Origin of the sequence: Pseudomonas sp. TREG-RG-20F-10-E-6-01 (genome assembly GCF_022662455.1) — a bacterium.
Classification (GTDB): domain Bacteria; phylum Pseudomonadota; class Gammaproteobacteria; order Pseudomonadales; family Pseudomonadaceae; genus Aquipseudomonas.
On the sequence record NZ_JAKNQP010000012.1, the window covers coordinates 57,672 to 140,473 of the forward strand.

At 61.1% G+C, this 82,802-nt stretch carries 73 protein-coding genes and 1 tRNA gene (1 of these 74 only partly in view); 32 read left to right on the forward strand and 42 right to left on the reverse strand.

Annotation, left to right across the window (positions count from 1 at the left end):
- A protein-coding gene (gbcB, locus tag L8K08_RS25240; protein WP_106575585.1) for a glycine-betaine demethylase subunit GbcB crosses the window boundary here: on the forward strand, positions 1-517 show its 3' end. 584 nt of this gene lie to the left of the window's left edge; only the last 517 of its 1,101 coding nucleotides appear in the window; the start codon falls outside the window, past its left edge; the stop codon is at positions 515-517.
- Positions 518-655: 138 nt separating this feature from the next.
- Here the strand turns inward: gbcB and L8K08_RS25245 are convergent, their stop codons facing one another.
- Entirely contained in the window at positions 656-1,696 is a 1,041-nt protein-coding gene (locus L8K08_RS25245) for a low specificity L-threonine aldolase (RefSeq protein ID WP_106575584.1), read from the reverse strand.
- Between the two features lie 90 nt (positions 1,697-1,786).
- Between L8K08_RS25245 and L8K08_RS25250 the strand changes: the two genes are divergently transcribed.
- From L8K08_RS25250 to fdhA, 8 genes are all read left to right on the forward strand, one after another.
- Complete coding sequence (locus L8K08_RS25250; RefSeq protein WP_242200654.1) at positions 1,787-2,515, forward strand: TraX family protein; 729 nt, start codon at positions 1,787-1,789, stop codon at positions 2,513-2,515.
- A gap of 236 nt (positions 2,516-2,751) precedes the next feature.
- Positions 2,752-4,005 carry a serine hydroxymethyltransferase gene (gene glyA / locus L8K08_RS25255; protein WP_106575582.1) on the forward strand — a complete coding sequence of 418 codons (1,254 nt, stop codon included), beginning with the start codon at positions 2,752-2,754 and terminating at the stop codon, positions 4,003-4,005.
- A gap of 22 nt (positions 4,006-4,027) precedes the next feature.
- Positions 4,028-5,278 (forward strand): sarcosine oxidase subunit beta, encoded by a 1,251-nt coding sequence (locus tag L8K08_RS25260; RefSeq protein ID WP_010207084.1) that lies wholly within the window; start codon positions 4,028-4,030, stop codon positions 5,276-5,278.
- Between the two features lie 14 nt (positions 5,279-5,292).
- Positions 5,293-5,595, forward strand: a complete 303-nt coding sequence (locus L8K08_RS25265; RefSeq protein WP_074847785.1) for a sarcosine oxidase subunit delta — start codon at positions 5,293-5,295, stop codon at positions 5,593-5,595.
- Positions 5,592-8,609 (forward strand): sarcosine oxidase subunit alpha, encoded by a 3,018-nt coding sequence (locus L8K08_RS25270; RefSeq protein ID WP_242200657.1) that lies wholly within the window; start codon positions 5,592-5,594, stop codon positions 8,607-8,609. Before L8K08_RS25265 ends, L8K08_RS25270 begins: the two co-directional genes overlap by 4 nt.
- Before the next feature lie 123 nt (positions 8,610-8,732).
- Positions 8,733-9,365: a sarcosine oxidase subunit gamma family protein gene (gene soxG / locus L8K08_RS25275; protein WP_242200660.1), complete on the forward strand. Its 633-nt coding sequence runs from the start codon at positions 8,733-8,735 to the stop codon at positions 9,363-9,365.
- Between the two features lie 13 nt (positions 9,366-9,378).
- Positions 9,379-10,236 carry a formyltetrahydrofolate deformylase gene (gene purU / locus L8K08_RS25280; RefSeq protein ID WP_242200662.1) on the forward strand — a complete coding sequence of 286 codons (858 nt, stop codon included), beginning with the start codon at positions 9,379-9,381 and terminating at the stop codon, positions 10,234-10,236.
- A gap of 184 nt (positions 10,237-10,420) precedes the next feature.
- Complete coding sequence (gene fdhA, locus L8K08_RS25285; protein WP_242200664.1) at positions 10,421-11,620, forward strand: formaldehyde dehydrogenase, glutathione-independent; 1,200 nt, start codon at positions 10,421-10,423, stop codon at positions 11,618-11,620.
- A gap of 49 nt (positions 11,621-11,669) precedes the next feature.
- On the opposite strand, the gene L8K08_RS25290 is transcribed toward fdhA, so the two are convergent.
- The 7 genes from L8K08_RS25290 to L8K08_RS25320 form a co-directional block, all read right to left on the reverse strand.
- On the reverse strand, positions 11,670-12,032 hold the full coding sequence (locus L8K08_RS25290) for a hypothetical protein (RefSeq protein ID WP_242200667.1): 363 nt from the start codon (positions 12,030-12,032) through the stop codon (positions 11,670-11,672).
- Positions 12,033-13,007, reverse strand: a complete 975-nt coding sequence (locus tag L8K08_RS25295; RefSeq protein WP_242200668.1) for a hypothetical protein — start codon at positions 13,005-13,007, stop codon at positions 12,033-12,035.
- A 133-nt stretch (positions 13,008-13,140) separates the two neighbouring features.
- Positions 13,141-13,494, reverse strand: a complete 354-nt coding sequence (locus tag L8K08_RS25300; RefSeq protein ID WP_242200670.1) for a hypothetical protein — start codon at positions 13,492-13,494, stop codon at positions 13,141-13,143.
- A gap of 137 nt (positions 13,495-13,631) precedes the next feature.
- Positions 13,632-13,892: a hypothetical protein gene (locus L8K08_RS25305; RefSeq protein ID WP_237235701.1), complete on the reverse strand. Its 261-nt coding sequence runs from the start codon at positions 13,890-13,892 to the stop codon at positions 13,632-13,634.
- Between the two features lie 297 nt (positions 13,893-14,189).
- Positions 14,190-14,591 (reverse strand): DUF3757 domain-containing protein, encoded by a 402-nt coding sequence (locus L8K08_RS25310; RefSeq protein WP_242200671.1) that lies wholly within the window; start codon positions 14,589-14,591, stop codon positions 14,190-14,192.
- Between the two features lie 247 nt (positions 14,592-14,838).
- Positions 14,839-15,516: an anti-sigma factor gene (locus L8K08_RS25315; protein WP_242200672.1), complete on the reverse strand. Its 678-nt coding sequence runs from the start codon at positions 15,514-15,516 to the stop codon at positions 14,839-14,841.
- Positions 15,513-16,139 (reverse strand): sigma-70 family RNA polymerase sigma factor, encoded by a 627-nt coding sequence (locus L8K08_RS25320; RefSeq protein WP_242200673.1) that lies wholly within the window; start codon positions 16,137-16,139, stop codon positions 15,513-15,515. The genes L8K08_RS25315 and L8K08_RS25320 overlap by 4 nt, the downstream gene beginning before the upstream one ends.
- Positions 16,140-16,290: 151 nt before the next feature.
- Between L8K08_RS25320 and L8K08_RS25325 the strand changes: the two genes are divergently transcribed.
- A complete protein-coding gene (locus tag L8K08_RS25325; protein ID WP_242200676.1) occupies positions 16,291-16,863 on the forward strand; it encodes a DUF2780 domain-containing protein in 573 nt (190 codons plus the stop codon).
- Here the strand turns inward: L8K08_RS25325 and L8K08_RS25330 are convergent.
- Entirely contained in the window at positions 16,860-17,747 is an 888-nt protein-coding gene (locus tag L8K08_RS25330; protein ID WP_242200677.1) for an acyltransferase, read from the reverse strand. The genes L8K08_RS25325 and L8K08_RS25330 overlap by 4 nt on opposite strands.
- Before the next feature lie 170 nt (positions 17,748-17,917).
- Here L8K08_RS25330 and L8K08_RS25335 point away from each other — a divergent pair, with 170 nt between their 5' ends.
- From L8K08_RS25335 to creD, 4 genes are read left to right on the forward strand one after another with little or no spacing between them, the layout of a single operon-like run.
- Positions 17,918-18,433, forward strand: coding sequence for an ATP-dependent zinc protease (locus tag L8K08_RS25335; protein WP_145157525.1), 516 nt, complete (start codon positions 17,918-17,920; stop codon positions 18,431-18,433).
- Positions 18,434-18,442: 9 nt separating this feature from the next.
- Entirely contained in the window at positions 18,443-19,111 is a 669-nt protein-coding gene (gene creB / locus L8K08_RS25340) for a two-component system response regulator CreB (RefSeq protein WP_242200680.1), read from the forward strand.
- The gene (gene creC / locus L8K08_RS25345) at positions 19,111-20,550 is read left to right on the forward strand and encodes a two-component system sensor histidine kinase CreC (protein WP_242200681.1); all 1,440 of its coding nucleotides are present in this window, start codon (positions 19,111-19,113) and stop codon (positions 20,548-20,550) included. Before creB ends, creC begins: the two co-directional genes overlap by 1 nt.
- A gap of 51 nt (positions 20,551-20,601) precedes the next feature.
- Positions 20,602-21,975 carry a cell envelope integrity protein CreD gene (creD, locus tag L8K08_RS25350; RefSeq protein WP_242200684.1) on the forward strand — a complete coding sequence of 458 codons (1,374 nt, stop codon included), beginning with the start codon at positions 20,602-20,604 and terminating at the stop codon, positions 21,973-21,975.
- Between the two features lie 249 nt (positions 21,976-22,224).
- Here creD and L8K08_RS25355 read toward each other — a convergent pair whose 3' ends face one another.
- From L8K08_RS25355 to L8K08_RS25395, 9 genes are all read right to left on the reverse strand, one after another.
- Positions 22,225-22,854, reverse strand: coding sequence for a glutathione S-transferase (locus tag L8K08_RS25355; protein WP_242200687.1), 630 nt, complete (start codon positions 22,852-22,854; stop codon positions 22,225-22,227).
- A 157-nt stretch (positions 22,855-23,011) separates the two neighbouring features.
- Entirely contained in the window at positions 23,012-23,194 is a 183-nt protein-coding gene (locus L8K08_RS25360) for a hypothetical protein (protein WP_119737602.1), read from the reverse strand.
- On the reverse strand, positions 23,191-24,294 hold the full coding sequence (locus tag L8K08_RS25365) for a PepSY-associated TM helix domain-containing protein (RefSeq protein WP_242200690.1): 1,104 nt from the start codon (positions 24,292-24,294) through the stop codon (positions 23,191-23,193). The genes L8K08_RS25360 and L8K08_RS25365 overlap by 4 nt, the downstream gene beginning before the upstream one ends.
- Before the next feature lie 63 nt (positions 24,295-24,357).
- Complete coding sequence (locus L8K08_RS25370) at positions 24,358-26,766, reverse strand: TonB-dependent siderophore receptor (protein WP_242200691.1); 2,409 nt, start codon at positions 26,764-26,766, stop codon at positions 24,358-24,360.
- Positions 26,767-26,912: 146 nt separating this feature from the next.
- Positions 26,913-29,738, reverse strand: a complete 2,826-nt coding sequence (locus tag L8K08_RS25375) for an acyltransferase domain-containing protein (RefSeq protein WP_242200694.1) — start codon at positions 29,736-29,738, stop codon at positions 26,913-26,915.
- 140 nt (positions 29,739-29,878) lie between these two features.
- Positions 29,879-30,874, reverse strand: a complete 996-nt coding sequence (locus L8K08_RS25380; protein WP_242200696.1) for a FecR family protein — start codon at positions 30,872-30,874, stop codon at positions 29,879-29,881.
- Positions 30,871-31,389 carry an RNA polymerase sigma factor gene (locus L8K08_RS25385; RefSeq protein ID WP_124418608.1) on the reverse strand — a complete coding sequence of 173 codons (519 nt, stop codon included), beginning with the start codon at positions 31,387-31,389 and terminating at the stop codon, positions 30,871-30,873. The genes L8K08_RS25380 and L8K08_RS25385 overlap by 4 nt, the downstream gene beginning before the upstream one ends.
- 100 nt (positions 31,390-31,489) lie before the next feature.
- Positions 31,490-32,197 carry a 3'-5' exonuclease gene (locus tag L8K08_RS25390; protein ID WP_242200698.1) on the reverse strand — a complete coding sequence of 236 codons (708 nt, stop codon included), beginning with the start codon at positions 32,195-32,197 and terminating at the stop codon, positions 31,490-31,492.
- Positions 32,194-34,128 (reverse strand): putative nucleotidyltransferase substrate binding domain-containing protein, encoded by a 1,935-nt coding sequence (locus L8K08_RS25395; protein WP_242200700.1) that lies wholly within the window; start codon positions 34,126-34,128, stop codon positions 32,194-32,196. Before L8K08_RS25395 ends, L8K08_RS25390 begins: the two co-directional genes overlap by 4 nt.
- A gap of 246 nt (positions 34,129-34,374) precedes the next feature.
- On the opposite strand from L8K08_RS25395, the gene L8K08_RS25400 reads away from it, so the two are divergent.
- Together L8K08_RS25400 and L8K08_RS25405 are read left to right on the forward strand one after the other, a co-directional pair.
- On the forward strand, positions 34,375-34,821 hold the full coding sequence (locus L8K08_RS25400; RefSeq protein ID WP_145157501.1) for a response regulator: 447 nt from the start codon (positions 34,375-34,377) through the stop codon (positions 34,819-34,821).
- 131 nt (positions 34,822-34,952) lie between these two features.
- Complete coding sequence (locus L8K08_RS25405) at positions 34,953-35,321, forward strand: hypothetical protein (protein ID WP_242200702.1); 369 nt, start codon at positions 34,953-34,955, stop codon at positions 35,319-35,321.
- A 61-nt stretch (positions 35,322-35,382) separates the two neighbouring features.
- On the opposite strand, the gene L8K08_RS25410 is transcribed toward L8K08_RS25405, so the two are convergent.
- Complete coding sequence (locus L8K08_RS25410) at positions 35,383-37,560, reverse strand: malate synthase G (RefSeq protein WP_242200703.1); 2,178 nt, start codon at positions 37,558-37,560, stop codon at positions 35,383-35,385.
- 388 nt (positions 37,561-37,948) lie between these two features.
- On the opposite strand from L8K08_RS25410, the gene L8K08_RS25415 reads away from it, so the two are divergent.
- Positions 37,949-38,461 carry an ACT domain-containing protein gene (locus L8K08_RS25415; RefSeq protein ID WP_145157496.1) on the forward strand — a complete coding sequence of 171 codons (513 nt, stop codon included), beginning with the start codon at positions 37,949-37,951 and terminating at the stop codon, positions 38,459-38,461.
- Between the two features lie 222 nt (positions 38,462-38,683).
- Here the strand turns inward: L8K08_RS25415 and rarD are convergent, their stop codons facing one another.
- From rarD to L8K08_RS25440, 5 genes are all read right to left on the reverse strand, one after another.
- Positions 38,684-39,568, reverse strand: coding sequence for an EamA family transporter RarD (rarD, locus tag L8K08_RS25420; protein WP_242200705.1), 885 nt, complete (start codon positions 39,566-39,568; stop codon positions 38,684-38,686).
- 194 nt (positions 39,569-39,762) lie between these two features.
- Positions 39,763-40,737 carry a serine/threonine protein kinase gene (locus tag L8K08_RS25425; protein ID WP_242200707.1) on the reverse strand — a complete coding sequence of 325 codons (975 nt, stop codon included), beginning with the start codon at positions 40,735-40,737 and terminating at the stop codon, positions 39,763-39,765.
- Positions 40,738-40,915: 178 nt separating this feature from the next.
- Positions 40,916-42,814, reverse strand: a complete 1,899-nt coding sequence (locus L8K08_RS25430; protein WP_242200709.1) for a PhoX family phosphatase — start codon at positions 42,812-42,814, stop codon at positions 40,916-40,918.
- Positions 42,815-42,893: 79 nt separating this feature from the next.
- Complete coding sequence (locus L8K08_RS25435; RefSeq protein ID WP_242200711.1) at positions 42,894-43,658, reverse strand: TOBE domain-containing protein; 765 nt, start codon at positions 43,656-43,658, stop codon at positions 42,894-42,896.
- A 57-nt stretch (positions 43,659-43,715) separates the two neighbouring features.
- Positions 43,716-44,453, reverse strand: coding sequence for a ComF family protein (locus L8K08_RS25440; RefSeq protein ID WP_145157492.1), 738 nt, complete (start codon positions 44,451-44,453; stop codon positions 43,716-43,718).
- A gap of 92 nt (positions 44,454-44,545) precedes the next feature.
- On the opposite strand from L8K08_RS25440, the gene bioB reads away from it, so the two are divergent.
- The 7 genes from bioB (at position 44,546) to L8K08_RS25475 (ending at position 51,676) form a co-directional block, all read left to right on the forward strand.
- On the forward strand, positions 44,546-45,601 hold the full coding sequence (bioB, locus tag L8K08_RS25445; RefSeq protein WP_242200713.1) for a biotin synthase BioB: 1,056 nt from the start codon (positions 44,546-44,548) through the stop codon (positions 45,599-45,601).
- 157 nt (positions 45,602-45,758) lie between these two features.
- On the forward strand, positions 45,759-46,940 hold the full coding sequence (gene bioF / locus L8K08_RS25450; protein WP_242200716.1) for an 8-amino-7-oxononanoate synthase: 1,182 nt from the start codon (positions 45,759-45,761) through the stop codon (positions 46,938-46,940).
- Positions 46,933-47,664 (forward strand): alpha/beta fold hydrolase, encoded by a 732-nt coding sequence (locus L8K08_RS25455; RefSeq protein ID WP_242200719.1) that lies wholly within the window; start codon positions 46,933-46,935, stop codon positions 47,662-47,664. The genes bioF and L8K08_RS25455 overlap by 8 nt, the downstream gene beginning before the upstream one ends.
- Positions 47,657-48,469: a malonyl-ACP O-methyltransferase BioC gene (gene bioC, locus L8K08_RS25460; RefSeq protein WP_242200721.1), complete on the forward strand. Its 813-nt coding sequence runs from the start codon at positions 47,657-47,659 to the stop codon at positions 48,467-48,469. Before L8K08_RS25455 ends, bioC begins: the two co-directional genes overlap by 8 nt.
- Positions 48,466-49,146, forward strand: coding sequence for a dethiobiotin synthase (bioD, locus tag L8K08_RS25465; RefSeq protein WP_242200722.1), 681 nt, complete (start codon positions 48,466-48,468; stop codon positions 49,144-49,146). Before bioC ends, bioD begins: the two co-directional genes overlap by 4 nt.
- Positions 49,147-49,252: 106 nt before the next feature.
- Positions 49,253-49,534, forward strand: coding sequence for a pyrroloquinoline quinone biosynthesis protein PqqE (locus L8K08_RS25470; RefSeq protein ID WP_065871814.1), 282 nt, complete (start codon positions 49,253-49,255; stop codon positions 49,532-49,534).
- Positions 49,535-49,870: 336 nt separating this feature from the next.
- A complete protein-coding gene (locus tag L8K08_RS25475; protein WP_145157486.1) occupies positions 49,871-51,676 on the forward strand; it encodes a phenylacyl-CoA dehydrogenase in 1,806 nt (601 codons plus the stop codon).
- Positions 51,677-51,751: 75 nt separating this feature from the next.
- Here the strand turns inward: L8K08_RS25475 and L8K08_RS25480 are convergent, their stop codons facing one another.
- Positions 51,752-53,347 (reverse strand): hypothetical protein, encoded by a 1,596-nt coding sequence (locus L8K08_RS25480; RefSeq protein WP_242200725.1) that lies wholly within the window; start codon positions 53,345-53,347, stop codon positions 51,752-51,754.
- A gap of 314 nt (positions 53,348-53,661) precedes the next feature.
- Between L8K08_RS25480 and L8K08_RS25485 the strand changes: the two genes are divergently transcribed.
- The 3 genes from L8K08_RS25485 (at position 53,662) to L8K08_RS25495 (ending at position 58,850) form a co-directional block, all read left to right on the forward strand.
- The gene (locus tag L8K08_RS25485) at positions 53,662-54,951 is read left to right on the forward strand and encodes a GGDEF domain-containing protein (RefSeq protein ID WP_242200727.1); all 1,290 of its coding nucleotides are present in this window, start codon (positions 53,662-53,664) and stop codon (positions 54,949-54,951) included.
- Between the two features lie 90 nt (positions 54,952-55,041).
- The gene (locus L8K08_RS25490) at positions 55,042-56,811 is read left to right on the forward strand and encodes an acyl-CoA dehydrogenase C-terminal domain-containing protein (protein WP_242200729.1); all 1,770 of its coding nucleotides are present in this window, start codon (positions 55,042-55,044) and stop codon (positions 56,809-56,811) included.
- A gap of 260 nt (positions 56,812-57,071) precedes the next feature.
- Positions 57,072-58,850, forward strand: a complete 1,779-nt coding sequence (locus L8K08_RS25495; RefSeq protein WP_242200732.1) for an acyl-CoA dehydrogenase C-terminal domain-containing protein — start codon at positions 57,072-57,074, stop codon at positions 58,848-58,850.
- 226 nt (positions 58,851-59,076) lie between these two features.
- On the opposite strand, the gene L8K08_RS25500 is transcribed toward L8K08_RS25495, so the two are convergent.
- Positions 59,077-59,976 (reverse strand): LysR family transcriptional regulator, encoded by a 900-nt coding sequence (locus L8K08_RS25500; protein ID WP_145157477.1) that lies wholly within the window; start codon positions 59,974-59,976, stop codon positions 59,077-59,079.
- Positions 59,977-60,185: 209 nt separating this feature from the next.
- Between L8K08_RS25500 and L8K08_RS25505 the strand changes: the two genes are divergently transcribed.
- Together L8K08_RS25505 and L8K08_RS25510 are read left to right on the forward strand one after the other, a co-directional pair.
- A complete protein-coding gene (locus L8K08_RS25505) occupies positions 60,186-61,448 on the forward strand; it encodes an aminotransferase class III-fold pyridoxal phosphate-dependent enzyme (protein WP_242200734.1) in 1,263 nt (420 codons plus the stop codon).
- A 181-nt stretch (positions 61,449-61,629) separates the two neighbouring features.
- Positions 61,630-61,788 (forward strand): YqaE/Pmp3 family membrane protein, encoded by a 159-nt coding sequence (locus L8K08_RS25510; protein WP_010207008.1) that lies wholly within the window; start codon positions 61,630-61,632, stop codon positions 61,786-61,788.
- A gap of 4 nt (positions 61,789-61,792) precedes the next feature.
- Here the strand turns inward: L8K08_RS25510 and pqqE are convergent, their stop codons facing one another.
- The 15 genes from pqqE to rpsU all read right to left on the reverse strand — a co-directional run bounded on the left by pqqE (position 61,793) and on the right by rpsU (position 79,974).
- Positions 61,793-62,944: a pyrroloquinoline quinone biosynthesis protein PqqE gene (gene pqqE, locus L8K08_RS25515; protein ID WP_242200736.1), complete on the reverse strand. Its 1,152-nt coding sequence runs from the start codon at positions 62,942-62,944 to the stop codon at positions 61,793-61,795.
- Entirely contained in the window at positions 62,916-63,191 is a 276-nt protein-coding gene (gene pqqD, locus L8K08_RS25520; protein ID WP_017138041.1) for a pyrroloquinoline quinone biosynthesis peptide chaperone PqqD, read from the reverse strand. The genes pqqE and pqqD overlap by 29 nt, the downstream gene beginning before the upstream one ends.
- Positions 63,188-63,940, reverse strand: a complete 753-nt coding sequence (pqqC, locus tag L8K08_RS25525; RefSeq protein WP_145157473.1) for a pyrroloquinoline-quinone synthase PqqC — start codon at positions 63,938-63,940, stop codon at positions 63,188-63,190. Before pqqC ends, pqqD begins: the two co-directional genes overlap by 4 nt.
- An 11-nt stretch (positions 63,941-63,951) precedes the next feature.
- Positions 63,952-64,863 (reverse strand): pyrroloquinoline quinone biosynthesis protein PqqB, encoded by a 912-nt coding sequence (gene pqqB, locus L8K08_RS25530; RefSeq protein ID WP_242200738.1) that lies wholly within the window; start codon positions 64,861-64,863, stop codon positions 63,952-63,954.
- A 71-nt stretch (positions 64,864-64,934) separates the two neighbouring features.
- A complete protein-coding gene (gene pqqA / locus L8K08_RS25535; RefSeq protein ID WP_003194766.1) occupies positions 64,935-65,009 on the reverse strand; it encodes a pyrroloquinoline quinone precursor peptide PqqA in 75 nt (24 codons plus the stop codon).
- A 155-nt stretch (positions 65,010-65,164) separates the two neighbouring features.
- Positions 65,165-67,540, reverse strand: coding sequence for a pyrroloquinoline quinone biosynthesis protein PqqF (pqqF, locus tag L8K08_RS25540; RefSeq protein ID WP_242200751.1), 2,376 nt, complete (start codon positions 67,538-67,540; stop codon positions 65,165-65,167).
- Positions 67,541-67,599: 59 nt separating this feature from the next.
- Positions 67,600-68,394: a carbon-nitrogen hydrolase family protein gene (locus L8K08_RS25545; RefSeq protein ID WP_145157471.1), complete on the reverse strand. Its 795-nt coding sequence runs from the start codon at positions 68,392-68,394 to the stop codon at positions 67,600-67,602.
- Positions 68,395-68,404: 10 nt separating this feature from the next.
- Positions 68,405-70,087 (reverse strand): NAD(P)/FAD-dependent oxidoreductase, encoded by a 1,683-nt coding sequence (locus L8K08_RS25550; protein ID WP_119737718.1) that lies wholly within the window; start codon positions 70,085-70,087, stop codon positions 68,405-68,407.
- Between the two features lie 167 nt (positions 70,088-70,254).
- Entirely contained in the window at positions 70,255-70,701 is a 447-nt protein-coding gene (locus L8K08_RS25555) for an Lrp/AsnC family transcriptional regulator (protein WP_106575534.1), read from the reverse strand.
- A 79-nt stretch (positions 70,702-70,780) separates the two neighbouring features.
- The gene (locus L8K08_RS25560) at positions 70,781-71,290 is read right to left on the reverse strand and encodes a cupin domain-containing protein (protein WP_242200741.1); all 510 of its coding nucleotides are present in this window, start codon (positions 71,288-71,290) and stop codon (positions 70,781-70,783) included.
- Between the two features lie 163 nt (positions 71,291-71,453).
- Positions 71,454-71,530: transfer RNA gene (locus L8K08_RS25565), tRNA-Ile, on the reverse strand.
- Between the two features lie 17 nt (positions 71,531-71,547).
- Positions 71,548-75,291 (reverse strand): EAL domain-containing protein, encoded by a 3,744-nt coding sequence (locus L8K08_RS25570; RefSeq protein WP_242200743.1) that lies wholly within the window; start codon positions 75,289-75,291, stop codon positions 71,548-71,550.
- A gap of 135 nt (positions 75,292-75,426) precedes the next feature.
- The gene (gene rpoD / locus L8K08_RS25575) at positions 75,427-77,277 is read right to left on the reverse strand and encodes an RNA polymerase sigma factor RpoD (protein WP_106575532.1); all 1,851 of its coding nucleotides are present in this window, start codon (positions 77,275-77,277) and stop codon (positions 75,427-75,429) included.
- 67 nt (positions 77,278-77,344) lie between these two features.
- Positions 77,345-79,315, reverse strand: coding sequence for a DNA primase (gene dnaG / locus L8K08_RS25580; RefSeq protein WP_242200745.1), 1,971 nt, complete (start codon positions 79,313-79,315; stop codon positions 77,345-77,347).
- 443 nt (positions 79,316-79,758) lie between these two features.
- Positions 79,759-79,974, reverse strand: a complete 216-nt coding sequence (gene rpsU / locus L8K08_RS25585) for a 30S ribosomal protein S21 (protein WP_002551877.1) — start codon at positions 79,972-79,974, stop codon at positions 79,759-79,761.
- Positions 79,975-80,177: 203 nt separating this feature from the next.
- On the opposite strand from rpsU, the gene tsaD reads away from it, so the two are divergent.
- A complete protein-coding gene (tsaD, locus tag L8K08_RS25590) occupies positions 80,178-81,203 on the forward strand; it encodes a tRNA (adenosine(37)-N6)-threonylcarbamoyltransferase complex transferase subunit TsaD (RefSeq protein ID WP_106575530.1) in 1,026 nt (341 codons plus the stop codon).
- A gap of 32 nt (positions 81,204-81,235) precedes the next feature.
- Here the strand turns inward: tsaD and plsY are convergent, their stop codons facing one another.
- Positions 81,236-81,805 (reverse strand): glycerol-3-phosphate 1-O-acyltransferase PlsY, encoded by a 570-nt coding sequence (gene plsY / locus L8K08_RS25595; RefSeq protein ID WP_094951989.1) that lies wholly within the window; start codon positions 81,803-81,805, stop codon positions 81,236-81,238.
- Between the two features lie 72 nt (positions 81,806-81,877).
- Between plsY and folB the strand changes: the two genes are divergently transcribed.
- Positions 81,878-82,231 (forward strand): dihydroneopterin aldolase, encoded by a 354-nt coding sequence (gene folB, locus L8K08_RS25600; RefSeq protein WP_106575528.1) that lies wholly within the window; start codon positions 81,878-81,880, stop codon positions 82,229-82,231.
- A complete protein-coding gene (folK, locus tag L8K08_RS25605; protein ID WP_242200747.1) occupies positions 82,222-82,740 on the forward strand; it encodes a 2-amino-4-hydroxy-6-hydroxymethyldihydropteridine diphosphokinase in 519 nt (172 codons plus the stop codon). Before folB ends, folK begins: the two co-directional genes overlap by 10 nt.
- Positions 82,741-82,802 lie beyond the last annotated feature (62 nt).

The following is an 82,802-nucleotide window of genomic DNA, read 5'->3' on the forward strand; positions in this document are numbered from 1 at the left end:
GCCCTGGGCCGGTTATCGCGGCTACCTGAACCACAAGATGCTCGAACTGATGGTGCCGGACTTCCTCGAGCGCGAAGTGTTCTGCTGTGGCCCTACGCCGTACATGAACGCGGTGAAGCGCCTGCTGGAAGTGGCGGGCTTTGACATGACGCGTTACCACGAAGAGTCCTTTGGCGCGACACCGCCGGAAGCGCGTGCCGACGCGGTGGAGCAGGCCGAACAGGCCGCCGACGCACCGGAAATCGACTTGGCCGACCTGCATCAGGTGGAATTCATTGCGTCGGGCAAGAGCATTCGCGTGGCACCGGGCGAAACCGTCCACGCCGCTGCGGCCAAGCTTGGCCTGCTGATTCCCAAAGCCTGCGGGATGGGCATCTGCGGCACCTGCAAGGTGATGAAGCTGGGCGGGGAGGTCGAGATGGACCACAACGGCGGGATTACCGAAGAAGACGAGGCCGAAGGCTACATCCTGTCGTGCTGCAGTGTGCCGAAGGGTGATGTGCGGATCGAGTTCTGATAGGCCAAACCCTCAAACGGGCAGGGTCAAATGTGGGAGGGGGCTTGCCCCCGATGGCAGTGGAACAGTCACTGATGCATTGACTGAAAGACTGCTATCGGGGGCAAGCCCCCTCTCACATTTTGTTCAGTGGTGAATTCAGGCGCCCATCACTTCGCGGATGTCTGCCGCCAATTCGCGCACGCGCTCTTCTTCGGTATCCCACGCACACATGAACCGCGCGCCGCCTTTGCCGATGAAGGTGTAAAAGCGCCAGCCCTTGGCCGTCAAGGCCTCGATGGCCGCTTCCGAGAGTTGCAGGAACACGCCGTTGGCTTGCACCGGGAACATCAATTCCACACCAGGAATGTCTGCCACCAGGCTGCTCAGCAATTGCGCGCAGTGGTTGGCGTGGCGTGCGTGTTTGAGCCAGGCGTCGTTTTCCAGCAGGCCCACCCACGGCGCCGAGAGAAAGCGCATCTTTGATGCAAGCTGACCGGCCTGTTTGCAGCGGTAATCGAAGTCTTCGGCCAGCTTGTGGTTGAAGAACAGGATGGCTTCACCCACCGCCATGCCGTTTTTCGTGCCGCCGAAGCACAATACGTCCACGCCGGCTTTCCAGGTCAAGTCGGCCGGGGAACAGCCGAGGAACGCGCAGGCGTTGGAGAAGCGTGCGCCGTCCATGTGCAGGTTCAGGCCCAGTTCTTTGCAGGTGGCACTGATCGCACGGATTTCTTGCGGGGTGTACACGCTGCCGACTTCGGTGGCTTGGGTCAGGGTGACCACGCGTGGTTTGGGGTAATGAATGTCCTGGCGCTTGAGCGCGATCTCGCGGATCGATTCCGGGGTCAGCTTGCCGTTTTCGGTGCGGGCGGTGAGCAGTTTGGAGCCGTTGGAGAAAAACTCCGGCGCGCCGCATTCGTCGGTTTCGACGTGGGCGGTTTCCGAGCAAATCACGCTATGGTAGCTCTGGCACAGCGAGGACAGCGCCAGCGAGTTGGCGGCGGTGCCGTTGAAGGCGAAGAAGACTTCGCAGTCGGTTTCGAACAGATTGCGGAAACCGTCGGCGGCGCGGTGGGTCCATTCATCATCGCCGTAGGCGCGTTGATGGCCCTGGTTGGCGAGTTCCATGGCGGCCCAGGCTTCCGGGCAAATGCCGGAATAGTTGTCGCTGGCGAATTGTTGGCTCTTGTCGGTCATGGCCCATTCCTGTGGTCGATGTTGGTGCGCACTGTAACCAAGAATGTTGGGCGGGCGCACGCACTGTAAATGCAAAGTCACTGGGGAATTATGCACGGTACTGAAACGATTCCTGCCAAGCAGGCGCGCGATGGCGCCTTGGACCTGCTCAAGTGGCTGGCGCTGTTGAGCATGGTCCTGGATCACCTGCGCTATGTCGGTTGGAGCCTGGATGGCCTGTACGTGCCGGGGCGCCTCGCATTCCCGTGGTTTTGCCTGGCGATTGCGGCGAACCTGCACCGGGTCAAAGATGCGCCGGTAACGGGCCAATGGCGTTACCTGGGCTGGCTGCTGCTGTTCAGTGTGATCAGCGAAGTGCCGTACCGACTGTTTATCGACGATGCCGATACCTTGAACGTGCTGCCGACCCTGGCGCTGGGGCTGCTGGTTGCCCGAGGATGGCAGCAGAAGGCGCTTGTTGATCGAGGATTGGCGCTGATCGCCCTCGCTTTGAGCGCGGTGTTTACCACGCAGTTGATGTTCGGTTTTTTCGGTGTCTTGCTGCCGCTGGCGATGCTGATGGTGTTTCGTCGACCTTGGTATTTCAGCGCGTTGCCAGGGTTGGTCTGTGTGGCCGCCAATCAATGGCAGATTTTGCTCAATAGCGGCACGCCCGTGGCGCTTTTGGGATTGGCCGCTTGCCTGATCGCGCCATTGGCCGGTTTGGTCTTGTTGCGACAGGCCAAAAACTTCTCGCCTCCGGCCATGCGCCGTTGGGCGTATGCCCTTTATCCCCTGCATTTCCTGCTGCTGCTACTCGTGCGCCAGACCCTCGCCTGACCCCTGTGGGAGGGGGCTTGCCCCCGATGGCAGTGTGTCTGCCGACACATGTGCAAGCTGATCCACCGCTATCGGGGGCAAGTCCCCTCCCACATTTGTTCTGCGTTGTTGCCGCTATGTCGTAAACGCACCTTTGCGTGGCGTCCGTAGGCATTTGACCTGTCTGCGCCAGCCCTACCATCGCACCAAAGGGCCCTGCACGGGCCTCAACAATACGAAAGGCTGGGAGAGACGCGATGTTCAGCAAAAAAGACCAGATCCAGGGATATGACGACGCCTTGCTGGCGGCGATGAATGCCGAGGAGCAGCGTCAGGAAGACCATATCGAGCTGATCGCGTCAGAGAACTACACCAGCAAACGCGTGATGGAAGCTCAGGGCAGCGGCCTCACCAACAAATACGCCGAAGGCTACCCCGGCAAGCGCTACTACGGCGGCTGCGAGCACGTGGACAAGGTTGAAGCCCTGGCCATCGAACGCGCCAAGCAGCTGTTCGGCGCCGATTACGCCAACGTGCAGCCGCACTCCGGCTCGTCCGCCAACAGCGCGGTGTACCTGGCGCTGCTGAACGCCGGCGACACCATCCTCGGCATGAGCCTGGCCCATGGCGGTCACTTGACCCACGGCGCCAAAGTGTCGTCCTCGGGCAAGCTGTACAACGCGGTGCAATACGGCATCAACACCGACACCGGCCTGATCGACTACGACGAAGTCGAGCGCCTGGCGGTGGAGCACAAGCCAAAAATGGTCGTGGCGGGTTTCTCTGCCTATTCCAAGACTTTGGATTTCCCACGTTTCCGCGCGATTGCCGACAAGGTTGGCGCGCTGCTGTTTGTCGACATGGCCCACGTCGCTGGCCTGGTGGCCGCCGGTTTGTACCCGAACCCGCTGCCGTATGCCGACGTGGTTACCACCACCACCCACAAGACCCTGCGCGGTCCGCGTGGCGGTTTGATCCTGGCCAAGGCCAACGAAGAAATCGAGAAGAAACTCAACGCCGCCGTCTTCCCCGGCGCCCAGGGCGGCCCGCTGATGCATGTGATCGCCGGCAAGGCGGTGTGCTTCAAGGAAGCGGCGGAGCCTGGCTTCAAGGTCTACCAGCAACAAGTGATCGAAAACGCCCAGGCCATGGCCAGTGTGTTTATCAAGCGCGGCTACGACGTGGTGTCCGGCGGCACCGACAACCACCTGTTCCTGGTCAGCCTGATCCGTCAGGGCCTCACCGGCAAAGAGGCGGACGCCGCCCTTGGCCGCGCCCACATCACGGTCAACAAGAACGCTGTGCCGAATGACCCGCAGTCGCCGTTCGTGACCTCGGGCCTGCGCATCGGCACCCCGGCGGTGACCACGCGTGGCTTCAAAGTGCCGCAATGCATTGAGCTGGCCGGCTGGATCTGCGACATCCTCGACAACCTCGGCGACGCCGACGTCGAGGCCAACGTGGCCAAGCACGTGTCTGCCCTGTGCGCTGATTTCCCGGTTTATCGCTGAGCGCGGTTTTGGAGTAATGACTATGCAACGCTACTCGGGCTTCGGCCTCTTCAAGCACTCACTCAGCCACCACGAAAACTGGCAGAAGATGTGGCGCACGCCCACGCCGAAAAAGGTCTACGACGTGGTCATCGTCGGCGGCGGCGGGCATGGTCTGGCGACCGCCTACTACCTGGCCAAAGAACACGGCATCACCAATGTGGCTGTGGTCGAGAAAGGCTGGCTGGGCGGCGGTAACACCGCGCGCAACACCACTATCGTACGTTCCAACTACCTGTGGGACGAGTCGGCGCACCTGTACGAACACGCGATGAAACTGTGGGAAGGCCTGTCCCAGGACCTGAACTACAACGTGATGTTCTCCCAACGTGGCGTCTACAACCTGTGCCACACCCTGCAAGACATTCGTGATTCCGAGCGCCGCGTCAGCGCCAACCGCCTCAACGGCGTGGACGGCGAACTGCTCAACGCCAAACAGGTGGCCGACGAGATCCCGTACCTCGACTGCTCGAAAAACACCCGCTACCCGGTACTCGGCGCCACCGTGCAACGGCGCGGCGGCGTGGCCCGTCACGACGCCGTGGCCTGGGGCTTTGCCCGCGCGGCGGATGCACTCGGCGTGGACTTGATCCAGCAGACCGAAGTGATCGGCTTTCGCAAAGAAAACGGCGTGTGCATCGGCGTGGAAACCAACAAAGGCTTTATCGGCGCCAAGCGCGTCGGTGTGGTGACGGCCGGTAACTCCGGGCACATGGCTTCGTTGGCGGGTTTTCGCCTGCCGATCGAATCCCACCCGCTGCAAGCGCTCGTTTCCGAGCCGATCAAGCCGATTATCGACAGCGTGATTATGTCCAACGCCGTGCACGGTTACATCAGCCAGTCCGACAAGGGCGACCTGGTGATCGGCGCCGGCATCGACGGCTACAACGGCTACGGCCAGCGCGGCTCGTATCCGGTGATCGAACACACCATCCAGGCCATCGTCGAGATGTTCCCGGTGCTGTCGCGCGTGCGCATGAACCGTCAGTGGGGCGGCATCGTCGACACCACGCCGGACGCCTGCCCGATCATCTCCAAGACGCCGGTGCCGAACATGTTCTTCAACTGCGGTTGGGGCACGGGTGGCTTCAAGGCCACGCCGGGCTCAGGCAACGTGTTTGCCGCAAGCCTGGCCAAGGGTGAAATGCACCCGCTGGCCGCGCCTTTCTCCATCGACCGTTTCCACAACGGTGCGTTGATCGACGAACACGGCGCTGCGGCCGTCGCCCACTAACAGGAGAAATTCCTATGTTGCATATCTTCTGTCCTCACTGTGGCGAACTGCGCTCCGAAGAGGAATTCCACGCATCCGGCCAAGCGCATATCCCGCGCCCGCTGGACCCGAACGCCTGCACCGATGAGCAGTGGGGCGACTACATGTTCTTCCGCGATAACCCGCGTGGCCTGCACCACGAGCTGTGGATTCACGCCGCCGGTTGCCGCCAGTATTTCAACGCCACGCGCGACACCGTGACCTACGAAATTCTTGAAACCTACAAGATAGGCACCCAGCCGCAATTCACCGCCAAGGCTTCTGGAGAGAAGGTATGAGCCAGATCAATCGCCTGTCCAACGGTGGTCGCATCGACCGTAATAAAGTCCTGACGTTTACCTTCAACGGCCAGAGCTACAAAGGCTTTGAGGGCGACACGTTGGCCGCCGCCTTGCTGGCCAATGGCGTCGACATCATCGGCCGCAGCTTCAAGTACTCGCGCCCGCGCGGCATCTTTGCCGCCGGCGCCGAAGAGCCGAACGCGGTGCTGCAGATCGGCGCCACCGAAGCCACGCAAATCCCTAACGTGCGTGCCACGCAACAGGCGCTTTACCAGGGTTTGGTCGCCACCAGCACCAACGGCTGGCCGAGCGTGAACAACGACATGATGGGCATTCTCGGCAAGGTCGGCGGCAAGCTGATGCCGCCGGGTTTCTACTACAAAACCTTCATGTACCCGCAATCGTTCTGGATGACCTACGAGAAGTACATCCGCAAGGCCGCAGGTCTTGGTCGCTCGCCGACCGAGAACGACCCGGACACCTACGACAACTTCAACCGTCACTGCGACGTGTTGGTGGTTGGCGCCGGCCCTGCTGGCCTGGCCGCCGCACTGGCTGCCGCGCGCAGCGGTGCCCGTGTGATCCTCGCCGATGAGCAGGAAGAGTTCGGTGGTTCGCTGCTGGATTCGCGAGAAAGCCTTGACGGCAAGCCGGCTGCTGATTGGGTCGCCAGCGTCATCGCAGAACTCAAAGCCCTGCCGGACGTGGTGCTGCTGCCTCGCGCCACCGTCAACGGTTACCACGACCACAACTTCCTGACCATTCACGAACGCCTCACCGATCACCTCGGTGACCGTGCGCCGATTGGCGTGGTGCGTCAGCGCATCCACCGTGTGCGTGCCAAGCGTGTGGTGCTGGCAACCGGTGCCTGCGAGCGCCCGCTGGTGTACGGCAACAACGACGTGCCGGGCAACATGCTCGCTGGCGCTGTCTCGACTTACGTGCGCCGTTACGGCGTGGCACCCGGTAAAAAACTGGTGCTGTCGACCAACAACGACCACGCCTACCGCGTAGCGCTGGACTGGTTCGACGCCGGCCTCACCGTCGTGGCTGTGGCCGATGCGCGCCACAACCCTCGCGGTGCGCTGGTGGAAGAAGCCCGCGCCAAAGGCATTCGTATCCTCACCGGCAGCGCCGTGATCGAAGCGCGTGGCAGCAAGCACGTGACCGGCGCCCGCGTGGCGGCCATCGACGTCAAAGCGCATAAAGTCACCAGCCCCGGCGAGTGGCTGGAGTGCGACCTGGTCGCCAGCTCCGGCGGTTACAGCCCGGTGGTTCACCTGGCTTCGCACTTGGGCGGCAAGCCGACCTGGCGTGAAGACATCCTCGGTTTCGTACCGGGTGAAGCGCCGCAAAAACGCGTGTGCGTGGGTGGCATCAATGGCGTCTACGGCCTTGGCGATTCCCTGGCCGACGGTTTTGAAGGCGGCGTGCGCGCGGCCAGCGAAGCCGGTTTTGCGCCGGTGGAAGGCACGCTGCCCAAAGCCTTGAGCCGTCTGGAAGAGCCGACGCTGGCGCTGTTCCAGGTGCCTCACGAGAAAGCCACTGCACGGGCGCCGAAGCAATTTGTCGACCTGCAAAACGACGTGACCGCCGCCGCCATCGAACTGGCGACCCGCGAAGGGTTCGAGTCGGTCGAGCACGTCAAACGCTACACCGCGTTGGGCTTCGGCACCGACCAGGGCAAGTTGGGTAACGTCAACGGCCTGGCGATTGCGGCCCGTTCGCTGAACGTGACCATCCCGCAGATGGGCACCACGATGTTCCGCCCCAACTACACGCCGGTCACCTTCGGCGCCGTTGCGGGCCGCCACTGTGGGCACATCTTCGAGCCGGTGCGTTACACCGCGCTGCAGGCCTGGCACGTGAAAAACGGCGCCGAGTTTGAAGACGTCGGCCAGTGGAAACGCCCCTGGTACTTCCCGCGCAATGGCGAAGACCTGCACGCCGCCGTCAAACGCGAATGCCTGGCCGTGCGCGACAGCGTCGGCCTGCTGGATGCGTCCACCCTGGGCAAGATCGACATTCAAGGCCCGGACGCCCGCGAGTTCCTCAACCGCATCTACACCAACGCCTGGACCAAGCTCGATGTAGTCAAGGCGCGCTACGGCCTGATGTGCAAGGAAGACGGCATGGTCTTCGACGACGGCGTGACTGCCTGCCTCGCCGACAACCACTTCCTGATGACCACCACCACCGGCGGCGCCGCTCGCGTATTGCAGTGGCTGGAAATCTACCAACAGACCGAGTGGCCAGACCTCAAGGTGTACTTCACCTCGGTCACCGACCATTGGGCGACCATGACACTGTCCGGCCCCAACAGCCGCAAGCTGCTGGCCGAAGTGACGGATATCGACCTGGACAAGGACGGCTTCCCGTTCATGACCTGGAAAGAAGGCCTGGTCGGCGGCGTGCCGGCGCGGGTGTTCCGTATCTCGTTTACCGGTGAGCTGTCGTTTGAGGTCAACGTGCAGGCCGACTATGCCATGGGCGTGCTCGAGCAGATCGTCGAGGCCGGCAAAAAGTACAACCTGACCCCGTACGGCACCGAGACCATGCACGTGCTGCGGGCCGAGAAGGGCTTCATCATCGTCGGCCAGGACACCGACGGCTCGATGACCCCGGACGACCTGAACATGGGCTGGTGCGTAGGCCGTACCAAACCGTTCTCGTGGATCGGCTGGCGCGGGATGAACCGTGAAGACTGCGTGCGTGAAGAGCGCAAGCAACTGGTGGGCTTGAAGCCGATTGATCCGACCGTGTGGATGCCGGAAGGCGCGCAGCTGGTGTTCGATCCGAAGCAGACGATCCCGATGAAGATGGTCGGTCACGTCACCTCAAGCTATGCGCATAACTCGCTGGGTTACTCGTTCGCGATGGCGGTGGTGAAGGGCGGTTTGAAGCGTATCGGCGAGCGGGTGTTCTCACCGCAGGCCGATGGCAGCGTGATCGAGGCGGAGATTGTGTCCTCGGTGTTCTTTGACCCGAAAGGTGAGCGGCAGAACATCTGATAGACCGAGGCGCCTGTATCGGGGGCAAGCCCCCTCCCACATGTTGAAATGCATTCCCCTGTGGGAGGGGCCTTGCCCCCGATGAGGCCATTAGCCGCACAACAGAATTCAGATAGGTGCTTTATGACAGCAGCCAATGTTTACCAACAACGCCCCACCGCCGGTGCCAAGGCCGAGTCGTCGCTGCACCATGCCGACCTCGCCAGCCTGGTCGGCAAGGGCCGCAAGAATGCCGGCGTGACCGTGCGTGAAAAGAAACTGCTCGGCCACCTGACCCTTCGTGGCGATGGCCACGATGCGGCCTTCGCTGCCGGCGTGCACAAAGCCCTCGGCATCGAACTGCCTGGCGCCCTGCAAGTCATCATCAACGGCGAAACCAGCCTGCAATGGCTCGGCCCGGATGAGTGGCTATTAATCGTGCCAAGCGGTGAAGAATTCGCCGCCGAGCAAAAACTGCGGGCTGCCCTGGGCGACCTGCATATTCAGATCGTCAACGTCAGCGGCGGCCAGCAAATCCTCGAACTCAGCGGCCCGAATGTGCGCGACGTGCTGATGAAGTCCACCAGCTACGACGTGCACCCCAACAACTTCCCGGTGGGCAAGGCGGTGGGCACGGTGTTCGCCAAGTCGCAACTGGTGATCCGCCACACGGCCGAAGACACCTGGGAGCTGGTGATTCGTCGCAGCTTCTCGGACTACTGGTGGTTGTGGCTGCAGGATGCGTCCGCCGAATTCGGCCTGAGTGTTCAAGCCTGAGGAGTTACACACGATGAGCCGCGCACCTGATACATGGATTTTGACCGCCGACTGCCCCAGCGTGCTCGGCACGGTGGACGCGGTCACCCGCTACCTGTTCGAACAGGGCTGCTACGTCACCGAGCACCATTCGTTCGATGACCGCCTCTCGGGCCGGTTTTTTATTCGTGTGGAATTCCGCCAGCCCGACGGTTTTGACGAGCAAGCCTTCCGCGACGGCCTGGCCTCGCGCGGTGAAGCCTTTGGCATGATCTTCGAACTGACGGCGCCTAACTACCGGCCAAAAGTGGTGATCATGGTCTCCAAGGCCGATCACTGCCTCAACGACCTGCTGTACCGCCAGCGAATCGGCCAACTGTCGATGGACGTGGTCGCGGTGGTGTCCAACCACCCCGATCTCAAGCCGTTGGCCGACTGGCACCAGATTCCCTACTACCATTTCCCCCTCGACCCCAACGACAAACCGTCCCAGGAGCGTCAGGTGTGGCAAGTGATTGAAGAGACCGGCGCCGAACTGGTGATTCTTGCGCGCTACATGCAAGTGCTGTCGCCGGAACTGTGCCGCAAGCTGGATGGCAAGGCCATCAACATTCATCACTCGTTGCTGCCGGGGTTCAAGGGCGCCAAGCCGTATCACCAGGCCTACAACAAGGGCGTGAAGCTGGTCGGCGCTACTGCGCATTACATCAACAATGACCTGGACGAGGGCCCGATCATTGCCCAAGGCGTGGAGGTGGTGGACCACAGCCACTATCCCGAGGATTTGATTGCCAAGGGGCGGGATATCGAAGGGCTGACATTGGCCCGGGCGGTGGGGTATCACATTGAGCGACGGGTGTTTTTGAACGCCAATAGAACGGTGGTGCTCTGACTGAAGCCATCGGGGGCAAGCCCCCTCCCACAGTTGACTGCATTCACACATCAAAGGTGGGAGGGGGCTTGCCCCCGATGAGGCCCTAACAAACAACGCAAAAACAGCATCTGTAACCCGAGCACTTAAACGCGCTGCCTGCCTGGGCAACGCGGTTCCATAAAAACAACAGCGAGGTGAAAGCATGTCTGGTAATCGTGGTGTCGTGTATCTCGGCAACGGCAAGGTCGAAGTACAGAAAATCGACTATCCCAAAATGCAGGACCCCCGTGGCAGGAAGATTGAGCACGGCGTCATCCTGCGCGTGGTCTCCACCAACATCTGCGGCTCCGACCAACACATGGTGCGCGGCCGTACCACCGCCCAGACCGGCCTGGTCCTGGGGCATGAAATCACTGGCGAAGTGATCGAAAAGGGCAGCGACGTCGAAAACCTGAAAATCGGCGACCTGGTCTCGGTGCCGTTCAACGTGGCGTGCGGCCGCTGCCGCTCCTGCAAGGAACAACACACCGGCGTGTGCCTGACCGTTAACCCGGCCCGTGCCGGTGGCGCGTACGGTTATGTCGACATGGGCGACTGGACCGGCGGCCAGGCCGAATACGTGCTGGTGCCGTACGCCGACTTCAACCTGCTGAAACTGCCGGACCGCGACAAGGCCATGGAGAAAATCCGCGACCTGACCTGCCTCTCCGACATCCTGCCCACCGGCTACCACGGCGCCGTCACCGCTGGCGTTGGTCCGGGCAGCACGGTGTATATCGCCGGCGCCGGCCCGGTTGGCCTGGCCGCAGCCGCTTCGGCACGGTTGCTGGGCGCCGCTGTGGTGATCATCGGCGACGTCAACCCGATCCGCCTGGCCCATGCCAAGGCCCAGGGTTTTGAAATTGCCGACCTGTCCAAAGACACGCCTCTGCACGAACAGATCGCCGCATTGTTGGGCGAGCCGGAAGTTGACTGCGCCGTCGATGCCGTAGGCTTCGAAGCCCGTGGCCACGGCCATGAAGGCGCCAAGGCAGAAGCGCCGGCCACCGTGCTCAACTCGCTGATGGGCGTGGTCCGCGTGGCGGGCAAAATCGGCATTCCTGGCCTGTACGTCACCGAAGACCCAGGCGCTGTCGACGCCGCCGCGAAAATGGGCAGCCTGAGCATTCGCTTCGGTTTGGGCTGGGCTAAATCCCACAGCTTCCACACCGGCCAAACCCCGGTGATGAAGTACAACCGCCAGCTGATGCAGGCGATCATGTGGGACCGTATCAACATTGCCGAAATCGTTGGCGTGCAGGTCATCAGCCTGGATGACGCGCCGCGTGGGTACGGCGAGTTCGATGCGGGTGTGCCGAAGAAGTTTGTGATTGATCCGCATAAGATGTTTAGCGCGGCGTAAGGTTGAGCGTCAGTATGAGGGCGCCTCTGTGCGCCCTTGTATTAGGTGGTCAGTAAAAATACAAAAAATACGAGCTGATCATCATGGTTGTAGCGGAAGTTAAAAGGATGAGTGATGGTATGACCATCCAATATTTGAGTGCGCGTGGGATTTTCTCAACGTCTTCGACGAGTGCCAAGCGCCGCCATTGAAATATTCCTGGGATAACAATGACCGTCGCCATGGCCAATACGCGCTGCGGCCTCCCATCGAACGGGGTATTGCGAAAAGTATTCCTGTTTCCGGTGATGTAAGTGCTGCATTGCATATAGCGTTCTGCGGCATCCAATTTTTCAAACATGACATAGGTGATGAGCGGAAAGCTGAGTAACATAATGGCGCCCGCGCACATGCCGATATATTCCAAGGCCATTTAATCCTTTACCGTCCTATAGAGGAGTTTACCCGCGCCTTCGCCCATTGCGCTTCCTAGCTTGCCGCCTGCGAGCCCAATTGCGGCGCCCCCGACGATTGCGCAAGCCAATGCGCCGGCGCCCGCTGTAGGTATGCCAAAAACGAGCATACAAGCGCCAGTACCGACCTGGGCCCCAATTATCCCGCCTGCTGATGCGCCGCCAACGCCAAGCACTAACTTCCCTCCTTCGACATATTTTGCTTGGGTGCATTCTTGCTCACGTCCTGTCGAGCATGCCTCCGCAATTTCCAGCGCTGCCGCCCCTCCATCTAGCGCAATACCAATATAGGCGCCCTTCTTCAAGATCTGCGAGGCTTTAGCTATACGCTTGACTCTTTCTTCATACCCACGAATCTCCCCATGCTGCCAGTAACTTTTGCTGGAAATGCCCAACATCTTTTTAATCGAACCTTCGTTTTTCAAACCTGTTCCAAACCGGGCCATCCCGGATAGTTGCCCATCGAGCTTCGCAAACAGCGCCCGACGTTTGATCAGAAACTCATCTCTCGCAGCTGGGGTGCCCTTGGTTAAGTACTGCTTATGCAAATCGTCGATTTCCTTGAGGGTTGTCTCGATTTGCGCCAAGTGCTTGCTCCAGGCGCTACTGGCACTGCCAATGCCCAGGGACGCATGGGCCATGATGGCCTGCAACTGATCGTAGTTTTTGATCAGGAATTGATCCGTCGCGGAGTGGGCGAACAATGCCTGTTTAATGTTCTGCGCCGAGCGCATCAGTTGGGCTTCTTCCGTCGTGCAAGACGCGGTACGCGCATCGGGAATGATCACCAACTGCCCTGGCAATACCACGACGTTGCGGATGTGTTGGTTGAGGGTGTCGAACTTGGTTTGAATGTGAGGGTTGAGCGAAAGGTCGAGTTTAAGTAGCGGATAAGGCTGCGGCCGTTCATTAATAAATGCGTAAGGTCCCTGCATAGCGTGCACCTCCAAGTGACTGAGGCGCACGACTATAAGAAGCTGCTACAGGTGAGGTAAGACGCGTGCAGGGGCGTTTTTGACGTTTCAGAAAGGGACTACGCAAGTCCCGGCAGACGCTGACAAGTGTGAGTCATTCAAGCTTGGTAAGTCGCAGGTACGGATCCGCCACTTCGCCGTTTTTTATCACCCGCTTGCCGCCATAGTCGCAGTGAGTTTTACCGTCGCGCTCGTTGATTTCCTCGGGTTTGAGTTCGTACTCCGGGGCCAGGTAGTCGTCGCTGGTACCGGCGGTTTGGCCGGTCCATGTGTTGCCGTTGGCAGACGCGGTGTATTGATAACCTTCGCCATACGGCGCAGGGAGGTCGGGGTCTGTGTAGGGTGTGGAGTTGATATCGGCAGTGGCGGGGCATTGGCCAATGTCGGCGGCCGGCGCAGGGGGTTGCGGCGTGCTGAATACGCTGAAGATGGAGATCAATCCGATCATGGTGGTTACAGCTCCTGAGTAGGGATGCCCGATAGGGGTAGCCTTGGGTGAGCTGCAGCGATGGTTGGGTTCCGAGTTAAGGTTGTTTCGCGTGTAGGAAAGGGCAACTGGGCGCTGCCCTTCTTTGCATCGGGTATTTAAGCCTGCAAGCGCCGGCTGATCACATCCAGCAGATCACAGCCATCGCGCAATGGAATGGCGCAAAGCAAGGCGAAGTCCTGGAGGACAAGGTTGTCGGTGTTCAGGCCCTCACGAAACGCGAGGTTTTCCATGACTTGAGTCACCGCGCGGATGCGGTAGACGGCGGCGTCGTGGAGTACGTCGAGCGGGACTTGGGTGTCGATAAGCAGGGAAGGGGTGGTGCTGTCGTGGCCGGTGAGCGGCATGTATCGGTTCATGTTTTAAAACCCATTCAAGTAGAGGTGGGCTACACACTTATTCGTCGCCAAACGAATGGGTGGCAGCTGTACGCAGGTTGGCGAACCGGGAATGGAACCGGCAGACCCGAAGGTCTCCCGCGCACAGCCACCATGAAAGCAGCTATTGCGGACGCAAAAGAACCTGCAAAAAAGCAGAAGCTTTTGCACCATTCACCCGAGTCGCCAAACCCGTGTCGCCATGTGGACGACCGCCGAACTATAAGCGCCATCCATCGCCAGGAGCAAGTCGCCTGGGCGATGATGATCACCTGTGGGTCACCGATGGGTGAATGAGCATTTGGTGGCGTCAGCGTCTTCGCAATAGGTGCCTTTCCATTCACCTGTAGGCGTGAGGTTCCATTCAGTGACGGATTTGAGCGTGACCGAAAGCTGTGCGTCGTTACCCATTGGCCCCTTGTAGGTGCAGGTGACGGCTTTGTGTTGTGCATCGTATCGGGCATCTTGGAACGTCGAGTCACTGAGGTAGGAGGCGGTCGCTGACGGGTTTTTGCCGGTCCAGGTAAGCCCGCCCGGCGGTGAGGCTGCATAGCTATAACCGCCACCGGCCATCGCGGTTTGATGGATGCTCTGGATCGGTGGGCAGGTTGCGGTCGCTGCGATGGCATTTGCTACCAGCCCTGTCATTGCAGACAAACCTGCAAGCAGTGCGCGCTTCATGGTGAGCTTCCTGGAGGGGCCGGAGGCTCATGCTGCGGGCGATCGTGAGGCCTGGCTACTGGTATAAATGACAGTTTTTTAGTGTTTTTTCTTATTGCTGAGGTGATGGTTATTTCAATGTCGCCCAGCCGATGAAGATCAAATGTGGGAGCTGGCTTGCCTGCGATTGCGGTCGGCCAGCCAACCTGTCTCTGGCTGACCCACCGCTATCGCAGGCAAGCCAGCTCCCACAGGGATTTATGGGGTGTCAGCGCGAGGCGAGTGCGCCTTGGTACAGGACCGGTCCGGTTGGTTGGCCGGACGGTGAACCGCCTTGTGGCTCCAGGCTGACGGCGAGGGTCACGGGGGCGGTCAACAGCGCTTGTTGCTCTTTACTCAACTGGATGCGGCCTTTACCCGAGCTGGGCACCAAGCCCAGTGAGATCGGTTTACCTCCGGGCGCAATCGCCCACAATTCCAGGGCGCGCGTCGGCTCTACAGCGGCCAACGTCAGCGGCTCCACTTGCAGGTGATCGCCAAATGCCTGGATCTGCAGCGCCGGTTGCTGATTCGCCGCAACCAGCGTGGCGTTGTACTCGGCGCCGATATCACGCTGATAAAGCACGCCGACCAACACGGCGACGACGACCGCGCACGCAGCCGCCAGCAGACGGAATTTCATCCAGAACGGCTTCTTCGCTGGCACATGCAGCACTTGCGGCTCGATCCGTGCTTTGATGCCTGCCCACACATGATTCGGCACGGGCCGTTCGGGCAGTGCGCCGGTCAGGCTGGCGAGGGCATCCTGCCAGTGGCCGAGTTCGACGCGCAGCGCGGCGTCTTCCAGTAACAGGGCGTCGAAGCGCCGACGGGCGGTAGCCGGCATCAGGCCGATCGCGTAGTCGGCGGCGAGGGCGCGGCGCAGGGCGGTGGTTTGGTAGTTCATGATTCAAGGCACCTGCGCAGGCGCTCCATACCACGGCGAATCCAGGATTTGATCGAGCCCAGGGGCGCCGCCAAGTGGTCGGCCAGTTCCGAGCACGACAGGCCCTGGAAGTAAGCCACGGTGATCGATTGGCGCTGCATGCCATCGAGGGTGTCGAGGCAGCGGTTGAGGGCGCGGGCTTCGCGCTCGGTGTCGAGCTGTTCGTGGGCGCTGGGGCTGTCGTCGAGCAGGGCGTCCTGCTGGCCGTCGGCCAAGGGCTGTTCGCGGTGTTTGCGCAACTGGTCGATGGCCAGGTTACGGGTGATGTTCACCATCCAGGTCATCGGCGCCGCCAGGTGTGCCTCGTAGCGCGAAGCGTTGTACCAGATGCGCACAAAGGCTTCCTGGAGCACTTCTTCAGCCAGGTCCTTGCGCCCCATGAACCGGAATGCAACACCGTGCAGGCGTGGCGAGACACTGCGGTAGAGGGTCTCGAACGCCTGGCGGTTGCCCAGGGCGCACTGCGCCAGCAGGGGCTGCAACGGGTCAGCATCGTTGATGGAAATAGGGCTTCTCCAGGCTCTCGAACGAGGGCGACGGGACTGCGCACGGTAGGCAGAGGGTAGTCCAGCTTGAGCATTCATTCCATCCGACTCCGAGCGGTGCATGCTGGGTATACGCGCGGTAGGGTGATTTGGATGCAGCTTTTTCTGAACTAATCTTCAGGTGGGAACAATCCTTCGGGACTGTCAGTCCAACGCCTGCTTTTAGCTCCTACATTCAGAGGTTGTCTTGATGAAGATTTCACGCGGTTTTGCCCTGTCCTGCCTGATGACCGTGGCCGCCAGCCCGGTGTTTGCCGCAGGTTTCAGCCTCGGTGACGTGGCCAACGCCGTTTCCGGCGCCCAGGGCAGCAACAACAAGGCCGCTGCAGCAGCGCCGAGTTCCCAGACCGCAGGCCTGCTGAGCGCCCTGACTTCGCAACTGAACGTCACCCCTGAACAAGCCGTCGGCGGTACCGGCGCCATGCTGGGCCTGGCCAAGAACCAATTGAGCAGCACCGACTATTCGCAATTGGGCAAAAGCGTGCCCGGCCTGGATAAGCTCGCGGGGAACAACTCCCTGGGCAGCCTCGGCGCCTTGAGCGGGATGCTCGGCCAGAGCGGCGGCAGCAAAACCAGCGGCCTGGACAGCGTGCTGGGTAACGTGAAGAACACCAACGACCTGAACACCGCCTTCAGCGCGCTGGGCATGGATAACAGCATGATCGGCAAGTTTGCGCCGGTAATCCTGCAATACCTGGGTGGTCAGGGCGCCAACGAGTCGGTGCTGGGCAAACTCGCCTCGGCCTGGGGCACTGGCAGCTAAATAGGCTCTGCGCGCAGTTGGGCGATGCGCGCGTCCTTCTCCCTCCAGAGCTGGTTCACCCAGTTCTGGACGGTCTGGCGAAAGGCCGGATCATTCTCGTAATCGCCCTGCCATAGCGCCGGGTCGAGTTCCCGGGTGCGAATGTCGATGATCACTTTCGGCACCGCGCCGCTGATCAAATCCCAAAACCCCGGAATTTTTTGCTGCGGATAGACCACGGTCACGTCGAGCACGGCATCCAGTTGTTCACCCAGCGCTGCCAACACAAACGCCACGCCGCCCGCCTTGGGTTTGAGCAACCGGGCATACGGTGAATCCTGCTGCTTGTGTTTGACCGCGTTGAACCGCGTGCCTTCCAGGTAATTCACCACGGTCACCGGCTGGCGCTTGAACAGCTCGCAGGCCTCTTTGGTGATTTTCAGGTCCTGGCCTGCCAGCTCCGGGTGCTTGGCCAGGAACGCCTTGGTGTAGCGCTTCATGAAGGGGTAATCCAGCGCCCACCACGCCAGGCCGAGGAAGGGCACCCAGATCAGCTCTTTTTTCAGGAAGAATTTGAAGAACGGCGTACGCCGGTTGAGCGCCTGGATTAGCGCCGGAATGTCCACCCAGGACTGATGGTTGCTGATCACCAGGTAAGAGGTGTCGCCACGTAGCTGCGCGCCACCGCGGATGTCCCATTGGGTGGGGATGCATAGCGAGAAGATCAGCTTGTCGATTTCAGCCCAGGTCTCGGCGATCCACATCACGGCCCACGAGGCATAGTCGCGATAGCGCCCGGGCGCCACCAGCTTGAGCAGGGCAAACAGCATCAACGGCCCGAACAGCACCAGGGTGTTGAGCAATAGCAGCAGTGTGACGAAACAGCCGGTGAGCAGGCGGCGCATAAGTAACTCTTGGAATCCTGTGGGCGGGCCATGATAAGCAAGCTGAGTCTAGAGGCCAAATCGCAAATCGCTGGACGAATGTTTCACAATGTTCCCGGTATGGTTGAGAACTAACTAAGTGCTGCCTTTGCGGTCTAGAATCCGCCTACTTCTTTCGAGGAAATCACTTCGTGAAATTGCTCCTTGCCGCGTTCGCCCTCGTTCTTCCTGTTGTGGCCGCCCAGCCTGTCCTGGCCGCCGAACCGACCCTTTACGGTCGCTACGAATACATCCAGTTGCCGGAGATCGGCGAAACCTTCAAGGCCAAGATGGACACCGGCGCGCTGACCGCCTCGCTGTCGGCCCGAGACATCGAGACCTTCACCCGCGATGGCGACGATTGGGTGCGCTTCCGCCTCGGCGGCAAGGACGCTTCCAACAAAGTCTACGAACACAAAGTCTCGCGCATCAGCAAAATCAAGAGCCGCGCCGACGAAGACGATGACAAGGACGAAGCCACCGTGGCCAAGCGCCCGGTGATCGATCTGGAAATGTGCCTGGGCAACGTCAAGCGCACCGTTGAGGTGAACCTCACTGACCGCAGCAGCTTCAACTACCCGCTGCTGATCGGCGCCAAGGCCCTGCGTGAATTCGGCGCAGCGGTGAACCCGGCGCGTCGTTACACTGCCGACAAACCGGACTGCTGACGGACCCACATGCCGCATATCCTGATTGTCGAAGACGAAGCGGCGATAGCCGATACGCTGATTTTCGCCCTGCAAGGCGAGGGCTTCACCACCACCTGGCTGAGCCTTGGCCAGGAGGCGCTGGCCCATCAGCGCCAGTCGCCCGCTGACTTGATCATCCTCGACATCGGCCTGCCGGACATCAGCGGCTTTGAAACCTGCAAGCAATTGCGCCGTTTCAGTGAAGTGCCGGTGATGTTTCTCAGCGCCCGTGACGGCGAGATTGATCGGGTGGTGGGCCTGGAGATCGGTGCTGACGATTATGTGGTCAAGCCGTTCAGCCCACGGGAAGTGGCGGCGCGGGTGCGGGCCATCCTCAAGCGCGTCAGTCCAGGCGCCGCGCCTGCCGTGTTCCAGGTTGACCTGGAACGCATGCAAATCCATTACCGCGGTCAGCCCCTGAGCCTGACGCGTCATGAGTTTCGCTTGCTGCAAAGCCTGCTTGAGCAACCCGAGCGCGTGTTCAGCCGCGAGCAACTGCTCGACGCGGTGGGCGTGCCCGCCGACGCTGGCTACGAACGCAATATCGACAGCCATATCAAAAGCCTGCGCAGCAAACTGCGAAGCGTGGCCGCCGACGCCGAGCCGATCCAGACCCACCGTGGCCTGGGTTACAGCTACAGCCCGAGCCATAGCTGATGCGCCTGGGGCTGCGGATTTTTCTGGTGTACGCGCTGTTTATCGGCCTGACCGGCTATTTTGTGCTCAACACCGTGATGAAAGAGATCCGCCCCGGCGTGCGCCAATCCACCGAAGAAACTCTGGTGGACACGGCCAACCTGCTGGCCGAAATCCTGCGGCTGGACGTGAAGAACGGCACCCTCGGCCAAAGCCACTGGCCGGAGCTGCTCAAGGCCTACGGTAGCCGCCAGCCGGGCGCGACGATCTGGGGCCTGCCGAAAAACCAGGTCAACCACCGCATCTACGTGACGGACGCCAAGGGCATTGTGTTGCTCGACTCCACGGGCGAGGCGGTCGGCCAGGACTATTCCAAATGGAACGACGTGTACCTGACCCTGCGCGGCGAATATGGCGCGCGGTCGACCCGTAATGAGCTAAATGACCCTAACTCGTCGGTGATGCACGTGGGCGCGCCGATCCGCGACAACGGCCAGATCATCGGCGTGGTCACTGTGGCCAAGCCCAACAGCTCGTTGCAGCCCTATGTCGACCGTACCGAACACCGCCTGCTGTGGTACGGCGCCGGGTTGGTGATCCTCGGCCTGCTGCTCGGCGCACTGTTGTCGTGGTGGCTGAGCGTGGCGCTGCATCGGCTGACGGCGTATGCCCAGGCCGTGAGCGAAGGTCGGCGCGCCGAGTTGCCGCATTACCGCGGCGGCGAGCTCAAGCAGCTATCTACCGCCGTCGAGCACATGCGCACGCAGCTGGAGGGCAAGGCCTACGTCGAGCGTTACGTGCACACCCTGACCCACGAACTGAAAAGCCCGCTGGCGGCAATTCGTGGCGCGGCGGAGCTGTTGCAGGGCGACATGACCCGCGAGCAACAGCAGCGCTTCGTCGGCAATATCGACAGTGAAAGCGCGCGCTTGCAACAGTTGATCGAGCGCCTGCTGAACCTGGCCCAAGTGGAGCAGCGCCAAGGTTTGGAAGAGCAAGTCAGCATGCCGTTGGCGACCCTGGTCGACGAGGTGCTCAAGGCCCAGTGCGCGCGCATTGAAGGCGCCGGCTTGCAGGTCGAACAGGCGATTGGCGCGGATGTGAAGGTATTTGGCGAGCCGTTCCTGCTGCGCCAGGCCTTGGGTAATCTGCTCGATAACGCCCTGGACTTCACGCCGCTCGGTGGCACGTTGAGGTTCAGCGCACGCACGCAGCACAACGACGTGCAGGTCAGCCTGTTCAACCAGGCTGCGGCCATTCCCGACTACGCCTTGCCGCGCCTGAGTGAGCGTTTCTACTCGCTGCCACGCCCGGCAAGCGGGCGCAAAAGCACCGGCCTGGGCCTTAACTTTGTTGAAGAAGTGATGAAGCTGCACGGCGGCGCGTTGCAGATCGGCAATGTGCAGGGCGGGGTGCAAGTAGTGCTGCATCTCCACACAGTCTCCACATTGCCCACATAAATCTCCCATCTGCGCGGTTCACGCTCTGCCCATCAAAACAGGGAGAGCCCCATGAACCGCAGCCTGCTTTTCAAACTTGGCGCGATTGCGCTACTGATTCTTCTGTTGCTGATTCCGTTGCTGATGATCAACGGCATCATTGCTGACCGCCAATACGCCCGCGACAGCGTGCTGATGGATATCGCCCGTAGCTCCAGTTACAGCCAGCACCTCAACGGGCCGGTGATGGTGGTGCCTTATCGCAAGACCGTGCGCGAGTGGAAACTCAATGAAAAGCTCAATAAACGCTACGAGGAAACCCGTGAAGAGCGCGGTCGTCTGTATTTCCTGCCGGACCGCTTTGAGCTCGATGGCAAGGTGCAAACCGAGCTGCGGTCGCGGGGTATTTACCAGGCGCGACTGTTCCATGCCGACACCCGCATCAGCGGGCGTTTCGAGCTGCCTGCGCAGCTGGGCATCACGCAAGACTTTGCCGATTACCGCTTTGATCCAGCGTTTCTGGCGGTGGGCATCAGCGATATTCGCGGCATTGAAAACGCACTGAAACTGGAACTGGGCGACCAACGCCTGGACTTCTCGCCGGGTACTCAAGTGGACTGGCTGGGGGAGGGCGTGCACGTGGCATTGCCGGAACAGGACAGCAAGAAACCGGCCGTGCTGGACTTCGCTTTTGACCTGCGCCTGCAAGGCACCGAACAACTGCAAGTGGTGCCGGTGGGCAAGGTCAGCGAGGTCTCGCTCGCATCGAACTGGCCCCACCCAAGCTTCATCGGCAACTTCCTGCCGGCTCAGCGGGCCGTCACCGACAAAGGCTTCACGGCCAACTGGCAGACCACATTTTTCTCCACCAACCTGGAGCAAGCCCTGCAAACCTGCCTGGACGGGCGAAGCTGTGATGCCTTCAGCAACCGCAGCTTTGGCGTGAACTTCATCGACCCGGTGGACCAGTACCTCAAGAGCGACCGCGCGATCAAATACGCGCTGCTGTTTATCGCCCTGACGTTTGCCGGCTTCTTCCTGTTCGAAGTGCTCAAGAGCCTGGCGGTGCACCCGATTCAATACGCGCTGGTGGGCGTTGCCCTGGCGTTCTTTTACCTGCTGTTGTTGTCGTTGTCCGAGCACATCGGCTTTGGCCCGGCGTACCTGTTGTCGGCGAGCGCCTGTGTGTTGTTGATCGGCTTCTACGTGTGCCATGTGCTGCGCAGCATTGCCCATGGGCTGGGCTTTTCGGCGGGGCTGGCGGCGCTGTATGGCCTGTTGTACGGGCTGCTCAGTGCCGAGGATTACGCGCTGCTGATGGGCTCGCTGTTGCTGTTCGGGCTGTTGGGCACAGTGATGGTGCTGACGCGCAAACTCGATTGGTATGGCGTGGGCAAGCGCAAGGTGGCCGAGCCGCTGCAATTTGACCTGGAGGCCGTGCAATGATCGGCTTACGGGAGGATCAGCAGATAAAGACGCAATTGGTGGCGAGGATTAACCTGCTGTTCCCTGTTGTCGTTGTGGCGAGCGGGCTTGCCCCGCGTTGGGCTGCGCAGCAGCCCCAGAACCCATCACAGAGGAGTGCCTGATGGACCGCAGTCTGATTGATTGGGGCGGCTTCGCCACCCAACGCGGGGCAAGCCCGCTCGCCACGACAAGCCCGCTGGCCACACAAAGCGGGCTCACTGCACAAGGTCAGACCGGCGGCTGGGTCTGCAGCATCGACGGCCGCTGGCTGACCTTGGCGTACCAATCGGCAAGCTGGGGATTCGCAGCGCGCCATTGCAGGTCTGGGTGGCGGAAGTCGAGGTAGCCCAAGGCGCAGGCCACGCTGATCGACGCAATGTCGAAGTGGCTGGCCAGCTCGGCAATCGCATTGGCTTCCAACTCCGCGAGGGTGCGACGGATCTTGTTGCGCTGCTCATCCAGCCATTGGTCCCAGTGCTTTTCTGCCGGGCGCATGGCGGTTTCGTAACGCACCAGCACGGCGGCGTCCATGATGCCGTCGGCCATTGAGGCCAGGGTCAGGCGGCGCCAGCGTGCCGAGCCGTCGCGAGGGATCAGCGGGTTGCCGACATGCTGGTGGTCGAGGTAATCGAGGATCACCCGGCTGTCGTGCAGGGCGCTGCCGTCGGCCAGGCGCAGGGCCGGGATCTTGCCCACGGGGTTTTCGTGCACCAGCTGCGCGTCCGGGTTGACCGGTGTCGGCATGCAGCCTCGCAGGGCCACGCGGTCCTGCTGGCCGGTTTCGATCAGCAGCACGCGGACTTTACGAACAAAGGGTGAGGCAGGGTTGTGGAACAAGGTCATGCTGGGCGTGGACATGGGCATTCCTCGAAATGGGCAGTGGCTAGCCTAGAGGGTTGCGCGGTGGCTGGCGAGGGGGGCTTTGGGTGTTTTTGAGGGCCTCATCGCAGGCAAGCCAGCTCCCACACGGGGAATGCATTTCAAGGTGGGAGCTGGCTTGCCGGCGATAGCGCCCTCAGCCGCGCCGCTTGAATAACGCCCAAACACCAATGACCGCAGGAATCCCCAAACCGACCCAGCTCAATGAGTCCCACAGCCCATCGCCGAGCAACGCGGCAAACAGCCCGGCCGCGCTGAGCACGCCAATTCCCAGCGGAATGCCAAACACCTTCCAGAAGTTCGACTGCCGCGGCTTCATACCTTGGCCGCCTTGCGCCGCACGATCCACAGGTAAACGCCGCTGCCCAGCACGATGATGGTCAGCACATCGAGCACCGCCCAGAGAATCTTCATCGGCATTCCGCCGTAGTCACCAAAGTGCAATGGCTGCGACATGCCCATGGCGTCCATGTACCACGGCCGCTCAGCGATAGCGGTGACGGCCAGGGTGCTGGCGTCGATCAGCACCGGCGTGAGCAGGTGCGAGGTCAGGTGCGTGCTGCCCTTCATGAACACCGCGTAATGGTGCTCACTGGAAAAACGCGTGCCGGGGAAGGCGATAAAGTCCGGCTCCATGCCGGGCGCGGCCTTGGCGGCAATGCTCAGCAGCTCGGTGGCCGGCGCGCGTTGGGTCAGTGGCGGCGCGTTTTTGTAGGGTTCGATCATCGCGCTGAGGCTGTCCTGGCGCCAGGCGGCGATGATCAGGTCGGCGCAGGCGCTGATCACACCGGTCACGCCCACTACCAGCGCCCAGGTCAACGTGACCACGCCGATCAGGTTGTGCAGGTCGAGCCAACGCAAGCGCGTGGACTTGTCCTGGCGCACGGTGGCGAACTTCACGCGGCGCATGAACGGCAGGTACAGCACCGTGCCCGAGACAATCGCCAGCACAAACAAAAGGCCCATGAAGGCCAGCAGCAACTTGCCCGGCAGGCCGGCGAACATGTCCACATGCAGGCGCAGCAGGAACAGCGTCAGCCCGCCATTGGCCGCTGGGGTTTCGACGGCTTCACCGGTGCGCGCATCGAGCATGAAAGTGTGCGACGAGTTGGGTTCGGTGCCAGCCGTGGCGGCCATGATTGCGATCACGCCGTTCTTGTCGTCTTCGTCCCACGCCAGGTATTGCATCGCCTCACCCGGGCGATGCGCCTGGGCTTTGGCCACCAGTTGCTCAAGGTTCAGCTGCGGGGTATCGGCGGGCATCTGCGCCAGTTCAGGCTCATTGCCCAGCAGGTGATCGATCTCATGGTGAAACACCAACGGCAGGCCGGTGAGGGCGAGCAGCAGCAGGAAGACTGTGCAGATCAGGCTGGTCCAGGTGTGGATGAAGGACCAGCGGCGGATGGTTTTGCTTTTCATGGTTCATCCAAATGCAAAAGGGCCACGGCGTTACCGTGACCCTTGGGTGACCGCGTCAGTGGTTTACCACTTGTAGTTCACAGCTGCCACGACATTGCGTTCATCACCGTAGTAGCACCATGCGCCGTCGCAGGTCGACAAGTAGTCCTTGTTGAAGATGTTCTTGGCGGTGACATCCACCGAGACACCCGCGAGTACCGGGTTGATACGGCTCAAGTCGTAATGCACGGCAGCATCGTAAACGGTATAGGAACCAACGTGGCCATTGGCGGTGTTAGCAGTATTGCCGTAGGTGTCGCCCACGTAACGCACGCCAGCGCCTACGCCAAAGCCATCCAGCACACCCGAATGCCACGTGTAATCAGACCACAGCGACGCCTGGTTACGTGGCACCAGCTTCATGCGGTTGCCCTTATCGTCACCCTTGAGGATTTCGGTGTCGGTGTAGGTATACGAGCCCACCAGTTTCAGATTGTCGGTGACTTCCGACGTGGCTTCCAGCTCCAGGCCGCGCACGCTGATTTCGCCGATCTGACTGGTGATGTTGTTCTGTGTCACCGAAACGTTTTGCTGGCGCAGGTCAAATACGGCGGCGGTCAACAGGGTCTTGCTGCCTACCGGTTGGTACTTCACACCCACTTCGGTCTGCTTACCCTGAGTTGGCTTGAACGACTCGGTCGCGCTTGCACTGGCGCCAGCAGTGGGCTGGAACGACTCGGTATAGGAGATGTACGGCGTGATGCCAGAGTCGAATACATAGCTGAGGCCAGCATTACCGCTGAAGGCTTTGTCACGTTGGGTGTTGGTGGCGTCATTCATGTTGAAGAACGTTGTGCCGGTATGAATCCAGTCCTCGCGTCCTCCCAGGGTCAGGCGCCATTTATCCAGGGCAATTTGGTCTTGGATGTAGAGGCCGGTCTGCACGGTTTTCTGGTTGTAATCGTAGAAGGTGAACGGCGCACCCGCTGGGCGTGGCTGGTTGTAAATTGGGCGGTTCGGGTTGATGCTCGCCGCGTTGCCTTCGATCCAGTGGTAGTCGGTATTGGAGCGCTGGTGGTCCAGGCCGAGCAACAGGGTATGGCTCAGGGCTCCAGTCTGGAAGTCGGCCTGGAAGTTGTTGTCGACAGCCAGTTGGGCGATGTCTTCGTCCACTTTGTCGTAAATGCGTTTGAGCATTCCATCTGCGCCGACGGCGGTATCGCCATAGCTGGAATAGGTGGTGTTGAAAGCCAGTTCGCTCTTGGTGTAACGCAGGTTTTGCTTGAACTGCCACACATCGTTGAAGCGATGATCGAAGGCATAACCCAAGGCATAGTATGTGCGGTCGTAGTAGTCCTGGTCCGGCTCGCCAAGGTTCTTGTGATGGGAAATCTTACCCGCCGGCGAACTCAGCTTGGTGCCCTGCAACGGTAAAAACTGACCGCTGATACCGGTATCATCGCGGGTGAACTGCGAGAGCAGGGTCAGGTGAGTGTCGTCGTTTATGTTCCAGGTCAGGCTCGGCGCGATGTTGTAGCGCTTATCCTCGATATGGTCGATAGGTGTACCGCTGTCGCGAACTACGCCATCGACACGGTAGAGAAACTGACCTTGGTCATCAATTTTGCCGGTGCTGTCGAAGCTGATTTGCTTGCGATTGTTGCTACCGACTTCGGCGCGCACGGCGTTGCTGCTTTCCGCCTGTGGGCGACGGCTGACCATGTCGAGCATACCGCCCGGCGGGGTTTGCCCGTATACCGAGGACGCTGGACCACGCAACAGTGTGATGCGGTCCAGGTTCCAGGTTTCCTGTTTCGGGTTGGCATAAGAACCTTTGGGCAACGGCAAACCGTCGAGGAATTGCGTCGGCTCGAAGCCACGTACTCGAAGCCAGTCCGCTCGGGAATCGCTGCCGTAGCTGCTGGCGATCACTCCAGGCATGTAGCGCACAGCGTCATCGAGGTTCTGCACGCCGCGGTCTTCCATCTGGGCACGCGTGACCACAGACATTGAGCGGGGCGCCTCAACGATTGGTGTGTCTGTCTTGGTGCCCGCAGCTGTGCGCGTTGCGACATACCCGTCCACAGGTCCCCACGCACTTTCATAGCTGCCTTGCCCGGTGATACTGGTCTCAGCCAACGCCACAACGCCTTCCGGAATCGCCACCAGCGTAAACGTGCCCGCGCTGCTTTGCTCCAGTTGCAGCCCAGTGCCACGCAACGCCTCTCGCAGCGCGCCCTGCGCATCGAACTGGCCTTTGACCGGTGCCGAGTTCTTGCCCGACGCCAATGCTGGATTGAGGGTCAGCGCAAGGCCGGCCTGGCTGGCGATCTGGTTGAGCGTGCTGGCCAACGGCGCAGCCGGCAGGTTGTAGGCGCGCACGCTGGAAGCCTGTTCGGCGGCGATCAGCGTGGTGCTCGCCAGCGGGGCGCTCAGGGCGATGGCCACGGCTAACAGGCTGGGGCGCAACAAGGTGTCTAGCGTGCGGGACATAGGGCGGCTCCTGAATGGAAACATTTCTCAATTGCCTAGGTGCCGGACGAGAATCAAAAAGTGATAGGGCCAAGCGAAAATAAATCTGCGAATGTGCGCAACTGTTCGTACGACATGGCCCTCAAGGCTCAGGGGAGCTGGGTTTTTCAGCCGACCGCCCACTGCAGTTTGTCGGCCAGGGCGTCGGGGTAGTGATCGGTCTGGGTGATTGCCGCGCGTGTGGCTTCGCCATGACCGAAGGCTTCGATCAACACGTCAACCTGTGTGGCCAGCAAGTCGCTCAGCGAATCAAGCCGTGACTCAAGGGCGCGGTAGCGGGCGATGTCCATAAGGCCTTCGCTGATGAACCAGGCAGCATGCTTGTTCAGGTAGTCCAACACGTAGAGGCCGCACAGCGCGTTGCCCAGTTCCTTGGCCAACCCTTGGGGCAGCAAGCTGCCGGCGCGGATTGCGCTTTGGATGGCAAGGCGCTGGGCGTAGGCCTCTCCTGCGCGGGCAACGACCATCAACTGCGCGTTCCAGACCTGCATGTCGTCCTCTCCCTCGCCACGGTGCCGGGCAACATGGTCGGCCACCTGCTTGAGCAGACGGTACTCCAGGGTATGAGCCATGGCTTGCCAGTATTCGGTGTCATCCAGCCCGGCCTGGGGGTTGGGCGGTGTGGGTTCACTCAAGGGTTGGCCGATCAGTACCTTGGCGGCGTCCAGCAGGATCATGCGGTTATTGCCACCGGCGTCCTGATAGATTTTGGCCATGCCTTCATAGTCGGCGAAGCGATTGAGGTTGAGCGCACCGGCCACCCCGCAGCGCAACCGACACTCTGTCGCCAGCGCCTCGGCGGCGGGTGCACACAGCGCCTTGGTCAGCGCCAGGGTTTGGCTGATGGCGGCCCACGGTGTCCACGTCACGTCGCCTGTGCCGGTGGTGTGCAGTGACGCCTGACTGGCAGTGCCTTCAATCCACAGGCGGGCGGAGTCGTTGGCAAAGCACTTCATGACATACGCCGTGGCCAGGCAACCGAACAGCGCGCGGCGTTGAGTGCGAAACGCCAACAGGCCGGTGCCGTTGCCGATCCGCGCCTGGGTCGTGCGTCGGTTGGCATGGGTCAGGGCCAGGGTTGCGCAGGCAAGCATCACCGAACTCAAGCCGACGCCGACCATCGCCCACACATTCTTGGGCGCAAACAGTGAGCGAATCAGGCGACGGTCCGTACTGCCCAATGGGTCGTGGAACTGATTGGACGCGTCGATCGAAGCGCCATCGCGCAGCCACGCGTCGAAGGGCAGGCGCACGTTGTCAAAACTCGCCAGGCCGTAATCCAGCGGCACTGCGCGGATTTCCGCCGGTGACGACATGGAAACTCCCGGGCGCGGGCCGTTGGCGTCACTCAATGGCAGCATGAACGCGAATACGCCACAGGGCTGGCCCTGAACGATCACTTGGGCAAACACCACGCCCAGCTTGTCCAGGTTGCTGATCCCGACGTTGGCGAATTTAAGCGCGGCCTTGTTCGGTGTGTTCAGCATAAAGGTGCGCGTGTCGGCGTTGAATACGGCCTCGACACACGCGCCCATGTGGGAGTTGCTGCGACCTATCTCGGTCAGCGCGTAAACCCCCAGACGCTCACCGGCCTCCAACTTGCGTCGCCACTGGGTGGCGCTCGGATGATCCTGCTCGAACGCCAGCAGCGTACCGATGCATAACCCCTGCTGAATCACGCAGCCCATGAACAGCGAGGGATCATTGAGCGCCGCGTGGGTGGCCTCGGCCATCAATAACTGCGGCTGCGCAAAGCCATGGATACCGTCGGGCAGCTGGCGCATCAGGTGCTGCAAGCGCTGGTAGGTGTGCCGATGGCCCTCATGAAAACTCTGGTTGGCGCGAGGATGGAGTTCGGGGTCGCTGAACATCTTCGCCATCTGCGCGTGAACCTCGGCATCGACGGGCCCGTTGGCCAGCTGGCGCAAGGCAACCACGGCCTTGTGTGCTTCGGGCGCATTGACCAGCAAATGGCGCAGGCTTTCGATAGGTTGCGCCAGCGGCGCGTAGGTCTGTGCAGGATGCAGGCTTTTGCGTATGCACACCGACAGGCCGCTGTTCACCCCGAGGTCGATAAATACGGTGCGTTTGTCCGTCGGCAGTTGCGCCAACGTGTGGGGCAGGTTGGTGGGTTGCGTGACGCCCAGGGTAAACAGGTGATGCAAATCGTCCTCGGGTTCGTAGCGACGCCCCAGCACCGTTGAGTAGATCGGTGTTTTGAAGGGTTTGAGTGTCAGCGGCTGCAGGTTTTTGTGAAGTTGCCGGGCGACCTCCGTGTGAGGCGGGTAGTGCGACGCGTAAGCGATCGAGACCGGGCGCAAGGGGTGCGCGCTGTCATCGTGGTGAGCAAGCAGGTGCTCCAGGTCTGCCGTCTCGCCGCTGATGATGCATTGGGCTGGCGCGTTGACAGAGCCCAGCACCAGGTTCGACTCGGGGTAGCGGTCCAGCAGCGCTTGCGTGTCCTGCGCTGAAAGGTTGACCAGCAGCATGCTGCCTCGCCCCTCCTCGCTGCGGTAGGCGGCGTTGAGGGCGCAGACCGCGCGGGCACCCTGGGCAATGTCGAGCACGCCGCCACACACGCGGGCAGCAATTTCGCCGAAGCTTTGCGCAACGATCAGGGAGGGAACAATGCCCGTGGCTTGCAGCAACTGGTTAAGCACCACCGCAGCGCCATACAGCGCCAGTTGCGCCACACCTGAAGGCAGCGGCAGGGCGTGATCGCGGGTCAACAGAACCTGGGTGATTAACCCTGGATGGGGATCAGGCTCGTGCGCCGCTGCCTCGGTTTCGATGATTGCCAGAATCGTGTCAATTCGGTCTCTGGCTTCGGGTACATGCTGATACAGCTCCGCCAGAGCGCCGCACGGATCGCTGCCTTGGCCAGGAAAGGCGAAGACATAGTTTTGACTGTAGATGTTGAGTTGGGTTGACATGGGTCCATCCTCGTTAGCCGAACAGGATCGCTTCACCAGCAGGACGCTGGAAAAAACGAAGGCTCATTGGATGGCAAAAAACTGGGCGGCGTACCTGTGAGAAATGACAGTTTTTTGTAACGTTTCGAGATAGGCTCGATTCAATTATTGCTAACCGAACCGCCTTGCGCCGGCCTTGCGACCACCTGGGTCCACCACGGCGTGTGCTGCTCGATCTGTACCGGCAGCGTCGGCAGCAGCGCGTTCAGCGCCAGCGTTGTGTCGTGCAGCGGGAAGCTGCCGGTGATGCGCAGATCGGCCACGGTTTTATCCACACCCAGATAACCGCTGCGGTAGCGGCTGAGGTCCTCGACCACATCGCCCAGGCGGGCGTTGTCGACCACCAGCATGCCGCGCGTCCAGGCGTCGGCGGCGGCAGAGACGGCCAGCGCAGGGTCGAGGCTGTCGCTGCGCATCAGCACTTGCTGGCCTTCCTTGAAGATCTGTTCCTTGTGCAGCGTCTGTGGCTGGGCAGCCACGGCGGACTGCAGCACGCTCAGGCGTGTGGCGTGGTCTTCGCGCTTGACGATAAACCGCGTCCCCAGCGCTCGCAGGCTGCCATCGCGGGTTTGTACATAAAACGGGCGCGCATCGTTGTGGCCGGTTTCGACCAGAATTTCGCCTTCCTGCAACACGATCAGCCGGCGTTTTTCGTCGAAACGCACGTCGATGGCCGTGTGGGTATTGAGGTTGATCAGCGTGCCGTCCGCCAGTTTCAGCGTGCGTTGCTCGCCCGTGGCGGTGCGTTGGTCGGCCAGCCAATAATGGATCGGCACATAACGCTCACCGGCAAACAAGGCCAGGGCGCAGAGCAGCGCGATGCTTGCCACGCCGCGTCCAAGCTTGCGCACGCGCTGGCGAATGCCTTCGCGCGACTGCAGCAGCGCCGCGCGCGCGGGCCCTGAGGCCACGCTGAAGCGCTGGTCGAGCATGCCCAACTGGCGCCAGGCGCGCGCATGTTCTTCATCGCTGGCCAGCCATTTGGCGAATTCTTCCTGTGCAACGAAGCTGCCGTCACCTGAATCCAGCGACAGTTGCCACGCAATCGCGGCATCCAGCACGCGCGCCGAGACCGGCTTGGCGCTGACCACGCTCACAGCGGCTCGCCATACAGTGCGATGTAACACTGGCGAATGCCTTGGGCCAGGTACTGGCGTACGCGGGGCACCGACACGCCAAGACGCTGGGCAATGTCGGCGTGGCCCAGGCCGTCGAGGCGGTTATAGAGGAAGGCGGCGCGGGCCTTGCTCGACAGTTTGCCGAGCAAGCGGTCGATGGCCTTGAGGTCTTCGAGGATCAGTTGCTGTTCTTCCGGCGACGGGTGTTCGCTTTCCGGGATCAGCATCAGTTCAGTGAGGTAGGCCTGTTCCAGGGCCGCACGCCGGAAGTAGTCGAACAGCAGCCCCTTGGCGATAGCCACCAGAAACGCCCGTGGCTCGCGGGGTTCGCGCAACTCGTCACGGCCCAGCAGGCGCATGAACGTGTCCTGGCTCAGGTCTTCGGCGCGGCTGGGGCAGGCCACATTGCGCCGCAGCCACGCCAACAGCCAGCCACGATGGTCGCGATACAACGCGCCAACAAGCTCAGTGTGTGGGGTCTGGACCGACGACAAGGCATCACCGAATAAACAAGAGGTTTAAACTAACGAGAATTATTCGCGATTGTGTCAGAGGCAAGGAACGCGCGCAATTGGCGTCTGTCGGGCGGTGCTATTAAAACGATGGCGCTTGTTTGCGCCGTTTCCATTGGCTCACGCGCGTTTGAAGCGCCTGCGGGGAGTCGATGTGCTGCGCACGCGCACGGCTTAACAGGATGAGCATCAACTCTGCCGTGGCCAGGGCGTCGGCGCTGGCGTGATGGCGCTCACCGACCTGCAGCTTGAAGTGGTTGATCCAGTCGTCCAGCCCGGCTTCACGGATATTCGCGTCGGGGCACAGCAGCGGGGCGATGTCGGCGACGTCGAGGAAAGGGTGCGCCAGGCGATAGCCCAGGCTGTCCTTGAGCGCGCGGCTCAGCATGTGTTGATCGAAAGGGGCATGGAACGCCAGCAGCGGGCTGTCGCCAACAAACGCCATGAAGTCCAGCAGCGCCTCGACCGGGTCGGTGCCGGCGGCGATGGCGCTGGGGCCCAGGCCGTGAATCAGCACGCTGGGGCTGAGCTTCGTTTCGGCACGGTGCAAGGTGCGCTCGAACATTTGCGAGAAATCCACCGCACCGTCCTCAATCACCACCGCGCCAATGGACAGCACGTGGTCGCGGTTGAGGTTCAGGCCGCTGGTTTCCAGGTCGACCACTACCCAGCGCTGGTTGCGCAAGGCGCCATCCCCCAGCACGGCAGGTGCGGGCAACTGCGCCAGGCGCCTCTGCTGAGTCGCGTCGAGCCCGGGCTTTTTCGCACGCAGCCAGCTGAACAAACTCACAGTTGGTACCGAAAGGTCAGGCTGCTTTGCAGGCGCTGCGCCTGACGCAGGGATTCACGCAGGATGCGCCGGTCCAGGTGGTTGAGGCTGTCGGGGTCGACGCGGTTGGAATACGGCTGGTTCTCGCGGGTTTGCAGTTGGTGCTGCTGCATGCGGGTTTGCTGGATGAAGTGGTAGGCCTCTTCGTATGCGGCGCCGTCCAATCGCTCAATGACTTCTTTGTCCACCAACTGGCGCAGCCGCTCCAGGGTGTTGTTGGCGTGGATGCCGTTGGCCAGGGCCAGCAGGCGCGCGCCATCGACAAAGGGCGTGAGGCCCTGCACCTTGAGGTCGAGGGTGGCCTTTTCGCCACCTTTGCGTGTCAGCACAAAATCGCGGAAACGCCCCACCGGCGGGCGCTGACGCAAGGCGTTTTCGGCCAGCATGCGTTGGAACAGCCGGTTGTCCGCGACTTGATCGAGAATGCCCTGGCGCAGTTGCTCGCAGCCCTGTTCATCGCCCCACACCACGCGCAAATCGAAATAGATGCTCGACCCCAGCAGGTTCTCCGGCGTGGCCTCACGGATAAACGCCCCGAAGCGCCGCGCCCATTCGGCCCGCGACAGGCAAAGTTCAGGGTTACCGGCCATGATGTTGCCCTTGCACAGGCTGAAGCCGCACAACGCCAGGCTCTGGTTGATCTGCTGTGCCAAGGGCAGCAAACGGCCGCGAATCTCGGCGGCTTCGGCGGCATCCTTGGCGTCGAACAGGATGCCGTTGTCCTGGTCGGTATACAGCGTCTGCTCGCGGCGGCCCTCGCTGCCAAAACACAACCAACTGAACGGCACGCCGGGGTCGCCCTTGTCGGCCAGGGTCAGTTCGATCACCCGGCACACGGTGTGATCGTTGAGCAGCGTAATAATGTGGGTGATCTGGGTGGACGACGCGCCATGGGCGAGCATGCGTTCGACCAATTGGCCGATCTCACCGCGAATCGCCACCAGGTTTTCCACGCGTGGTGCATTGCGGATGGTGCGCGCCAGGTGCACCAGGTCCACCCGCTGCAGAGAAAACAGGTCGCGCTCGGACACCACGCCACACAGGCGCTGGTCTTTGACCAGGCACACATGGGCGATGTGCCGTTCGGTCATGGCAATGGCGGCGTCGAAGGCGCTGTGGTCCGGGCTCAAATAGAACGGCGCCTGGGTCATATGGCATTCGATGACCTGATTGAAGTCACTGATGCCATCGGCCACTACCTGACGCAGGTCGCGCAAGGTGAAAATCCCCAGAGGCGCCTTGTGTGCGTCGACGATCACGATGCTGCCCACTTGCTGCTCATGCATCAGTGTGACCGCCTCGCGCAGCGGCGTGCTCGGGCTGCAAGTGACCGGATGGCGCATGGCCAATTCGCCCAGACGCGTGTTTAACGAATATTGAGTGCCGAGGGTTTCCACGGCTTTTTGCTGCACCTGCTGGTTCACTTGGTCCAGCAGGCTGCTGACGCCGCGCAGGGCGAAGTCGCGAAACGGGCTCGAAAGCGCGAACAGCTTTATAAAGGCCGGCTTGTTCAGTTGCAGGCAGAAGGTGTCTTCGGCGGCCTTGTGCTCGGTGCGGGTCGCGCGTTCGCCCAGCAGCGCAGCGAGGGGGAAACACTCGCCGGTGGTGATTTCGAAGGTGGTTTGCGTCGCCTCTTGATTGAGCAGCGGGCGCTCGCCGACCACGCGGCCTTGCTTGACGATGAAAAAGTGCTCCACCGGCCCGCCCGACGGCTTGAGGATGCTGTCGCCTTGGCCGTAGAAGCGCAGTTGGCACTGTTCGACCAGATACGCCAGGTGTGCGCTTTCCATCTGGTTGAACGGGGGAAAGCGTTGCAGGAATTGCAGGGTGCCGTGGATGTTCTGCAACACGGCGGTTTTTCCCGCCTGCGTGAAAGCATCAGCTTTACTCATAACAGTGACCGCAGTTTCTTGTCGTTATCGTCCTTTATGGTCGGCCCCCGTGCCCTGGGTGCCCATTGGACGTAAGTCTAGGTAGCGGTCAAATCATTGGCGACTAGGGAAAAACCTTACATGGCTACCGTGCAAACCCCGTAGAACGCCCACTAGTCAAACTTTCCGACGAAGTGCACATTGTTCGCCCTTCCGCAGATGTCTGACGAGTGTGCTGGGAGATTGATGAAAACTGCTGAGAAACGTATGCCCGACCACGATATTTTGAGTGATGCAGAGCGCGAGGCACTGAGCGCTGTGATGCTGGAGCCTGATTTACCGCCACAACGTGTGTTGATCGTCGACGACGACAAAGATGCACGCGAATTGCTGGCGGAGATTCTGGGCCTGGACGGCATTCGCTGCATGACCGCCGACAGTGGAGAGGCGGCGTGGGACTTGTTGAGCTCCAGCAGCTCCATCGGTTTGCTGATTACCGACCTGCGCATGGCGCCGAGCAATGGCCTGGAATTGATTCGCCAAGTGCGCAGCTCTCCTCGGGCGGCGCTACCGATCATCATCATGTCCGGGGACGCTGAAGCGCCGGATGTCATCGATGCAATGCACTTGAGTGTGGTGGACTTTTTGCTCAAGCCTATCGACAGCGTGAAGTTGGCGAAGATGGTCAAGCGCGAGTTGGGAATGGCGCAGTAACTTCCACTGGTCGGTATCAGATAAGCACTGTCAATTCTGACAGTAGGCAAGCAATAGGTGGGGCTGTTTACTGGATGAGTGCGCGGCGGTCGGGAATGGTCGCCCCCTTCACTCACCACCAGGAGTCAGTCATGAAAATCGCTGGCAAGATTAAAGCGGACATTTTCCACAACGGTAAGCTTTTACGCACCACCAGCTCCACGAGCGTTTCGGGTGACAGTAATCACTTTCAAAGTACAGATTCTGCGACCCGTACTTCAGTCTCGATGTCATTTGTTCCCGCCATCGAGGATGGCACCACGACGTACAAGTTCGAAGAGGCTGATTCCAGATTCGGATGCAGCATGGGCGATATGCTTCTGCCTGTTGCCGGAACGGTCGAAGTGACGTCCGCCAACTCAACCGACAACTTAAAGTATTCGTTCAGTGGGAAGTTTAACGATGGAAGGCGCGACCTGGAGATCAAGGGGACGGCTGAGTTGAACTACCTCTATCCGTGACTTGATTGCTCTTGCAGGATCAGTCCCTGATCTTTTGATCAGGGACGTCTCCATTCGCTAGTTACACACCCATTTTGGCTTTGAACTCACGGCGCCGACGGTGCAACACCGGCTCGGTGTAACCATTGGGTTGCTTGGTCCCTTCAATCACCAACTCCACCGCTGCCTGGAACGCGATGTTGCTGTCGAAATCCGGCGCCAAGGGGCGATACAGCGCATCCCCCGCATTTTGACGGTCTACCACCGGCGCCATGCGCTTGAGGCTTTCCATCACTTGGGCTTCGTTGACGATGCCATGGCGCAGCCAGTTGGCGATGTGCTGGCTGGAGATGCGCAGGGTGGCGCGGTCTTCCATCAGGCCGACGTCATTGATGTCTGGCACTTTCGAGCAGCCGACGCCTTGATCGATCCAGCGCACGACATAACCAAGGATGCCTTGGGCATTGTTGTCCAGCTCGTTGCGGATTTCTTCGTCGGACCAATCGGTGTTGCTGGCCAGAGGAATGGTCAGGATATCGTCCACCGACGCGCGCTCGCGTTTGGCCAGTTCGGCCTGACGCGCGAACACATCAACCTTGTGGTAATGCAGCGCGTGCAGTGCAGCCGCCGTGGGCGAAGGTACCCAAGCGGTGTTGGCGCCGGCCAGTGGGTGAGCGATTTTCTGTTCAAGCATCGCCGCCATCAGGTCGGGCATCGCCCACATGCCTTTGCCGATCTGCGCACGCCCTTGCAGGCCGGTGCTCAGGCCGATATCGACGTTCCAGTTCTCGTAAGCGCCGATCCATTTCTCGGCCTTCATGGCCGCCTTGCGCACCATCGCACCGGCTTCCATGGAGGTGTGGATTTCGTCGCCAGTGCGGTCGAGGAAGCCGGTGTTGATAAACACCACACGCTCGCTGGCAGCCTTGATGCAGGCCTTGAGGTTGATCGTGGTGCGGCGCTCCTCGTCCATGATCCCGACTTTGAGCGTGTTGCGCGGCAGGTTCAGCACGTCTTCGATACGGCCAAACAGCTCGTTGGTGAACGCAGCTTCTTCCGGGCCGTGCATTTTCGGTTTAACGATGTACACGGAGCCGGTGCGGCTGTTCTTGCGGCTGCTGGTGCCGTTGAGGCTGTGGATTGCCGCCAGGCTGGTGAGCAGACCGTCGAGAATGCCTTCCGGTACTTCGTTGCCGTCTTTGTCGAGGATCGCGTCGATGGTCATCAAGTGGCCAACGTTGCGCACGAACAGCAGCGAACGGCCGTGCAAGGTCACGTCCTGGCCATCCACGCCGGTGTAGACGCGGTCGGGGTTCATGGTGCGAGTGAAGGTCTTGCCGCCCTTGGCCACTTCTTCGGCCAGGTCGCCCTTCATCAGGCCGAGCCAGTTGCGGTAGATCACCACTTTGTCATCGGCATCGACGGCGGCGACGGAGTCTTCGCAGTCCATGATGGTGGTCAGCGCGGCTTCCATCAGCACGTCTTTGACGCCGGCCGCATCGGTCTGGCCGACAGGCGTGCTGGCGTCGATCTGGATCTCGAAATGCAGGCCGTTGTGCTTCAGCAAAATTGCGATCGGCTGGTCCGCCGGCCCCTGGAAACCGATCAGTTGTGCATCGTCGCGCAGGCCGCTGTTGCTGCCGCCTTTGAGGCTGACGATGAGCTTGCCATCAGCGATCTTGTAGCCGGTGGAATCGACATGGCTGCCGGCGCTGAGCGGCGCGGCTTCGTCGAGGAAAGCACGGGCGAAGGCAATCACTTTGTCGCCGCGCACTTTGTTGTAGCCCTTACCCTTCTCGGCGCCGTCGGCTTCGCTGATGGCGTCGGTGCCATACAGCGCGTCATACAGCGAGCCCCAGCGCGCGTTGGATGCGTTGAGGGCGAAACGGGCGTTCATCACCGGCACGACCAGCTGAGGGCCGGCCATGCGGGCGATTTCGTCATCGACGTTTTGGGTCGAGGCCTGGAAGTCTGCGGCTTCTGGCAGCAGGTATCCGATGTCTTGCAGGAAGGCTTTGTAGGCCACCGGGTCGTGGGCCTGGCCGGCGTGGGTCTGGTGCCAGGTATCGATCCGCGCCTGGAAATCGTCGCGTTTGGCGAGTAGGGCTTTGTTCTTCGGTGCCAGGTCGTGAATGACCTTGTCGGCGCCGGCCCAGAACTGGTCGGCAGTGATGCCGGTACCGGGAATGGCTTCGTTGTTCACGAAGTCGAACAGGACTTTGGCGACCTGCAGGCCACCGACTTGAACGTGTTCAGTCATTGCTTGCCTCACTCTGCGGAGCTTATGCGCTTTTCAGCTTTTCAATTTACCAATGAAGCCTCTGGCCATTTAAACCACGAACCCGATCCCCCAGTACATGCCGTTAAGGCGGCTGGGCTGGCGGGTTGTCGCGATACGTTGGTGCCTTGGCAGACATCGACCTAACGTTATGTAGTGCGCGGTTTTGCATACTACATGATGAGTTGCGGTTGTGAAAATTTGACTAAATGCGTCGTTTAGCGACCCACTTTGGTCGTGCGGTCACAGTGGGGTATTGGATGTTCTCAAAAAACTATCAGATTGTTCCAGATAAATATAAAAATGGTACACGATTTGTTTTCGAGGGCGCCTGCGTCCACCTTGTAGATTGAATTCAGAGGGCTTCGCCATGGACCATCTTGTACTCACTATTATTGCCGCCGACAAACCCGGCCTGGTTGAACGCATTGCGCAGAATATTGCCGCCCACGATGGCAACTGGCTGGAGAGCCGAATGGCGCACATGGCCGGGCAGTTTGCCGGGATCCTGCGGGTCAGTGTTCCCGCCGAAAGTCGTCAGGGTTTGGTGAACGCGCTGGAGGACTTATCCACACACGGCATTCGCGTGCTGGTGGGTGAGGGCAGTTCAGGGCAGACCGCGGCGTCCAAGGCGATCCTGATGACGCTGGTGGGCAACGACCGTTCGGGCATCGTGCGCGAGATCACGGCGCTGTTGAGCAAACAGGGGGTGAACCTTGAAAGCCTGAGCACGGATGTGCGCCCGGCGCCCATGAGCGGTGATCCGTTGTTTACCGCCGAGGCATTGCTGCAGGTGCCGACAGCGTTATCCCTGGATACCTTGCAACTGTCCCTGGAAACCCTGGCGGATGACTTGATGGTCGAGTTGCACCACGAAGAATAACGGCCCACAGGGTTATGCATGGAAATCTTGCATGGGCCTGTGGATAACCTGTAGAGACCCGGCGCCAGGCCACGCCGGCCGGGCTTCTTCTCGAGTTGAGCAAAAAACGAGCAGTTTCAAGGGCTTGTGCACAAATGGCGGGGATCAGGTTGTGGATAACCTTGGGATGGATGTCTGCAAGCCAGGCCCGCTGTGGCTTGCAGAGGCTCGTACGTTATTTGATCAGCGTTTGCGGAGGGTCAGCCAGGCGTCCAGGCTGTAGACCACCAGGCCGGCCCAGATAAACGCGAATGCGATCAGCGTGCTGGTGGCCAAGTGTTCGCCGAACAGGAACACCGCTTCCAACAGCACCAGGGTGGGCGCCACATACTGCAAAAAACCCAGGGCGGTGTAGGGCAAATGCCGCGCAGCAGCGTTGAAACACACCAGCGGGATCAGCGTGACCGGGCCGGCCGCCACCAGCCACCAGGCTTCGGAAGTGCCCCAAAATTCAAGCTGTGCGCTGTGCGCCGACGGGTTGAACAGCAGCCAGGCGACAGCGATCGGCACCAGCATCCAGGTTTCCACCACCAACCCCGGTAGCGCCTTGACGGGCGCCTGCTTGCGGATCAGCCCGTAAAAGCCAAAGGTCAGCGCCAGCACCAGCGACACCCACGGCAAACTGCCCACCTGCCATACCTGCTCCGCCACACCCACCGCCGCCAGCCCGACGGCCATCCACTGCAAGCGCCGCAGGCGTTCGCCGAGAATCAGCATGCCCAGCAGCACATTCACCAGCGGGTTGATGTAATAACCCAGGCTCGCTTCGAGCATGCGCCCGCTGTTGACCGACCACACATACGTCAGCCAGTTGGCGGCAATCAACGCACCGCTCAGTGCCAGAATCGCCAGGCGCTTGGGGTTATCGCGCAGTTCACGAAACCAGCCCGGGTGTTTCCACACCATCAACAGCAAACCGCCAAACAGCGCCGACCACAGCACGCGGTGCACGATGATTTCGGCGGCGGGAACGCTGGCGATGGCTTTGAAATAGATCGGGAACAGGCCCCAGATGACATAGGCGCTCAGGCCCAGGATGTAACCCTTGCGGGGGTTGGCGGGTTGCATTGCAGAATCCTTGCATAGGCAGCTGACAAAGGCGCAATTGTAAGGATTTTTGTCAGGCGATGGGACGCTGCTTTTCTGTGTGAGCTTGCCTGCCTGCGATGACATCACCTCGATGTGACTGATACACCGAGGTGCCTGCATCGCAGCGATGCGGCGACCCGACAAGCCAGCTTCCACGAGGCCTAGCGGCAGGGTCAGAACAGTTTCAGCGGTTCTTCATTGAGCGCCGACAGTTGTTCACGCAACGCCAATACCTGGTCGCCCCAATAGCGTTCGCTGCCGAACCACGGGAAGCTGTGAGGGAACGCTGGGTCATCCCAGCGCCGCGCCAGCCAGGCGCTGTAGTGCATCAGGCGCAAGGCGCGCAGGGGTTCGATCAGCGCCAGCTCGCGCGGGTCGAAGTCGTGGAATTCCTGATAACCGTCCATCAATTCCGATAGCTGGCCCAGGCATTCCTGCCGATCACCGGCGAGCATCATCCACAAATCCTGTACGGCCGGGCCCATGCGGCAGTCATCCAGGTCGACGATATGGAACATCTCGTCGCGGCACATCATGTTGCCGGGGTGGCAGTCGCCGTGCATGCGGATGTTCTTGTGCGGCGTGGCTTTGTAGACCTCTTCCACGCGCTTGAGCAGGTCGCGGGCCACGGACTCGTAGGCTGGCAGCAGGCTTTTCGGAATGAAGTTGCCTTCCAGCAAGGTCGTGAGAGAGTCGTGACCGAAGTTCTTCACCCCCAACGCCTCTCGGTGTTCGAACGGGCGCGTTGAGCCTACGGCGTGCAAACGGCCAAGCAGCTGACCCAGGCGATACAGCTGATCAAGATTGCCCGGCTCCGGCGCACGGCCACCGCGGCGCGGAAACAGGGTGAAGCGGAAACCCGCGTGTTCGAACAGGCTTTCGCCGTTGTGGATCAACGGGGCGACCACCGGTACGTCGCACTCGGCCAATTCGAAGGTGAAACGGTGTTCTTCAAGGATCGCTTCGTTGGTCCAGCGCTGCGGCCGATAGAACTTGGCGATCAGCGGTTCAGAGTCCTCGATACCCACTTGGTAGACGCGGTTTTCGTAGCTGTTGAGCGCCAGAATGCGAGCATCGCTGAGGAAGCCGATACTTTCGACAGCGTCGAGAACCAGGTCGGGGGTGAGTGTTTCAAACGGATGGGCCATGCGAACTCCTGCGCGCAGCAGGGCGCCGCGTCCGGCCCGGTATGGTAACGCACACGGCGATAGATAGGTGGTGTCTGTACTGGCCTCATCGGGGGCAAGTCCCCTCCCACAGCAGACCGCGTTTAACCTGTAGGAACGCGGTCAAGTGTGGGAGGGGGCTTGCCCCCGATTGGGCCTATCAGGCGCCGACAATCCCACCATCATCGCGCCGAATCGCCATCACCGACGAACGCGGCTTGCCGTTCGGCAGATGCTCCGGCCAGGTCGAACCGCCGGTTTCACCCGGGTGCTGAATGCCCACAAACAGCGTCTTCTGATCCGGCGAAAAACTGATGCCGGTGACCTCGCACGCCACTGGCCCGACCATGAACCGGCGGATTTCCCCGGTGCTCGGGTCGGCGCAGAGCATCTGGTTGTTGCCCATGCCGGCGAAGTCACCCGCGTTGCTGTAGTCGCCATCGGTGAGAATCCACAGGCGCCCGGCCTTGTCGAAGCCCAGACCGTCCGGGCTGTTGAACATGTTTTGCGGGTTGATATTGGACGAGCCGCCCTTCGGCGTGCCGGCATGCACACCGGGGTTGCCGGCCACTACAAACAGGTCCCAGGAGAACGTGTTGGAGCCATGGTTATCGGCATCGGCTTTCCAGCGCAGGATCTGGCCGTAGACATTTTTCTCACGCGGGTTCGGGCCGCCTACCGGCTGACCTTCCTCACCACGCTTGGCGTTGTTGGTGAGGGTGCAATAGACCTGGCCGTCGGTGGGGCTGACCACGATCCATTCCGGGCGGTCCATGCGCGTGGCCTTGACCACGCTGGCGGCCAGGCGCGCGTGGATCAGCACTTCGGCCTGGCTGGCGAAACCGGTGCTGGCGTCGATGCCGTTTTTGCCATGGGTGAGTTCGACCCATTGGCCGTTGCCCTTGGGGTGGTCGGCGTTGCCGTCGCCTGCGTCGAAGATCGCCACATACAAGGTGCCGTGGTCGAGCAGGTCTTTGTTGGCCTTGGGGTTCTTGTGGTTGATCTTGTCGCGGCTGACGAACTTGTAAATAAACTCGCCGCGCTCGTCATCGCCCATGTACACCACGGCGCGGCCATCGCGGGTTTCAGCCAGGGCGGCATTTTCGTGCTTGAAGCGGCCCAGGGCGGTGCGTTTGGTCGGCGTGGATTGCGGGTCGAACGGGTCGATTTCCACTACCCAGCCATGGCGGTTGAGTTCATTAGGGTTCTTGGCCATGTCGAAACGCGGGTCGTGTTGATGCCAGTTGATCTCTTTGCTGGCTGCCACCACGCCATAGCGTTTTTGCCCGGCGTCGAAGGCCTGTTGTGGGTTGCTGCTGCCAAAGCAGTCGGTGAAGTTCTCTTCGCACGTCAGATAGGTGCCCCACGGGGTCTTGCCGTTGGCGCAGTTCTGGAAGGTGCCGAGGACTTTTTTACCGGTTTTGTCGGCGCGGGTTTTCAGCCAGTCGTGACCCGCCGCCGGACCGCTCAGGCGGATCGGCGAGTTGCCGTGGATGCGCCGGTTGTAGCGCGAGTCCCGCACGAACTGCCAGGTGTCGCCCGTGCGCCGCACTTCGATCACCGACACGCCTTCACTGGCCTGAGCCTTGTGCACGTCTTCGGCCGATTGCGGCGCGCCGCCGTGGGCATAGAGGTAACGGTAATTGGTGTATTCGTTGTTGATCGCCATCAGCGCGCGGTTGTCGTCACCGGGGAAGGCGAACAGGCTCATCCCGTCGTTGTTGTCACCGAACTGTTGCTCCTGGGCCTTGGCGGTGCCGTTGCCAGAGGGGTCGAACGCCGGCGCGTTTTTGTGCAATGGCTGGCCCCAGCTGATCAGCACCGAAGCACTGTAGCCGGGTGGCAGGCTGATTGCGTCGCGGGTGTCGGCGGCGATGCTGGGGAAGCCCAGCAACGGGCTGCTGGACGCGGCGTTGACAGCCAGGGCGCTGCGGCTCAGCAGGTTGCCGCCGAGGAACATCGCGGCGCCGCACAAGGCCCCCGCGCCGATGAAACGGCGGCGGGTGAGGCCGACCATCTGTTCAAGGTCGGTGGCTTGGTTGTCTTCTAATAGGCTCATTTCAGGCTCCCTGCGGTTTTTGCAGACACCTTAAGGAGCACGCGTGACGAAATTGTTGCAGTTTGAAGTAGCCCTCGCGCTACACCGGCGTGCCGAGCAACACGTTGCTGGGCGAGAACTGCACCTGAATTGGCTGGCCCTCGGCGGCCTTCAGTGCCTTGAGCGCGGCGGGCTGCGCCAGGGCGCATAAAACCTGGCCGTTGGGCAGGGTGATGCGCACCTCGCTGGGGCCGTCCTCGGCGTCGAGAATCGTCTCGATCACGCCGCTCATGCAATTGTGTCCAGGTGTTGCTGCCTGCTCCAGGCCGAGCAACTCCAGCCAGCCGGCCTTGATCAAGGCGACCACTTCCACGCCGGTCTCCAGTTCCAGGCGCTGCGTGCTGTCGTGGGTGATCTGCGCGCTCAGGCTCAAGTCGCCCGACAGTTGCAGGCGGATCATGTCATTGCGGCCATGGCTTTCAATCGCGATGACCTGGCCGTGCAATTGGTTGCGCGCGCTGGTACGCAGCATCAGCCGGCCGAGCAGGTTGAAGTCGCTCGCGTCTTCATCCGAGCCCAGCACCTGGGCCTGCAACACTTGCAAACGCTGGTAAAGGCGCAGCACGCGCTCACCCTCGGCCGTCAGCCTGGCGCCGCCGCCGCCTTTGCCGCCGACGCTGCGTTCCACCAGCGGTTTTTGCGCCAGATTGTTCAGCTCGTCGATGGCATCCCAGGCGGCCTTGTAACTCAAACCGGCGCTTTTGGCCGCACGGGTGATCGAGCCTTGCTCGGCGATGTGCGCCAGCAAGGCGATGCGTTGGGGGCGGCGGATGATGTGTTGGCTGAGCGAGGTCGGCAGAGACATGTGGATACGCTTCTATAAGGTCAGCGGACGTTGCAGGCGTGGCGCACGCGAGTCAAGTCATGCCCCGGGTTTAGGTGTGCGTGCCAGGCAGTACACATCGACTTGCCGCGCCCCCGCGTCCATCAGCAACCGCGCCAGGCTGTGGGCGGTGGCGCCGGTGGTCAGTACGTCGTCGACCAGCGCCAGGTGGCGGCCTTGCACCTGGGCGTCGGGAGCCAGTGCAAACGCGGCGAGCAGGTTGCGTTTGCGGGTTTTGGCGTCGAGGGCTTGTTGCGCGACGGTTTCATGGGGGCGTAACAACAGGTGGTCATCGTGTGGGATATCAAGCTGTTCACTCAGCCAGCGTGACAGCATCAGCGCCTGGTTGAAGCCGCGTTCGCGCAGGCGTTTACGCGCCAGGGGCACGGGCAGCAGGCAGTCGGGGCGCTCGAGTTCGGCGTTGTCAAAACGGTGTTGCAGGTGATGCCCCAGCAGGCGCGCGAGCAGGTGGCCGAGGGGCCAGCGTGACTGATGCTTGAAGCGGCTGATCAGGGTGTCGACCGGAAAGCTGAAAGACCACGGTGCGACGACGTGTTTAAACGCAGGCGGGTTTTTCAGGCATTGGCCGCAGATCAAACCGCTGGTTGGCAGCGGCAAGGCGCACACCTCGCATTGCGCCAGCAACCATGGCAGCTCTGTTTCGCAGACGTTGCACACACAATCGGCCGATTCTGTGGCTTCATCGCAAACTAAACACGTCTGGTTGTTTTTTAGCCAGATGTAAACCTCGCGTTTGTATCCTGGTTGACAGTGCATGAATCTTCCTTAAATATGCCGAGCATCCGTGTCGTGACTGTGGGTATTGCCCTTCCCGCAGCGAAAGCCCAAGCATAATCAAGGAATCGCCCATGAGCGCCAGCACCACTGCCACCCTGCGTCACGATTGGTCCTTAGCCGAAGTCAAAGCGCTGTTTGTGCAGCCTTTCAATGACCTGTTGTTCCAGGCGCAGACCGTGCACCGCGCGCATTTCGACGCCAACCGCGTGCAGGTCTCGACGTTGCTGTCGATCAAAACCGGCGCCTGCCCGGAAGATTGCAAATATTGTCCGCAGTCGGGCCACTACAACACTGGCCTGGAAAAAGAAAAGCTGATGGAGGTGCAGAAGGTCCTCGAAGAGGCCGCCCGCGCCAAGGCTATTGGTTCGACCCGCTTCTGCATGGGCGCCGCGTGGAAACACCCGTCGGCCAAAGACATGCCGTACGTGCTCGAAATGGTCAAAGGCGTGAAGGCCATGGGCCTGGAAACCTGCATGACGCTCGGCCGTCTCGACCAGGACCAGACCGAGGCCCTGGCCCAGGCCGGCCTCGACTACTACAACCACAACCTCGACACCTCGCCTGAGTTCTACGGTTCGATCATCACCACGCGCACTTACAGCGAGCGCCTGCAAACCCTGGCCTATGTGCGCGATTCGGGCATGAAGATCTGCTCGGGTGGCATCCTCGGCATGGGCGAGTCCCTCGACGACCGCGCCAACTTGCTGATCCAGCTGGCCAACCTCCCGGAGCATCCGGAGTCGGTGCCGATCAACATGCTGGTGAAGGTGGCCGGTACGCCGCTGGAAAACGCCGATGACATCGACCCGTTCGACTTCATCCGCATGCTCGCCGTGGCGCGCATCCTGATGCCGCAGTCGCACGTGCGCCTGTCGGCCGGCCGTGAAGCCATGAACGAGCAGATGCAGGCCCTGGCCTTCTTCGCCGGTGCCAACTCGATCTTCTACGGCGACAAGCTGCTGACCACCGCCAACCCGCAGGCTGACAAGGACATGCAGCTGTTTGCGCGCCTGGGCATCCTGCCGGAAGCCCGTGAAGAGCATGCCGATGAAGTGCATCAGGCGGCGATCGAGCAGGCGCTGGTGGAGCACAAGAGCAGCGAGCAGTTCTATAACGCTGCGGTTTGACGCCGATCCCCCTATTTGGAATGCATTCCAAATGTGGGAGCTGGCTTGCTCGCGAATGCGGTGGATCAGTGAAAGATAGGTTGACTGACGCACCGCATTCGCGAGCAAGCCCGCTCCCACATTTTTGACCGAGTTCACCCGCTAATCCGAGGCCTGCATGTCTTTTGATCTCGCCGCGCGTCTCGCTGCCCGTCGTGCCGAATACCTTTACCGTCAACGCCCTTTGCTCCAGAGCCCGCAAGGCCCTGAAGTCGTGGTGGACGGCCAACCGTTGCTGGCGTTCTGCAACAACGATTACCTGGGCCTGGCCAATCACCCGCACGTGATCGAAGCCTGGCGCGCCGGTGCGTCCCGTTGGGGCGTGGGCGGTGGCGCGTCCCACTTGGTGGTTGGCCATGCCACGCCGCACCATGAACTGGAAGAAGCCCTGGCCGACCTGACCGGGCGCCCCCGCGCGTTGCTGTTCACCACCGGCTACATGGCCAACCTCGGCGCGGTCACGGCGCTGTTGGGGCAGGGCGACACGGTGCTGGAAGACCGGTTGAACCATGCCTCGTTGCTGGATGCCGGCTTGCTCAGCGGTGCGCGGTTCAACCGCTACTTGCACAACGACGCCGCCAGCCTGGCCAAGCGGTTGGAGAAGGCCACCGGCAACACGCTGGTGGTCACCGACGGCGTTTTCAGCATGGACGGCGATCTGGCCGACCTGCCCGCGCTGGCCCGTGAAACCAAGGCCAAAGGCGCCTGGTTGATGGTGGATGATGCCCACGGCTTCGGCCCGCTGGGTGCCACTGGCGGCGGGATCGTCGAGCATTTCGGCTTGAGTCAGGAGGATGTGCCGGTGCTGGTCGGCACGCTGGGCAAGGCCTTTGGCACCGCCGGGGCGTTTGTGGCGGGCAGCGAAGAGCTGATCGAAAGCCTGATCCAGTTCGCCCGGCCTTACATCTACACCACCAGCCAACCGCCGGCGTTGGCCTGCGCAACCTTGAAAAGCCTGGAGCTGCTGCGCACCGAGCATTGGCGACGCGAGCATCTTAATGGCCTGATCCGCCAGTTCCGCCAGGGCGCCGAACAGCTCGGCTTGGACCTGATGGACAGCTTCACGCCGATCCAGCCGATCCTGATTGGCGACAGTGCCCGCGCCCTGCGTCTGTCGCAGCTGCTGCGCGAGCGCGGCCTGATGGTCACCGCGATCCGCCCACCCACCGTGCCTGCCGGCGGCGCGCGTTTGCGCGTGACGTTGACGGCGGCCCACAGCGCGGCGCAGGTGCAGCTATTGTTAAACGCATTGGAAGAGTGTTTCCGCTTGTTAGGCGCCATGGAGCCCGACCATGCGTGATCGACTGATAGTGCTGCCCGGCTGGGGCCTTGGCGTATCGCCACTGGAGCCCTTGGCCGCAGCCTTGCGCGGCCTCGACGAACACCTGCAGGTGCAGATCGAGCCATTGCCGACGCTGCAATCGAGTGACTTGGGTGAATGGCTCGACGAACTCGACGCCACGCTGCCCGACAACGCCTGGCTGGGTGGTTGGTCCCTGGGCGGCATGCTCGCGTCGGAGCTGGCGGCGCGCCGCGGCGAACGTTGCTGCGGCTTGCTGACGTTGGCGAGCAACCCGTGTTTCGTCGCCCATGCCGGCTGGCCCAGCGCGATGCCGGCTGAGACGTTCGATGCGTTTCTCGCCGGCTGCCATGCCGACTCCCAGGTCACCCTCAAACGCTTCGGCCTGCTGTGTGCCAAGGGGGCGCAAGACCCGCGCGGGCTCTCCCGTTTGCTGGTCAGCGGCGTGCCGAATACGTCTTCCAGCGAATTGATGACCGGCCTTGAGTTGCTGGCTCAACTGGATACCCGCGAAGCCTTGCTCGGCTATCGCGGCCCACAGTTGCATCTGTTCGCTGGCTTGGATGGTCTGGTGCCCGCGCAGGCGGCTGGCGACTTGCTGGCGCTGCTCCCCGATGTAGAAATCGGCCTGATTGAACAGGCCGGTCACGCTTTTCTTCTGGAGGACCCTCACGGTGTGGCGGGGGCTATCCAGGCTTTTTTGCACGAGTGCGTTGATGACTGATTTATCCCACCCAACACTGCCGGGCGCCTTGCCGGACAAGCGCCAGGTGGCGGCGTCTTTCTCCCGCGCCGCCGCCAGTTACGACAGCGTGGCGGCGTTGCAGCGCGCAGTGGGTTACGAGCTGTTGGCTCGCCTGCCAACGGGCGCCGCGCCGCAACGCTGGCTGGACCTGGGCTCGGGCACCGGTTTTTTCAGCCGCGTGCTGGGCGAGCGGTTGCCCGCCAGCCAGGGCGTGGCGGTGGATATTGCCGAAGGCATGCTCAACCACGCGCGGCCATTGGGCGGCGCCGAGCACTTTATTGCCGGTGATGCTGAACGCCTGCCGTTGCAGGGCAACAGTTGCGGGCTGATCTTCTCCAGCCTGGCGGTGCAGTGGTGTGCAAATTTTGACGCCGTGCTCCGCGAGGCTTATCGCGTGCTGCAACCCGGCGGGGTATTGGCGTTTGCCAGCTTGTGCGTGGGCACGCTGAGTGAGCTGCGCGAAAGCTGGCGGGCCGCGGATGGCCTGGTGCACGTCAATCGCTTCCGCACGTTTGAGGCTTATCAACAGCTGTGCGCCGCCAGCGGCTTGCGGGTGGTGAGCCTGGAGCGCCGGCCGCACGTGCTGCATTACCCGGATGTGCGCAGCCTGACCCACGAGCTCAAAGCATTGGGCGCGCATAACCTGAACCCGGGCCGCCCGGGAGGGTTGACGGGGCGCGCGAGGATTGTTGCACTGGTGGGCGCTTACGAGCAGTTCCGTCAGGCCCAAGGCCTGCCCGCCACCTACCAAGTGGTGTATGCCGTACTGGAGAAACCTCTATGAGCGCCGCTTACTTCATCACCGGCACCGACACCGATGTTGGCAAGACCACCATCGCCGCCGGCCTGCTGCACGCCGCAAGGCTCGCGGGTAAAAGCACCGCCGCTGGCAAGCCCGTGGCTTCGGGCTGCCAGATCACCCCCAAAGGATTACGCAATGCCGATGCCTTGGCGCTGTTGGCTGAGTGTTCGTTGCCGTTGAGCTATGCCGAGGTCAACCCGGTGGCGTTCGAGCCCGCGATTGCACCGCACCTGGCGGCGCGGGAGGCGGGCGTGGCGTTGACGGTGCAATCGCTGTTGAAACCGATGCAGCAGATTCTGGCGCGGCAGGCGGATTTCACCTTGATTGAAGGCGCGGGTGGCTGGCGGGTGCCCTTGGCCGATCAGGACAACCTGTCGGACCTGGCCAAGGCGCTCAAGCTGCCGGTGATCCTGGTGGTGGGCGTGCGTCTGGGCTGTATCAGCCATGCGTTGCTCACCGCGGAAGCCATAGCGCGAGACGGCTTGCCGTTGGCAGGCTGGGTGGCGAATATCATCGACCCCAAGACCTCTCGTCTGGAAGAGAACCTCGCCACCCTGGCTGAGCGGTTACCTGCGCCTTGCCTTGGGCGCGTGCCAAAACTCAAGCAGGCCAGCGCCGACGCCGTCGCCGAATACCTGGAACTAGACCTGCTTGACTGATTTTGGCTATCGCTAAGGCATTATGCCATTAGTGTTTTTGACGGGCGTTTTGCCGGGATGTCTGCTTCAATTCAGGTTCACGATTCTCTAAAGGCAGGCTTACGCCATGGAAATCTCTGGAAGCAGCGCGTTTTATTCGGGGCTGAGCACGATTCAGGCCGGGCAGAACCGCGTCGACCAGGCCGCCGGCAAGATTGCCAGCGCCGCGACCACCCAGCCATCAGACGCACAAAGCGACCGTCTACAAGCCAACGACCGTGCCCAGCCATCCAACTCGGCGAGCAACATGGTTGAAATGGCCCAAGGCAAGTTTCAAGTGGAGCTGGGCGTCAAAGTCGCCAAGGCTTCGGATGAAATGCTGGGCACGCTGATCGATACCTACGCTTAACCCCTCTCTTTCCAGGTATGCCGGCTCTTGTGTGGGAGCTGGCTTGCCTGCGACAGCTTCTATTCGGTCCCCCTGGTACACCGCGGCGTCTGTATCGCAGGCAAGCCCGCTTCCACATTGGCCCTGCTTCGTCTGACTGACTTTTACACCGCTCAATCATGTGGCGCCTTGCCGCAGGCCTTGCCGTGCCTGATGTTGATCCGCGTCATGACAAATGGCAGCGGGACGATGCTTGACAACCCCAGGTCGTAAACGTATGTTTCAAACACCTGTTTGACCGCCACAACGCATCCACGCGGTTGTTCATCCCAGATACATCAGCAGAGGTTTATCGCTATGCCTGACTACAAGGCCCCCTTGCGTGATATTCGCTTCGTTCGTGACGAACTGCTCGGTTATGAAGCGCACTATCAGAGCCTGCCGGCTTGCCAGGACGCTACCCCGGACATGGTTGACGCCATCCTCGAAGAAGGCGCCAAGTTCTGTGAGCAAGTGCTGGCACCGTTGAACCGCGTGGGCGACATCGAAGGCTGTACCTGGAGCGAGTCAGGCGTTAAGACCCCGACGGGTTTCAAAGAAGCCTACAAACAATTCGTTGAAGGCGGCTGGCCAAGCCTGGCCCACGACGTGGAGCACGGCGGCCAAGGCCTGCCGGAGTCCCTGGGCCTTGCAGTCAGCGAAATGGTTGGCACTGCCAACTGGTCGTGGGGCATGTACCCGGGCCTGTCGCACGGTGCGATGAACACCATCTCTGAGCACGGCACCCCAGAGCAGCAAAATGCCTACCTGACCAAACTGGTCTCGGGCGAGTGGACCGGCACCATGTGCCTGACCGAACCCCATTGCGGTACCGACCTGGGCATGTTGCGCACCAAGGCTGAGCCTCAGGCCGACGGCTCCTACAAAGTCTCTGGCACCAAGATCTTCATCTCGGCCGGTGAACACGACATGGCCGACAACATCGTCCACATCGTGCTGGCCCGCCTGCCGGACGCACCGGCTGGCACCAAAGGCATTTCGCTGTTTATCGTGCCCAAATTCCTGCCAAACGCAGACGGCTCGATTGGCCAGCGCAACGCGGTGTCCTGTGGTTCCCTGGAACACAAGATGGGTATCCACGGCAACGCCACCTGCGTGATGAACTTCGACGCGGCCACCGGTTTCCTGATCGGCCCGGCGAACAAAGGCCTGAACTGCATGTTCACCTTTATGAACACCGCTCGCCTGGGTACTGCGCTGCAAGGCCTGTCCCACGCTGAAATCGGTTTCCAGGGTGGCCTGAAATACGCCCGCGATCGCCTGCAAATGCGTTCGCTGACCGGCCCGAAAGCGCCGGACAAAGCCGCTGACCCGATCATCGTGCACCCTGACGTGCGCCGCATGCTGCTGACCATGAAAGCCTTCGCCGAAGGCAACCGTGCGATGGTGTACTTCACCGCCAAGCAAGTGGACATCGTCAAATACGGCACCGACGACGAAGCGAAGAAGCAGGCCGATGCCCTGCTGGCATTCATGACCCCGATCGCCAAGGCGTTCATGACCGAAGTCGGTTTTGAAGCCGCCAACCACGGCGTGCAAATCTACGGCGGCCACGGCTTCATTGCCGAGTGGGGCATGGAGCAGAACGTTCGCGACAGTCGCATTTCGATGCTGTACGAAGGCACCACCGGTATCCAGGCGCTGGACCTGCTCGGCCGTAAGGTGCTGATGACTCAAGGCGAAGCGCTCAAGGGCTTCACCAAGATCGTGCACAAGTTCTGCCAGGCCAACGAAGGCAACGAAGCGGTTAAAGAGTTCGTCGCACCGCTGGCCGCGCTGAACAAGGAATGGGGCGAGTTGACCATGAAGGTCGGCATGGCTGCGATGAAAGACCGTGAAGAAGTCGGTGCCGCTTCGGTGGATTACCTGATGTACTCCGGTTACGCGTGCCTGGCTTACTTCTGGGCCGACATGGCGCGCCTGGCTGCCGAGAAACTGGCTGCCGGCACCAGCGAAGAGGCCTTCTACACCGCTAAGCTGCAGACTGCGCGCTTCTACTTCCAGCGCATTCTGCCGCGTACCCGCACCCACGTTGCAACCATGCTGTCGGGCGCCAACAACCTGATGGACATGAAGGAAGAGAACTTCGACCTGGGCTACTAAACCTCGGCGAGTTCATGAAAAAGCCGCCGCTCTTTCGGGAGCGGCGGCTTTTTTGTGGGGCCAGCAACGTGGCGCTTAAGGTGTCGGGATATAAGGCGCGCCGTCGCAGTAGGTGTTGCCCGGCAAAACGCCCCTGACTGGAATGTCCGTCGGTGGCGACTGAAGCAATTGCCCGGCGGCATTCTGCGTCGTGTAGCTGAGGTACATGACGCCCCTGCCGATCACCCGCATGGTGGCCGAATACTGCAGGTACACGGTTTGCCCGGTGGTGGAAGCCGCGGCAGCCCACACAATCGGGACAGTCAGTGGGGGCGTAATGGGGTTCGAACCGTCATCCTGGCGGCTCATTACGCACGTCAATGTCCCAGCCGTGTTGGCACGCAGGAGCGCAGAGGGCGGGATAAATACACCGATAGACCGGTTTAGAAAGGTCAGGCTCGACGGCTGCGGCGAGGCGCAAGTGAGATTGCCACTGATAAGGTTGAGCACCTGCGGCTGCGCCAGCGTCATCAACGGCGAGAAGTTCAAGATGAGATTTCTGGTAGGTCCCTCCACGAAGGTGGTCCCCCTGGTGATGCGGAATTTTATCTGGGCGGGCGTGTTGTTGCTGGCGGCGCCCGGAAGGATGGCCAGTAATTGCGCCGTTGTGATCACAAGGCGCAGCGGCAGTGGTTGGCCCACGTAAACCACAGGCGGCGCCAAGACGGTATTCGTGCCCACCACAACGGCCACAGCGTCGTTGATCTGCAAATTGGTGACACTGTCCAGCCAAACCTCCATCCCGCCTAGCCCGCTCAGGTCGATATCGGCCTGAGTCACCGTGTTGTCGGGCGCAATCGCCTGTGTCACGCGCGGAGCGGCAATGTTTGAAGGGGTCAATTGCAGCGCGACCCTGAGTTCCAGAATCAACGAATCACGTGAGCGGTTGCCTAGCCGGTCCAGGAAGCGGTAGGTCAGTTGCATGAGGCCGTTGCCGCGCTCGCGAATCACGGAGGCCGGTACTGAAATCAGGCGCGGGGCCGGATAGTCGGGCAAGGTAACAGGGCCCGGAGGTGCGAAAGGAAACTGCATGTGCCGGTCGGTAATGCCGTAGTAGGGAATGACCCTCAGCGCAACCTGGGCGTTGATCTCTGTGTGCTCGGGAATCCGGAACACGACCGGGTCATTGCTGGCCAGATACTCATCGGTAATCGTCGCAGTTGCCAGGTTCAATGGCAGCAGCGGGGCTGGCGGTGTGATGGTCAGGTAACCAAAAGGTGGCGTTTTATGCACCCGCAGCGGGGTGCTGGCGGTGGCGCGCAGAACGTTGTCACCGGCTTCCAGGATGTAGGTCAGCAGATAATCGCCCTCACTGCCCACGAAGCGGCGCGGCACTGGCATTTCAATGTCTGCTGTGGGGTAAGACGGCAACTGGAGGTAAGCGATGACTTGGTGTTCATTCGGCGGGGGCAGCTCGGCATACACCCGGATAATGGGCTGGGCCCCGGCAGGCCCCGGTTGCGGCAACGCTGGAATCCGGATTCGCAGGTCACGTTCAGCCGCCGTCAGAGGCACCATGCCGCCGGTTCCGGGCAGAGCATCCACCACAATCAAGGGCGGCAGCGAGGGTATGGCGTTACGAATCAGGAACTGAGAGCTGGTGCTCACCAGTTCGGATACCAAGGTTTCCATGAGGGTCACTCCCATCGTGTTTAAGGGACACTCCCTGTCCCGAATACTCGCTGGGCGGTATTGAGTGGTACGCGCAAGTAAACATGCCAATCCTGTCGGCGACTACTGTCATAACTGACAGTACGGGATGGCCTGCGCATTGCATCCACCTATTTTTTGCGCAGTGGCCTGTAAAAAAACGCAGCGTGGCGCTCAGGGATTAGGCCGAGCGGCCGTTAAAGTGATGGCAATGTGATACGCATCACATTGAATGTGCTTAACTGTGATCAGTGAAGGCACTGTGCCATCTTTTTGAGTGGGTCGGAGCTTTACCCTTGTCACGCGCGTCCGCTGTACGTTTCAGTCATTTCCTACCCTCACTGCTGTTACTGCTGGCGGGGCTATCGGCTGCGTACGTGAAGGACCTCAATGTGTTCTTCACCTCGCTGTTCAACGTGCTGCCGACCTTGGTGCTGCTGCTGGGCGGCTCGTATTGCGCGGTGTATCGGCGCCAGCGTGAACTGTTCCTGATGATCACGGTGTACGTCGTTTATTTCCTGCTGGACACCCAGACCGATTACTACCGCGACAATGGCCGAGTTCGGGAAGACGCGGCGGTGGTGTTCCATCTGTGCTGCCTGTTGCTGCCGCTGCTGTTCAGCATCTACGCGCTGTGGCAGGAAAAAACCCACCTGTTTCGCGACTTCGTGGCCCGTTGCGCCGTGCTCTTCGCCGTCGGCAGCGTGGCGCTGGCGCTTGAGCAAAGCTTCCCGCAAGCGCTGTTGAGCTGGCTGGCTGAGATTCGCTGGCCGGCTTTGCACGGCAGCTGGATGAGCCTGATCCAGCTGTCGTACCCGATGTTCCTGATTGGATTTGTCACCCTGGCGGCGCAGTACTGGTATCAGCCGCGCCCGTTGCATGCCGCGCAACTGGTTGGTTTGCTCGGGCTGTTCTGGATGTTGCCGCAGACCTTCATCCTGCCGTTCACCCTGAACATCATGTGCAGCCAGGTGATGCTGATGATCGCCGCGGGCGTGGCACATGAGGCGTATCAAATGGCCTTCCGTGACGAGCTGACCGGCTTGCCGGGCCGCCGCGCGCTCAACGAACGCATGCAGCGCCTTGGGCGCAACTACGTGCTGGCGATGAGTGACGTCGATCACTTCAAGCGTTTCAACGACACCCACGGCCATGATGTTGGCGACCAGGTATTGCGCCTGGTCGCCAGCAAGCTCTCCAAGGTCAATGGCGGCGGGCGTGCCTACCGTTACGGCGGCGAGGAGTTTGCGGTGGTCTTCGCCGGCAAGACGCTGGAAGAGTGCATGCCGTACCTCGAAGAAATTCGCGAGATCATCGCCCACTACGACATCAAGCTGCGCAACCCCGACCGCCCTCATGACGACCAGCAGGGCCGCCAACGCCGCGCGGGCAGCGGCGCGTCGAGCGTGTCGGTAACCGTCAGCATCGGTGTGGCCGAACGCCAGGCCGAACAGCGCACCCCGGAAGAAGTGCTCAAATCCGCCGACCAGGCGCTTTATGCCGCCAAGGGCGCCGGACGTAACTGCGTGGTCGCGGCCGGGCAAACCCGGCGTGGCGCGGTGCGTATGGCGAGTGCTGCCGGTTGAGTGATGGCGGTGTATTCAGCGGTTCTACAGTGATTGTTTGCGGCGGTGGCCGGCAGTAGGTTGAAACCATCTGCTGCCGGAGACATCGCCATGCCTGACTACAAAGCTCCCCTGCGCGACATGCGCTTTCTGATCGACAACGTGTTTGATTTTCACGGCCACTACGCGGCCCTCGGCGCCACAGACGCCAGCCCGGATATGGTCAGTGCGATCCTCGAAGAAGGCGCCAAATTCTGCGAAAACGTGCTCGCGCCGCTTAATCGCAGCGGCGATGAGGAAGGCTGCCATTTCGACAACGGCGTGGTCACCACGCCCAAGGGCTTCAAGCAAGCTTTCGCCCAGTACGTGGAAGGCGGCTGGCATGGCGTGGCAGCGGACCCAGCCTACGGTGGGCAAGGCCTGCCGCATTCGTTGGGGCTGGTGTTGAGCGAAATGATCGGCTCCAGCAACACGTCCTGGGGCATGTACCCGGGGCTGACCCATGGCGCCATGTCGGCGATCCACGCCCACGGCACCGAGGAGCAGAAAGACACCTACCTGACCAAACTCACCGCCGGCGAATGGACCGGCACCATGTGCCTGACCGAAGCCCACTGCGGCACCGACCTGGGGCTGATCAAGACCCGTGCCGTGCCCCAGGCCGACGGCAGTTACGCGGTCACCGGCAGCAAGATCTTCATCTCGGCCGGCGAGCATGACCTGAGTGCGAACATCATCCACTTGGTGCTGGCCAAACTGCCGGATGCGCCGGCGGGCACCAAAGGTATCTCGCTGTTTATCGTGCCCAAGTTCCATGCCGATTCGGGTGAGCGCAACGCGGTGCACTGCGGCTCCATCGAGCACAAGATGGGCATCAAGGCCTCGGCCACGTGCGTGCTCAATTTCGACGGTGCCAAGGGGTTCCTGATTGGCGAGGCGAATAAAGGCCTCAACTGCATGTTCACCATGATGAACCACGCACGGCTGGGGACCGGCATGCAGGGCCTGTGCAATGGCGAGGCGAGCTTCCAGGGCGCCATCAAATACGCCAACGACCGCCTGCAAATGCGCTCGCTGACCGGCGCCAAGGCCCCGGAAAAGGCTGCCGACCCCATCATCGTGCACGCTGATGTACGCCGCATGCTGCTGACCATGAAAGCCTTCAACGAAGGCAACCGCGCGCTGACGTATTTCACCGCGCAATTGCTCGACACCGCGCACCTGAGCAACGACGCGGGTCAGCGCCAGGAGGCTGAAGACCTGTTGGCGTTCCTCACGCCGATCTGCAAAGCCTTTATGACCGACACGGGCCTGGAGGTGACCAACCACGGCATGCAGGTATTCGGCGGCCACGGTTATATTCGTGAATGGGGCATGGAACAGTTGGCACGCGATGCGCGGATCGCGCCGATCTATGAAGGCACCAATGGCATCCAGGCGCTCGACCTGCTGGGGCGCAAGGTGCTCGGTAGCCAAGGCAAGCTGCTGCGTGGTTTTACCAAAATCGTGCATAAATTCTGCGCGGCAAATGCCGAACACCCGCAGCTCAAGGCTCACGTGGCGCAACTCGATCAACTGAACCAGCAATGGGGCGAGCTGACAATGAAGGTTGGCATGGCCGCAATGAAAAACCCGGATGAAGTCGGTGCAGCGGCGGTGGATTACTTGATGTACAGCGGGTACATCATCCTCGCCTACCTGTGGTTGCGGATGGCCATCGCGGCTCAAGCGCAGGACGACGCCGAGTTTGCCCAGGCAAAGCTTTCGACCTGCGACTTCTACTTCAAGCGTTTGCTGCCGCGTACGGCCACGCACCGGGCCGCGGTGGAGGCGGGCAGCGAGTGCCTGATGAGCTTGCCTGCTGAGTTGTTTGCCCTGTAGGCGGCTGATGCTTATGCGGGTAACTGTGTGCGGGCTTGTGTGGGAGCTGGCTTGCCTGCGATGCAGTCACCTCGGTAGGTCAGTGAAACTGCGGTGATGCCATCGCAGGCAAGCCAGCTCCTACATTAGATCTGTGTGTGACTTATAAATACTTAATAGTCACGAACGGACCCTATGTGTCTGAAAAGTTGTTCGGGTACACTCGGAGCCTGTAAAACCGATCCTACCGACTTACTTTTCACGTTCTCACGAGGTTTGCCATGGCTGATTACAAAGCGCCGCTGCGTGATATGCGCTTCGTCCTCAACGAAGTCTTTGAGGTCGCCACCACTTGGGCCCAATTGCCGGCATTGGCAGACACCGTGGATGCCGAAACCGTCGAGGCGATCCTTGAGGAAGCCGGCAAGGTCACCGCCAAATCCATCGCACCGCTGAGCCGCAATGGCGACGAACAAGGCTGCCGTTGGGCCGATACCGTGGTCAGCACACCGGATGGTTTCCCCCAGGCCTACAAAACCTACGCCGAAGGTGGCTGGGTGGGTGTAGGCGGCGACCCTGTCTTTGGCGGCATGGGCATGCCCAAGGCGGTGTCGGCCCAGGTTGAGGAAATGATCAACTCGTCGAGCCTGGCGTTCGGCCTGTACCCGATGCTGACCTCTGGCGCCTGCGTGTCGATCAATACTCACGCCAGTGAAGCACTCAAGGCCATCTACTTGCCGAAGATGTATTCCGGCGAATGGGCCGGCTCCATGTGCCTGACTGAAGCGCACGCGGGTACTGATCTGGGGATTATCCGCACCAAGGCTGAGCCGCAGGCGGACGGTTCCTACACGATCAGCGGCACCAAAATTTTCATCACCGGCGGCGAACACGACCTCACCGAAAACATCATCCATCTGGTGCTCGCCAAGCTGCCGGATGCGCCGGCCGGTCCGAAAGGCATCTCGCTGTTTCTGGTGCCCAAGTTCATGGTCAATGCCGACGGCAGCCTGGGCGCGCGTAACCCGGTGAGCTGTGGCTCGATCGAACACAAGATGGGCATTCAGGCGTCTGCGACCTGCGTGATGAACTTCGACGAAGCCGTGGGTTACCTGGTGGGCGAGCCCAACCGTGGGTTGGCGGCGATGTTCACCATGATGAACTACGAGCGTCTGGGGGTGGGTATCCAGGGCCTGGCCTCCGGCGAGCGCTCCTATCAGAACGCGATTGAATATGCGCGTGATCGCCTGCAAAGCCGCGCACCGACCGGCGCCCAGGCTAAAGACAAAGTGGCCGACCCGATCATCGTGCATCCGGACGTGCGCCGCATGCTGCTGACCATGAAGGCTGCGAATGAAGGCGGTCGCGCGTTCTCCACGTACGTGGCAACGCAATTGGACATCGCCAAGTTCAGTGAGGACGCCGCCGCCCGTGAGCGTGCGGACAATCTGGTGGCACTGCTGACGCCCGTCGCCAAGGCGTTCCTCAGCGATCTGGGCCTGGAAACCACCGTGCTCGGCCAGCAAGTGTTTGGCGGCCACGGCTACATTCGCGAGTGGGGCCAGGAGCAACTGGTGCGTGATGTGCGCATCACGCAGATTTACGAAGGCACCAACGGCATTCAGGCGCTGGACTTGATGGGGCGCAAGATTGTCGGCAGCAACGGCGCGTTCTATACCCTGTTCGCCGACGAGATCCGTCAGTTCATTGCCACAGCGGACGCCCAACTGAGTGAATTCACCCGTCCGCTGAGCGCGGCGGTGGATAACCTGGATGAGTTGACCGCCTGGGTGCTGGACCGCGCCAAGACCAACCCGAATGAAATCGGTGCAGCGTCGGTGGAATACCTGCACGCCTTTGGCTACATGGCGTACGCCTACATGTGGGCCCGCATGGCGAAGGCCGCGTGGGGCAAAGAGTCTGAGGAAGACTTCTACGCGAGCAAGCTGGGCACGGCGCGTTTCTACTTTGCGCGCCTGCTGCCACGTATCCATTCGCTGAGCGCGTCGGTAAAAGCCGGTAGCGAATCGCTGTTTTTGCTGGATGAGGCACTGTTCTAAGGGCTTGGAGGGCGTGTAAGCATTCTCTTACATGACGTGCTGCTATTCGTCCTCTATCGCCAAATTGGATCCACGGATAATCTACTTCACATGGACGTCGCGCAGGAAGCGCAAAGCAACAACACGGACACGTAGGATTCTGCCAGGACGGCGGAGTGAAATGGATGTCAGGGAAACAGTCTGCAAAACCCCGCTTCGGCGGGGTTTTCTTTTGCCCGCGAAAAAGTCAGGCAGGCGCCTGCGGGGCATTCATCACGTCTTCCAGCAGCGTGCGCAATAACGCCACCGTTGCTTGCTGGCGCTGTACATCGCGGCACACCAAGCCCACTTTCAGCGCCACCCGGGGTTCGCTCAAGGGTTTCCACAACAGCGCCTTGCTGTTGTGCTCATCCTGGGAGCGCCCGGGCAGTACCGTGGCCAGCTTGGTATGGGGCAGGCTGTCGAGAATGCCGACCATGGTATTCAGTTCGGCCTGCACCTGTGGCCGGCGCCCGAGGTTGGCGAGCTGGCCCTGCCAGATCTGCCGCACCTGAAACTCCTCTCCCAGCAGCAACATCGGTAATTCGGCCGCCTGTTTCAGCGAGACCTTCTTGAATTCGCGCAAGGGGTGGTCCTCCGGGATCACGACCTTCAATTCGTCTTCATACAACAGCACGCCGTGCAGCCCCGGCTGGCGCGGCGGCAGGTAGCTGATGCCGATGTCCAGCGAGCCGTTGAGCAAGCGCCGTTCAATCTCCAGGCCGGTCAGTTCGTAGATCTGCACCACCAGATGCGGTTGGGCCTTGCGCACGCGCTCAAGCATTTGCGGAACCAGGCTGGTGTGCACCGTTTGCAGCACGCCGATGGCCAGCGTGCGCATGGCCTGGCCCTTGAAGTTGCGCAGGGCTTCGACGGCCTGTTGCATACCGTCGATCAGCGGCAATGCGTGGTTGTACAAGGTATGCGCGGCCAGCGTCGGCAGCAGGCGCTTGCTGCTGCGCTCGAACAGGCTCACATCCAGGTTCTGCTCCAGCTGGCGAATCTGTTGCGACAGGGCCGGTTGGGAGATCGACAGACGCTCCGCAGCGCGGCCCACGTGGCCTTCCTCATACACCGCGACGAAATAACGCAGTTGCTTGAAATCCATAAGGCTTACTTATCGAAAAAGCTGGAAAATCGAAATGGCCGGTGGGCCCCGAGACGCCTAGTCTAGCGCCTATTCGCAAGGCTTACAGGGCCGGATCTGGCAATGAATAGCGTTTATGTTGATGGCATTTACATAGGCAAGACAAAAAACCTCGAGGCAGTCTTCGCACAGGATTGCGACCAAGGTCAGATTGCCATTGGGGGTGAGGTGTGAATCTGTTTCGTCGCCCTGCACCGAGCCTGGACGATCTGATCCTCGACGCGCCGCACGAGGATCTGCCCCGCGATGCCCTGATGCCCACCGTCGCAAGACCTGCGCAGGTCTTCGTGCGCGGCCAGGGCTCCTGGCTCTGGGACAGCGACAACCGTGCATACCTTGATTTCAGTCAGGGCAGCGCCGCCAACAGCCTGGGCCACAGCCCGCAGGTGCTGATCAAGGCCCTCGCCGATCAGACTCAGGCGCTGATCAACCCCGGCAATGGCTTGCACAACCGCCCCCAACTGAACCTCGTCGACCGGTTGTGCCATCACACGCGCAGTGATCAGGGATACCTGCTTAATAGCGGCGCTGAAGCCTGCGAGGCTGCGATCAAGCTGGCGCGCAAATGGGGCCAACAGCACCGCGGCGGCGCTTACCACATCATCAGCGCCAGCAACGGTTGCCATGGCCGTAGTTTCGCGGCCATGGCGGCTTCGACCGGGGCGGGCGGCAACCGTTTTGAACCGCAATTGCCGGGCTTCAGCCATGTGCCTTTCAACGACCTGCCTGCGTTGCACGCGGCGGTCGATGCACAGACGGTGGCCATCATGCTGGAGCCGATTCAGGGCGCAGCCGGCGTGATCCCCGCCACCGAGCACTACCTGAAAGGTGTTGAACGCCTGTGCCGCGAGCTGGGCATCCTGCTGATTCTTGATGAAGTGCACACCGGCATCGGCCGCTGCGGCACCTTGCTCGTCGAACAACAGTACGGCGTGCGCGCCGATATCATCACCCTTGGCAAAGGCCTGGGCGGCGGCGTGCCGTTGGCGGCCCTGTTGGCGCGTGGCAAGGCCTGTTGCTTCGAGGTGGGCGAGCTGGATGGCACCCACCATGGCAACGCGTTGATGGCTGCGGCCGGGGAGGCGGTACTAAAAACGGTACTGGAGCAGGGCTTCCTGGAGCAGGTGCGCGAGTCCGGCCTTTACCTTGGCGAAGGCCTCGCCCGCCTGGCTTATCGCTACGACCACGGCCAATTGCGCGGCCATGGCCTGATGTGGGGCCTGACATTGTCGGATGATTCTGCAGATGCCGTCGTAAAAGCAGCACTGCACGAAGGTTTGATCCTTAACGCCGCGCAACCCAACGGCCTGCGCTTCACCCCAGCCTTGACGGTCAGCAAAAGCAATATCGACGAAATGCTTTTGCGCCTGGCTCGCGCCTTCTCCCGAGTGCGCACCGCGCAGTTGCAATGCCGCAAGGGCATCGCCGTTTAACCCACATTTCAGAACCGTCTCGCGGCCTACGCGGCGCCCTCAGCCTGATTCTTTTGGCTGGGGGCGTTTTTTTGTCCGCGCACTTCAAGCTGGCCCAGTGCCAGATCCCACTGAACCCTCACGAATGCCCAAGGTCGATTAGCTACACGGCTCACACGAGCCGATAATTTGGAGCTGACCCATGGACATCATTCGCATCATCATCGCCATTCTGCTGCCGCCACTGGGTGTGTTCCTGCAAGTGGGTTTCGCCGGCGCGTTCTGGCTGAACATCCTGCTGACCCTGTGCGGTTACTTCCCGGGCATCATTCACGCCGTGTACATCATCGCCAAACGCTAAACAGTCAGCCTTTTGCAATGAGCCGCGAGTTGCGCTCGTTGCGAAAGGCCAATTGCTCGATGGTCTGGGTGGCGTGTTCGGCTTCTTCCCGCGCTTGCAGGATGATGCCGTGCTGCTCGGACTTGCTGCACACCGGGTCGGCGTTGCTCGCGTCGCCCGTGAGCATGAACGCCTGGCAGCGGCAGCCGCCGAAGTCCTTTTCCTTTTCATCGCATGAACGGCACGGCTCGGGCATCCAGTCGTAGCCGCGAAAGCGGTTGAAGCCAAACGAGTCGTACCAGATGTGCTGCATGCTGTGGTCGCGCACGTTGGGAAATTGCACCGGCATCTGTCGGGCACCGTGGCAGGGCAGGGCGGTGCCGTCCGGTGTTACGGTCAGAAAAATACTGCCCCAGCCGTTCATGCAGGCTTTTGGGCGTTCTTCGTAGTAGTCCGGTGTAACGAAGATCAGCTTGCACGGGTGGCCTTCGGCTTCGAGCTTGGCGCGGTATTCGTTGGTGATGCGTTCGGCACGCACCAGCTGTTCTTTGGTCGGTAACAACCCCACACGATTGAGCTGCGCCCAACCGTAGAACTGGCAGGTAGCGAGCTCGACGAAGTCTGCTTCCAGCGCGATGCACAGCTCGATAATGCGGTCGATCTTGTCGATATTGTGCCGATGCGTGACGAAGTTCAGCACCATCGGATAGCCATGCGCCTTCACCGCGCGGGCCATTTGCAGCTTTTGCGCGAAGGCTTTTTTCGAGCCGGCCAGCAGGTTGTTCACCTGCTCGTCGCTGGCCTGGAAGCTGATCTGGATATGGTCCAGGCCGGCTTTCTTGAAGTCGCTGATTTTCTGCTCGGTGAGGCCGATGCCGGAGGTGATCAGGTTGGTGTAGAAGCCCAGCTTGCGCGCCTCGGCGATCAGTTCGGCAAGGTCCTGGCGTACCAGCGGTTCACCGCCGGAAAACCCCAGTTGCGCGGCGCCCATCTCCCGGGCTTCGCGAAACACCTTGATCCATTGCTCGGTGCTCAGCTCCTTGCCCTGCTCGGCGAAATCCAGCGGGTTTGAGCAGTACGGGCACTGCAGCGGGCAACGGTATGTCAGCTCGGCGAGCAGCCACAGCGGCAGGCCAACGGGTGGCTTTTCAGGCAAGTTCGATCCAGTGCTCAGCACGGGCGACCTCCATGAAATCCTCGATGTCTTGACCGAGTTCAGGTACGCCGGGGAATTGTTTATCCAGCTCGGCGATGATGGCAGCCACGTCGCGTTCGCCATCGATCAGACCACCAATCAATGCGGCGCTGTCGTTGAGCTTAATCATGCCTTCGGGGTAGAGCAATACGTGGCCTTTTTGCGCGGGCTCGTACTGGTAGCGATAGCCCTGGCGCCAGGTCGGTGTTCTGCTGCGATCAAAGCTCATAGGGTGATCCCTTTATGCCATACACGCTGATCAGTCACGCTGTGATATGGCGGGCGATTCAGTTCATAGGCCATGCTCATGGCATCCAGCATGCTCCACAAGATGTCGAGTTTGAACTGGAGAATTTCCAGCATGCGCTCCTGACCTTCGCGAGTGGTGTAGTGCTGCAACGTGATCGCCAAGCCGTGTTCCACATCGCGTCGGGCCTGGCCCAGGCGGGTACGGAAATACTCATAGCCGGCCGGGTCGATCCACGGATAGTGCTGCGGCCAGCTGTCGAGGCGCGACTGGTGGATCTGCGGCGCGAACAGCTCGGTCAACGAGCTGCTGGCGGCTTCTTGCCAACTGGCACGGCGGGCAAAGTTGACGTAGGCATCCACGGCAAAACGCACGCCGGGCAGCACCAGTTCCTGAGACCGCAGCTGGTCCGGGTCCAGGCCAACGGCCTGGCCCAGACGCAACCAGGCTTCAATACCGCCGTCTTCACCGGGAGCACCGTCGTGGTCGAGCAGGCGCTGGATCCACTCGCGGCGGATCTCGCGGTCCGGGCAATTGGCCAGGATCGCGGCGTCTTTCAGCGGGATATTCACCTGATAGTAGAAACGGTTGGCGACCCAACCCTGGATCTGCTCGCGGGTGGCGCGGCCTTCATACATCGCCACGTGGTACGGGTGATGGATATGGTAAAAGGCGCCTTTGGCCCGCAAGGCATGCTCGAACTCGGCGGGCGTCAGCGGTGTGTCAGTCATGTGGTCTGCTCCTACAATTCAATGCTCATGCCGTCGTAAGCCACTTCAACATTACGCCGTGCCAGCTCGGCGCGTTCGGGGGAGTCTTCATCGAGGATCGGGTTGGTGTTGTTGATGTGGATCAGCACCTTGCGCTGCTTGGGCAACTGCTCCAGCACTTCGAGCATGCCGCCGGGGCCGTTCTGAGCCAGGTGGCCCATCTCGCGACCGGTGCGGGTGCCGACGCCACGGCGCTGCATCTCATCGTCGTCCCACATCGTGCCATCCACCAGCAGGCAATCGCTGCCGGCCATGATCTCCAGCAACGGCGCGTCGACCTTGCCCAGCCCAGGGGCGTAAAACAGTTTGCCGCCGGTGCGCAGGTCTTCGACGATCAGGCCGATGTTGTCGCCTGGGTGCGGGTCGAAGCGGTGCGGCGAGTAGGGCGGCGCTGCGCTGCGCAATGGCAGCGGCGTGAAACGCAGGTTGGGGCAGGCCGGGATGGTGAAGCTGGCGTCCAGCTCGATGCGGTTCCAGGCCAGGCCGCCGTTCCAGTGCGTGAGCATGGTGAACAGCGGGAAACCGGTACTCAAATCTTCATGGACCATGTCGGTGCACCACACCTGGTGCGGGCAGCCTTCGCGCAGGCTCAACAGGCCGGTGGTGTGGTCGATCTGGCTGTCCATCAGGATGATCGCGCTGATACCGGTATCGCGCAGCGCGCGGCCGGGTTGCATCGGGGCGAAGCCTTGCAGTTGCGCGCGGATATCCGGCGAAGCGTTGCACAGTACCCAATTCACGCCATCGTCGGAAATCGCGATGGACGACTGAGTGCGCGCCTGGGCCCGCAGGCTGCCGTCACGAAAACCTGCGCAGTTCACGCAGTTGCAGTTCCACTGCGGGAAGCCACCGCCGGCGGCGGAACCTAGAATCTGGACAAACATGATTGCTCCATCACGCTAAGCTCAAAACAAAAACGCCCCGGGCGAACCGAGGCGTTGTATTACTCAGCCAATCAACGGCTGGCGAAGTACATGGTGACTTCGAAACCGATACGCAGATCAGTGTAAGCAGGCTTGGACCAGGTCATATTCATACTCCTACGAAGGGATGGGACGTTCACTACTCATACATATAGTCCACCTCCAATCGGAGATGTTCAGAGGTGTGCGGATGAATGTTACGCAATTCTTTTCAAGTTAGCGCTGTCTTGGTGGCAAAAGCCTTTTGCAGGGCCAGCAATGATCAGCCTGCCGTTTGCCAGGAATCGTTGATGGGCAGGCCGTTGGCCACACAGCGCCAACCGCCTGCAGCGTCATTGAGTTGCCCTGCGGCACGTTGCAGATCCTCGCGCATGCAGGTTTGTATCAACTGCTGAAGTGACGCCAGATAACCCGACGAATGGCCAGCCAGCTGCGCCTGCCAGAGCAATTCGGCGGCTTGGGCGACCGGTAATGCCTGGGCCGTGAATTGCTCTGCCAGCGTCTGGTTGCCCAATTCGGCGCTGTTGTCGATCAACGCCGGAAGCTGCGCCAGGAAGGTCTGCACGTGCTCGAAGATCCCGGTCAGGGATACGCTGGGTGATTGCACGCCAAACAGCAGGCCGGTTTGCCCGTTGATCTGTCGGATGCCGCTGAACACGGCGTAGCCGATTTGCAGTTCGACGCGCAGTTTTTGGTAAAACGGCCCCTGGAGCAGATGCCCGAGCAGTCGCCATGCCGCTTCATCGGCCAGGGATTGGCTTGGCGTTGGGCAAAACAGCAGCAACGCGGCTTCGCGGGCGTCGGTGTTCACTTCGTGCCAGAGCCGCTGGCCGTCGAGGGTTTTCGGCGTGTGTTCGAAGCTTCCCGGCTGGCCTGGCAATCGCGCGGCTGCGGTTTTGATCGCCGCTTCACTGGCAGCGGGCAAACCTGTGCCCAGGCCCTGCCAACGCGCGGTGGTCCATGACGATGGCGTCTCGCCGGCCCCGGAAGCGATGCCGGCACAGCAGGCAGGCAACGCCTTGAGCAGCTCCCGAATGGCAATCATCGGCGTTTGTGCGGGTGACGGCAGCGGCCTATCGGACTGGCTCAAGTTAAGCGCCAGCGCCTCGACCACAGCCGCGATTGGTTCGTGAAGGCCGACTATTTTCACGCGCCAGTCATTGCCGAGGGTTTCGAAGGCCAATTCGACGCCCGCCTGACGGGCCTGCTCACGCAACGGCTGCAACGCATGTTCCAGGCCTGCGGGTACCAACGAATCAAAGCGCCATTGCAGGTACAGCGCGCCTTCGTTGGTGTCATCCGCCAAGGCCTGGCTGAACGTCAGCGCCGACACTTCCCGTCGTCCCCGCGAGCGATCCTGGGCGAACGTGCGCAAGCCACGGTGGGCGCTGGTCTGGCCGCGAATCAGGCCGGCGCGCGCTTGCTTGACCACTGGGCGCAGGAAGGGGTTGTTGGGCGGCAGTTGCCAAGCGTGCTCGGAGGGCGGCAGGTGCAGTGAATCGAGCAGGTTCTTCAGGGCCGCCACGCCCTGTTCCGATAGATCCTCGCTGTCGTTGCGGGCCAGCGCCAGGGCGCCCTGGATTTGCTGCTGGCGAGCGTTCAGCAAGGCGAACTCTTCTCGCAACGGCGTCCATTCGCTCTGTGCGAAAAAGCTCAACCAGTCGTGCAATAACGCTTCGACCTGAGTAGCCGACCCGTCTTGAGCGATGAGGGAAAAGTCGATATCGAGCAGCGCTTGCCCGGCGAAGTGATACAGCACGGACGCGTGCAGTGCGTGGGCCACGTTTCGCGTCTGCAGCTCGGCCAGCAACCCGCCGGGCGCTGAAGCGTTGAGCCAGGTGCAGAAAAAATCCAACGCTTCGCGGGGCACGTCACAGGCAATGACGTGGTGCCGATGATTATCGGCGGTGTATTGATAACTCACTGCTTGATCGGGCAACAGCGCAGGCGGCTCGGCCTGTGGGTGCAAAGGCCCGCAAGCCAGTGCCTCGCTGAATCGCTGCGCCAAGGCTTCCAGCTCGTCCAGCGGCTGCGGGCCGGCCAGGCTCAACGTCATCTGCCCGCTCTGATAGAAGTGCGTGTGAAATTCGCGCAATGCTTGCTGAAATGCCTCACGCTCCACCGGCAGGCTGTCCCGGTTGCCGGCGTGAAAACCGCGCAGTGGATGATCGGCGGCCAAGCCCTCCAGCAGCGCGACCTGCTGCTGAGCCTGGGCATCCTGGGACCATGCAACGAACTCTGCGTGCAACACTTCGCGCTCACGCAACTGGTCTTCAATCGCCAGGCGCGGGTGGGCCAGCATGTCCGCCAGGCGCTCAAGCCCGCTGGCAAAGGTCGCCAGCGGCAATTCAAAGAAGAAGTCCGTCGTACGCTCCCGGGTACTCGCGTTGACCTGCCCGCCATGGCGCTGCACGTAGGCCATCAGCCCTTCATTTGCGGGAAAACGCTGCGTGCCGAGAAACAACAAATGCTCAAGAAAGTGCGCCAGCCCCGGCCAGGCCAAGGGCACGTCATGGCTGCCGGCAGCCACGCGCAGCACCGCAGCGCAGCGCCTCAGACGTGGCGCATGGCGCAGGGTAACCCGCAGGCCATTGGCCAGGGTCAGGTGAAGGTGATGAGGGTGGGCCGGCGCAGGCATGGGCACTTCCGAAACGTAGGAGGTGGCCATGTTATCAAACCGCTGGCGAACCGGCTGGGTCAGGGCTTGTGCAGTGCGCCGTACAACTCGGGGCGACGGTCTTGCAGGTAGTGGTTGGCGGCGCGGGCGTCGAGGATGGACTGGCGGTCCAGCGCACCGACGATCAACGTCTCATCCAGCCCGGCCTGGGCGATGCGCTGGCCATTCGGCGCGGCGATGCTGCTTTGCCCGCAATATTGAATCTCGCCTTCCTGCCCGCAGTAGTTGGCGTACGCCACATAACACTGGTTTTCAAAGGCCCGCGCCCGCACGGTGACGTCGGCGACAAAGTCGAACGGCACCATATTGGCAGTCGGCACCAGGATCAACTCGGCACCGGCCAGCGCCAGGCGACGGGTATTTTCCGGAAATTCCAGGTCGTAGCAGATCAAGAAGCCAAGCTTCCAGCCGTTCAATTCCACCAACGGGAAATCATCTTCCCCGGCACTGAACATCGAGTGGTCCAGGTCGCCAAACAAGTGGGTCTTGCGGTAGTTGCACAGGCGCTGGCCGTGGGCGTCGATCAACTGCACGGCGTTGTAGATCTGCCCGTCCTCGGCCCGCTCCGGGTAGCCGTACAGAATCGCCAGCCCGGCGCTTTTGGCCAGTGTGGCAATCGCTTGCGCGGACGGCCCATCCTGAGGTTCGGCAAGGGCGCCGACCGCTTCGGCGCCGATGTTGTAGCCGCTGAGGAACATCTCCGGCAGCACCAGCACATCGGCATCCGAGGCCTCATGCGCCAGTGGGTGCAGGCGCTTGAGGTTACCGGCCACATCCAGTGGCAGCGGCGGGCATTGGTACAGGGCAACGCGCATGCTCAACTCCTTAGTCGGCCAGGGCGATCGGGCCGATTTCGTCAAAGACATCACCTGGCCCTGGGTTCTCCGGATGCGTGCTGCCGCCGAAGTGGGTCATGATGCCCCACACCGCGTTCAGCGAGGTTTGCACCGCGCCTTCGACCCAGGCCGGCGTCCAGGACACGTCGTCACCGGCGATGAAAATTCCACGTTGTTCGGCGGGCATGTCCTTCTGCATGAAGTGCGCATACATCCGCTGGTTGTAGCGATAGTGGCCTGGCAACGCGCCTTTGAAAGCCCCGAGGAAATGCGGGTCGGCTTCCCACGACACAGTGATCGGGTCGCCGATGATGCGCGCCTTGATGTCGACTTTCGGGTAGATCTTTTTCAGTGCGTCGAGGGCCAGTTTCACGCGCTTGTCGATGGGCTGCGGGAGCATTTTCAACGCGTCGCTCATCCACGAGTACGACAGGCAAATCACGCCCGGCTTGTCGTCGCCGTTGTCGAACAGGTAAGTGCCACGGGTCAGGCGATCAGTGAGGGTCATGCTCATTAGGTCGCGGCCGGTTTCCGGGTCTTTGTCTTTCCAGAACGGGCGGTCGACCATCACGAAGGTTTTCGACGACTGCATGTAACGGGTGCGGTCCAGGGCCATCCACATTTTTTGCGAGAACAGGGTCTCGTCGCATTCGATCTGGGTGGTCAGCAACCAGCTTTGGCAGGTGGTCAGCACGGCGGCGTATTCACGGGTGTCGCCGTAGTTGTCGGTCACAGCAAAGCGGCCATCGGCGGCGTGGGCTATACGGCTCACACCGGCCCGTGGCGCACCGCGATGCAACGAGCTGAGACTGGTGCCGGCCGGCCAGTGCGCACAACGCTCCGGCACGTGGCGCCAGATGCCCATGGGCACTTGCGCCACGCCGCCGACGACCAGGTGCTGGTGGTCGTCGCAGTTGGTCATCACCACGCGGAAGATTTCGAGCATCGAGTTGGGGAAATCCGAGTCCCAGCCGCCGGTGCCGAAACCTACCTGACCAAACACTTCGCGGTGCGCAAACGAGAGTTTGGCAAAGGCCTTGGACGTGGCGACGAAGTCATAGAAGGTGCGGTCGTCCCACAGCGGCACCAGCTTATTCCACAACGCTTTGAGGCGCGGCACGTCGCGGTCGCGGATGGCTTGCTGGATATCACCGAACTGCGAACCGGCTTCCAGCGCATCGGCCCAGGCGTCGGCAACTTCCTGGAACAGCACCGGCAAGTCCGAGAGCTTTTGTGCGTAGTGAGTCTGGCCTTCGAGGTCGATCACCGTGCTGCCGGAGGCCGGCGTCAGCGGGTTGGGGAAGGGTTTGGTCTCCAGGCCCAGCTTGTCCACATAGTGGTAGAACGCGGTCGACGACACCGGAAAACGCATGCCGCCCAGCTCGGCGATGATGCCCTCGGCCCCTTCAAACGCCTGGGAGCGCAAGCGGCCGCCCATTTTCGAGGCTTCATACACCACCGGCTTGAGGCCCAGCTTCATCAGCTCGTAAGCGGCCACCAGGCCCGCGATCCCCGCACCGACAATCGCCACTTCGGCGCCATGGTTGGCAGCCGGAATGCTGCCCAGGCCGGCCGGATGCTCAATCCAGTCGTCAAAGGCAAACGGAAAGTCCGGGCCAAAAATGGTGATGGGTTTTTTACCGTCGGCGGGGTGGCGATGGGTCTTGCTGATGGTGCTGGACGGAATGCTCATGGCTGACCTTACTGGCGACTCGGCGGGATGTGGCCCGTTGAGTATAGGAAAAGATGGCAGCCAGTTTAGGGAGCGTAGCGTTCGTTAATAAGACGCAAAGTGTCGTCGGATTGGATTGTTTTCAGTCAGAGTGACGAAGAGGGTGGTCAGACTGGCTGGCCACGGTCCAATTTGTTACTGAGGATGATCGACGTGGTGGTTTTTTCCACGCCGTCGACACTGCCGATCTGGTCCAGCAATTGATCGAGCTGCTCCGGTGAATCGGTGCGCAGCCAGGCCACGTAATCAAATTCGCCACTCACCGCACACAGTTGCTGCACCTGCGCCATTGCACTCAACCGACGCAACACTTCCTTGCCCGAGCGCGCTTGCACGGTGATCCCGACATACGCCTGCAAACCACCGTCGACCACACGCTGCCCGAGGCGCACGCCGTAGCCGGTAATCACCTGGGTTTTCTCCAGGCGCGCCAGGCGCGACGTCACCGTGGTGCGCGCAATGCCCAATTGCCGGGCAAGCATGGCCACGCTTTCGCGGGCGTTGATCTGCAAGGCGGCGATCAGTTGGCGATCGATTTCATCGAGGACGGGCAAGGGCAGGGCTCCAGTGCGGGCGGCAATGGGTCGCCATGTTACAGGCTTGCGCCCGTCTGGAGCGCTGCGATCTGCGAGATTAAGGCGCCTTGCAGACTTTCGCGGCGGCGGGATCGTTCGGGATAAACGAGTCCGGCGCGCCAGGCTTGAGCACCACGTAGCCACGGCGCCATGGCTGGTCGTCGATCAGCTTCCAACGATGGCCGGTGCCGGTGTTGTCTTCGGCGACCAGCACTTCACCGGGGTGCAGGGTGAACGTCTCGCCGCCTCGGGTAGCGAAGGCCAAGGTGCCGGAGAGTGTCATGACGTACTGCGGCTCGGGATCGTTATGCCAATCGTAAGAAGCGTGCGCCGGGGTTGTCTTGAAATGAATGGCAGTGACGTCGTTGCGCATGCTCGGGTCGATGGTGCCCTCCAAAACGTGCGAGGCGTTGTCTGCGCCGGTGCAGAGCTTGTACGCCTTGATGGTGGCCGGGGCGGGCGATGCTGCGTGTGCGCAGTTCAGGGTGGCGAAGGTGATTACGAGAGCGCCTGCGGTGCGCAGGCTGAGGGTAAAAAAGGCGCGGGGTGAACGGTTGGCCTGAGGCATGGAGCCAGGTTCCTCGTGCTGGTTGAGTGGCCGGCCATGGTCTGTGCCGCAGCAGTTGAGGACAATTAACAAATCTTTCATTGCTGGAAAAGGCGTGGGAGTCAGCGTCGCCTTTTCCATACGCCAGACACGCGAAAGCCGCGCATTGCGCGGCTTTTTTGTTTGGTGGGCCCACACGGACTTGAACCGTGGACCAAAGGATTATGAGTCCTCTGCTCTGACCAACTGAGCTATAGGCCCTTGTAACAGGTCGCGGATTATAACGATGGTTTCCCCGCTGTGCCATCCGAAAAGTCTGAAACCCTCAGATGAAGAAAAGCCTCGGCAAAAAGCTCGGGCGGCAGGGGCAGGCTGACGATGTAGCCTTGCATCTGTTCACAGCCTTCGGCGGCAAGAAAGGCTTGTTGCGCGGGGTTTTCCACGCCTTCGGCGATGATGGTGAATTGCATGCTGTGGCCCAGGGCGATGATGGCGCGCACGATGGCGGCGTCGTGCGGATCGTCGGGCAAGCCGCGCACGAAGGACTGGTCGATCTTGAGGAAATCCAGCGGCAAGCGCTTGAGGTAGCTGAGGGATGAATAGCCGGTGCCGAAATCGTCAATCGCCAGCTGCACGCCCAGGCGTTTGAGTTGGTGCAGCACTTCCAGGGCTTCCTCGGCCTGGCTCATGATGAAGTTTTCGGTGATCTCCAATTGCAGGCAGCCGGGCTCCAGACGGTAGTCGCGCAGCAGCTGTTCAATGCGCGCGAGCAGGTTGGGGTGGCGCAGTTGTGCGCCGGCGAGGTTGACCGACAGTGGGCCGAAATCCTCATAAACCGTTTGCCAGGCGTGCAGTTGTTGGCAGGCCTGTTCCAGTACCCAATCGCCGATCTGCAGGATCATGCCGTTCTCTTCGGCGAGGGGGATGAAATGCTCAGGCGGCACGTCGCCAAAGGTTGGATGGCGCCAGCGGATCAGGGCTTCGGCGCCGATCAGTTCGTGGGTCGCCAGGCTCAGCTTGGGTTGGTAATACAGGCTCAGTTCGTCACGTTCGATGGCGCGGCGCAGTTCGTGTTCCAGGGCCACGCGCTCGTTGGCTTGGGCGGTGAGGTCACGGGTGTAGCTTTCGACGCGGTTGCGGCCCTTGGCCTTGGAGCGGTACATCGCCGCGTCGGCGTTTTTCACCAGGGTGGCGACGTCAGTGCCGTCCTGCGGGTACAGGCTGGTGCCGATACTCGCGCTGATAAAGAACTCGTGCTCGCCGGCCTGGAACGGCGGGGTGAAGCAGGCGAGCAGCTTGTTGGCCAGGTGCTCGGCATCGCTGGCGTGTTGCAGGCCGGGCAGCAGAATGATGAATTCGTCGCCGCCCAGGCGTGCCACGGTGTCGACATCACGCAGTTGCTCCTTGAGGCGCACGGCGATGTCCTTGAGCAGCAGGTCGCCGACGGGGTGGCCGAGGCTGTCGTTGATGTGTTTGAAGCGGTCCAGGTCCAGAAACAGCACCGCGCCTTGGTTGCCGCTTTCCTGCTGGCCATTCAGTGCGGCCTGCAACCGGCTTTCGAACAGGGTGCGGTTGGGCAATCCGGTCAGTGGGTCATGGTGTGCCTGGTAGTCGAGGCGCGCCTGGGCGTGCTTGAGGCTGGAGATGTCGGCAAACACGGCGACAAAGTGGGTGATCAATTGCTCGCGGTTGCGCACGGCACTGATGGTCAGCCAACTGGGGTACAGCTCGCCGTTCTTGCGGCGGTTGGAAATCTCGCCTTGCCAATGGCCGTGGGCGGTCAACTGGTGCCACATGGCCGCATAGAAGGCGCTGTCGTGCAGGCCGGAGGCGAGCAGGCGCGGCGTGCTGCCAAGGGCTTCGGCTTCGCTGTAACCGGTGATTTCGCTGAACGCGCGGTTGACGGCACTGATGTTCTGCCGGGTGTCGGTGATCAACACACCTTCGGCAGTGCTCTCAAACACCGTGGCGGCCTGTTGCAGTTTTTCCTGCATGAACTGGCGTTCGGTGATGTCTCGCGCAATGGTCAGCATGCAATCTTCATCGCCGATGGGCAGCGGCCGACTGGACACTTCGCAGAGGCGAATCTGCCCGTCGTTGCGGCGTATATGACAGACGAAATCGCGCACAAAACCATCGCGCCGCATCAGTTCCAGCATGTGCTTGCGCTCGTTCAGGTCGACCCAGATACCCAGGTCCAGGGTTGACTGGTCGAGCGAGGTCACACTGGTGAAACCGGTAATCCGGCTGAAGCCTTCATTCACTTCAATCAGCAGCCCATCACGTTGACGGCTCAGCAGCAGGCCATCGGGTGAGGCGTGGAAGGCTTTGGCGAATTTCTCTTCGGACGTTTGCAACTGTTGCTGGGTTTCTTTGAGCTGGGTGATATCGCGCACCACCACCACCAGGGCTTCGGTGGTGTCGAGTTGGAACGGTTCCGCCGAGATCAGCCCGGTAAATGCCTGGCCGTTGCTGCGTCGGAACGACATTTCGAGGTTGCGGATGCTGGTGGTCTGCACGCGTTGCAGCAGGTCGGGCCCGACGTTCTGAATGCCCCAGATATTCAGTTCTGTGGCGGTCTTGCCTACCACGTCCTCGGCGCTCAGGCCGATCTGGTCTTCGAACGCCTTGTTGACCTCCAGCAGGCAGCCATCGGACATCCGCGCAATCACCAGGATGTCCGGACATTGCTGGAACACCGAGGCAAATTTCTGCTCGGAAAGCTGCAGGGCTTCTTCGGTGCGCTTGGCTTCGCTGATATCGATCATCAAGCCGCGCAGCACCGGCTCATGCCCGTGTTCGATAAGGCTGACAATGTCGCGTACCCACAGGCAGCGTCCGTCCGCGGTGATGACTCGGTAATCGAGGCTGTGGTCGCGGTTGGCGCGGGTTTCCCGGTAGCAGTAGGCCTCGGCGCGCGTCAGGTCGGCGGGGTGGATGATGTTGCGCCAGAACCCTGGAATCAGCCAATGCGCGCGGGGGTAGCCAAGCAGCTCTTCGGCATGCGGCGACACATAGCTGTAGGTGAAGTCCGTGATGCTGGCTTCCCAGGCGATGGCGGACAGGCTCTCCACCAGGCCGCGGTAGTGGTATTCGCTGCTGCGCAGTTCTTGCTCAAGGGCAACCCGCCGGGATATTTCCGAACTGAGCCGACGATTGATCCGAATCACGATGGCCAGCACGGTACTCAACAGCAGCACGGCTGGCAGGCCGTACATCAGCAGGTCGGCCCAGAACATGCGGTGATCGGTGAAGCTGCCTACCCAGTGTTGCTGGATGGCGTCGGTTTCGTCCGAACTGAGGTCGGCGAGCACCTTGTCCAGGATACCCACCAGCATTTTCTCATCGCGCGGTACGGCCATTGCCAGTTGATAGCGGTAGGGCGTTTCACCGCTGACGTATAACCCATCGAGTTTGAGTTGGCGCAGGCTCCAGACGCTGGAGGCAAGATCACCGACGACGGCATCCACTTCATCAGTGGCCAGGGCTTGCAGCGTCGAGCTGACGTTGGGCATGGCCACCAGGTTGAGGTCGGGATGGTGGGTGCGCAGCAATTCGTGGGGCGCGTAGTTCTCCACCACGGCGATCTTCAGCCCGTAAAGGTCCTTGAGGTTGCGCGGTTTGGCGCCGCCTTCGTGGGCGAGGATGACAATGGGAAAGTCCAGATACGGCCGGGTGAAGGCCAGGAAACCCTGGCGCTCCGGGGTGGACATGATGCCGGGCAGCAGGTCGAGCTGGTTGTTTTTGGCCTGTTCGAGCACGGCCGTCCAGTTGGCGGGCTCGATCAGGTTGATCCTGACGCCCAGGCGGTCCTGGATCAGGCGTACGTAGTCGGCGGCAAGGCCCTGATAACGGCCATTTTCGTCACGGTATTCGAAGGGTGGCCAAGAGGTGTCCACTCCCAGTCGCAGCTCCTGATGGTCCGCCAGCCAGCCACGCTCTTCATCGGTGAGAGTCAACGCGCCAGCCGTTGCGGTCCAGGTGAGCAGCGACAGCAGTATCACGGTCGGCAGTCTGGGCATAACGGTCTCGTTATGGCACGGGGAATATTTCGAGTGTAGACGGGCATTGCGGGGGAGGGGTGTTGCGCGGCAGTTAATCTGTAGAAAGTGATCTGCACAAAGCAAAACCCCCGGCCTGGGCCGGGGGTTCTGGTATCACTCGTCGAGGAAGGAGCGCAGATGCTCGCTTCGCGTCGGGTGGCGCAGCTTGCGCAGTGCCTTGGCTTCGATCTGACGGATCCGCTCACGGGTCACGTCAAACTGTTTACCGACTTCCTCAAGGGTGTGGTCGGTATTCATGTCGATGCCGAAACGCATGCGCAGTACCTTGGCTTCACGGGCAGTGAGGCCGGACAGTACGTCGCGAGTCGCTTCTTTCAGGCTCTCAACTGTGGCGACATCGATTGGCGACTGCATGGTCGAGTCTTCGATGAAGTCACCCAGATGGGAGTCTTCGTCATCACCAATCGGCGTTTCCATGGAGATCGGCTCTTTAGCGATCTTCAATACCTTGCGGATTTTATCCTCAGGCATTTCCATGCGTTCGCCCAGCTCTTCCGGGGTCGGTTCGCGACCCATTTCCTGCAACATCTGCCGGGAAATACGGTTGAGCTTGTTGATCGTCTCGATCATGTGCACCGGAATACGGATGGTGCGGGCCTGGTCGGCGATCGAGCGAGTGATCGCCTGACGGATCCACCAGGTGGCATAAGTCGAGAACTTGTAGCCGCGACGGTATTCGAACTTGTCCACAGCCTTCATCAAGCCGATGTTGCCTTCCTGGATCAGATCGAGGAACTGCAGGCCACGGTTGGTGTACTTCTTGGCGATGGAGATCACCAGACGCAAGTTCGCTTCAACCATCTCTTTCTTCGCGCGGCGGGCTTTGGCCTCACCGATCGACATGCGACGGTTGATGTCCTTGATTTCGGCAATCGTCAGACCGGTTTCAGTCTCAAGCGCAGTCAGCTTCTGCTGGCAACGGATGATATCGGGCTGCAGACGACCAATGGCTTCGGCGTATTTCGCCTTGCCTTTGGCCAGTGCGTCGGTCCAGCTTTCGTCAACTTCGTTGCCCGGGAACTGGCGCAGGAAGTCAGCACGCGGCATGCGCGCATCACGTACGCAGAGCTGCATGATTGCGCGCTCTTGGGCACGCAGACGCTCAAGGGCACTGCGAACACGTTCAACCAGGCCTTCGAATTGCTTCGGCACCAGCTTGATCGGCATGAACAGCTCAGCCAGGGCGATCAGCTCGGCAATGGCCTGCTTGTTGCCGCGACCGTGCTTTTTCAGCGCCTTACGGGTGATTTCCATTTGATCGGAAACCGCACCGAAACGCTGGGCCGCGATGATCGGGTCCGGACCGCTTTCAACTTCATCTTCGTCGTCGCTGCTGGCTTCAGCATCGTCGTCTTCGGAATCGTCGTCGGCTTTCGCGGCTTTCGCATCGACAGGCGGCGGTACTTCGGCAGCAGGCGGCGCAATGCCATCGTCCGGGTCGATATAACCGCTCAGAACGTCGGACAGGCGGCCACCTTCGGTGGTAACGCGGGTGTACTCGGAGAGAATGTGGTCAACCGTGCCAGGGAAGTGCGCAATTGCGCCCATCACTTCACGGATGCCCTCTTCGATACGCTTGGCGATTTCAATTTCGCCTTCGCGTGTCAGCAACTCGACCGTACCCATTTCACGCATGTACATGCGCACAGGGTCCGTCGTGCGACCGATATCGGTCTCCACTGCTGCCAACGCTGCTGCTGCCTCTTCGGCCGCAGCCTCGTCAGTATCGGCGTCGGCCAGCATAAGGGAATCCTTATCTGGCGCAGTTTCGAATACGTTGATCCCCATGTCGTTAATCATGCGGATGATGTCTTCCACCTGCTCTGGATCTGAAATATCCTCAGGCAGGTGGTCGTTGACCTCGGCGTAAGTCAGGTAACCCTGCTCACGACCCAGTGTGATCAACTCTTTGATACGAGACTGCTGTTGCGCTTTTCCGGACATAACACCCTATCCACTGAAGGTCTTGGCGGGCAAAAAACAAGCCGAGGATTATACCCGAGCTATGACCTCACACGCCAGCTGAGGTCGGGTTTGATGCGGAAACATTCTGTTTTAAGAGGTCGCGCATCTGTTTTGCTATCTGAATCTGCTCTTCAGCCGATAATCCCGGCTGCCTTGCTCTCTTGATGAGTTCATCGAGGGTCTGCGTGTGCTGACCCGCGGATAACCTAGTAATGGTGTCTAAAAACTGTTGTTCAAGGTTATCGCCGTCAATTAGCCACTCCTTTTCTGCGAGTGCTTTCAAGAGGCGGCCTTGTTCGGTGCCATGCCAGCGAGCCATCAACTGAATTGAGTTTAGCTTAGGATTTTTCTGTACCGCCTCGATCAAGGCGATCAGTACCTGAGCGTAAGTGTTGCTCTCGTTGGCAAAATGATCGGCGCTCTCAACTTTCTTCGCCAATTGCGGGTAGTGGATCAGCGTACGCAACGCAATCAGCGTAGGGGCTTCCACTGCCACCGGCGTGCGTGGCGCGTAGGCCTCATCACGATCACCGCGCTTGCCGTTCTTGCTCCAGGGTTTCTTGTCCCATTTCTTGCCGCCGGCGCCGGGTTTCTTCGGTGTCCACTCCTGCTGGGGCGCGTAGGCCTCCTGCGGTTGGTGAAAGTCCGAGTAGTCCGGCATGGCGTCGTAATCCATGCCTGGGTCGTAAGCCGGCGGTGCGTCTTGCGGCGCGTTGTGCACCAGCTGACTGACGGCCTCGCCGCTCAAACCGGTGATTTCCAGCAGGCGCATGCGCATCAGTGACTTCAGGTTGGCGCCCGGTACTTTGTCGATCAACGGTGCCGCGAGCGTGGCCATGTGGGCCTTGCCTTCAAGGGACCGCGGATCGGCTTCTTCGGTCAATTGCTGGAAGAAATAGTCGGCCAGCGGCTGCGCATGTTGATTGATGCGCGCGCGGAACGCATCGGTGCCTTCGGAGCGCACCAGGGTGTCCGGGTCTTCACCTTCGGGCAAAAACAGGAAACGTGCACGGCGGCCATCCTGCAGGCTCGACAGCGTGGCTTCGAGCGCGCGCCAGGCGGCGTTGCGGCCGGCCTGATCGCCGTCGAAGCAGAACAGCACGCTGGGCACCACACGAAACAGGCGCTTCATGTGTTCTTCGCTGGTGGCGGTGCCCAGGGTGGCCACGGCATTGCGCAGTCCTTGCTGGGCGAGGGCGATCACGTCCATGTAGCCCTCAACCACGATGATTTCATCGAGGTTGCGGTTGTTTTTACGCGCTTCGAACAGACCGTAGAGTTCCTGGCCCTTGTGAAACACCGGGGTTTCCGGGGAGTTCAGGTACTTGGGTTTGTCGTCGCCGAGCACTCGGCCGCCGAACGCGATGATCCGGCCACGGCTGTCGCGGATCGGAAACATCACGCGGTCGCGAAAGCGGTCATAGCGCTTGCCGGTCTCGGCGTTTTCCACCAGCAGGCCGGCGTCGATCATGGCTTTCTGCTGCAGGGTGTCGCTGCTCAGGTGCTTGTAGAGGTTATCCCAGCCTGGCGGCGCGAAACCCAGGCCGAAGTCCCGGGCAATTTCACCGGTGAGGCCGCGCCCCTTGAGGTATTCGACAGCGGCCTTGCGCTGCGGATGACTTTTGAGCGCCTGACGGTAGAAGTCGGCAGCGGCCGTCAGCAGCGGGTACAGCGGCGAGTCGGTGGGTTGCCGCGGTTTGTACGGGCGGCCACTTTCTTCGCGGGGGATTTCCATGCCGGCGGCTTTGGCCAGGTCCTCGATAGCCTGGGGGAAGTCCAGGTTGTCGTGGTCCATGAGAAAGCCGAGGGCATTGCCGCCCGCGCCGCAGCCGAAGCAGTAGTAGAACTGCTTGTCGGGGCTGACGCTGAACGAGGGAGTCTTTTCTTTGTGGAACGGGCAGCAGGCGGTGTAGTTCTTGCCGGCTTTTTTCAGTTGCACGCGCGAGCTGACAACATCGACGATGTCGGTGCGGTTCAGAAGGTCGTCAATAAAGCTCTGGGGAATTAGCCCGGCCATGGCGTTCTCGTCATCACTGCGTATCAATGAGGCCCGCGAAGTGTTCAGGCGCACACATTGTGCGGCTCGATCAACTGTCGTCTGGTTGGGCTGTCAGGGAGTGTATCTGCCGAACATTCACTGACGTTAATTTCTATCAGTGTTCGGCCTGGAAATGTTGCCCGGGCGTCCGGTGTTGGCCAATGGCGGGCCTCGGAAACGCATCGTTGGGCACAGCCGACACGGTTGATCGTCTGTTTGAAGAATGAGTGTGCTCGTCAGTAGCCTTGTTAGGCTCGTCAGAAGAGACGCGCACCGCTGGCAAAAGAGCCAGTCCTGACGTGTGAAGCAGTGTCTCGGTCGCGTGTGCGGCGTCGACGGTGAAGCATCAAGCGATATCCGCAAATGCCAATAGCCCGGCTGAGGGCCGGGCTTGGCAGAAGCTTGCTACGTAAGTCTGTGTATTAGTACAGACGAACGGCGCGGCGCTGCTCGCGCTGAACTTTCTTAGCGTGACGCTTAACAGCGGCTGCTGCTTTGCGCTTACGCTCAGAAGTTGGCTTCTCATAAAATTCGCGGCTACGAACTTCAGCCAGAACACCGGCTTTTTCGCAGGAGCGCTTGAAACGACGCAGAGCTACGTCGAAGGGTTCGTTCTCTTTTACTTTGACGGCTGGCATCCAGAGCTACCTTCTTTCATTACCGGGAATCAACGTTCTCGTCGCAAAAAATTCGCGGCTGAGGTCGTCGGTTTTTAAGGGTTGCGGATGTTAACCCCTCATTGCCCGGAATGCAAAGCCTCTGATCGAAAACCGCTAGTCGGGAGGGGGAGTGGCGACTATTATGCGCGCCTTCGAATTCAGCCTCTACAAGGCGCAAACCCATGCTAGTACTGGGACTTGAAACCTCCTGCGACGAAACCGGTGTCGCACTTTACGACAGTGAACGCGGGCTTTTGGCCGATGCACTGTTCAGCCAGATCGACCTGCACCGCGCCTATGGCGGTGTGGTGCCGGAGCTCGCCAGCCGCGATCACGTCAAGCGCATGCTGCCGTTGATTCGCCAGGTGTTGGACGAGGCCGGCTGCGTGCCGACCGAGATCGACGCGATTGCCTACACCGCCGGCCCCGGATTGGTCGGAGCCCTGCTGGTTGGGGCTTCTTGCGCCCAGGCGCTGGCGTTTGCCTGGGGCATTCCGGCCCTCGGCGTGCACCACATGGAAGGTCATTTACTGGCACCCATGCTGGAAAAAACACCGCCACAGTTCCCGTTCGTCGCTTTGTTGGTTTCCGGTGGGCATACGCAGCTGGTTCAGGTCGATGCGATTGGCCAATACACGCTGTTGGGTGAGTCTCTGGACGATGCCGCCGGTGAAGCGTTCGACAAGACCGCGAAGATGATGGGCCTCAATTATCCGGGCGGTCCGGAAATCGCACGTCTCGCCGAAAAAGGCGTGCCGGGCCGTTACACCTTCCCGCGTCCAATGTGCGATCGCCCGGGCCTGATGTTCAGCTTCAGCGGCTTGAAAACCTCCGCACTGAACACCTGGCAGCAAAGCGTCAGCGCCGGGGACGACAGTGAGCAAGCCCGTTGCGACATCGCACTGGCGTTCCAGCAGGCCGTGGTGGAGACTTTGACCATCAAGTGCAAGCGCGCCCTGAAACAGGCGGGCATGAAGCGCCTGGTGATCGCCGGCGGCGTCAGTGCCAACAAAGCGTTGCGCACCTCGTTGGAAAAAATGCTCGGCGACATGCAGGGCGACGTGTTTTATGCGCGCCCTGAGTTCTGCACCGACAACGGTGCAATGATCGCCTACGCCGGTTGCCAGCGTCTGCAGGCCGGCCAGCATGAAAGCCTGGCGATCAGCGTGCAGGCACGCTGGCCGATGGAGCAACTTTCACCGCTGTAAGGGCTCACGTGAGCCGGGCTCATCGAACGTATTTAAAAATGCCGTTCGCGCCCGGCAAACAGGTCGCGTAAATTGCCGCGGTGGCGCCAGACGATCAGCAGTGTCAGCACGCTCATCGGCAACAGCGCTGCAGGCGCCTGCCAGGCCAGCAATGGCAGGGTGAGCGGCGTGGCGATCAATGCGGCCAATGAGCTGGTGCGGGTCAGGTAGAACGTCAACAGCCAGGCCAGCACGGCCAGCAGCGCTGCTGGAGGGTAAATCCCCAGCAGCATGCCGGCCGCCGTGGCGACACCCTTGCCGCCGCGAAAGCGGAAGTACAGCGGAAACAGATGGCCGAGGACAGCGCACACGCCCACCCAGGCCTGCTGTTGCAGGGTGAGGCCGGCGAGGCTGGCGATGAGTACGGGCAACAGGCCCTTGCAGATATCGCCCAGCAGCGTCAGCACGGCGAGTTTTTTGCCGGCCAGGCGCAACATGTTGGTGGCACCGGCATTGCCTGAGCCACTCATTCGCGGATCGGGATTTCCCGTCAGGCGGCTGAGCAAAATGGCGAAGGACAGCGAGCCGAGCAGGTAGGCGAGAATCGCCAGTGACCAAAACATGCTAACTATTCCGGGCGAGGACGCCCTGATTCTAACGGGGCAACGCGCCCTTGTCGTGCTGCGGAGAAGAGCTTGGACAGAGTGTTTATCGAAGGCCTGGAAGTCGACACCGTGATCGGGGCCTACGACTGGGAGCGCGGCATCAAGCAATGCCTGCGCCTGGACCTGAGCTTCGCCTGGGACAATCGCCCTGCTGCTGCGGGTGACGACCTGACCCTGGCGCTCGATTACGCCAGCGTGTCCGCGCGTATTCAGGCCTTTGCCGAGCAGTCCCAGTATCAACTGGTAGAAACCTTCGCCGAACGCCTGGCCGAAGTGCTGATGAGCGAATTCCAGATTCCCTGGTTGCGCCTCAAGCTGACCAAGCCGGGTGCCGTGCCGGCAGCCAAAGGCGTGGGCGTGGAGATCGAGCGCGGATGTCGCTAACTCAGGTTTACCTTGGCCTTGGCAGCAATATCGAGCGCGAGCGCCATCTGCGCGCTGGCCTGGATACGCTGGCGAGCTTCTTGACGGATATGCGCTGCTCGCCCGTGTTCGAAAGCCAGCCAGTGGGGATCAAAAGCGGGCCGTTTTTCAACCTGGTGGTGTCGGCCTATACCGACTTGCCGTTGATGGAGTTGGATCGCCGGTTGAAATTCATTGAGGCCGACAATGGCCGCTATGCGCCGGACCGCAAAGGGCTGCCGCTGGATATCGACGTGCTGCTGTATGGCGAACTGGTCGGGAATTTCGACGGCTTGATCCTGCCGCGCGCAGAAATCCTCAAAAATGCCTTTGTGCTGTGGCCGTTGTCGTTGATGGCGCCGAATCGCGTGCATCCCGAGGTGGGCAAGACATTGGCCGAGCTGTGGCGCGATGCGCAGATCGACCAGGTGCTGGCACCTGTCGCGTTTGAATGGCAAAACCAGCCACTCACCCCGAAAAATCTCCTGTAACGCTCGCCTGCCCGGATTCAACGGTGGACGCTGACTCGCAAATCCCCCGTGGCGAGCGGGCT

Excerpts from the sequence above, each read along its gene's own strand:
- L8K08_RS25265 (WP_074847785.1), top strand. The coding sequence starts at position 5,293 with ATGTTGCATATCTTCTGTCCTCACTGTGGCGAACTGCGCTCCGAAGAG.
- pqqC (WP_145157473.1), bottom strand. The coding sequence starts at position 63,940 with ATGACTGACACACCGCTGACGCCCGCCGAGTTCGAGCATGCCTTGCGG.
- L8K08_RS25475 (WP_145157486.1), top strand. The coding sequence starts at position 49,871 with ATGCCTGACTACAAGGCCCCCTTGCGTGATATTCGCTTCGTTCGTGAC.
- L8K08_RS25330 (WP_242200677.1), bottom strand. The coding sequence starts at position 17,747 with ATGCGCCGCCTGCTCACCGGCTGTTTCGTCACACTGCTGCTATTGCTC.
- L8K08_RS25365 (WP_242200690.1), bottom strand. The coding sequence starts at position 24,294 with ATGAAAAGCAAAACCATCCGCCGCTGGTCCTTCATCCACACCTGGACC.
- soxG (WP_242200660.1), top strand. The coding sequence starts at position 8,733 with ATGACAGCAGCCAATGTTTACCAACAACGCCCCACCGCCGGTGCCAAG.
- L8K08_RS25560 (WP_242200741.1), bottom strand. The coding sequence starts at position 71,290 with ATGCCTCAGGCCAACCGTTCACCCCGCGCCTTTTTTACCCTCAGCCTG.
- L8K08_RS25510 (WP_010207008.1), top strand. The coding sequence starts at position 61,630 with ATGGACATCATTCGCATCATCATCGCCATTCTGCTGCCGCCACTGGGT.
- creC (WP_242200681.1), top strand. The coding sequence starts at position 19,111 with ATGCGCCTGGGGCTGCGGATTTTTCTGGTGTACGCGCTGTTTATCGGC.
- L8K08_RS25400 (WP_145157501.1), top strand. The coding sequence starts at position 34,375 with ATGCCCGACCACGATATTTTGAGTGATGCAGAGCGCGAGGCACTGAGC.
- bioD (WP_242200722.1), top strand. The coding sequence starts at position 48,466 with ATGAGCGCCGCTTACTTCATCACCGGCACCGACACCGATGTTGGCAAG.
- L8K08_RS25245 (WP_106575584.1), bottom strand. The coding sequence starts at position 1,696 with ATGACCGACAAGAGCCAACAATTCGCCAGCGACAACTATTCCGGCATT.
- L8K08_RS25490 (WP_242200729.1), top strand. The coding sequence starts at position 55,042 with ATGCCTGACTACAAAGCTCCCCTGCGCGACATGCGCTTTCTGATCGAC.
- L8K08_RS25495 (WP_242200732.1), top strand. The coding sequence starts at position 57,072 with ATGGCTGATTACAAAGCGCCGCTGCGTGATATGCGCTTCGTCCTCAAC.
- L8K08_RS25425 (WP_242200707.1), bottom strand. The coding sequence starts at position 40,737 with ATGGCCCATCCGTTTGAAACACTCACCCCCGACCTGGTTCTCGACGCT.
- L8K08_RS25395 (WP_242200700.1), bottom strand. The coding sequence starts at position 34,128 with ATGAGTAAAGCTGATGCTTTCACGCAGGCGGGAAAAACCGCCGTGTTG.
- L8K08_RS25455 (WP_242200719.1), top strand. The coding sequence starts at position 46,933 with ATGCGTGATCGACTGATAGTGCTGCCCGGCTGGGGCCTTGGCGTATCG.
- L8K08_RS25370 (WP_242200691.1), bottom strand. The coding sequence starts at position 26,766 with ATGTCCCGCACGCTAGACACCTTGTTGCGCCCCAGCCTGTTAGCCGTG.
- L8K08_RS25410 (WP_242200703.1), bottom strand. The coding sequence starts at position 37,560 with ATGACTGAACACGTTCAAGTCGGTGGCCTGCAGGTCGCCAAAGTCCTG.
- folK (WP_242200747.1), top strand. The coding sequence starts at position 82,222 with ATGTCGCTAACTCAGGTTTACCTTGGCCTTGGCAGCAATATCGAGCGC.
- L8K08_RS25405 (WP_242200702.1), top strand. The coding sequence starts at position 34,953 with ATGAAAATCGCTGGCAAGATTAAAGCGGACATTTTCCACAACGGTAAG.
- L8K08_RS25360 (WP_119737602.1), bottom strand. The coding sequence starts at position 23,194 with ATGAAGCCGCGGCAGTCGAACTTCTGGAAGGTGTTTGGCATTCCGCTG.
- L8K08_RS25430 (WP_242200709.1), bottom strand. The coding sequence starts at position 42,814 with ATGAGCCTATTAGAAGACAACCAAGCCACCGACCTTGAACAGATGGTC.
- L8K08_RS25440 (WP_145157492.1), bottom strand. The coding sequence starts at position 44,453 with ATGCACTGTCAACCAGGATACAAACGCGAGGTTTACATCTGGCTAAAA.
- L8K08_RS25295 (WP_242200668.1), bottom strand. The coding sequence starts at position 13,007 with ATGCAGGGACCTTACGCATTTATTAATGAACGGCCGCAGCCTTATCCG.
- L8K08_RS25310 (WP_242200671.1), bottom strand. The coding sequence starts at position 14,591 with ATGAAGCGCGCACTGCTTGCAGGTTTGTCTGCAATGACAGGGCTGGTA.
- plsY (WP_094951989.1), bottom strand. The coding sequence starts at position 81,805 with ATGTTTTGGTCACTGGCGATTCTCGCCTACCTGCTCGGCTCGCTGTCC.
- creB (WP_242200680.1), top strand. The coding sequence starts at position 18,443 with ATGCCGCATATCCTGATTGTCGAAGACGAAGCGGCGATAGCCGATACG.
- L8K08_RS25470 (WP_065871814.1), top strand. The coding sequence starts at position 49,253 with ATGGAAATCTCTGGAAGCAGCGCGTTTTATTCGGGGCTGAGCACGATT.
- creD (WP_242200684.1), top strand. The coding sequence starts at position 20,602 with ATGAACCGCAGCCTGCTTTTCAAACTTGGCGCGATTGCGCTACTGATT.
- L8K08_RS25355 (WP_242200687.1), bottom strand. The coding sequence starts at position 22,854 with ATGTCCACGCCCAGCATGACCTTGTTCCACAACCCTGCCTCACCCTTT.
- L8K08_RS25480 (WP_242200725.1), bottom strand. The coding sequence starts at position 53,347 with ATGGAAACCTTGGTATCCGAACTGGTGAGCACCAGCTCTCAGTTCCTG.
- glyA (WP_106575582.1), top strand. The coding sequence starts at position 2,752 with ATGTTCAGCAAAAAAGACCAGATCCAGGGATATGACGACGCCTTGCTG.
- L8K08_RS25270 (WP_242200657.1), top strand. The coding sequence starts at position 5,592 with ATGAGCCAGATCAATCGCCTGTCCAACGGTGGTCGCATCGACCGTAAT.
- L8K08_RS25315 (WP_242200672.1), bottom strand. The coding sequence starts at position 15,516 with ATGAACTACCAAACCACCGCCCTGCGCCGCGCCCTCGCCGCCGACTAC.
- pqqB (WP_242200738.1), bottom strand. The coding sequence starts at position 64,863 with ATGTTTGTCCAGATTCTAGGTTCCGCCGCCGGCGGTGGCTTCCCGCAG.
- L8K08_RS25290 (WP_242200667.1), bottom strand. The coding sequence starts at position 12,032 with ATGGCCTTGGAATATATCGGCATGTGCGCGGGCGCCATTATGTTACTC.
- dnaG (WP_242200745.1), bottom strand. The coding sequence starts at position 79,315 with ATGGCCGGGCTAATTCCCCAGAGCTTTATTGACGACCTTCTGAACCGC.
- L8K08_RS25415 (WP_145157496.1), top strand. The coding sequence starts at position 37,949 with ATGGACCATCTTGTACTCACTATTATTGCCGCCGACAAACCCGGCCTG.
- rpsU (WP_002551877.1), bottom strand. The coding sequence starts at position 79,974 with ATGCCAGCCGTCAAAGTAAAAGAGAACGAACCCTTCGACGTAGCTCTG.
- L8K08_RS25305 (WP_237235701.1), bottom strand. The coding sequence starts at position 13,892 with ATGAACCGATACATGCCGCTCACCGGCCACGACAGCACCACCCCTTCC.
- bioF (WP_242200716.1), top strand. The coding sequence starts at position 45,759 with ATGTCTTTTGATCTCGCCGCGCGTCTCGCTGCCCGTCGTGCCGAATAC.
- fdhA (WP_242200664.1), top strand. The coding sequence starts at position 10,421 with ATGTCTGGTAATCGTGGTGTCGTGTATCTCGGCAACGGCAAGGTCGAA.
- rpoD (WP_106575532.1), bottom strand. The coding sequence starts at position 77,277 with ATGTCCGGAAAAGCGCAACAGCAGTCTCGTATCAAAGAGTTGATCACA.
- L8K08_RS25435 (WP_242200711.1), bottom strand. The coding sequence starts at position 43,658 with ATGTCTCTGCCGACCTCGCTCAGCCAACACATCATCCGCCGCCCCCAA.
- rarD (WP_242200705.1), bottom strand. The coding sequence starts at position 39,568 with ATGCAACCCGCCAACCCCCGCAAGGGTTACATCCTGGGCCTGAGCGCC.
- pqqD (WP_017138041.1), bottom strand. The coding sequence starts at position 63,191 with ATGAGCTTTGATCGCAGCAGAACACCGACCTGGCGCCAGGGCTATCGC.
- L8K08_RS25250 (WP_242200654.1), top strand. The coding sequence starts at position 1,787 with ATGCACGGTACTGAAACGATTCCTGCCAAGCAGGCGCGCGATGGCGCC.
- L8K08_RS25500 (WP_145157477.1), bottom strand. The coding sequence starts at position 59,976 with ATGGATTTCAAGCAACTGCGTTATTTCGTCGCGGTGTATGAGGAAGGC.
- pqqF (WP_242200751.1), bottom strand. The coding sequence starts at position 67,540 with ATGCCTGCGCCGGCCCACCCTCATCACCTTCACCTGACCCTGGCCAAT.
- L8K08_RS25300 (WP_242200670.1), bottom strand. The coding sequence starts at position 13,494 with ATGATCGGATTGATCTCCATCTTCAGCGTATTCAGCACGCCGCAACCC.
- purU (WP_242200662.1), top strand. The coding sequence starts at position 9,379 with ATGAGCCGCGCACCTGATACATGGATTTTGACCGCCGACTGCCCCAGC.
- L8K08_RS25320 (WP_242200673.1), bottom strand. The coding sequence starts at position 16,139 with ATGAATGCTCAAGCTGGACTACCCTCTGCCTACCGTGCGCAGTCCCGT.
- L8K08_RS25325 (WP_242200676.1), top strand. The coding sequence starts at position 16,291 with ATGAAGATTTCACGCGGTTTTGCCCTGTCCTGCCTGATGACCGTGGCC.
- L8K08_RS25570 (WP_242200743.1), bottom strand. The coding sequence starts at position 75,291 with ATGCCCAGACTGCCGACCGTGATACTGCTGTCGCTGCTCACCTGGACC.
- bioC (WP_242200721.1), top strand. The coding sequence starts at position 47,657 with ATGACTGATTTATCCCACCCAACACTGCCGGGCGCCTTGCCGGACAAG.
- L8K08_RS25260 (WP_010207084.1), top strand. The coding sequence starts at position 4,028 with ATGCAACGCTACTCGGGCTTCGGCCTCTTCAAGCACTCACTCAGCCAC.
- bioB (WP_242200713.1), top strand. The coding sequence starts at position 44,546 with ATGAGCGCCAGCACCACTGCCACCCTGCGTCACGATTGGTCCTTAGCC.
- L8K08_RS25545 (WP_145157471.1), bottom strand. The coding sequence starts at position 68,394 with ATGCGCGTTGCCCTGTACCAATGCCCGCCGCTGCCACTGGATGTGGCC.
- L8K08_RS25375 (WP_242200694.1), bottom strand. The coding sequence starts at position 29,738 with ATGTCAACCCAACTCAACATCTACAGTCAAAACTATGTCTTCGCCTTT.
- tsaD (WP_106575530.1), top strand. The coding sequence starts at position 80,178 with ATGCTAGTACTGGGACTTGAAACCTCCTGCGACGAAACCGGTGTCGCA.